We start from the raw sequence: 112,762 nt of genomic DNA on the forward strand, positions 1-112,762 counted from the left end.
AGAACACCTTCTCCGGCGAAGGCTATGCCGGCCTGTCCGATACCGCCCTGTACTTCATCGGCGGCATCATCAAGCACGGCAAGGCCCTGAACGGCTTCACCAACCCTTCGACCAACTCCTACAAGCGTCTGGTCCCAGGTTTCGAAGCCCCGGTAATGCTGGCCTACTCGGCTCGCAACCGTTCCGCCTCGATCCGTATTCCGTACGTCGGTAGCCCGAAAGCCCGCCGTATCGAAGCACGCTTCCCGGACCCGTCGGCCAACCCATACCTGGCCTTCGCGGCCCTGCTGATGGCAGGCCTGGACGGCATCCAGAACAAGATCCACCCAGGCGATGCCGCCGACAAGAACCTGTACGACCTGCCGCCTGAAGAGGCGAAAGACATCCCGCAAGTGTGCGGCAGCCTGAAGGAAGCCCTGGAAGAGCTGGACAAGGGCCGTGCGTTCCTGACCAAGGGCGGCGTGTTCTCCGACGACTTCATCGATGCCTTCATCGAGCTGAAGAGCGAAGAAGAGATCAAGGTCCGCACCTTCGTGCACCCGCTGGAATACGAGCTGTACTACAGCTGCTGATATGATCGGCGCCCCGCGTCGATGACATCAGGACGGCCTCCCTCGGGAGGCCGTTTCTTTTTCATACCCTCATAATCGGACAACACCTATTAGCCGCCACACAGCCAAAGGCGACACTCGAGGCTTCATTCCCAAGGAGATCGCCATGCGTGCCACCACCCTCGCCCTGACCTGCTGCTTCGCCCTATCCGGCTGTGCCACCTCACCGAGCGTCACGCCAACCCTGGATCAGCTGCTTGCCACCATTGACCGGCGCCTGGACCTGGCCGAAGCGGTCGCCCTGCACAAGTGGGATCACCAACAACCGGTGCAGGCCAGCGCCCGCGAGCAGCAGGTATTGGCCAGTGCGCGGCAGGCCGCCGTCGCTCACCACCTGGATCCGGCACGCGTCGAGGCCTTTTTTGCCGACCAGATCGAAGCCAACAAGCTCCTGCAGTACCACCTGCTCGACACCTGGCATCGCGCCCGTCAAGCGCCAGCCCTGCCACGCCGCGACCTGGCCAACGACGTGCGCCCGGAACTGGATCTGCTGCAGGAACAGCTGCTGAGCGCCCTCGCCCGCTTTGACCAGACCCCGCCGGCCAATTGCGCCAACCACTTGGCCGACGCCCTGCAGCAACGCGCCCAGGACACCACGCGCCACCTCGCCCTGGTTCGCGCCAGCGCCCAGCTGTGCAAATTGCGCTGACCGCCCTATGCTCCATATTGGTGCATGATTGCGCGAGCCGCCCCATCATGTACCCCAATTTGGGTCACAAGAATCGATAAACCAAGGCTTTCTGGCTCGAATTCGCGCATTTCCGAGTCTTTATCCGGAATTTCCGCTTCTTTTCGGAGCCTTGGTTTGGTTCTTGCATTTTCACTGCATCCAGCACTCTTCCGTGCGCGCCCCAGGCCTGAGCCCTTGGGCGCCACTGTGCCAAAAGAGGTCAACGACGCCTTATGACCATCAGCGATGCACAGCACCGTCTGCTTCTGGACAACCTGACCACGGCCACGCTGTTGCTCAATTCTGAACTGCGCCTGGAGTACATGAACCCGGCGGCGGAGATGCTTCTGGCCGTCAGCGGCCAGCGCAGCCACGGGCAGTTCATTAGCGAGCTGTTCACCGAATCGACCGAGGCGCTCAATTCGTTGCGCCAGGCGGTGGAGCAGGCGCACCCGTTCACCAAGCGTGAAGCGCAGCTGACCTCGCTGACCGGACAGACCATAACCGTCGACTATGCCGTCACGCCCATCCTGCACCTGGGCCAGACCCTGCTGTTGCTGGAGGTGCACCCACGCGATCGCCTGTTGCGCATCACCAAGGAAGAGGCCCAGCTGAGCAAGCAGGAGACCACCAAGATGCTGGTGCGCGGCCTGGCCCACGAGATCAAGAACCCTCTCGGCGGCATCCGTGGCGCGGCCCAGTTGCTGGCCCGTGAACTGCCGGAAGAAAGCCTGCGCGACTACACCAACGTGATCATCGAGGAAGCCGACCGCCTGCGTAACCTGGTCGACCGCATGCTTGGCTCGAACAAGCTGCCGTCGCTGGCCATGACCAACATCCACGAAGTGCTCGAGCGCGTGTGCAGCCTGGTCGAGGCCGAGAGCCAGGGCTGCATCACCTTGGTGCGCGACTACGACCCTAGCCTGCCGGACGTACTGATCGACCGCGAGCAGATGATCCAGGCCGTGCTCAACATCGTGCGCAACGCCATGCAGGCCATCGGCGGGCAGAACGAGCTGCGCCTGGGCCGCATCACCTTGCGCAGCCGCGCCGTGCGCCAGTTCACCATCGGCCATGTGCGCCACCGCCTGGTCGCCCGGATCGAGATCGTCGACAACGGCCCCGGCATCCCCACGGAACTGCAGGACACCCTCTTCTATCCCATGGTCAGCGGCCGCCCGGACGGTACCGGGCTGGGCCTGGCCATCACCCAGAACATCATCAGCCAGCACCAGGGCCTGATCGAGTGCGAGAGCCACCCCGGCCACACCACCTTCTCGATCTACCTGCCCCTGGAACAAGGAGCCAACGCCCCATGAGCCGAAGTGAAACCGTCTGGATCGTCGATGATGATCGTTCCATCCGCTGGGTCCTGGAAAAGGCCCTGCAGCAGGAAGGCATGACCACCCAGAGCTTCGACAGCGCCGACGGCGTCATGGGCCGCCTGGCCCGCCAGCAACCGGATGTGATCATCTCGGACATCCGCATGCCCGGCGCCAGCGGCCTTGACCTGCTCGCCCAGATCCGCGAACAGCACCCAGGGCTGCCGGTGATCATCATGACCGCCCACTCCGACCTGGACAGCGCGGTGGCCTCTTACCAAGGCGGCGCCTTCGAATACCTGCCCAAGCCGTTCGATGTCGACGAGGCGGTGTCACTGGTCAAGCGCGCCAACCAGCATGCCCAGGAACAGCAGGCCCTGGAAGTGCCCCAGGCACTGACCCGCACGCCCGAGATCATCGGCGAGGCGCCAGCGATGCAGGAGGTGTTCCGCGCCATCGGTCGCCTCAGCCACTCCAACATCACCGTGCTGATCAACGGTGAGTCCGGCACAGGTAAAGAGCTGGTAGCCCACGCCCTGCACCGTCACAGCCCGCGTGCGGCGTCGCCGTTCATCGCCCTGAACATGGCGGCGATCCCCAAGGACCTGATGGAGTCCGAGCTGTTCGGCCATGAGAAAGGCGCTTTCACCGGCGCCGCCAACCTGCGTCGTGGCCGTTTCGAGCAGGCCGACGGCGGCACGCTGTTCCTCGACGAGATCGGTGACATGCCCGCCGACACCCAGACCCGCCTGCTGCGGGTGCTGGCCGATGGCGAGTTCTACCGGGTCGGCGGCCATGTGCCGGTAAAGGTGGATGTGCGCATCATTGCCGCCACCCACCAGAACCTCGAGTCGCTGGTGCAGGCCGGCAAGTTCCGTGAAGACCTGTTCCACCGCCTCAACGTGATCCGCATCCATATACCGCGCCTGGCGGACCGGCGCGAGGACATCCCGGCCCTGGCCCGCCATTTCCTAGGTCGCGCCGCCCAGGAGCTGGCGGTGGAACCCAAGCTGCTCAAGCCGGAGACCGAGGAATTCATCCGCAACCTGCCCTGGCCGGGCAACGTGCGCCAGCTGGAGAACACCTGTCGTTGGATCACGGTGATGGCCTCCAGCCGCGAAGTGCTGGTCGGCGACCTGCCGCCGGAGCTGCTCAACCTGCCCCAGGACGCAGCGCCCGTGACCAACTGGGAACAGGCCTTGCGCCAGTGGGCCGACCAGGCCCTGGCCCGTGGCCAGTCAAGTTTGCTCGACAGCGCCGTGCCGAGCTTCGAGCGCATCATGATCGAGACCGCGCTCAAGCATACGGCCGGACGTCGTCGTGACGCGGCGGTGCTGCTGGGCTGGGGACGCAACACCCTGACGCGCAAGATCAAGGAGTTGGGGATGAAGGTGGATGGCTCCGATGAGGACGAGGGCGAAGACCACTGAGCATCGACCTGCTGCAAACCTGGGAGGGCCAATCATGGCCCTCTCGTAGGCAACACATGATTCAGACCAATTGGCGGCTCAACGGCCAATGAACGCAACAGACATGAAGCAGGATTAGATCGACTTACTTCATGTCCCTTAATTCACCAGCGACCTTAAGAACGTCATTGTGTGCCTGCTGTATCACTACCTCGGACAGATCCGAGGCCGTGCCGGCGTTGATTGACTCCCTCACTTGCCCGAACAACGCAGGAATTTTCTGTTCCTGTTTCACGCTGCTCAGCGTCAGATAGTGCAAGGGATCCTGCGCTTGCCTTGCCTCACGATACTGGGCAGCTTTCTTGGCTCCCCAAAGCGCAAAACCCGCCCATGCCGCCACACTGCCCACAACAGGGTTTACCGCCACACCCACCAACTGAAGCGCATTGGTGGCAAACGCAAGCCCTCCCAAGGCGACCTCACCACTATCGACGGTGAGCCGCGTCAGGCTAGGGGCCACCTCGTTCAGTACACGATGATCGGTCGAATGCGCCTTTTTCGCCTGCACCTCCACCCTGCTCAGGAGGCTTTTGTGCAGATCCCTTGCCCCATCCTGAAAGACGAGGCCCGAGAAGACGGCATCTCTCACCAATCCCCACCAGCGCCCACCAGGATCACTCCGATTGACTGGATCACCAGCACAATAGCCATATGCGTTGAGCCCCCCTCTGCCGAATGGGCTGTGGCGATCCGGTGACAGGAAGCGCAATGCGGTTGGCGAATAGCAACGGTAGCCGTTGCCCAGCTGATAGGTGCCCATCGGTCTTTCGCAGAGCTGCCCGCAGAAGCCGAGAGTCGGACCTTCTGCAAATGCAGTGGCACCGTATGGCGTATACGCCCTGGAGTATGAACTCCCTCCGAAAGATGATCGCTGGTGATCGAGCATCGGCAAGTGCAGGCCCATGAACAATCCCTCCCACAGGACCATGACTCATGAGCAGAACGTTAACCAAGGCTGGCAGTGGCCGAAACTGGCAAAACTATCAGGTCCCAGCTGCACCGTTGCTGTGCCACATGCACCAGCACAAGGCAGATTAGCCTTCAAAACCCTCGAAACATGGCCGGAACACCGCATTCCAGGGCCTGCAAGACCTGGCACGCTCCCTGCTAAGTATCCAGTACCTCCAGTTTTGGGGACCTCGGTACAGGCAGGCCGGGAAATCCCCTCTTTTATTAGTGCAGCCTCACCTGCACCCGCCAGCGCCCCGCCTCCTCCCTCGCGTTCCAGTCGCCGCGCAGGGGGCGGGCGGCCACCAAGGTCAGTACCAGCCCTTCCTCGCTCTTCTGCAGGCGCCAGCCCACCGGCTTGTCCTGCAGCGTCAGCTGACCACGCTGTGCCTTGCCCTGGGCCTCGAACACGATGGCAACGGTGCCTTGGACATTCTCGCCATGCAGTCTGGGTTCTTCGTTGAACCACAGGTCCAGGCCATCCTGCACCACCTGCACCTGCTCGAGCACCCGTTCCTCCGGGGTGGTCAGGCGTCCGATCATCATGCCCACCATCAGCCCGACAATCGCCAGCGACAGGATCACCCGCGGGAAGGCCTTCGAACGCGGGTCGGGTTCGGGGGTAGAATGCTCGTTATCCTCATGCTTGGAGCCGTGCATGTTTCACGTCATCCTTTTTCAACCAGAAATTCCGCCGAATACCGGCAACATCATCCGCCTGTGCGCCAATAGCGGCTGCGACCTGCACCTGATCGAGCCGATCGGCTTCGAACTGGATGACAAGCGCCTGCGCCGGGCCGGGCTGGACTACCACGAGTATGCCACGCTCAAGCGTCACCAAAGCCTGGCCGAATGCCTGGAAAGCCTGAATCAGCCGCGGCTGTTCGCCTTTACCACCAAGGGTTCGCACCCGTTCCATGAGGTCGAGTACCAACCTGGCGATGCGTTCCTGTTCGGGCCTGAAAGCCGTGGCCTGCCGGCCGAGGTACTGGACAGCCTGGCCCCCGAGCAGCGCCTGCGCCTGCCGATGCGGCCGGGGTGCCGGAGCCTGAACCTGTCCAATACCGTGGCGGTGACGGTGTACGAGGCGTGGCGGCAGCAGGGGTTTGCCTGAAAGGTCTTTCGCGGGGCACACCGACGAACAAAAAAGGGCGACCGAAGTCGCCCTTTCTTGTTTCAGCGATTACTGCACGGTCGGCACTTCGCCGGCTTCCTGCATGCGCTGCATCTCTTGCGCGTACAGGGCGTCGAAGTTGACCGGCGACAGCATCAGCGCCGGGAACGAGCCACGGGTCACCAGGCTGTCCAGGGTCTCACGGGCGTACGGGAACAGGATGTTCGGGCAGAACGCGCCAAGGGTGTGGCTCATCGAAGCGGCGTCGAGGTTGGCAATCAGGAAGATGCCGGCCTGCTGCACTTCGGCGATGAAGGCCACTTCGTCGCCGTTCTTGACGGTCACCGACAGGGTCAGCACGACTTCGTGGAAGTCGCCTTCCAGGGCCTTCTGGCGGGTGTTCAGGTCCAGCGAGACGCTCGGCTCCCACTGCTGGCGGAAGATCTGCGGGCTTTTCGGCGCCTCGAACGACAGATCGCGCACGTAGATGCGCTGCAGGGAGAATTGTGGGGCGTTGGCGTCAGTGGCGCCGTTGGTCTGTTGCTCGGTCATGGCAGATCCTTTTCCTAATGTTCTTGAATGCAGTGCGAATCAGGCCGCCAGCAGCGCGTCGAGCTTGCCCGCGCGCTCCAGGGCATAGAGGTCATCGCATCCACCGACGTGCGTGCTGCCGATCCAGATCTGCGGCACCGAGGTACGGCCGGCCTTCTGGCTCATTTCGGCGCGAACCTGGGGTTTGCCGTCGACCTTGATCTCCTCGAACGCCACGCCCTTGCTCTCGAGCAGGTACTTGGCGCGCATGCAGTAGGGGCAGTAGTCGCTGGAATAGACGATGACGGGCTTCATATCACTTCACCAGGGGCAGGTTATCGGCTTTCCAGCTGGAAACGCCACCGCTGAGCTTGGCGGCGGTGTAACCAGCCTTGAGCAGTTCGCGGCACAGGGTGCCGGACTGCTGGCCCATCGCGTCGACGACGATCAGGGTCTTTTCTTTGTGTTTTTCCAGCTCGCTCATGCGGCCGGCCACTTTGTCCTGGGGAATGTTCAGCGCACCGACGATATGCCCGGCCGAGTATTCCTTGGCGGTACGGATATCGATCACCACGGCCTTGTCGGCGTTGACCAGCGCGGTCAGCTGGCCGTTGCTCAGGCTCTGGCCGCCACGGCGGACTTCGTTGATCAGCAGCAGGACCAGCAGGACGACGAAAATGGCCACCAGGATGTAGTGATCTGTCGCGAATTGAATCAGGTGAGCAACCATCAGGGGTGTTCCAGGCGATTGAAAATGGCGGCCAGTATACACAGCGCCCCATGACCACCAAAGCCCACTGGGCTGGCGGCAAACGCGTCTTCATGTTGCATGCCTCTGACCGCGCCTGTCGGGCAAGGGGAGGAATATTCGCCGTCGCTGGCGGATTTGCCCTAAAATGCGTGTCTTTATCATCTTTGAACAACCGTGAGTTTGATTGATGACGAGTACGCCTAAACCCCTGGTCCTGATCATCCTGGATGGCTTCGGTCACAGCGAAAGCCCCGAATACAACGCCATCTTCGCTGCCAACACGCCGGTCTACGACCGCCTGCGCGCCACTCAGCCGCATGGCCTGATCTCCGGTTCCGGCATGGACGTGGGACTGCCCGACGGGCAGATGGGCAACTCCGAAGTCGGACACATGAACCTTGGCGCCGGCCGTGTGGTGTACCAGGACTTCACTCGGGTGACCAAGGCCATCCGTGACGGCGAGTTCTTCGAGAATCCCGTGCTCGGCGGCGCGGTGGACAAGGCCGTCGGTGATGGCAAGGCCGTGCATATCCTCGGCCTGCTCTCCGACGGCGGCGTGCACAGCCACCAAGACCACTTGGTCGCCATGGCCGAGCTGGCCGCGCAGCGTGGCGCCGAGAAGATCTACCTGCACGCCTTCCTCGATGGCCGCGACACCCCACCGCGCAGCGCCCAGTCGTCCATCGAACTGCTCGACGCCACCTTCGCCAAGCTGGGCAAGGGCCGCATCGCCAGCCTGATCGGCCGCTACTACGCCATGGACCGCGACAACCGCTGGGACCGCGTGAGCGCCGCCTACAACCTGATCGTCGACAGCGTCGCCGACTACACCGCCGACACCGCCCTGGCCGGCCTCGAAGCCGCCTATGCCCGCGACGAGAGCGACGAGTTCGTCAAGGCCACCCGTGTCGGCGAAGCCGTGAAGGTCGAGGACGGCGACGCGGTGATCTTCATGAACTTCCGCGCCGACCGTGCCCGCGAGCTGTCGCGTGTGTTCGTCGAGGCCGATTTCAACGAATTCCCTCGCGCCCGCCTGCCGAAACTGGCGGCCTACATCGGCCTGACCCAGTACTCGGCGAAGATTCCGGCCCCAGCGGCGTTTGCCCCGGCCAGCCTGAACAACGTACTCGGCGAATACCTTGCCAAGAACGGCAAGACCCAACTGCGCATTGCCGAGACCGAGAAGTACGCCCATGTCACCTTCTTTTTCTCGGGCGGGCGCGAAGAGCCGTTCGAAGGCGAAGAACGCATCCTGATCCCATCGCCAAAGGTCGCCACCTATGACCTGCAGCCAGAAATGAGCGCCCCCGAGGTCACCGACCGTATTGTCGAGGCCATTGAGCAGCAGCGTTACGACGTGATCGTGGTCAACTACGCCAACGGCGACATGGTCGGCCACACGGGCGTATTCGACGCGGCGGTCAAGGCCGTGGAAGCGCTGGACGGTTGCGTCGGTCGCATCGTCGAGGCGCTGGACAAGGTCGGCGGCGAAGCGCTGATCACCGCCGACCACGGCAACGTCGAGCAGATGGAAGACGAATGCACCGGCCAGGCGCACACCGCCCACACCACCGAGCCGGTGCCGTTCATCTATGTCGGCAAGCGTCAGGTCAAGGTCCGCGAAGGCGGCGTGCTGGCCGATGTGGCGCCGACCATGCTCAAGCTGCTGGGGCTGGAAAAGCCGGCGGAAATGACCGGAACCTCGATCCTGATCGATGCTTGAGGGTTGTACTGGGGCCGCTTTGTGGCCCCGAAATACCCTAATTCCAGACCAACGCCCCGCCGCCCAAGCCGCGGGGCGTTTTTTTTGCAGGCCCGCAAGGGCATACTAGGCCAGTCTCCATCCCCGGTACGCCAAACCCCATGCTCCGCGCCCTCTTTTTACTCGCCCTGTCATGCCTGCTCACCCCGGCCTTCGCCGACGAGCGCGCGCAGACCCAGCAGCAGCTGGACGCCACCCGCCAGGACATCGCCGAGCTGAAGAAGATGCTGGGCAAGCTCCAGGAGGAGAAAGCCGGCGTGCAGAAAGACCTCAAGTCCACCGAGATCGACATCGGCAACCTCGAGAAACAGGTGGAGGCACTGCAGCAAGAACTAAAAAAGACAGAGGGCGAGCTGGAGCGCCTTGATCACGAGAAAAAAAAACTCCAGAGCGCCCGCGTTGAACAGCAACGCCTGATTGCCATCCAGGCCCGTTCCGCTTATCAGAACAATGGCCGCGAGGAATACCTCAAGCTGCTGCTGAACCAGCAGAACCCCGAGAAGTTCGCCCGCACCCTCACTTATTACGATTACCTCAGCAAGGCACGCATGGAGCAGTTGCGCGCCTTCAACGAGACCCTGCGCCAGTTGGCCAATGTCGAGCAGGACATCGCCCGCCAGCAGGAACAGCTGTTGACCCAACGCGCCGACCTCGAAGGCCGCCGCCAGGCGCTGGTGGCCGAACGCGACAAGCGCCAGCAGGTGCTGGCCAAGCTCAACAGCGACATGAAAGAACGCGACCAGAAGCTGCAGCGCCGCGAGCAGGACCAGGCCGACCTGGGCAAGGTGCTCAAGACCATCGAGGAAACCCTCGCCCGTCAGGCCCGCGAGGCCGAGGAAGCCCGCCAGCGCGCCCTGCTGGCCAAGCAGGAAGAAGAAAAACGCCGCAAGCAGCAGGCCTTGGCCGCGGCGGCCAGCGCCCAGGAACCCGAGGAAGCGCCGAAGAAGGCCCGTACCACCCTCGGCCCAGTGGTTTCCAGCGATGGCGCCAGCTACGGCGGTGCTTTTTCTGCGGCCCGGGGAAAACTTCCATGGCCAGTCAATGGTCGATTGCTGGCACGCTTCGGCGATACCCGCGGCGGCGATGCCCGGGCCAAGTGGGACGGGGTGATGATCGGCGCCAGCGCCGGCACCCAGGTGCGCGCCGTGCACGGCGGGCGCGTGGTGTTCGCCGACTGGTTGCGCGGCGCTGGACTTCTGGTCATTCTCGACCATGGCAATGGCTACCTGAGCCTGTACGGCCACAACCAGAGCCTGCTCAAGAGCGCTGGCGACATCGTCAAGGCCGGCGATGCCATCTCCACCGTCGGCGACAGCGGTGGCCAGGACAACGCGGGCTTGTACTTCGCGATTCGCCAGCAGGGCCGGCCAACCGACCCAGCGCAATGGTGCCGAGGCTAGTTAATGCTACTTTTACGGCGCCGCCCACGAAACGGTGGCACCGATGCTCCCAACGGGAGCACCAACAGGATCAGGAGTTCGTTTGACATGCTGCACTCGCCTCGCCTCACCCAGCTGGCCTTGACCATCGCTCTGGTCGTCGGCGCGCCCCTGGCCGTTGCCGCCGAGCCGGCCAAGCCGACGACGGCCAAGCCCGCCGCCGTGCCGGCCACCGAGGTGACCGCCAAGGCGCCGCTGCCGCTGGACGAGCTGCGCACCTTCGCCGAGGTCATGGACCGTATCAAGGCAGCCTATGTCGAGCCAGTGGATGACAAGACCCTGCTGGAAAACGCCATCAAGGGTATGCTCAGCAACCTCGACCCGCACTCGGCCTACCTTGGTCCCGAGGACTTCCAGGAGCTGCAGGAAAGCACCAGCGGCGAGTTCGGCGGCCTGGGCATCGAAGTGGGCATGGAAGACGGCTTCGTCAAGGTGGTCTCGCCCATTGACGACACCCCGGCATCCCGCGCCGGCATCGAGGCCGGCGACCTGATCGTCAAGATCAACGGCGCGCCAACCCGTGGCCAGACCATGACCGAGGCCGTGGACAAGATGCGCGGCAAGATCGGCGAGAAAATTACCCTGACCCTGGTGCGCGACGGCGGCACGCCGTTCGACGTGACACTGGCCCGCGCGGTGATCCAGGTCAAGAGCGTCAAGAGCCAGCTGCTGGAAAACGACTACGGCTACATCCGCATCACCCAGTTCCAGGTCAAGACCGGCGACGAGGTAGGCAAGGCCCTGGCCAAGCTGCGCAAGGACAACGGCAAGAAGCTGCGCGGCGTGGTCCTCGACCTGCGCAACAACCCCGGCGGCGTGCTGCAGTCGGCGGTGGAAGTGGCCGACCACTTCCTGACCAAAGGCCTGATCGTCTACACCAAGGGCCGTATCGCCAATTCCGAGCTGCGCTACTCTGCCGATCCGGCCGACGCCAGCGAACGCGTGCCGCTGGTGGTGCTGATCAACGGCGGTAGCGCCTCGGCTTCGGAAATCGTCGCTGGCGCCCTGCAGGACCAGAAACGCGCCGTGCTGATGGGCACCGACAGCTTCGGCAAGGGCTCCGTACAGACCGTGCTACCACTGGCCAACGACCGTGCGCTTAAGCTCACCACCGCGCTTTACTTCACCCCCAACGGCCGCTCGATCCAGGCCCAGGGCATCGTCCCGGACATCGAGGTGCGTCCTGCCAAGCTTACCGCCGAGGCCGACAACGACAACTTCAAGGAAGCCGATCTGCAGGGTCACTTGGGCAACGGCAACGGCGGCGCCGACCGTCCGAGCGGCAGCAGCAAGCGCAAGGACCGCCCACAGGACAACGACTTCCAGCTCAGCCAGGCCCTCAGCCTGCTGAAGGGCCTGAACATCACCAAGGGCGACTGACCGTTGCCAATGCGTTACCTGCTGTTCACGCTTATCTGCCTGATGCTCGGTACCGCCCAGGCGGCGCCGGGCAAGGCCTACCTGAGCATCATCATCGACGACCTGGGCCAGAACAGCGAGCGTGACAGCCGCACCCTCGCCCTGCCTGGTCCGGTGACCATGGCGATAATGCCCGACACCCCGCACGCCACCGACTTCGCCCGCCAGGCCCACAAGGCCGGACGCACGGTGATCCTGCACATGCCCATGGACCCGGCCACCGGCCCCTACGCCTGGCACCCTGGCACGCCGATCGAGGAGCTGGCCCGGCGCCTGGACGCCGCCTTGACAAAGGTGCCCTTCGCCGCGGGTATCAACAACCACATGGGCAGCCGCATGACTGCCCAGCGCAAGCCGATGCACTGGCTTATGGAAGAACTACAGCGCCGCCACCTGTTCTTCGTCGACAGCCGCACCAGCGCTGCCACCGTGGCAGCCGCCGAAGCGCAGACCGTCGGCCTGGCTCATGTTTCGAGGGATGTGTTCCTCGATGACGTGCGCACCACAGAGGCGATCAGCGGACAGTTGCAGTTGGGCATTGCCCAGGCGCGCAAGCAAGGCTCGGCGGTGCTGATCGGCCACCCCTACCCACAAACCCTGGCGGTCCTGGAGGAGCAACTGCCCCGGCTGAAAAGCCAAGGCATCGAGCTGATCAGCCTGCACCAGATGATCGCCGAACGGGGCAACCAGGCCACGCCCGCGCACGGCAAGCAAGGCCGCTACCTGAACCGCTGAGCGCCTCAGTCGAAGGGAATAACGCCCTCCACCTCACCCAGTCGCACTTCCCCCCGGTAGATCGCCAGCAGGTCCTTGCCACTGGCCGCCGCATGCAGTTGCGCCTTGCGCCCCAGCTTGCGCTGCGACCACAGCTTGAGATGGCCCTTGCTGAATTGCCGTGTGCCGGTGGTCGTTGCAGGGTAGTGGAAATGCGCCTCCCACAGGCCCTCGCCCTGTTGCTCACCCGCCCGCTGACGGCGGCGAATCTCGTAAACGTCCAGGTAGTCCTTGGCCGACAGCATTCGCCGTGGGCCGGCCCGGTGAACCGTCACTTCGTTGTGCTCGAACAGAAAGCGCAAACTCTTCGCCGTGGGGTGGGAGGTGACCAGGTACATGCCCGTCAGCAGGTCACGCTGGGTCGCCTGCAGACGCGTCACCGCCTGGCTCAGGTTGTCGAACAGCTCGTCTTCAGGGGTCAGCCTAGGCAACTTGGCCTGCACCTCCTTGAGTTTGCCGATATGCCCCTCCATCACCGCGGAAAGCCCGAGCGCCTCATCGGACTTGACGTACAGCCGGGCCAGGTTGATTACCGAGTCCACCTGGCCGACCAAGGCATGGGCACGCTGACGCGCGATGCGCGGGTCCTTGGGCGAAACGGGCGGAAGGTCGTCAGCCCCGCTCCCCGAGGCTTGCTCGACCCATTCCCCACCCTGGTTGTGGAAAGTCTTGATCACGCTTTGGGTGCGGAAGTCCCGCTGCTGGATCACCGCGACACCGTCGATCTCCACCTCTTCACCCAGGACGCTGCGCCCGCGGCTGGTCCTGACTACTTTGCGCCTGCCGCCGCGTGGCGCGTAGGTGGAAGCCTGTCTCACCGGCGGCAGCTCGAGTTCCTTTTCCCGGACGGCCTCGGCCAGGTCTTTTTCCGCCAAGTTCTTGAGGCCTTCGAGGGTCTGCTTGTACTGCTGTAAACGATCCTGCCGGATCGCCTGGCCACCGAGGCTACTCAGGTAGTCCGCCATCCCCCTGGCCTCTTCGTAGGCCTCCAGGATGCCCGTCAGAACGTCGATCCGCTCATTGACCGAAAGCTCGCTCCCGGCCAGGTCACCATGGGCATTGCCCGCACTCTTCAGGGCTTCGCTGGCCAGGTAGTCGAGGTACTGCTCCAAGGTACGCTCCTCGACATCCACCAAGCGGTCGAGGCTGACCTCGGCCAGGTCGAGCAACAGGCGGAAATCCAGGTCGATGGCCGACAGGCGTCGGCGCTCGATAGTCTGCTTGAGCTCGGTGTCCTTGTTGATCCTCGCCTCGTTCTTGTCATTCTTGAACACGATCGAGGTGTCGTTCAGGGTATCCACGAGCACCTTGTCCAGCACTCGGGAGATGTCGACCAGATCGGTCTCCCATTTGATGACATTCTCCAGCGAGGCCAGGAACGTCTTGTAGTGCTGTATCTCCAGCGCTCCCTCGGGGCGCACGGCGACATCCTTGGAGATATCATCCAGCCCCTCTTCGTTGATCATCGAGGCCATCTCGTTGTAGTACACCGAAAGATTCCCGACGAGGGCCTGGCGCACGCCACTGCGCTGCTCCGCGAGCGAAGCTTGCAGCGCCGTGTCGTCGATCCGCATGTCGTGCAGGCGAGCAAGGAGCCGGTCATGCTCGATACCGTTCTCCACCACCGCCTTGAGTTCGTAGATGACTTTCTCGTTGATCTTCTTGCGCAAGCGCCGAGTCAGGTCGAGGACGTTCTGGTTCAGCTCGTCCAGTGCGGGCAAGGCTTCCAATGCGGCAATCTGACGGTCCTTCTGGTTCAGTAGGTCGCGGTGGTCCTCCAGTAGCTTGCCCAGTCGGTTGTTGGTTTGCGCGAATACCGTCTCGCTATGACGCAGACTGTCGAACAACCTCTGGTTTTCCTCCTTCATCGCCTTCAGACGACTGCGCGGCATGCCGCCGCGCAGGCGCAGCGCCGGGTCGATCCGCCACTGGCCGTCGACGAACACCGCCCAAGGCCCCGCTTGCCCGGCAAGGTCGACGATGCGCACCCCCTCGCCAGAGACACGAGCGCGGTACACATCGCCACCCAAGGGCAAATAGTGATGTCCCTCGAGCGCATACAGCCCTTGATGGTCACCGCTTCCAATCGCCTCCAGACCGTCAAGCGATTGCCCGACACGCAGGGCTTGCAGCGCCTTGCGCCGCTCGGCCGTGAGCACGTTGAGCCCTTGGGCGCCGCGCCACGAGAAGTCCAGCCGTGTGGCCGCGTCACCCAGGGCCCCCGCTAACCCGACCTTGCCCTGCGAAGGCTTGAGTGCCTGTGCGCGGCGAGCTGGCTGCAGCAACGGCAGGCGCTCGATGGCCGATGCAGGCACGATCGATTGCGTGACGGCCGACGCCCCTGGCAGGCGCAGGTGCATCAACGCCATTGACGCGTTGAGCAGCAGGTCCACCACGGCCGCGGAGCGCTCGAACGCGTTGTCGCCACGCAGCGCCGCCAGGTCGTTCTGCATCCCTGTGATGCCCTGCGCCAGCCAGGCAACAGTGGCCACAGGCCCGCGCAGCAACAGGCTGACCACATCGAACAGCAACCAGGCGCCCTGGGTGAGGATCGCCCAGCGGCTTTCCCGATTGGAAACCGATTGCCGGTCGGCCAGTTCCACCAGCAGATCGCGGTTGGCCTGGTACAGCTTGGCATCGACGTCGCGCTGCCAGAACTGCGCCTCGAAGGTGGCAGGCTTGACCCGCGAAGGCAGCACCGAGGTGTCGACGATCGGCCGCAGCAGGTGCGGCTCGATAAAACCGCCGCGGCCATAGACAAGACGCGCCTCGGGGGTGAGCCAGTCGAGGACGCTGTCCTGCAGCGCACCGGACTGGCTGATCGCCGCCATCATCGCCCTAAGGCTGGCGTACTCGATGAGCGCGGCATTACCGTACAGCGGCCGGTACAGCAGCACACATTCAGGTTGGGTGGAAAATAGCACGTACATGCCCGCCGCCTTGTCGCTGGAGGTCGCATCGGGCTCGCGCTTGAACGCCAAGGGCATCAGCATCTGCGCAGGCGACTGCGGATCGACGACACCGCGGCAGTAGTCGACCACGCAGCCCAGGGCCGCTTCGCTGAGGGTCTTGGCCAGGCGTGCCGAAAGGGCGCTGAACAACAGCGAGCAGCGCCACTCGCGCCCGAACCGCACGACCCGCTGCGCGCGCTGGGCAGGGTCGTCCAGGCACTGCGCCACGTAGTTCGGGTAGTGCCCGCCGATATCGACCCGCTGGACCAGTGACTGCACGTAGCCCGGGTTCATCCAGTCCATGATCAACTGGCCCTTGCGGTGTTCGACGGCGCTCAGCAGCGCGCCTTGCAGCGAACTCAGGTTGCCGATGGCGAATTCGGTCAGGCTCATGCGTCGGTGCGCCACGCTGCCGCCACCCACGCCTGCGCCCGCACCGCCGGGTGTGCCTCGGGCGATGGTCAGGGTCAACTCCAGGTCGTCCGGGAAGTAGTTGGCGTCGTCGGGATGGTCGGCCAGCAACTGCGTACGCAACTGCTGGCGCGCGTAGGCCTGTAGGTCGAGCACGCCATCCAGGGCGCCGACACCATCGGACAGCGCCTGCGCCAGGGCCAGGTCGAACAGCGCGCACTGGCAAGCGAAGCTGTCGGCCGGCACCGCGTGCAGAAACTGCGGCGGCAATAGCGCGCGGGCTTGCGGGTCGTTCACGCGGAAGCCCTCGATGAAGGGGCGCGACGGGTCGCACAGCGCGGCGAAGCAGCGCTCCAGGGCGTCGACATCGGCCAGTTGCGAGTAGCGGACACGGCGCACGCGCTCGAGCGACGCCTCGAGCATCAACGTGCTCAGCTGGGCGAACGCATCGCCCTCCAGTTCGTAGCGGTTCCACACGAACGTCTCGAACGCCTGCTCCTGAGCGAATGCATCGCGCAGGAACAGGACCAGGGTTTCGAGCGAGTCGAACGCGCGGATGGCACTGGAAGGCATGCACCAGAGGAACACCTTGCGCGCATCGCTTTCGCCCATGAGCAGCAGGTTCGGCAGCAGCGTGTGGTAATGCTCGGCGCCTTGGCTCAATTGCACCTGGAGCACACTCACGCTAGGCGATTGCTTGCCGCCTTGAAGCAGGCCATGGACGTAGCCCTGTTGCTCGGCATCCAAGCCTTGCAGAGGCAGGTTGGCCAACCAGGCCGACTTCATCGCCTGTTGCAGCCAGCGGTCGCGGCTGACCCCGGCACTGCCCGTGCCTTGCCAGTACTCGACCTGCGCCTGGCAGAAGTGCTCGGGCAGCAGTACCAGCAGGTCATTGAGCGCGTCGGTCAGCGCTTCGAGTCTGACCACGTCGGCATCGGAACCTTCGAAGGGGGCCGGGTTGGCGTAGAACCGGCGCGGGACCTCAAAGCTTAGGCGGTAGTCCAGACCAGCCACCCGGGAAAAATCGAGGACGCGTCGATCCAGCAGCGCTTGCAGGATGTAGTCGACGAACGGCTGGTTGCGCCAGGTGGTATCCGCTTGGGGGATCATCAGGTACAGCACCTCTGCAGATGTCAGCTCCGGGCGGTACTCGGCAATCGTCGGGTGATGCTCAATCAGCACCTGCATCAACTGCCGCCCCGCGACCTGGCGCAGGGTCGGGCGGCTGGCGAACTGAATCGCCACGGCGTGCTTGTCATCGGTCAAAGGGGTCATGGGCGGGCGGCTCCAGGCTGAGGGTGGCCAAGGAGCGTATACAGCCAAGAACGCGGGGCAGGCCTACATATTGCTCAGCGCGGTGACGTCATCAATAAGCACCACAACGCAGGGTCCGGTTACGGCAGCGTGACGGCGCCCCCCACGAAGAGAACCGCCCCATGCCCATGCTCCCCACCAACGCCCTGGCCAGCGTACTGGCCCTGACCACCCTTAACGCCATCGCCGCCCAGGCGGTGCCCACGCCGCTGACCAATGCCAACGGCGAAAACGCCCACTGGACCGGCATCGGTCGCCTGAGCGTGCCGCCCTACACCCAATGCATCGCCACCCTGATCGACAGCCGTGAGCAGACATCTGCCACCAACGGCCCCGCCTACGTGCTGACCAGCGGCCACTGCCTGAGCACCCGTAACGGCCAGATCGTCCATGACGCACCGGCGCAAGGTACGATCACATTCAACTACTTCATCGACACCCCCGATACACGCGCCGCCTTCCCCCTCAAGCGCACAGTGTGGAGCAGCGTGCAAGGCAGTGACCTGGCCCTGGTGGAACTGCAAGCCAGCCTGGCCGATGTCATGGCCGCCGGGGTCGAGCCGTTGACGCTCGGCAAACGCGCCCCAGCGGGCAGCGAAGTGGTGATGGTGGGTGAGCCCAGCCGACCAGACAGCGGCTTGCGCGCGGCGTATTGCAAAGAGACTGACGTGGACAGCGTGACCGACTTCCCCTGGGTCTGGCGCAAGCTCAAGACCAACGACTGCCCCACCCGTAGCGAAGGCGCCTCAGGCAGCCCGGTGATCGAACGCGCCAACGGCCGCGTGGTCAGCGTGCTCAACAGTGCGGCGGTCGGCCAGGCCTGCGCCCCCGGTGGCGCCTGTACGCCCATGAACAACTTCGCGATTCCGGTGCAACGGGTGATGGGATGCTTTCGCAACGCACACGTAGACCTCAGCGTAGAGGGCTGCGACCTGCTGCCCGGCTTCCAACTCGTCCAGAAGCCGCCCATCCGTCTGCTGAAGCGGGTAGCCAGCGACGCGCAGGGCCAGCCCCTCCCCGCGACATGGAACATGAGCTTCAGCCTCGATACCCCTTACTACCGCTACAAAACCGTGCGCGATGCGCTGGCCTGCGAGGATCCTGTCGGCTACAGCGCAACCCTAGCGTCCAGTGAAAACCACATCGACGACCCGATCGGCAGCCAACCCGGCAGGTATCACCTGTGCCTGATCGGCGTGCAGTCGGCCGACCAACTGCCTTCGCCAGCGTTAATGGCCAATGCCTTGAGCGTGCCGCTGGAACTGCTCGCCGAGGGCTCGCCGCAGGTGCGCTACAGCATCGATCGTCACCAAGCAGGCCATGTACGGATCAACTGGCAGACTGACCAGCCCTACTTGCGGCGTTACGTGCTCAAGCTGGGTAAGCCGGACGCAGTCGACTGCACCAATCCCTTTGGTTACCGACGCGCATTGATGTCGTCTCAGGTCATCACGGCGGCGCAGCTTCCGGTCACCCTCTGCAGCCGGGCGATCGATCTCGACGGGCAGGTCTCGGCCACCCGCAGCGAGTTGCTGAGCCCGGAAAGTTGATGATCGAAGGCCCTGTCGTGAAGACCGGGCCTGTTCCTGCGGGCGTCAGGTCAGCGGGATGATGCCCTGCACATCGGCCTGCTCCAGACGCCCGCGGTGCACCCGCTGACCGCTGGCGGCCTCGTACTGCCGGCCCAACAAGCGTTGGCTCCAGAGCTTGAGGTGGGCGTGGGTGAAGTCCGCCAGGTTTGCCGCTTGCGACGGCAAGTGGAAATGCGCGGCCCAAAGCGGGCGACCCTTGCTGCCAGCCGGCGCGTTCAGACGCACGATCTTGAACTCATCGAACGGGCTGGTGTTGACCGAGCTCTCGCGCCGCACGTACTCGACCTTGATCAGTTGCTGCTCATGCAGGAAGCGCAACCCCTTGGCCGTGGGGTATGGGGTCTTGCCGTAGAGCAGGGTCAACTGTTCGACCCGGTAAGTCTTCAAGGCCTCCAAGGCCTTTCTCAGCGGGACGGTAGCCGTCGCCTGCGCCCCCTGCTCGGCGAAGCCTGCCAAGGCTTGCTCCAACACCTTCACCTGCTCACTGAGCAGGCGATCCAGCAGCGCGCCACTGACATCGTCCTGCACATACGCCTGGGCGGCGTCGAGCAGGTCCTGGTGGTCCGCGAGCAGCGCCTTGACCTGCGCAACGACGTCAATCGATGGGCCTGGCTGCACGCTGGGCGCGGGCGCGTCCTCAACACGCTCGACCCAGGCATCCCCTTGGCGCTCGAACACCTGCAAGACCTTGTCGGTGATCGACTGGCGCACCTCCAGGACAACCCGTCCTTCGTGGTCTACCTCGGTGGCGATGAGCAACTGGCCGTCGTCATTGCGAATTATCCGCTTGGGCTCCTGGGCGACGGGGTAAGGCACGCGCCCGCTGGACGTCGGCGCACCGTCCTGCTCGGCGATGGCATCGACCAAGCGGCGCCCCGCGTCCTCCTTGAGCAGGATCATGTGAGCCCGGTAGCGGCGCAGCATCACGGGGTCGAGCAACTCGCCAGCCTGGGGCTCGATGTGCAGGCTGTGTACGATCGCGGCGGTGTACACGTCCCAGGCCTCTTGCAGGATGCTGATCCGGTCGGCCGCCGACAGGTTGGCCTTCAACGAATCCCCATGCGCCGAGGAGGCGCGATTCAGCGCAGGGTTGACCAGCCCCCGCTGAAACCTCAACAAGCGCCGCGGCATGCTCCTGGACTCCAGCCGCAACGCGGCCTCCGCGAGGTTCAACACGTGCTGGAAACGCAAATCGATCGTGGTGAAGCGCCGCCCCATGATCAACTGCGCCACGCTGCGGGCCGTCGTCGTGGCGCTGACATTCAGGGTATCCGGCACGCCGAGCAGCAGCACGTCGAGCTCGCCGTGCAAAGCAAGCACCCGCTCGTTGATCTCGCAGAGATCGATGAGTTCGTTACGAAATTGCCGATATTGCTCCGCCACTTCGAAAAGGTACTTTCCTCTGAACTGTTTGCGCATCTCACTGATGTGCGCGTAGTCGGCCAGCGTATAGAGTTCGGTCAGCGCGAAATCGGCGTTACGAATCGTCGACTGCGTGAGCAGGTTCAACTGGCCATCGAGGAGCGCGCCCGCGCCATGCTGCCGGTAGCGACCATACTTGGGCTCGAGCATCACCTTGATCTGGGCGATCTGCTTGCGATCGGGCGCCATGACCGCGTCCAGCGCCGACAGCGCCTCGAGCCGCTTTGCCTTCAACGCCGTGTTCAACTCGGCGAGTCGTGCCTGGTAGCTGGTCATCAGGCGGTCGGAGCCGACCTTGTCGAAGCAGGTGTCGCCTGTTATCTCGGCGTCCAGGCGACGCTTTCGCTCCGCAGCCTCGAGCACGCAGAGCTGATCGTGCTTGCGTTGCAATACCAGCGCTTCATCAAGGGTTGGCTTGAGAACTCCCGCCGCCTGGTTCGATTCCAGGGTCAGCCGGTCGATCTGCGTGAGCATCCTGTTGAACTGCTTTTCCAGGGAAGGCTTGGGCATGCCACCGCGCAAGCGCAGCCGGGTATCGACACGCCAGGCGCCCGCCTCGTAGGACAAGTAAGGGCCATGCCCACCCGCCGGGTCGACCACGCGGATGCCGTCGTCCGATGCGCTCACGGCAAACACTTCGCCCAGCATCGGCACGCAGTCCTGCCCAGCCACCCGGTAAACCCCTGATGCCTGTGGCTGCTCACCTGCGAGTGCCACGTTCGAGCGCATGGCCATCAACGCCTTGCGCCGCGAGGGCGGCAAGTCGTTGAAGCCCTGGTTGCCACGCCAACTGAAGTCCACAACGGCTGCGTCGCCCACCACTGGCTCTGGCCATGCCAAGGGCCCAGGTGACGTGACCCGGCCTTGGCTCGGCACGACCTTGAGCGCCTGGTAACGGCCATCCTGGGCCGGTGCTTGCGTGAACGCCGCCGCACCGGGTAAAGGCTTCGCATCGGCGGGGGGAGCCTTGGGCAGGTGCGCGTGCAGCAAGGTCATGCCGGTGTTGATGATCAGGTCGACCGTGGCCGCGTCCCGGTTGAAATAGTCACTGTGGGCCACCGCCTCGAGATCGCTGTCCAGGGCGCTGAGGGTTTGCACCAGCCATGCCGCCGATGCCACCGGGCCACGCAACGCCAGGCTGGCCACGTCGAACAGCAGCCAGGCGCCCTGGCCGAGCAGCGCCCAACGGCTTTCTGCCGTGGAGGTGCTTTGCGCGTCGGCCAGCGCCACCCGCAACGCCTGGTTGGCGGCATAGAGCTTTTCATCCACACCCGTGGCCCAGTGGCAACTGGCGAGTTCGGCGGGGGCCGGCTTTTCCGGCAGGTTATAAGGGTCGATGCCGATGCTGCCGATGTGCGGCTCCTTGAACCCGCCGTGGTCATAGATGGAGCGTGCCGTTGGGTTCATCCACGCCACCAGGCTCTGCTGCAGCTCGGTGGAGGCGCGAATCGCCGCCATCATCGCCTCCAGGCTGGCGTACTCCAGCAGCGTATCCTTGGCGTAGAGCGGACGGTACAGCAACACCCGCGAGGGCTGCGCACAGAACAATACGTACATGGCCTGGACCAGGTCGGAATGCGTGGCGTCGGGACGGCGCTTGAAGGCCAGGGGCGCCAGCACGCTACTGGGTGACTCAGGATCCAGGTGGCCTTGGCAGAAATCGACGACGTGTTGCAGCCCGGCATCGGAAACCTTGCCATCGAGCTTGGCCAGCAGGGCACTGAATAACAGCCCCTGGCGCCACTCCCGGGCGAAGTGCCGGGTACGCTGCGCCCGGCTTGAAGGGTCACCCAGGGTGGTCGCCACGTAGCGAGGGTATTTGCCTCCGATGTCGACGCGCTGGACCACGCCCTTGAGGTAGTCGACCGTCAGCCACGGCATGATCAATTGTCCAGTGCGGTGCCGTATGCCCTTGATGACCGCCGCGCCCAGTGAACTGAGGTTGCCGATGGCGAAGGCGGTCAGGCTTACCTCGCCCCTGTCGGTCAACGGCTCCCCCCCGCCTGCGCCGCTTCCCGCGCCACCCGGAATGCCCTCGGCGGTGGCGAGCGACAGCAACAGGTCGTCAGGAAAATAGTTCGCTTCTACCGGATAGTCCGCCAGCAACTGTTCGCGCAAGCGTTCGCGCGCGTAGGTCTGCAGGTCCTGGACGCCATCGAGCGCCGAGCCCCCTTCGGCCTGCGCTTGGGCCAAGGCCATACTCAACAGGGCTTCCTGGGCTGCGAAGCTGTCGCTGGCCGAGGCGCTGGACAGGCCTGGCGGGAGTTTGGCCTGAACGCCATCGTCGTGGAAGTAGCCGCCAAGTAGCCACTGCGCGGGGTCGCTCAACTGCGCGAACAGGGCCTCCATCCGTGCCACCGAGAGGCCACGCAGACGCAACTGAGCGATGTGCTCGCACATCCTCGCCAGCAGCAGCGCACTCTGCTGCGCGAACACGTTGCCCTCGAGCGCATGGCGCTCCCAGTTCAGCGTGTCGAAGCTGTGCGCGAGCGCCAACGCATCGCGCAGGGCCAGGCCAAACGCCTCAAGCGACGCGAAGGCCGTGACCTGGGTCGACGGCCTGCACCACAGCACCACCTGCGCTTCGTCCCATTCGCCCACCACCAACAGGCCGGGTTGCACGACCGTGAACACCTGGTCATCCCAGCCCAGCCTGGCCTGCACGACGAACGTCGCCGGCTGCTCGGCACCGCCCTCGATCAGGCCACGCACGCACGCCTGCGCTTTGGCATCGAGCCCCTGCGCAGGCAGGTTGCTCAGCAGCGCCATCTTCAACAGCAACTGCAGCCACCGGTCGCGGCTCTTGCCGGCGCTGCCCCGGCCCTGCCAATAGTCCAGCTGCGCTTGGCAGAAGAGCTCGGGCAAGCGCGCCAGCAACCCGTTGAAGGCGTCCGTCACCCCGCTCAGGCGGCGGGTATCGAACTCGCTGCGCGAGCCGGCGAAGCGGTGGGTCGCCACCAGCCCGAGGTTGTGGTGGCGCCCTTCGAGCGCTTCCAGGTTCATGGGCTGCTCCGCGACCATGGCCTGCAACACCAGGTCGACCAAGCTGTCGGTGGTGTAATAGTTGGTGCCGGGCACAGGGCTGTCGAGCATCAGCGGGTCGGCGTCGGTCAGCGCCGGGGTGACCGACGCCAGCCATGGCAAGTGTTCGAGCAGCAGGCTCAGCACCTGCGTGCTGGCCACCTGGCGCAGGGTCGGACGGTTGGCGAACTGCCGGGCGGCAGCGCCCTTGAAATCGAACAGGGGTGTCGAAGGTGTCGTCATGGTGAACGCCTCCTGGTGAGTGGACTGCCACCATGCCGTCACCCACCAGCCTGCGAGGCTGTACATATTGCGCGCCCCAGAAACGACAAGGGCCCGGCGCTTTCACGCCAGGCCCCTGCCTGTTACCGCTCACGATCAGCTGTAAACACGCCCCAGCAGCTGACGGTGGCTCTCGAACTGATCCAGCACGTCACGCACGATCTGCTCGCGGGTGAAGCCCATCAGGTCGTACTCCTGGCTGCCATCGTGCAGGTACACCTCGGCACGGTAGAAGCGCTGACGCACTTCCGGCTCGCCCTCGACCGGCGCCTCGCTCGGCGCGGCCATGTAACCGTCCAGGCTGGCTTCGTAGACGAAGGGGTTACCCTCTTCCATCATCACCCGCAGGCCCATCATGTTGCGTGACTGGCCAACACGGGTCTCGACCTCGAAGCCCAGGGTGCGAAGCTGCTCGGCGGCCTCTTTCAGCGCCGGGCTGACCTGCTTGTCCATGAAACGCTGGACCACGGCCTGGGTCGGTTGCAGGTCCAGCTGGCTCAGGCGCTCGCTGAAGCCGCGACGGCCACGGGCGGCCAGCTCGGCGCGCTCGCTCTCGACCGCGACGTCCTGCTTCATGGCCTTCATCAGGCCGAACATGAACAGCACCAGGACCACCGAGAACGGCAGGCCGGCCAGTACCACCATGGTCTGCATGGCCTCGAAGTTACCGGCGAACAGCAAGCCGATGGTGACCAGGGTGATGACCACCGACCAGAACACCACCATCCAGTGCGGGGCGTCCTCGTCGACCTTGCCGCCTTTGCACGACAGGTTGGCCATCATCACCGCGCCGGAGTCGGCGGGAGTCAGGAACAGCACGAAGCCGACGAACACGGCTACACCGATGACAATCTTGGCGGCCGGGAAGAACTCCAGCAGCTGGTAGATCGACATCGACGGCTGTTCGAGCGCCGTCTTGCCCAGCTCCACCGCACCCTGGTTGATCACCAGGTCCAATGCGGTGTTACCGAAGATCGACAGCCAGGCCAGGGTGAAGCCCAGGGGAATCAGCAGCACGCCGCTGACCAGCTGGCGCACGGTACGGCCCTTGGAGATACGGGCAATGAACATGCCGACGAACGGGCCCCAGGAGATCCACCAGGCCCAGTAGAACACGGTCCACAGGCCCAGCCAGCGCTCGGACTTGTCGTTGTCGCCTTCATAGACGTACAGGTCGAAGGTCTTCAGCACGACACCGTTGAGGTAGTCGCCGATGTTCTGCACGAAGCCGTTGAGCAGGTGCAGGGTGTTGCCGGCCAGCAGCACGAAGATCAGCAGGCCGCTGAACAGCAGGATATTCAGGTTGGACAGGCGACGGATACCGTTCTCCACGCCCGACACCGCGGCCACGGTGGCAACGCCCGCCATGACCAGGATCACCACCAGCAGGTTGGTCTTGCTGTGGTCCATGCCGAACAGGTACTCCAGGCCCGAAGCCACCTGCATCGAACCGATACCGAGGTTGGTCACCAGGCCCAGCAGGGTGACGAACATGCCGAAGATGTCCACGGCATGGCCGGCGCCACCCTTGACCCAGCGCTCACCGACCAGCGGATAAAGCGCCGAGCGCAGTGCCAGCGGCTGGTTGTGACGGTAGGCGAAGTAACCCACGGCAAGCCCCACCAGGGCGTAGATTGCCCAGCCGTGCAGGCCCCAGTGCAGGAAAGTCAGCTGCAGGCCCTGGCGCGCGGCCTCGAGGCTGGCCGGGGTGCCCTCGGGTGGGTTGAAGTAGTGGTCCAGCGGCTCGGAGGCGCCGAAGTACAGCAGCGAGATACCGATGCCCGAGGAGAACAGCATGCCGGCCCAGGCGCCGTAGCTGAAATCGGGGGTGTCGTCCTTGCCGCCAAGCTTGAGCTTGCCGAAATCGGAGAAGGCCAGGTAGACGACGAACAGCAGGTAACCGCAGATCACCAGCATGTAGTACCAGCCGAAGGTACGGGTCAGCCATTTCTGGGCAACGCCCAGCGCCTGGCCGGCGGCTTCGGGTACAGCAATCAGCAGGGCAGTCAGAACGAGGATCATCAGCGCAGAGGTGTAGAACACCACGCGGTTGACCCGTACCCGCTCGGCGGGAGGCTTTGTCAGGGAGGCAGAACTCATTGCACGAATGCTCCGGGCAGTGCGGCAGTGGAGGCTAAACAGTTATTTCCCGCGCAATTGGTGCAATAGCCCTACTACGCAAGGTGTTATAAAAGGCACCTGGAAACCGTGATCCCGAATCGAAACGCTGCAAAAAATACAGACCGGCCGTCTGTCGCCTTGCCACGCACTCAGCAGAAGGTGCGCGCATTCGCCACAGACCACCTGGCCCGCTCCAAGGGCCGACCGCGCAGTCCATGACCGCTCGGCAGAATCTGTCCTTTGCATCGCTCATGCCCGTCAACGCCTTGTATTCCGGGGGTTACACGATTTCCTGGGGTGTCGATTCGTGTCCCTTTGACGGCCTGAAAAACTGTCAATGGCACAAATTGTCGCAGAGCTTATTCTTTATTGATTGAACGTTCAATCAAAACAAAATAGACTGGCCTTCGCCGAGGCAGCCGCTCGTCGTCTGCCCGCAGGCCTGAGGAGATAGCAAGATGCCCAAGGTCGGTATGCAACCCATCCGCCGCCAGCAGTTGATCGAAGCCACCTTGCAGGCGGTCGATCAGGTCGGACTGGGCGATGCCAGCATTGCGCTGATTGCCCGTTTGGCCGGCGTGTCGAACGGCATCATCAGTCACTACTTTCAGGACAAGAACGGCCTGATCGCAGCGACGATGCGCCACATCATGAACATGCTCAACGAGGGTGTGATCGCGCGTCGTCAGGCACTCACGGACGATAGCCCGCGTGCCCACCTGAAGGTGATCATCGAAGGCAACTTCGATGCGAGCCAGGTGAATGGCCCGGCAATGAAAACCTGGCTGGCCTTCTGGGCCTCCAGCATGCACCAGCCGTCTTTGCACAGGTTGCAGCGGATCAACGATCACCGTCTGTATTCCAACCTGTGCTGCCAGTTCCGCCGCGTCCTGCCGCTCTACCATGCGCGCAAGGCTGCCCGCGGGCTGGCGGCCCTGATCGACGGCCTGTGGTTGCGTGGCGCCCTGTCGGGTGATGCATTCGACACCGACCAGGCGATACGCATCGCTTACGAATACATGGATCTACAACTGGCGAAACAGCAGTCCCTGGGCACAACCGACCAGGCCTCTGAACAGCCGCGCGCAGCGACCAGCCAACCGGCAGGAGCGTGACGCGGCAGCCAACCACACACTGCACTTGCGAGGACACTATGGCCCGTTTCGGAACGCAAAAACTCTACATTGATGGCGCTTACGTCGACGCTGGCAGCGACGCCACCTTCGAAGCCATCAACCCGGCCACCGGCGAAGTCCTCGCCCATGTGCAGCGCGCGACCCAAGCCGACGTCGAAAAAGCCGTCGAAAGCGCCGAGCGCGGCCAGAAAATCTGGGCCGCGATGACCGCCATGCAGCGTTCGCGCATCCTGCGCCGCGCCGTCGACATCCTGCGCGAGCGCAACGACGAGCTGGCCATGCTGGAAACCCTGGACACCGGCAAGTCGTACTCCGAGACCCGCTACGTCGACATCGTCACCGGCGCCGACGTACTGGAGTACTACGCAGGCCTGGTACCGGCCATCGAAGGCGAGCAGATCCCGCTGCGCGAATCGTCCTTCGTCTACACCCGCCGCGAGCCGCTGGGCGTGACCGTCGGTATCGGCGCCTGGAACTACCCGATCCAGATCGCCCTGTGGAAATCCGCCCCGGCCCTGGCCGCCGGCAACGCGATGATCTTCAAGCCGTCGGAAGTCACCTCGCTGACCACCCTGAAACTGGCCGAGATCTTCACCGAAGCCGGCCTGCCGAACGGCGTGTTCAACGTCCTGACCGGCAGCGGCCGCGAAGTCGGCACCTGGCTGACCGAGCACCCGCGCATCGAGAAAGTCTCCTTCACCGGCGGCACCACCACCGGCAAGAAAGTCATGGCCAGCGCCTCCAGCTCGTCGCTGAAGGAAGTGACCATGGAACTGGGCGGCAAGTCGCCGCTGATCATCTGCGACGACGCCGACCTGGACAAGGCCGCCGACATCGCCATGATGGCCAACTTCTACAGCTCCGGTCAGGTCTGCACCAACGGCACCCGCGTGTTCATCCCAGCCTCGATGAAAGCCGCCTTCGAAGCCAAGATCGCCGAGCGCGTCGCCCGCATCCGTGCCGGCAACCCGGAAGACGAGAACACCAACTTCGGCCCGCTGGTCAGCTTCCAGCACATGGAAAGCGTGCTGTCGTACATCGCCAAGGGTAAAGAAGAAGGCGCCCGCGTACTGTGCGGCGGTGAGCGTCTGCTGGACGGCGACTTCGCCAAGGGCGCGTTCGTGGCCCCGACCGTGTTCACCGACTGCACCGACGACATGACCATCGTCAAGGAAGAGATCTTCGGCCCGGTGATGAGCATCCTCAGCTACGAGACCGAGGAAGAAGTCATCCGTCGCGCCAACGACACCGAATACGGCCTGGCCGCCGGCGTTTGCACCAACGACATCAGCCGCGCGCACCGCATCATCCACAAGCTCGAGGCCGGCATCTGCTGGATCAACGCCTGGGGCGAGTCGCCGGCGGAAATGCCGGTTGGCGGTTACAAGCAGTCGGGCGTCGGCCGTGAGAACGGTGTCAGCTCGCTGGCTCAATACACTCGCATCAAGTCGGTCCAGGTCGAGCTGGGCGGCTACAACTCGGTTTTCTAAACCCCGTTTAGCCACGCCCGTGCCTTCGCGCACGGGCGCTTGCGCTCCCTGACCACCGCCAACGAGGGTACTTTTCATGTCCCAAGAATTCGATTACATCATCGTCGGTGCCGGCTCGGCCGGTAACACCCTGGCCACCCGCCTGACCGAAGACGCCAGCGTCACCGTGCTGCTGCTGGAAGCCGGTGGCCCCGACTACCGCTTCGACTTCCGCACCCAGATGCCGGCCGCCCTGGCCTTCCCGCTGCAGGGCCGTCGCTACAACTGGGCCTACGAGACCGATCCGGAGCCGTTCATGGACGGTCGCCGCATGGAGTGTGGCCGCGGCAAGGGCCTGGGTGGCTCCTCGCTGATCAACGGCATGTGCTACATCCGCGGCAACGCCATGGACTTCGACGGCTGGGCGGAACTGCCGGGCCTGGAAGACTGGACCTACCTGGACTGCCTACCGTACTTCCGTAAAGCCGAAACCCGCGACATCGGCCCGAACGACTACCACGGTGGCGACGGCCCGGTCAGCGTGGCCACGCCGAAAGCCGGCAACAACCCGCTGTTCCACGCCATGGTCGAAGCCGGCGTGCAGGCCGGTTACCCGCGCACCGAAGACCTCAACGGCTACCAGCAGGAAGGCTTCGGCCCGATGGACCGTTCGGTGACCAAGAACGGCCGTCGCTCCAGCACCGCCCGCGGCTACCTGGACCAGGCCAAGAAACGCCCGAACCTGACCATCGTCACCCACGCCCTGACTGACCGCGTGTTGTTCGACGGCAAGCGCGCCGTCGGCGTGACCTACCTGGTCGGTGACAGCGAAGAGCGTGTCGAAGCCCGCGCGCGCAAGGAAGTCATCGTCAGCTCCGGCGCCATCGCTTCGCCGCAGCTGCTGCAGCGCTCCGGCGTCGGCCCGCGCGCACTGCTGGAAAGCCTCGACATCCCGGTGGTCCACGACCTGCCAGGCGTCGGCGAGAACCTGCAGGACCACCTCGAACTGTACCTGCAGTACGCCTGCACCCAGCCGGTGTCGCTGTATCCGTCGCTGCTGTGGTGGAACCAGCCAGCCATCGGTGCCGAGTGGCTGTTCAACGGCACCGGCATCGGCGCCAGCAACCAGTTCGAGGCCGGTGGCTTCATCCGCACCCGTCCTGAATTCAAGTGGCCGAACATCCAGTACCACTTCCTGCCGGTAGCGATTAACTACAACGGCTCGAACGGCGTGAAAGAACACGGCTTCCAGGCGCACATGGGTTCCATGCGCTCGCCAGCCCGTGGTCGCATCCAGGCCAAATCGAAAGACCCGCGCCAGCACCCAAGCATCCTGTTCAACTACATGTCCACCGAGCAGGACTGGCAGGAATTCCGCGACGGTATTCGCCTGACCCGCGAAATCATGGCCCAGCCGGCGCTGGACCCGTACCGCGGTCGCGAGATCAGCCCAGGCGCCCACGTGCAGACCGACGAAGAGCTGGACAAGTTCATCCGCGAGCACGCCGAAACCGCCTTCCACCCATCCTGCTCGTGCAAGATGGGCACCGACGACATGGCAGTGGTCGACGGCGAAGGTCGCGTGCATGGCATGCAGGGCCTGCGCGTGGTCGACGCCTCGATCATGCCGCTGATCATCACCGGCAACCTCAACGCCACCACGATCATGATCGCCGAGAAGATCTCGGACAAGATCCGTGGCCGCAAGCCGCTGCCGCGCAGCACCGCCAAGTACTACGTGGCCGGCGATGCACCGGTGAAGGGCAAGCCGATGCGTGAAGTGAAGCAAGCGTAAGCCTGCTGCGGCAACACAAGAAAAGGCACCTCTCGAGGTGCCTTTTCTACATCTGCAGAAACGCTTTACAGCCTGCCAATTCATCAGGTTAGAATCGATTGGCACGCGACCTGCTAGTTCATGCTTCCAGGTCCCTTCCCCCGCGATATCCCGGAGTACCACCTTTGGATGCGAGCACCATCAACAGCCTGTTCCTGATCGGCGCTTTACTGGTGGGCGCAAGCATCCTGGTCAGCTCGCTGTCATCGCGCCTGGGCATCCCCATTCTCGTCATCATCCTCGCGGTCGGCATGATTGCCGGGGTCGATGGTGGCGGCATCATCTTCAACAACTACCCGACCGCCTACCTGGTGGGCAACCTGGCACTCGCCGTGATCCTGCTCGACGGCGGCCTGCGCACCCGGGTGGCGAGCTTCCGCGTGGCGCTGTGGCCGGCCCTGTCGTTGGCCACGATCGGCGTGCTGATCACCACCGGCCTGACCGGCATGGTCGCCGCCTGGCTGTTCAACCTGAACCTGATCCAGGGCCTGTTGATCGGCGCCATCGTCGGCTCCACCGATGCCGCGGCGGTGTTCTCGCTGCTCGGCGGCAAGGGCCTGAACGAGCGGGTCACCGCCACCCTGGAGATCGAGTCGGGCAGCAACGACCCGATGGCGGTGTTCCTCACCGTCACCCTGATCGACATGATCGCCAGCGGCCAGACCGGCCTGCACTGGAGCCTGCTCACCCACCTGCTGCGCGAGTTCGGCATCGGCGGGCTGATGGGCCTGGGCGGCGGCTGGCTGATGCTGCAACTGGTCAATCGCATCAACCTGGCCAGCGGCCTGTACCCGATCCTGGTGGTAGCCGGCGGACTGGCGGTGTTCTCCCTGACCAACGCCCTGCACGGCAGCGGCTTCCTGGCCGTGTACCTGTGCGGCCTGGTGCTGGGCAACCGGCCGATCCGCAGCCGCCACGGCATCCTGCACATGCTCGACGGCATGGCCTGGCTGGCGCAGATCGGCATGTTCCTGGTGCTCGGCCTGCTGGTCACGCCCCACGACCTGCTGCCCATCGCCCTGCCGGCCCTGGGCCTGGCGCTGTGGATGATCCTGGTGGCCCGCCCGCTGTCGGTGGTCGCCGCCCTGCTGCCGTTCAAGGCCTTTCATGGTCGCGAGAAAGGCTTTATCAGCTGGGTCGGCCTGCGTGGCGCGGTACCGATCATCCTGGCGGTGTTCCCGCTGATGGCGGGGCTGCCCCAGGCCCAGCTGTTCTTCAACCTGGCCTTCTTCATCGTGCTGGTGTCACTGCTGGTGCAAGGCACCAGCCTGCCGTGGATGGCCAAACTGCTGAAGGTCACGGTACCTCCGGACCCGGCGCCGATTTCCCGCTCCGCACTCGAAGTGCACGTCACCAGCGAGTGGGAGCTGTTCGTCTACCGCCTGGGCGCCGAGAAATGGTGCATCGGCGCCGCCCTGCGCGAGCTGAAGATGCCCGAGGGCACGCGCATCGCCGCCTTGTTTCGCGGCGAGCAACTGCTGCACCCATCGGGCAGCACCGTGCTGGAAGTCGGCGACATGCTCTGCGTGATCGGCCACGAACATAACCTGCCGGCGCTGGGCAAGCTGTTCAGCCAGGCACCACAGCGTGGCCTGGACCTGCGTTTCTTCGGCGACTTCGTCCTCGAAGGCGACGCCGAACTGGGCGCGGTGGCCGCGCTGTATGGCCTGAAACTCGATGGCCTGGACGCGAACATGCCGCTGGCGCAGTTCATCCGACAGAAGGTCGGAGGCGCGCCAGTAGTAGGCGACCAGATCGAATGGCACGGCACGATCTGGACCGTCGCGGTCATGGACGGGAACAAGATCCAGAAAGTGGGCGTCAGATTCCCCGAAGGTACCCGCCCCGGACCCGGGCTGTTCCTCTAAACTCCGATTTGCCGCGTAACACAAGAACTCTGCCTATGTCCCTGCGTGACCATTGCCGCGCAGCCCTGCTGGGGCTGTGCCTGACCCTCTCGTTCGCCGCCGGCGCGGTGGAAGTCCCGACCACCCCGGGCATCCAGAGCAGCCTGAGCAAGATCGCCGAGCGCAAGCTGCCGGAAACCGAGCAGAAAGCCGTGCAGCAGGTGCTGGAGCAGACCCTGGCGCTGCTCAACGCCCGCGACGACAGCGAAAAGAAGCTCGAAGCCCTCAAGCAGCAGCTGGCCGGCGCACCCCAGGAGATCCGCGACAGCCAGCGCGAGTTGATCAAGCTCAAGGCCAGCACCACCCCGCCGGTGGCGCAGCGCTACGCCAGCCTGACGGTACCGCAGCTCGAGCAGATGCTCAGCGAACGCAGCACCCAGCAGGGCGATCTGCAAAAGGCGCTGTCCGAAGCAAACAGCCTGATCATCAATGCGCAGACCCGTCCTGAACGCGCACAGGCCGAGATCAGCGGCAACCAGATGCGCGCCCAGCAGATCAACAGCAGCCTCAAGAGCGGCAAGGACAACGGCAAGGCGATCAACGCCGACCAGCGCAACCAGCTCAACGCCGAGCTGGCCTCGCTCAACGCGCTGACCCTGCTGCGCCGCCAGGAACTGGCCGGCAACAGCGTGCTGCAGGACCTGGGCAACGCCCGCCACGACCTGCTGATCGAGCGCGCCACCCGCCTGGAGCAGGAAATCCAGGACCTGCAGACGCTGATCAACGAAAAGCGCCTGGCCCAGTCGCAACAGGCCGTCACCCGCCAGTCGATCGAGGCGCAGAAGGCCGGCGGCAGCAACCTGTTGGCCACCGAGAGCACCGCCAACCTGCAACTGTCCGACTACCTGCTGCGCAGCACCGATCGCCTCAACGAGGTGACCCAGCAGAACCTGCGTACCAAGCAACAGCTCGACAGCCTCACCCAGGCCGACCAGGCCCTGGACGAACAGATCAACGTGCTCAAGGGCAGCCTGCTGCTGTCGAAGATCCTCTACAAGCAGAAGCAGGCCCTGCCGCACCTGAAGCTTGACCGCAACCTGGCCGACCAGATCGCCGATATCCGCCTCTACCAGTTCGAGATCAACCAGGAACGCGAACAGATGAGCAGCCCGTCCACCTATGTGGACAAGCTGCTGGCCAGCCAGCCCGAGGAAGATGTCACCCCGCAACTGCGCAAGGCCCTGCTGGAAGTGGCGATCACCCGCAGCGACTTGCTCGAACGATTGAACCGCGAGCTGTCGGCGCTGCTCAACGAATGCATCACCCTGCAGTTGAACCAGAAGCAACTGCTGAGCACCGCCCAGAACCTGCGCACCACGCTGGAAGAACAGATGTTCTGGATCCCCAGCAACAAGCCGCTGGACTGGCAATGGCTGCGCGAGGTACCCGAGCGCCTGACCACCCAGGTGGCCAGCCTGCCTTGGGGCGCAGGCATCAAGGAGCTGGCGGACGGCCTGGTGCAACAGCCGCTGCTGTTCCTGCCGCTGATCCTGGTGATCGGCGCCCTGCTGTGGCGGCGCAAGGCGCTGTACCGACGGCTGGGCAAGGTCCACCAGGACATCGGCCACTTCAAGCGCGACAGCCAGTGGCACACGCCCCAGGCGATCCTGATCAACATCCTCCTGGCCCTGCCGGTGGCCCTGGCCCTGACCCTGGGCAGCTACGCCCTGCAGCTCGATGCCCGCGGGCAGAACGCCAACCTCGGCGCCGCCTTGTGGCAGATCGCCCAGGCCTGGCTGGTGTTCTACACCGCCTACCGTATCCTCGCCCCGGGCGGCGTGGCCGAGATCCACTTCCGCTGGCACAAGCCGCAGGTCGAGTTCCTGCGCGGCTGGGTGCGCCGGCTCGGCACCGTGGTGCTGGCCCTGGTCGGCGTGGTGGCGGTGGCCGAACACCAGCCATCGGCCCTGGCCGAGGACGTGCTGGGCATCGGCGTGGTACTGACCTGCTACGCGCTGATGGCCTGGCTGCTCAGCCGCCTGCTGCTGAGCAGCCCGGCGCACCGCAACACCTCGCTGTTCCGCAAGGCCGTCGGGGTGGCCTTCACCGCCCTGCCCATCGCCCTGTTCGTGGCGGTGTGCTTCGGCTACTACTACACCGCCCTCAAGCTCACCGACCGGCTGATCTACACCCTCTACCTGCTGCTGTTCTGGCTGGTGATCGAGGCCGCATTCGTGCGCGGCCTGTCGGTGGCGGCGCGGCGCCTGGCCTACCAGCGCGCCCTGAGCAAACGCCAGGCGGCCAAGGAGGGGCTCGACGGCGAAGTGGTGGTCGAGGAGCCGACCCTGGACATCGAGCAAGTCAACCAGCAGTCCCTGCGTCTGATCCGCCTGGCCCTGCTCGGCGGCTTCATCGGCGGGCTGTACTGGGTCTGGGCAGACCTGATCACGGTATTCGCCTACCTCAACAACATCACCCTCTACGAATACAGCAGCGGCACCGGCGCGGCGGCGAGCATGGTACCGATCAGCCTCGGCGACCTGCTCGGCGCCATGGTCATCGCCGGCATCGCCGTGGCCCTGGCCAGCAACCTGCCGGGCTTGCTCGAGGTGCTGGTGCTGTCGCGCCTGAACCTTGCCCAGGGCAGCGCCTACGCCATCACCACGCTGCTGTCCTATGTGATCGCCGGCGTCGGCATCGTCAGCACCCTGGCCACCCTCGGGGTCAGCTGGGACAAGCTGCAATGGCTGGTGGCGGCCCTGTCGCTGGGCCTGGGCTTCGGCATGCAGGAGATCTTCGCCAACTTCATCTCCGGCATCATGATCCTGTTCGAGCGCCCGGTGCGCATCGGCGATACCATCACCATCGGCAACCTGTCCGGCACGGTGAGCAGGATCCGCATCCGCGCCACCACCATCACCGACTTCGACCGCAAGGACATCATCGTCCCCAACAAGACCTTCATCACCGGCCAGCTGATCAACTGGTCGCTGACCGACACGGTCACCCGGGTGACGCTGAAGCTGGGCATCGACTACGGCTCGGACCTTGACCTGGTGCGCGACCTGCTGCTCAAGGGCGCCCACGAGAACCCACGGGTGCTCAAGGATCCGGAACCGCTGGTGTACTTCCTCAACTTCGGCGAAAGCTCGCTGGACCACGAGCTGCGCATGCATGTGCGCGACCTGGGCGACCGCAACCCGACCCTGGACGAGCTGAACCGCTATATCAACCGCGAGTTCAAGGCGCACAACATCAAGATCTCGGTGCGCCAGGTGGAGGTGTTCCTCATGGACCCGAAGAACGGCAAGCAGCAATTGATCCCGATGGACGGCAAACCGGACAGCACGCCGCCGAGCTGAGTGGACTACGACAGGCATGCCCTCCAGAATGCAGGCGAGGGCTTTGCCCTCGATGGCACCGAATCCAGGAGCAGGCCCCGTGAAGTCCCTCGAGCAACTCACCTTCGACAACTGCTTCGCCCAACTCGGCGATGCCTTCTCCACCCAGGTCCTGCCCGACCCGATCGCCGATCCACGCCTGGTCGTCGCCAGTGAATCGGCCATGGCCCTGCTCGATCTCGACCCGGCACAGGCCGAGCTGCCGGTGTTCGCCGAGCTGTTCAGCGGCCACAAGCTTTGGGAAGAGGCCGACCCACGGGCGATGGTGTATTCCGGTCACCAGTTCGGCTCGTACAACCCGCGCCTGGGTGATGGTCGTGGCCTGCTGCTGGGCGAGGTTCTCAACGATGCCGGCGAGCACTGGGACCTGCACCTCAAGGGCGCCGGCCAGACGCCCTACTCGCGCATGGGCGACGGCCGCGCCGTGCTGCGCTCGTCGATCCGCGAATTCCTCGCCTCCGAGGCCCTGCACGCCCTGGGCATTCCCAGCAGCCGCGCGCTGTGCGTGATCGGCTCGAGCACCCCGGTATGGCGCGAAGCCCGCGAGAGCGCTGCCATGCTCCTGCGCCTGGCCCAAAGCCACGTGCGCTTCGGCCACTTCGAATACTTCTACTACACCAAGCAACCGGAACAGCAGCGGGTGCTGATAGACCATGTGCTGGAACAGCACTACCCCGAGTGCCGCGACGCCGAGCAGCCCTACCTGGCCATGTTCCGCACCCTCGTCGAGCGCAACACCGAGCTGATCGCCCGCTGGCAGGCCTATGGCTTCTGCCACGGAGTGATGAACACCGACAACATGTCGATCCTGGGCATCACCTTCGACTTCGGCCCCTACGCCTTCCTCGACGACTTCGACGCCAACTTCATCTGCAACCATTCCGATGACCGGGGCCGCTACAGCTACGCCAACCAGGTGCCAATCGCCCACTGGAACCTCAGCGCCCTGGCCCAGGCCCTGACCACAGTGATCGAAGTCGAGCCGCTGAAGGAGGCGCTGGGGCTGTTCCTGCCGCTGTACCAGGCGCACTACCTTGACCTGATGCGCCGCCGCCTGGGCCTGACCACGGCCGAGGACGACGACATGGCGCTGGTCGAGCGCCTGCTGCAGTGCATGCAGCGGGGGGGCGTGGACTACACCCTGTTCTTCCGCCGCCTGGGCGAGCAGCCCGTGGCCCAGGCCCTGCAGGTGGTGCGGGAAGATTTCATCGACCTGGCCGGCTTCGACGCCTGGAGCACCGAATACCAGGCGCGCTGCGCGCGCGAAGCGGGCAATGCAGAAGGGCGCCGCGAGCGCATGCATGCGATCAATCCGCTGTATGTGCTGCGCAACTACCTGGCGCAGAAGGCCATCGAAGCCGCCGAGGCGGGCGACTACAGTGAAGTGCGGCGGCTGCATCAGGTGCTGGGCAAGCCGTTCGAGGAACAGCCCGGGATGCAGGCCTATGCCGAACGGCCACCTGAGTGGGGCAAGCACCTGGAAATCAGCTGTTCGTCATGAACCCCGGGGCCGCTACGCGGCCCCAGCCACATCAAGGAGATAAAATGTCCGAACCCCTGGTAATCCCCTGCCCTCACTGCAACGGCCTCAACCGCCTGCCCGCCGAGCGCCTGGGCGACAGCCCCAAATGCGGCCGCTGCAAGCAGGACGTGCTGCTCGCTCAGCCCTTCGAACTGAACGAGGGCACCTACGCCGCCCAGATCAAAGGCGACCTGCCGTTGCTGCTGGATGTGTGGGCCGACTGGTGCGGCCCCTGCAAGAGTTTCGCCCCGGTGTTCGAACAGGCCGCCCGTCAGCTCGCCGGACGCTGCCGCCTGGCCAAGCTCGACAGCGAGGCCAACCGCAACCTGGCCGGCCAGCTCGGCATCCGCTCGATCCCCAGCCTGATCCTGTTCAGGAACGGCCGCGAAGTGGCTCGCCAGGCCGGCGCGTTCCCACTGCAGTCGTTGCTGGAGTGGCTGCGCAGCCAGGGTGTCTAGGCGCTGCGCTCCAGCAGATCATGCAACTCGACGAACTGCTGGGTAAGCTTGTGCCGTGGCTCCAGGTGGATCAACGGCAGGCTGGCATGGTGGGATTCGCGCATCTTCACCGAACTGCCCAGGTACACCGGCAGTACCGGCAGGCCCTCGGCCAGCAGCTCGTCGAGCATCTGCTGGGGCAGGCTGGCCCGTGACTGGAACTGGTTGACCACGATACCCTCGACCACCAGCTCGTCGTTGTGGTCTTCCTTGAGTTCATCGATCTCGGCCAGCAGGCCGTACAGCGCCTGGCGCGAGAAGCTGTCACAGTCGAAGGGAATCAGCACGCGATCGGCGGCGATCAGTGCGGAAACCGCGTAGAAGTTCAACGCCGGCGGCGTATCGATGTAGATCCGCTCGTAGTCTTCGTCCAGCTCGTCGAGCAGTTTGCGCAGCTTGTTGATCTTGTGCTTGGCCTCGAGCTTGGGCTGCAGGTCGGCCAGCTCCGGGGTGGCGGTCACCACGTGGAGGTTGTCGAAGGGGGTTTCGTAGATATCGACCTTGTTCTTCTTGGCGAACGGCCCGCTGGACAGCGACTGCTTGAAGAAGTCGGCGATGCCCATGGGGATGTCGTCGCCGGTCAGGCCGGTCAGGTACTGGGTCGAGTTGGCCTGGGCATCCAGGTCGATCAGCAGGGTCCGATAGCCTTCACTGGCACTGACCGCCGCGAGATTACAGGCAATGCTCGACTTGCCCACGCCACCTTTCTGATTGAACACCACGCGCCGCATGTCAGACCTCCGTGTATCAACGAATGCCCGAGTATGTGGTCAGCGCAGCGGTTTAGCCAGCACCTTCGGGCTGTTCCAGCCCGGCCAGCAGGGCGATGAAGGCATTGGCCATGGCCGAGCCGGGCGCCTCGCGACGTACCAGCCACACGGCGGTCATGGCCTCTTCGTCGAGCAACGTGCGGTACACCACGCCTTCGATGCGCATGCGCTGGAACGAGGCCGGCAACACCGAAACACCCAACCCCGCCGACACCAGGCCGATGATGGTCATCGCCTCACCGGCTTCCTGGGCGAAATGCGGGCTGAAACCCGCCTGGCGCGCCAGGCTCAACAACTGGGCATGCAGGCCACTGCCGTAGCTGCGCGGGAAGAATACGAACGGCTCATGGGCCAGGGCTTGCATATGTACACCCTGTTCGCTGCCAATGGCCAGCGGGTGAGATGCATTGAGCACGGCCACCAGGGGTTCGCGGAACAGCTCGGTGCAAGCGATCCCTTCCGGCAACGGCATCGGTCGCATCAGGCCGATTTCGATGGACTCGTCGAACACCGCCTCCACCACTTCTCGGCTGCTCATTTCCTTGAGGTTGAGGTGCACTGAAGGATAGCGCTGGCGGAAGGCCCGAATGGCCTGGGGAATCCGCGAGGTGAAGGGTGCCGACGAGGTGAAGCCGATCTTCATCTCGCCCAGTTCACCCAGCTGCGCTCGCCGCGCCACATCGGCGGCCTTCTCCACCTGCGCCAGCACCTGGCGCGCCTCCTCGAGGAACAGCCGCCCGGCCTCGCTCAACTCGACCCGGCGGTTGGTGCGCTCGAACAGGCGGGCCCCAAGCTCCTGCTCCAGGGCCTGGATCTGCTGGCTCAAGGGAGGCTGGGAAATACCCAGCTGCTGGGCGGCGCGGCCGAAATGCAGTTCCTCGGCCACGGCGATGAAATAGCGCAGATGACGCAACTCCATGATCGACTCCAAACAGGTCGTAAAACGTCTTGAACGGGTCGAACAATATATTGGATCTAATCATTAGCCAGCTATATGCTTTTTTTACCGCAGCACCGGCCCCAGCGCCCGAGGTACCCTCTGTGAGATCCGTCGTAGTCCCCCTGCCTGCCGAACCCGAGCCTGTCGTCGACGATACCTGGATCGAGAAAGGCTCCCCCGCCTTCATGAAGACCGTGCTGGCCCTGTTCAGCGGTGGCTTCGCCACCTTTGCCCTGTTGTACTGCGTGCAGCCGATGATGCCGCTGCTGTCCCGGGAGTTTTCCATCAACGCCGCGCAGAGCAGCCTGGTGCTGTCGGTGTCCACCGCCATGCTGGCATTCGGGCTGCTGGTCACCGGGCCGATCTCCGACCGCATCGGGCGCAAGCCGGTGATGGTCTTCGCCCTGCTCTGCGCCGCCCTGTCGACCCTGGCCAGCGCGGTGATGCCGAGCTGGGAGCTGGTGCTGGCGACGCGCGCCCTGGTGGGTTTGTCGTTGAGCGGCCTGGCGGCGGTGGCGATGACCTACCTGAGCGAAGAGATCCACCCGCAGCACATCGGCCTGGCCATGGGCCTGTACATCGGTGGCAACGCCATCGGCGGCATGAGCGGGCGCCTGATCACCGGCGTGCTGATCGACTTCGTCAGCTGGCACACGGCGATGCTCACCATCGGCGGGCTGGCCCTGGCAGCAGCGCTGGTGTTCTGGAAGGTGCTGCCCGAATCACGCAACTTCCGGCCCCAGGCCCTGAATCCGCGCAGCCTGCTGGACGGCTTCGTCATGCACTTCAGGGATGCCGGGCTGCCCTGGCTGTTCCTCGAAGCCTTCCTGCTGATGGGTGCCTTCGTCACCCTGTTCAACTACATCGGCTACCGCCTGCTGGCCGGGCCCTATCACATGAACCAGGCGCTGGTCGGGCTGCTGTCGGTGGTGTATTTGTCAGGGATATACAGTTCGGCACAGGTCGGCGCCCTGGCCGACAGGCTGGGACGGCGCAAGGTGTTCTGGGCCAGCATCCTGGTGATGGCCGGGGGCCTGTTGATGACCCTGGCCACCCCATTGGCGATGATCATCGTCGGCATGCTGGTGTTCACCTTCGGCTTCTTCGGTGCGCACTCGGTGGCCAGCAGTTGGATCGGCCGCCGGGCGCTGAAGGCAAAGGGACAGGCGTCTTCGCTTTACCTGTTCTGCTACTACGCGGGATCAAGTGTCGCCGGGACTGCCGGCGGGGTGTTCTGGCACCAGTGGGGCTGGAACGGGACAGGGCTGTTCATTGCCAGCCTGCTGGCGGTCGCATTGCTGGTGGCGCTGCACCTGAGCAAGTTGGCGCCTAAGTCAGGCTGATCCCACGACCGCTCAGTGCCGGTGTCAGACGCTCAGACCGATGGCTGGCTCAACGGCGCAGGGGCGTTCCACAGGCTGCCCAGGTTCTGCAACAACGACCCGGCAATTCCTTGCTGCCCCAGGTACTGCAGGATCAACGGCGCGAACTGCCCGATCATCCCGGTATCCATGCCCAGCGCCTTGAAGGCGTTGTCCAGGTCGCTGCGGTTCTGCACCTCACCGCCCAGCGCGTTGCTCAGCGCCGAGCTGTTCTTGTCATTGCCGAGCAACTGCCCCAGGCCGCTCAGCCCTCCCAGCGCATTGGTACCCGACAGCAGGTCCAGCCCGGGCACGGCCTTGGTCAGTTGCCCATAGTCGTCGCCGCTGAGGTTGTTGCGCGCCAGCCCCAGCATCGCCCCGGCGCCGCCGATGGCCTGCTCTGGGGTGATCTTCAATTCGCTGCCCAAGGTGTTGAGGAGGTTGGCCTGGCCGGCCGGCGCCTGCACCTGGCCCTGTTGGTTCTGGTTCTGCATGGCCGAGACGGCGTTGGCCGCGTCGCTGAGGTTGAAGGCGAACACCGGGCTTGCGGCCAGGGTCATCAGGGTTGCCAGGGTGATTGCTTTCATCAGGAGGGACCTCGTCGGCCGGAATGGCCGGAAAACGAGAGATTGGACTGGAGCGCCGGGGGTTTGTTCCGGGCCGGCCATCGGTGTTCATTGCAAGGGTCTTATCGCGGGGCAAGCCCGCTCCCATGAAGCGCTAGGGATTCTCCGATCAAGTCAGCACAGGCCGCCTGACCTGTGCTGAAATAGCCCTCCGTCCAACTGCCCTCTACAAGCCCTCCATCCTATGAGTCAGATGAGCTTTTCCGATTTCGAGTACGCCGGTAAGCGCAAGCAAACCCGCCGCGAGCGCTTCCTGGCCGAGATGGAGCAGGTGGTGCCGTGGAGCGGTTTGGTGGCATTGATCGAGCCGTATTACCCAAAGGCCGGCGGTGGTCGCAAGCCGTACCCACTGGAAACCATGCTGCGTATTCACCTGCTGCAGACCTGGTTTTCGCTGAGCGATCCGGCCATGGAAGAAGCATTGTACGAAATCACGTCGATGCGCCAGTTTGCTCGACTGACGCTCAGCGCACCGATTCCCGAAGACACGACGATCATGAATTTTCGTCACCTGCTGCATGGCGACGAAAATATTATCTGTGCCGATGCGGGTTATACCGGCGTAGAGAAACGGCCTGAGCACGACAGTCGGCAAGTGATCTGGCAGATCGCTGCGCGACGCAGCACCTACAAGCACTTGAGCAAACGCAGCGTGCTCTACAAAGCCAAACGTCAGATCGAGAAAGTCAAAGCGCAGACGCGGGCGAAAGTCGAGCACCCCTTTCGCGTGATCAAGCGCCAGTTCGGTTATGTGAAAACCCGCTTCCGTGGGTTGGCCAAGAACACGGCGCAACTGACCACGCTGTTTGCTCTGTCGAATCTGTGGATGGTGCGCCGGCAATTATTGACTGCTGCGGGAGAGGTGCGCCCGTGAGGGCGGATAACCAACGCTTTGCCTTGGTTATCCATTGATCAGCGGCTGATTATCAGGCTTTTCGGTATCCCTAAACCGCCCATTTCCGGCTGATGAGCAACTTGTTCGGAGTTTCCCTAGGTGATTCGTGGGAGCGGGCTTGCCCCGCGATGGACATGTACTGGCCAGTTCTGTTTTCCACCGCACTGGCCCGCGCATCCGCCTGCCCCTCAGCCCAAGCTTGAGTAACTGCCGTGTCTCCTCATCTTCGATGCGGTCCAGCGCCCGGTGGCTGTCGCTGAAAGCGAACATCAGGTAGTAGGAAACGTTAGCCAGCACATACTCCATGGGCACGACACCGTCGTGGATGGTGCGGGCGAGGGACTTGTCAGGGGGCAAAGCAAATTGGTGGGGTGGGTCGGGGACGATTTTTTCATGGCAGTCACCCAAATGCAGTGATGCTGCATCATTCGTTTCCACACAAAGGGGTGGCAGCTGTACACGGGGTGAAAACCCGGATGCATTCAGGAAAACCCGGTAGGCACAAAGACTCCCGCGCACAGCCACCATGACGACACGTTCCAGAATGCATATCCGGGGTTCCGCATCCGATCGCTGAACCGACAGCGACCGAGAAAGCCTAGTAGGTAGCATTTCCCGCACAATCAGACGTGAATCGACAGACTGTGTAGGGTAATTCCTGCGACCGAATCTCGTCAGCGGAAAACAACCTAACACCCAGTAGGAAGATTCCCAAGACCTAGCATTTTTGACAGTTGCCGGCTGCAGATCCAGGCCGCAAAGTGATGTAACAAAAAGCTCACTTTCGGGGCCCCCATGACACAGGAATGCATCCAATTTCCAGTAACAGTATTGTTTGCAACGGATAGACAGAGAACAATTCTGTACAACCTAACAAACAACAGGAGAGTCGCATTCTCCTACACAGTTTTTGGGCATGACCAGATCGACAATGAGAAACTCTCATTACTTGGCTACACGGGTGAACCACGAACAAAGCAAGGCGGATACTTACTCGGAACTGGATATCGCACTTACAATCCAAGCTTGATGCGATTCCACTCGCCAGACAGCCACAGCCCATACAGCACTGGCGGTATAAACAGTTATACATACTGCCAGGGTGACCCGATCAACCACACAGACTCAACTGGCCATTCTCGAGTTCGCAGCAACAGCCTTTCACTAAGCCAACCAACACGCACAAACAATTACTACGAGGCACAGACTCTTTTGACCGGACTCAAAAGAGCCAAATCTATTGAGTCCTTTATTCCCCGCCCCAACCCGCTCGATGCCATTATTGAACCTGACACAAGAAATACAATATTCAACCAACTCAACGGCAAGGACCTTGGCGCACTTTCCAGTACATCCCGAGATTTTCGTGACGAGATCGAGGCACTTTCATTAGGCAACGCACAAAACCTGTTCAATCCACACGATATTAGAATGGCCTCTCAGGGCAAATGGCCCGGAGTTCTTCCAAAAGATGTAACTGAAAAAAGGCTAGCCCACCTTGAACTTGCCACCGAAATAAATAATATTGCTCGCCTGCAGACATCGGATAATGGAGTATACGGTGTGGGCAGAGCTTACCTCAGGATTCGCCAATCTGCGATACAAACCGCTAGATATTACAGAAACCACGGAGTACCTGCGGTCGACCCTATCTCGGGAAGAAGAAATTCCATACGCCTTGGATAGCCACCAAAACCCGAAGCATTCGGCCGTAAAAACAGCATAAACGCAAGAAAACAAAATTAATATATGCCATACCAGATAGAAGCGAGCACGACCGGTACAAATATATCGGCATACCATGAGAAAAACGGACTAATGCCTCTCTCAAGGCATTAGTCCCCCGACGTCAGATCACACTGCACTAAACGTCCTATGCGGATCAATCACAAACTTCTTCGGCACCCCTGCATCAAACTCCCCATACCCCTCCGGCGCCTGGTCCAGGCTGATCACCTGCACCCCCACCACTTCGGCGATATTGATGCGATCCCACATGATCGCCTGCATCAGCTGGCGGTTGTACTTCATGGTCGGGGTCTGCCCGGTGTGGAAGCTGTGGGACTTGGCCCAGCCCAGGCCGAAGCGGATGCTCAGGGCACCGATCTTGGCGGCGGCATCCACTGCGCCCGGATCCTCGGTCACGTACAGGCCCGGAATACCGATCTTGCCAGCCACGCGGGTCACCTGCATCAGCGAGTTGAGCACGGTGGCCGGGGCCTCGTGCTTGGCGCCTTCATGGCCATGGCCACGGGCCTCGAAGCCAACGGCATCGACGGCACAATCCACTTCCGGCTCACCGAGGATATCGATGATCTGCTCGTGCAGCGGAGTGTCCTTGGACAGGTCGACCACTTCGAAACCTTGCGACTTGGCGTGAGCCAGCCGGGCCGGGTTGAGGTCGCCGACAATGACGCAGGCGGCGCCCAGCAGGCGGGCGGACGCGGCGGCGGCCAGGCCGACCGGGCCGGCACCCGCGACGTATACGGTGCTGCCCGGGCCGACACCGGCGGTGACGGCGCCGTGGTAACCGGTGGGGAGGATGTCGGACAGGCAGGTCAGGTCGCGGATCTTCTCCATGGCCTTGTCGCGGTCCGGCAGTTTCAGCAGGTTGAAGTCGGCGTAGGGCACCAGTACGTACTCGGCCTGGCCGCCGGTCCAGTCGCCCATGTCAACGTAACCGTAGGCACCACCGGCGCGGGCCGGGTTGACGGTGAGGCAGACGCCGGTGTGCATCTCCTTGCACGAGCGGCAGCGACCGCAGGCGACGTTGAAGGGTACCGACACCAGATCGCCGATTTTCAGGCGTTCGACGTCACGGCCCATTTCGACGATTTCACCGGTGATTTCATGACCCAGGACCAGGCCGACCTGGGCGGTGGTGCGGCCGCGGACCATGTGCTGGTCGGAGCCGCAGATGTTGGTGGAGACCACCTTGAGGATGACGCCGTGCTCGATCTTCTTGCCGCGCGGGTCCTGCATCTTGGGGTAGTCGATCTTCTGCACCTCGACCTTGCCCGCGCCGAGATACACCACTCCACGGTTACCAGACATGCTTCTTACCTCGCTTGATTTGTATTTATGCAGCGGTGGTGGAAAGCGCCGCCTTTCCGTGGGCGGCCTGTGTTACTGGAATGAAGGGAATTGTGGGCTGGATGGGAGGTGGGGCGGTGACTGGATGCGACAGGCAAATGCCTGTTCACGGCAGGCCAAAAGCCGGGGCCGCTGTGCGGCCCTTTCGCGACACAAGGCCGCTCCTACATGGCCAGCGCACCCCTGAGACTTGCGCTGTACCTGTGGGAGCGGCCTTGTGTCGCGATGAGCTGCAAAGCAGCCCCAATGTCAAAGCACCACAGTCCGATTGGCGTTGAGGAACACCCGTCGCTCGATGTGATAACCCACAGCCCGCGCCAGGGTCAGGCACTCGATATCGCGCCCCTTGGCGATCAGGTCCTCGGGATAGTGCGCATGGTCAACCACCTCGACGCCCTGGGCGATGATCGGCCCTTCGTCCAGGTCGTTGTTGATGTAGTGCGCCGTGGCGCCAACCATCTTCACGCCCTTGTTGTAGGCCTGGTGATACGGTTTGGCGCCCTTGAAACCGGGCAGCAACGAGTGGTGGATGTTGATCGCCCAGCCATCCAGTCGCCGGCACAACTCCGGCGACAGCACCTGCATGTAGCGGGCGAGGATCACCAGCTCGGCACCGCTTTCCTCGATCACCTGCAATACCTTGCGCTCCTGCGCCGGCTTATCGTTCGGATCGAGGGCGAAGTGGTAATAGGGGATCTTGTGCCAATGTGCCAGCGGCTCGAGGTCAGGATGATTGGACACCACCGCGACCACGTCCATGGCCAGCTGGCCGATGCGCTGGCGATACAGCAGGTCGTTAAGGCAGTGGTCGGCCTTGGACACCATGATCACCACCTTGGGGCGGTGATTCGGCGCGGTCAGCTCGAACGCCATGCCAAAGGCTTCGCTGCGCTCGGCCAGGCCTGCGCGAAAACCGTCCTCGTCGAAGCCATCGGGGGCACGGAACTCCACGCGAATGAAGAACCGCCCCGACAGCCGGTCATCGAAGGAATGGTGCTCGGTGACGTAGCAGCGTTGCTCGTAGAGATGACGCGTCACCACATCGACCGTGCCGAGCATGCTCGGGCAGTCGGCAGTGAGGATCCAAGTGTCCGGTGCCCGACTCATGGGTAATGCTCCTTACGCTTCGATGGCCAGGCCGTATTCGGCCGACGCGTCCTGCAGCCACAGCCACCAGTAGTCAGAGAAGCTGCGGCGGATCACCAGCTCCCAGGTGTCCTCGGCGGTGCGCCGGATCACCAGTTGCGACTTGGCGAACACGGTGCCAACGGCCTTGCCCACCGGGAAGTTGTTCGGGTGTACATCATAGCTGGTGGATTTCATCAGCACGTCGCGCACGTTCGGGCCGCGTAGCTCGAGCAGGGTCTGTCCGCCGCTGACGTTGACCACCTGGATATGCTGGCCGTCGAGGGCATCGCGCAGCTTCTGCTCGACGGCGAACTCCTGGCCGCCGGGGACAATCAGCAGCCACTCGTCCGGGCCCACCCATTGCAGCGACATCTCGCTGTTGGCGACCACGGTCAGAGCCACCGGCAGCTCCAGACCCAAGGCCTTGTGCACGCCGCCGGCGAAGGCCTGGTCATGGCCATTGCCACGGATAGTCAGGTGGCCGAGGAGTTTCTTCTCGCGCAGGGTCACGCCTGCGTTCTTGCGGCCCTTGCCGACCAGGCTGGCCAGGTCGGCGTGGTGCAGCGGCGACTGGGCCTTGGCATCGGAGCCTGGGTTTTGCTGGAAGACGTTGATAGCGCTCATTTCTTACCTGCCTTGAATTCTTGTGCGAGGAACCACGCTGACCTCGAGGGAGCGGGCTTGAGCGCTCCCTCGCAGATCCCGTCATCCTGGAATCAAACGTTCTGCCGCTCGCCCTTCGGATCGAAGAACACCGAAGACACGATCTCGGCCTCGATCACGCTGCCGTCGGCCTGGGGCGAATAGACCCGCTCACCCAGGCGCTTGAGGCCGCCCTTGACCACGCCCATGGCGAACGAATAGCCCAGGGAGTTGGCCGCGTAGCTGGAGGTGACATGACCAACCATGTCCATCGGGATCGGTTGCTTGGGATCGAACACCAGCTGGGCGCCTTCCGGCAGCCACACGTTCGGGTCCACAGGCTTGAGGCCCACCAGCTGCTTGCGGTTCTCTCGCACGGTATCTTCACGGTTCATGCCGCGCAGGCCGATCCACGAGAAGGCCTTGTTGCGACCCACGCACCAGCTCATGTTGAGGTCGTCCGGGGTCATCGAGCCGTCGGTGTCCTGGCCGACGATGATGAAGCCCTTCTCGGCACGCAGCACGTGCATGGTCTCGGTGCCGTACGGGGTCAGGTTGTACTTCTTGCCCGCCTCGACAATCTGCTCCAGCACGCCCATGGCGTAGTTGGCCTGGACGTTGATCTCGTACGACAGCTCGCCGGTGAACGAGATGCGGAACACCCGTGCCGGCACGCCGCCAACCAGGCCTTCCTTCCAGCTCATGAACGGGAAGCCTTCCTTGTCCAGGTCGATGTCGCTGACCTCGGCCAGCAGCTTGCGGCTGTTGGGGCCGGACAGGGTCATGGTCGCCCAGTGGTCGGTGACCGAGGTGAAGTACACCTTCATCTCTGGCCATTCGGTCTGGTGGTAAAGCTCCAGCCACTGCAGCACACGGGCGGCGCCGCCGGTGGTGGTGGTCATGATGAAGTGGTTGTCGCCGACGCAGGCGGTCACGCCGTCGTCGAAGACCATGCCGTCTTCCTTGCACATCAGGCCGTAGCGGGCCTTGCCCACGTCGAGCTTGGTCCAGGCGTTGGTGTAGATGCGGTTGAGGAATTCGCGCGCGTCCGGGCCCTGGATGTCGATCTTGCCCAGGGTCGAGGCGTCCAGCAGGCCGACGCTGTCACGCACAGCCTTGCATTCGCGGGCCACGGCGGTGTGGATATCTTCGCCGGGCTTGGGGAAGTACCACGGGCGCTTCCACTGGCCGACGTCCTCGAACTCGGCGCCGTTCTTGATGTGCCAGGCATGCAGGGCGGTGAAGCGCACCGGCTCGAACAGGTGGCCGCAGTGCCGGCCCGCCACCGCGCCGAAGGTCACCGGCGTGTAGTTGGGGCGGAACATGGTGGTGCCCATTTCCGGGATGCCGATTCCGAGCGAGCGGGCGGCGATGGCCAGGCCGTTGATGTTGCCCAGCTTGCCCTGGTCGGTGCCGAAGCCCAGGGCGGTGTAGCGCTTGACGTGCTCGACCGACTCGAAGCCTTCGCGGGTGGCCAGCTCGATGGCGGCGGCGGTGACATCGTTCTGCTGGTCGACGAACTGCTTCGGCGCACGGGCGGTGCCCTTGTCGTGGGGCACCTGGAATAGTGCCACGGTGGCTTCTTCCTTGCGCGCCAGGGTTTTCGGCAGGGTGCCGACGCTGGCCTTGAAGCCGGCCTCGGTGGCGGCGCGAACACCGCCCTCGAAGCCGTCAGCGATCACATCGCCCAGGGCATAGACGCCGTTCACGCCACCGACGCACACGCGCTTCTGCGGTGCATCGCCCGGGACGAAGCCGAGGATGTCTTCACGCCAGACCGGGCGACCGCCCAGGTGCGAGGCCAGGTGGACCACTGGGCTGTAACCGCCGGAAGTCGCGATCAGGTCGCACTCGAGGGTTTCACCCGGGCTGGTAACCTTGTGCGCCTGCACATCGATGGCGGCCACGCGGGCGCCAGTGACGTGCTTGCTGCCCTTGGCCTCGATCACGGCGCTGGAGGTGAGGATACGGATACCTTTGGCGCGAGCCTCTTCGACCAGCGAACCGCGTGGGTTGTGGCGGGCATCGGCAATGGCGACCACCTGCAGACCCGCTTCGTGCCAGTCCAAAGCGCAGCGGTAGGCGTGGTCGTTGTTGGTCGACAGCACCAGCTTGCGGCCCGGCGCCACGCCATAGCGGCGCACGTAGGTGGACACGGCACCCGCCAGCATGTTGCCCGGCAGGTCGTTGTTGCCGTACACCAGCGGGCGCTCATGGGCGCCAGCAGCCAGGACCACACGGTTGGCGCGCACACGGTGCACGCGTTGGCGTACCTGGCCGATGGGCGCACGGTCGCCGAGGTGGTCGGTCAGACGCTCGTGGATGGTCAGGAAGTTGTGGTCGTGATAGCCGTTGACCGTGCTGCGTGGCAGCAGGGTGACTTCCGGCAGCGACTCCAGCTCGGCAACGACGGCATTGACCCAGTCGACGGCTGGTTTGCCATCAAGGGTTTCGCGGCTGTCGAGCAAGGTGCCGCCGAACTCCTCCTGCTCGTCCGCCAGGATCACCCGGGCGCCGCTGCGCGCGGCAGCCAGCGCAGCGGCCAGGCCAGCAGGGCCGGCGCCGACGATCAGCACGTCGCAGTGCTGGTTCATGTAGTCGTAGCTGTCCGGATCGTTCTGCAGCGGCGCACGGCCCAGGCCCGCCGCCTTGCGGATGTACTTCTCGTAGGTCATCCAGAACGACTTGGGGTACATGAAGGTCTTGTAGTAGAACCCGGGCGGCATCATGTTGCCGCCGACCTTGCCGATGATGCCCATCATGTCGTTGTTGACGTTTGGCCAGCCGTTGGTGCTGGTGGCCACCAGGCCGGCATACAGGGCCTGCTGGGTGGCGCGCACGTTGGGGATCTGGGTGGCTTCGCTGGAGCCGATCTGCAGGATCGCGTTCGGCTCCTCGGTACCGGCGGCGATGATCCCGCGCGGGCGCGAGTACTTGAAGCTGCGCCCGACGATGTCGACGCCGTTGGCCAGCAGCGCGGCGGCCAGGGTGTCGCCGGCATAGCCCTGGTAGGTCTTGCCGTTGAAGCTGAAGTTCAGCACCTTGCTGCGGTCGATACGGCCGCCGCTGGCGAGGCGATAGGTCTGGCTCATACTTTTTCCCCTTGGCCCTTGGCGGTCGCTGGCGCGGTGCTCTGTTTCGAGGCGGCGGTAACCTGCGGCTTCTCGCCGATCTTGTAGGTTTCCAGGATCTCGTAGGTCACGGTGTCGCGGGTGACGTTGAAGTACTGGCGGCAGCCCGCGACGTGGTCCCACAGTTCATGGTGGATGCCACGCGGGTTGTCGCGGAAGAACATGTAGGTGCCCCACTCCTCGTCGGAGCAGGCGTTGGGGTCCAGTGGGCGGGCGATGTGCGCCTGGCCTGATGCGTGGAATTCTTCCTCGGAGCGCAGCTCGCCGCAGTGGGGACAGAAGATTTGCAACATGACGGTTGTCTCCGGGTCAGTGGGCGACGGCAGCGGCGCCGTGTTCGTCGATCAGCGCGCCGTTGTAGAAACGGTCGATGGAGAAAGGCGCGGCCAGCGGGTGCATCTCGCCCTTGGCCAGGCTCGCGGCGAACACGTTGCCCGAGCCCGGGGTGGCCTTGAAGCCGCCGGTGCCCCAGCCGCAGTTGAAGAACATGTTCTTCACCGGGGTCTTGGAGATGATCGGGCAGGCATCGGGGGTGGTGTCGACGATGCCGCCCCACTGGCGGTTCATGCGCACCCGGGAGAGGATCGGGAACATCTCGACGATCGCCTGCAGGGTGTGCTCGATGATTGGGTAGGAGCCGCGCTGGCCGTAGCCGACCCAGCCGTCGATACCGGCGCCGATCACCAGGTCGCCCTTGTCGGACTGGCTGATGTAGCCGTGCACGGCGTTGGACATGATCACGCTGTCGATGATCGGTTTGATCGGCTCCGATACCAGTGCCTGCAGCGGGTGCGACTCCAGCGGCAGGCGGAAACCGGCCAGCTTGGCCATGTGCCCGGAGTTACCAGCGGTGACCACGCCGACGCGCTTGGCGCCGATGAAGCCCTTGTTGGTTTCGACACCGATCACGGCGCCATTCTCTTTACGGAAGCCAATCACCTCGGTCTGCTGGATCAGGTCCACGCCCAGGGCGTCGGCGGCACGGGCGAAGCCCCAGGCCACGGCATCGTGACGGGCCACGCCGCCACGGCGCTGTACGGTGGCACCGAGGATCGGGTAGCGGGTGTTCTTCGAGCAGTCCAGGTACGGGATCTCGGCCGCCACCTGCTCGGTGCGGATCAGCTCGCCGTCCACGCCATTGAGGCGGTTGGCGTTGACCCGACGCTCGGAGTCGCGGATGTCCTGCAGGGTGTGGCACAGGTTGTAGACGCCGCGCTGGGAGAACATCACGTTGTAGTTGATGTCCTGCGACAGCCCCTCCCACAGTTTCATGGCGTGTTCATACAGGTGCGCCGACTCGTCCCACAGGTAGTTGGAACGCACGATGGTGGTGTTGCGGGCGGTGTTGCCGCCGCCCAGGTAGCCCTTCTCGACCACCGCCACGTTGGTGATGCCGTGTTCCTTGGCCAGGTAGTAGGCAGTCGCCAGGCCATGGCCGCCACCGCCAACGATGACCACGTCGTAGACCTTCTTCGGCGTCGGCGTGCGCCACATGCGCTGCCAGTTCTCGTGGTGGCTGAGGGAGTGCTTGAAGAGGCCGAAGCCTGAATAACGTTGCATGGTGTTCTGCTCCACTCAGCGGTAGACCGGGAAGTCGGCGCACAGGGCGGCGACGTTCTTGGCCACATCGGCCTCGACATCGGCGTCGCCCAGGTTGTCCAGCACATCGCAGATCCAGCCGGCCAGCGCCACGCACTGGGCGACCTTGAAGCCGCGGGTGGTGACGGCCGGGGTGCCGATGCGCAGGCCCGAGGTGACGAACGGCGACTGCGGGTCGTTGGGCACGGCGTTCTTGTTGACGGTGATATGAGCGCGGCCAAGGGCGGCGTCGGCGTCCTTGCCGGTCAGGCCCTGACGAATCAGGCTGACCAGGAACAGGTGGTTGTCGGTGCCGCCGGAGACCACGTCGTAGCCGCGGTCGATGAACACCTGGGCCATGGCCTGAGCGTTTTCGATGACCTGTTTCTGGTAGCTCTTGAACTCAGGCTCCAGCGCTTCCTTGAAGCACACCGCCTTGGCGGCGATCACGTGCATCAGCGGGCCACCCTGGGCGCCGGGGAACACGGCGGCGTTGAGCTTCTTCTCGATCTCTTCGTTGCTCTTGGCCAGGATCAGGCCACCACGCGGGCCGCGCAGGGTCTTGTGGGTGGTGGTGGTGACGACATCGGCGAAGGGGATCGGGTTCGGGTACAGGCCGGCGGCGACCAGGCCCGCGACGTGGGCCATGTCGACGAACAGCAGCGCCCCGACTTTGTCGGCGATCTGGCGGAAACGTGGGAAATCGAGGGTCTTCGAGTAGGCCGAGAAACCGGCGACGATCATCTTCGGCTTGTGCTCGACGGCCAGGCGCTCGACTTCGTCGTAGTCGATCAGGCCGGTGGTGGTGTCGATGCCGTACTGCACGGCGTTGTACAGCTTGCCCGAGGACGACACCTTGGCACCGTGGGTCAGGTGGCCGCCATGGGCCAGGCTCATGCCCAGGATGGTATCGCCGGCTTGCAGCAGAGCTAGGTATACGGCGCCGTTGGCCGAGGAGCCGGAGTGCGGCTGGACGTTGGCGTAGTCGGCGCCGAACAGCTGCTTGGCGCGCTCGATGGCCAGCGCCTCGACCTTGTCGACGTGCTCGCAGCCGCCGTAGTAGCGCTTGCCCGGGTAGCCCTCGGCGTACTTGTTGGTCAGGCCGCTGCCCTGGGCCTGCATCACGCGCTTGCTGGTGTAGTTCTCCGAGGCGATCAGCTCGATGTGATCTTCCTGGCGCTGTTCCTCGGCATTCATCGCCGCCAGCAGTGCGTCGTCATAACCCTGGATCTGGTCTTGCTTGCTGAACATCGTGTATCTCCCGGCAGCGATCGTTTCTTGTCTGGTGAGGGTTTTCCCACCCTTTGCAGCGATGGTATGGCCGGGCACCGGGGCACAGATGCCTGCGCGCGCCTTGCAATGGCGCGTTTACGACATTGTTCAAGGCGCTGAGGAAAGTTGCGTGGGAGCGGCGGTGCGCCGCTTCTCCCAAGAGACCGCATCCGGCTCAAACAGCCTGTATAGGCAACCGCCAAATCGATGGTTTAGAGTGCGTTCCTGCGTCGTACAAAAGGACAGGCGTCATGATCGACAACAACCAACAATTCGCCAGCGACAACTACTCCGGCATCTGCCCCGAAGCCTGGGCCGCGATGGAAAAGGCCAACCAGGGCCACGAACGCGCCTATGGCGACGACCAGTGGACCGAACGCGCCTCGGAATACTTCCGCAAGCTGTTCGAGACCGACTGCGAGGTGTTCTTCGCCTTCAACGGCACCGCCGCCAACTCCCTGGCCCTGGCCTCGCTGTGCCAGAGCTACCACAGCGTTATCTGCTCCGAGACCGCCCACGTCGAGACCGACGAATGCGGCGCGCCGGAGTTCTTCTCCAACGGCTCCAAGCTGCTGACCGCCGCCAGCGTCAACGGCAAGCTGACGCCCCAGTCGATCCGCGAAGTGGCGCTCAAGCGCCAGGACATCCACTACCCCAAGCCCCGCGTGGTGACCATCACCCAGGCCACCGAAGTGGGCACGGTGTATCGCCCCGACGAGCTCAAGGCGATCAGCGCCACCTGCAAGGAACTGGGCCTGAACCTGCACATGGACGGCGCACGGTTCACCAATGCCTGCGCGTTCCTCGGCTGTTCGCCGGCCGAACTGACCTGGAAGGCCGGGGTCGATGTGCTGTGCTTCGGCGGCACCAAGAACGGCATGGCGGTGGGCGAGGCGATCCTGTTCTTCAACCGCGCCCTGGCCGAGGACTTCGACTACCGCTGCAAGCAGGCCGGGCAGTTGGCATCGAAGATGCGTTTCCTGTCGGCGCCATGGGTTGGTCTGCTAGAAGACGGCGCGTGGATGCGTCATGGCAAGCATGCCAACCACTGCGCGCAGCTGCTGGCATCGCTGGTGAGCGATTTGCCGGAGGTGGAGCTGATGTTCCCGGTGGAGGCCAACGGCGTGTTCCTGCAGATGCCGGAGCATGCGCTGGAAGTGCTGCGCAACAAGGGGTGGCGGTTCTATACCTTCATTGGCAGCGGTGGGGCGCGGTTCATGTGTTCGTGGGATACCCAGGAAGCCCGGGTGCGTGAACTGGCGGCGGACATCCGCGCCATCTTTGCTGCCTGATATATCGTCATCACGGGGCAAGCCCGCTCCCACGAGCATTCCAAGCCTCTTGTGGGAGCGGGCTTGCCCCGCGATCAGCTAGAGGCGGAACCCACCCATCTGCCGCGCCAGGTCATCGGCCAGCCCACGCAACGCCTGGCACTCCTCGCGACACCCTTGCACTTCGCTGGCCGTCTGCCGCGCCAGGTCGGAAATCCCCTGCACCGTCCGGTTGATCTCCTCGGTCACCGCCGACTGTTCCTCGGTGGCGGTGGCCACCTGCTCGTTCATGCCGCTGATGCGCTCGACCTGATCGGTGATCGCACCGAGCGAGGTGCCGGTGCGCTGGCTTGACTCGACGCCGTTGCCGGTCGCCTGCTGCCCCGCCTGCATCGACGCCACGGCGGTGCCCGCGCCCTGCTTGAGGCGGTGGATCATCTGCTGCACCTCGTCGGTGGATACCTGGGTCCGCCGCGCCAGGGTCCGCACCTCATCGGCCACCACGGCGAACCCCCGGCCCATCTCACCGGCCCGTGCCGCTTCGATGGCGGCGTTAAGCGCCAGCAGGTTGGTCTGCTCGGAAATGCTGCGGATCACCGCCAGCACTTCGTCGATCGAGGCGACTTCGTCGGCCAGCTGCGTCACCGCCTCGGCGGCGCGGCCGATCTCCCCGGACATGCCTTCGATGTTGTGGATGGAACGGCGCACCACCTCCCGCGCCTGCAGCGCCTCGTCGCGCGCCGACTGCGAGGCATGGGCGGCGGAGCCGGCATTCTGGGCGATATCCTGCACGGTCAGGCCCATTTCGTGCACGGCGGTGGCGACCATCTCGGTCATTTCCTGCTGACGGCCCGAGCGCTCTGCGGTGTTGTCCACCACCAGGGTCACCTGCTCCACCGACCGGTGCAGGCGTTCGGTCGTACGCAGCACCTCGCCGATCAGACCGCGCTGGCTGTCGAGGAAGCGGTTGAAGCCACGGGCCAGGTCGCCCAGCTCGTCCTGGCGCGAGTCGTCCAGGCGATGGCTGAGGTCTCCCGCGCCACCGCCGATCTGCACCAATGCGGCGGTGACCTGGCGAATGGGCCGGACCAACCCGCGTGCCAACAGTACCACCAGCAACAGCGAAAGCAGCGCCACGCCGCCGCCGATCAGGCAGGTCTGCCAGATGGCCTGGCGGGCCTGGGCGTAGATCTCGGCTTCCGGCACCTCGGCTACCAGGGTCCAGTTCAGGTCTCGCAGGGGCAGGCCGAGGGCCAGGTAGTCCTTGCCATCACGCTGGAAACGGCTGCTGCGCAGGCCTTCACCGCCCACCAGCACGGCCTTGGCCGCCTCGACGTCCAGCTGCTCGGCAAGCTGGCGCTTGCCGCTGAACTGCTGGTCGGGATGGACCTGGATCAAGCCGTCATTGCGCACCAGGAACACTTTGCCGTGCTCGCCGAAACTGAAGTCGTGGATCAGCTTCGACAGCTCGGTCATGCGCAGCCCCATACCGGCCACGCCGACCAGCTGGCCGTCCTTCTCGACCCGATAGTCGATGAACAGCGCCAGCTCGCCGGTGGAGCCGTCGATATCGATATTGATGAAGCGTTCGGCACCACTGTCGATGTAGCCGTAGAACCACTTGTCCTTGGGATTGGCGCGGCTGAGCGTGCGGTCCAGCCCCTTCTCGTTGTAGTAGTGGCCGGTGACAGTCGAGGCGAACAGAGTGGTGAAGGCGTGGTTGCGCTGCTTGGCCGCCTCCAGGTATTCGATGAAGCGCGGCAGCTCGGCCGGGGCCTCACCGGCGGCCAGCCAGTCGCGCAGGAGCGTGTTGCCGGCAATGTCCGCCGCCGCCACCAGCGGCTGACCGAGCATGCGCTCGATATCGTTGCGAATGGCTTCGACGCTGGCCGGCAACGCCGTGTCCACCAGGTAGCGCTCGGTCAAGCGGTTGAGCGCCATCGTATAGATCGCCACCACCACCAGGATGCTCGCCAGCAGGGCGGCGCCCATGCTTGCGATCAGTTGCCACTGGATACTCCGCCGCCAGATGCGCATGTTCCACTCCCCGTTAATTATTGTTTTTCGGGAAGTGTATACACTTAAGTATCCAGTTGTTCCAGTGATCCGCGACACAACGGCCGCCCTAGTCGCGGGGCAAGCCTGCTACCAGTCGCCGCGCGATGGCGTCAGTCAGACGTCGGAGACGGCCTTGCTGATGGCATCGACCGTGGCGTCGATCTGCGCCTGGGTGCGCTCGAGGGTGCGGTCGTGCTCGCGCTGCAGTTCGATCTGCTTGGAGCACAAATTCAGGGCGGCCAGCACCAGCAGCTTGTCGCCGATCAGGGTCGGATAGTTGCGCTTGGTTTCGGCCAGGGCGACGTTGAGCATGCGCACGGCCTGGGAGAGGGTTTCTTCCTGGCCTTCGGGCGCCTTGAGCGAGTAGTCGTTACCCAGGATCGACACGACATTGACCGGCTGCGCTTGCAGTCTCATGCGTTCACGACACCCGCGCTGGCGCGCTCGACCAGGGCCTGGATGCGGGCGGCGGTGGCGCCGTGCTTCTCTTCCTGCTCCATCAGCGACAACTGCAGGCTGTCATTCTCTTCCTTGGCCTGGGCCAGTTCCTGGCCGAGGCTGGCGTTTTGCTCGGCCAGTTGCGCGTTCTTGTGCATCAGGTCGCTGACCAGTTGCTCGAGTTGATTCAGGGAAGTTTCCAACATGCGTCTATCTCGGTTGTTGCAAAGGGCGCACACGATAAGGAAAAACTGCCGCCCCCGCCATTAAATATCGGATTCAAAAGGTGTTTGCCGGGTTCAGGTTGACCCAGGATCGGCTCCCTTGTTCCGACCTGGATCAACCGCTGGTCAGGAAAATAGTTAGCTGCCTCACAATTTTTGCCTGACGGACTCAAGACTGGCCGGTCACGACCGATAGGCAGGCAGGTCCTCTTCCGTCGCATGGATCGCGGCACCTCTTCTGCCTTGGGAACTGCCTCCATGTCCTTACGCAATATGAATATCGCGCCGCGCGCGCTGCTCGGGTTCGCCGTGATCGGCCTGCTTATGCTGGGCCTCGGCGTGTTCTCGCTGATCCAGATGGGCAACATCCGCCAGGCCGGCGTGACCATCGAGGAGATCAGCGTGCCCAGCATCAAGACCCTCGACGAGCTGACCGCGCTCAACCTGCGCCTGCGCACCCTGTCCTACCGCCTGCTGCTCAACCGCGAACCGGCCACCCAACAGGACACCCTGCGCCTGCTGGACGAGCGCAACGCACAGATCGACAAGGCCCGCCGCGCCTACGAGCCGCTGGTGACCGCCGCCGACGAGAAGGCCGCCTTCGACCAGTACGGCCTGCTGCTCAACCAGTACCGCCAGCTCGAGGCGCGCATGCGCACGCTGAGCCAGGCCGGCGATCTGGACGCCCTGCGCGACCTGCTCAACCGCGACCTGCTGGACAACTCCGAACAGATCAACAAGATCATGGACACCCTGGTGCGCATCAACACTGACCAGACCAGCGCCACCAATGCCCAGGCCGCCGACCAGTACAGCGGCGCCTTCGCCCTGGTGATCAGCCTGCTGGTGGCCGCCACGGTGCTGACCCTGCTGTTCGCCTTCCTGCTTACCCGCAGTATCGTCAAGCCCATCGACGAAGCGCTGCAGGCCGCCGAGCAGATCGCCGAGGGCGACCTGACCCACAGCATTCACGCCGAAGGCACCGACGAGGCGGCGCGGCTGCTCAAGGCCATGGCCAAGATGCAGGACAAGCTGCGCGACACCCTGCAGCTGATCGCCGGCTCCGCCACCCAGCTGGCCTCCGCCGCCGAGGAGTTGAACAGCGTCACCGACGAAAGCGCCCGTGGCCTGCAGCAGCAGAACAACGAGATCGAGCAGGCCGCCACTGCCGTCACCGAGATGACCAGCGCGGTCGAGGAAGTGGCGCGCAACGCGGTAAGCACCTCCGAGGCCTCCAGCGAAGCCAGCCGTTCGGCCGGCGATGGCCGCGACCTGGTGATGGAGACCGTGGGCGCCATCGAACGCATGAGCGGCGACGTACAGTCCACCGCCAAGCTGATCACCCACCTGGCCGAGCAGTCCCGCGATATCGGCAAGGTGCTCGACGTGATCCGCGGCCTGGCCGACCAGACCAACCTGCTGGCGCTCAACGCCGCCATCGAGGCCGCCCGCGCCGGCGAGGCCGGTCGTGGCTTCGCCGTGGTCGCCGACGAGGTGCGCGCACTGGCACATCGCACCCAGCAGTCCACCAGCGAGATCGAGCGGATGATCGGCAGCATCCAGGGCGGCACCGAGCAGGCCGTGGACTCGATGCGCACCAGCACCGAGCGCGCCGAGTCAACCCTGAACATCGCCCGTGGCGCGGGCCTGGCGTTGGACACCATCGCCGGTGCGGTGGCGCAGATCAACGAGCGCAACCTGGTGATTGCCAGTGCGGCGGAAGAACAGGCTCAGGTCGCCCGCGAGGTGGACCGCAACCTGGTGAACATCAACGACCTGTCGGTGCAGAGCGCTACCGGGGCACATCAGACCAGCGCGGCGAGTGCCGAGCTGTCGCGCCTGGCGGTTGACTTGAACGGCCTGGTGGCCCGCTTCCGTACCTGACCTTTACAGCCATAGCGAGGCAAGCCCGCGATTAACTGCCTCTAACCCAATGGCATCAGGTAGAGGCCCTGATGCCATTCATGGATCCACCCAGTGACACAATTTCGTGGTCAACCGTGGATACCTGAACGCTGGAAGCTCCATCGGTTGTCGACGGCGTACTTGTTTCTCTGCGCAGGCCCAGCACTGCCCTTACATTGGTGCTGACACTTTCCTTGACATACTGCCAGAGCTCCGCTCGGTTCTCCCAGACCGCCTTGGCAATCCGAGTTCCTGCTCCCGCTGCCAGCAGTGCGGTCCCGGCATTGGCAACATAGGTTGCCGCCCCCACCCCGGCCAACCCCAACCCTGCTGCCACCACACTGGTGGCGGAACCAGCCAGGGCAACCCGTGTGGCGTTCACCGCCAACGCCCCCTTGGGCTCTGGCCCCAACAACAACGCCAGCGGCGAGGCGGTATGCAATGCGATGGTCCCGGAGCGCTGAATGATCTGCGAGACCAAGGCAGAGTATCCGCCAGTCGGGTCAAGCCGGTTCACCGGATCTCCCGCACAATACATGTACATGTTGATGCCGCCCTTGTCGAACGGACTCAACGTGTCAGGTTCTTGGAACCGCATCAAGGCAGGACTGTACCGACGGTGCCCATTGCCTAATGGATAGCGATCCATCCGGGCGTCACGAGGCTGTCCACAGAAACCTGTCATCGGGCTGATCGGTGACGTTAACGCCCCATAGGCGGTAAAGCCCCGATCGGAAAAACCAATGCCGCCAAGGGGGGTGTTCTGCTTGTCGCAGGCAAACAAGTAGGTAGGCATTGTCCACAATCCTTCGCCGTGAATTCCATCCGAAGATTGGCAGCGATGCGGCGCTAGTGGAACTGGCAAAATTATCAGGCACCCCATGTAACCCGGGCCGCTTTGCGGCCCCTGCGAATGTAGATCAATACTCGATCCGCACATCCCCCTTCGGCACGCTGCAGCACGACAGGATGTAACCCTCGGCCTCATCCTCCTCGGTGATCCCGCCGTTGTGCTCCATCTCCACCTCGCCGCCGAGCTTGAGTACCTTGCAGGTGCCGCAGATCCCCATGCCGCAGGCCTTGGGGATCATCAGCCCGACCTTGGCCGCCGCCGCATGCACGGTCTCGCCAGGGGCCACGCGGATGCTCTTGTCGCTACCGACGAACTCCACCAGGTTGAGGTCGGCCACATCCACTTCCGGCGCATCGGCAGCCGCTTCGGCATGCTCCACCGCGTCGGCCTTCGCCTCAGGCGGCGTCGCACCGAACGATTCCTCGTGATAATTCTTCATGTCGAAGCCGACCGCCTCGAGCATGCGCTTGACCGCGTTCATGTAGGGCGTCGGCCCGCAGCAGAAGATCACGCGCTCCAGGTAGTCCGGGGCAATCAGTTCCATCAGCCGCTGGTTCAGGTAACCGCGGTAACCGGCCCAGGGCTCACCCAACCCATGCTTTTCGCAGATGATGTGCAGGCTGAAATTGGGGATGCGCGAGGCCATCTGCTCCAGCTCGCGATGGTAGATGATGTCTTTCGGCGAGCGGGCGCTGTGCACGAACACCATGTCGACATTGGCGTTGGTGTCGTAGAACCAGCGGGCCATGGACATCACCGGGGTGATGCCGACGCCGCCGGACAGGTAAAGCGTCTTGCCCGCGGGGAAGTCGATGGCGTTGAACAACCCCACCGGCCCGTGCACCGGCAGTTCAGCGCCTTCATGCATGGTGTCGTGGAGGAAGTTGGACACCAGCCCACCCGGCACGCGCTTGACGGTGATGGAGAAGCTGTAGGGCACCGACGGCGAGCTGGAGATGGTGTACGAACGCATCACAGGCTTACCTTCGATCTCCAGTTCCAGGGTGACGAACTGCCCGGGCTTGAAGAAGAACATGATCGGCTGGTCGGCCATGAAGCAGAAGGTGCGCACGTCCCAGGTTTCCTGGATGACCTTGACGCAGCGCACGATGTGGCGGCCATTGGCCCAGGTCTGGGTGGTAACCGGATTGAGGAAGGTATCGGACATGTTCATCTCCAGCAGCCGACTGTCGGCCATTCTCATGGCTCCGATAATGCGCAAGCGCACCGCGCCGTACATTCCCATCCGCGACATCGGCGTGCTCATCGCGACCAGCCCCGCGCTACAAGGGTTGGCGCGTCGGAATTCGATGCGGCCATGTCGCCCGTGGATATGGTCATTTCCCGGCCCGGACGCACACTCCTCGGCAAAACAACAGGTTGTTTATCGCTAACAACAGCCTTGCGGCACTACAACAACGATTAGCCACTTCAGCCGGCCGCGCGCGGCCACGAGGACCACACGATGGACGTCACCGCAACCCTGAGCCTGGGCGATCCACTGGAACCTGCACGCAAGGCCACCGCCGAAATGCTGCAGACCCGCGAGCGCACCTACTCGCTGCCGCAGCCGTTCTACTGCGACGAGCGCTTGTTCCAGATCGACATGCAGGAGATCTTCCACAAGGAGTGGCTGATCGCCGGCATGGTTTGCGAGATCCCGACCAAGGGCAACTACATCACCCTGCAGATCGGCAAGAACCCGATCATCGTGATACGCGGCGCCGAAGGTAAGGTGCATGCCTTCCACAACGTCTGCCGCCACCGCGGCTCGCGCCTGTGCGTCAGCGACAAAGGCAAGGTGGCCAAGCTGGTCTGCCACTACCACCAGTGGACCTATGAGCTCGATGGCCGCCTGCTGTTCGCCGGCACCGAGATGGGCGCCGACTTCGACATGAACCAGTACGGCCTCAAACCGGTGAACGTGAAGGTGGCCGGTGGCTACATCTTCATCAGCCTGGCCGAGAACCCGCCAGCCATCGACGAGTTCCTCGCCACCCTCGACCACTACATGGAACCGTACGACATGGAGAACACCAAGGTGGCGGTGCAGACCACCTTGATGGAGAAGGCCAACTGGAAACTGGTGCTGGAGAACAACCGCGAGTGCTACCACTGCAGTGGCTCACACCCCGAATTGCTGAAGACCCTGCTGGAATGGGACGACACCAACGACCCGCGCGCCAGCCAGGAATTCAAGGACCACGTGGCCGCCTCGGCCGCCGCCTGGGAAGCCGAGGGGATTCCGTACCTGCACAAGAGCCATGGCCTGCGTAACCGCATCGTGCGCATGCCACTGCTCAAGGGCACCGTGTCGATGACCATGGACGGCAAGCAGGCCTGCCAGAAGCTGATGGGCCGTATCAAGAATCCGGACCTAGGCTCAATGCGCATCCTGCACCTGCCGCATTCGTGGAACCACTGCATGGGCGACCATATGATCGTGTTCACCGTGTGGCCGATCAGCGCGCAGGAGACCATGGTCACCACCAAGTGGCTGGTGCACAAGGATGCGGTCGAGGGGGTTGATTACAACCCAGAGGAGATGCGCAAAGTATGGGATGCCACCAACGACCAGGATCGTCGGTTGGCGGAGGAGAACCAGCGGGGGATCAATTCTACCGCTTACCAGCCTGGCCCGTACTCCAAGACCTATGAGTTCGGGGTGGTGAACTTTATTGACTGGTACAGCCAACGCTTGCTTAACAATCTTGGTGCCGAGCCGGCGCCTTATCTAAAGGAAGTCATTTCTCAGTAACCCCAGGCCCTACGTGCTGCCTAGTACTGAACCAGCGGCAGGTAGGGCATTCCACCTTCATCATGCGAAGATGCGGCTATAGCCCTGTCATCACTGGGATGGGGTGTAACGACTGCGGCAAGTTCCTCTTGCCAGATCAAACATCGCCTTTTACAGCCTGTTCAGTAGATCATCATTTTGCTCGGCCTGCCTCAACATATCGGCCTCATGACGCACATCGACTCGCCTATTTTTTTGTACCATTTTATAAATGTCTACACTTGCGATGAGAATCTCGATACCTGTCGCACCCAGACTTAAAACTGCGGCAGCGCCTTTCAAATTGTCGGCGGCACTCATTAGTCGATCGTAACTATCCTGCTCTTTTGGCGTCGTAGGGCCTGGTAGATTGCTTATAAGCTCAGACATCGCTGACAACGCCACTGCAGCCCCCTTGAAAGCGTAGGAAACATACTCGCCAACTTTTCTCGGTTCATACCACCCCTCCTCTGAACCGGTGATATAGCGCTTTACAAGCTTCTGACCAACATAAATTCCTTCCATGAATATTTTTACCGTCACGAGATTGTTCTTCGCGACGGTATAAAGCCATCGACCATTAGGATCGACATGATTTATGGGGTCGAGCGCGCAATAGGCATAAGCATTTATCCCCCCTTGGGAAAAAGGGCTTAATGCATCTGGAGAATGGAAGCGCATCAACCAGGGGTTATAGAAGCGGTGTCCGTTCCCGAGCGCATACGCCCCCTGGCCACGCTCACATAACTGACCTGTGAAACCCATCAGCGAAAAATATGCCTGCCTGTAGCCAAACGGCGTGTACCCACGACCCGAATTGAGATTCAAGGCACTCTTCTGCCTGTCAACTTCTAGAAGTACAGTAGCCTGTCTCATGGTGTGTCACCTGCCTGGGTAGACAAAATAATGCTCTTTTACTTGGCGAGGAGCTCCTGGATCATGGTGAACTGAAGAGCTAGAGGATTGACGAACCTGCACAGAAATTAGTGCGAGTGTGGGCGAAGTAGGCTGACTAGCTTGTGACTCTGACTCCGATGACGTCGCTGATGTTGACTGCGAAAGCTTGGCGCTTTCATTATTAACTGTTACAAGAGACTTCTCGACCTCATGCCTTTTCAGCTGTAATTGCACCATCGACTCCCGAAGGCTTTTCTCTGCGGAACTTGGCGCTCCACGCGACGGGCTACTCCTCAACAACCTTCCGCTTTTTTCAAGCTGTTCATCCAAGATACTTATTTCTTTTGTCAATTCTTTAGCCAGGCTTGCCAATGAAGCCAGTTGGAATTCAGATAGTGATATTTTTCGAGCAGGTTTCCGCACCCTCCCAGAGTCATCTCGATAATTGACTGGATCACCCTGACAGTACGCATAAGCATTTACTCCACCTCGCCCAAATGGACTCACCTGGTCGGCAGAATAAAAACGCATCAGCATGGGGCTGTATACACGATAACCATTTCCAAGCAGATACCCCCCCAAACAGCCGTCTCGCACTACTCCATCAAAACCCGTCAAGGTACCAGCGACTATTACCGGAGACGCGCCATATACCGTATAAGCAATGAACCGAGATCCGTCTCTAAGCATGGCGGCCAGGGCACTGTACTGAAGATCCGTCTGCAACAATGATGATGAAACGCTCATAGTCGGTACCTCGACAGGTCGAAACAGCACGAATACCCCGTAGTTGCGCCGAAGCCGAATACTATCTAGCCAGGTGACTAATCAGCTTCGTATTAGCGATCCAGCAGAACTAGTAAGAGGATGCACGCTACCCGAACTCGACGAGCCTGGACTTGTGCCTAGGAGGTTTACCACGCTGTCCTGCTTGAATGTGCTAAGCACTACTTTATTTTCTTGGGTCAACTCCTTCATTTCGATTTCTCTTGCATGTCGAGTCCGGAAACTTTCGCGGGTATAACTGGCCACCTTTCCACCGACTTCCCGAACTTTTTCAAGGCTTAACGTACCGCCTTTCAGCAGATCACTCATAAATAAATATGCAGTCGTTCCAACTCCATTTATCGCCGTTGTCCAGTTAGCATAATCATCACCCAACGGATCGCCGTGATACTGCAACAGAGCACCATACATACCTACACCGCCAACTGCTGCTGTGGCGAGCGTGACAACGGTATCTTTAGCCGATGGCAGTGTTCTATTGTAGAGACTACTGACTACCATTTTACCTGCCGTATAGAGTGCCGGCGCGTTCCCCATCACTGTCGCCTTGTATCCAGGGAAATTGCCACTTGGGTCGGTCATGTTGACAGGGTCACCTTTGCAGTACGCATAGGGGTTCAGGCCTCCGGCAGCAAATGGGCTTAGTGCATCGGGTGAATGGAAGCGCATCAGCTGAGGGTTGTAGGACCTGCGGCCATTGCCCAGCAGATAGCTGCCTGAGATTGGCTCACGAAACTGGCCTGAGAAGCCTGTGCATGCGAAACCCGTTCGCGAAGAACGGTCACCGTAGGGGGTATAGGAGACAGGCGCACTCCCTGACGTCCCCCGTACAAGGCTAGGACTAAGTAGATGGTCTGTGACCAACAGCTTTGCCGTGAACATAGATAAGCCCCTGTCTGACCTGGCAGCAACACTACCACCGCCTGTCAGGGAGCGTTAACTAGCAAAATTACCAGGGTCATGCAGCCCGCCTGGTAAAGTGGGTCCTCTTTTCAACAACTCACAGGCACAGCTTCGCCTGGCTGCTTCCGACCATTGATGAACAAAAAATAGTCACTCCTCCACAGTCCAATGAGTCCGGTGCTTGCAGCCTTGCACAAACAACTTGTCCACAGAGACATGAACAAGCTTTGTTGACAACCCCCTCCAATCAAGGTCTGTGCATATGTCTGTGCATATCTCATATCAATCCCAGTTCGCTATAGCTTCCATGATGAATGGAGATGCCAGTGCTCAGAAATTGAACAAACCTGCAGACACATTGATTGACAAGGGCTTCAGCGGTATTCGAACAGTTTATCCACAGCGTGACCAACAGTGAATGTGGGCAAAATCAGCGTAGTACCCCCTCCTCTACCAGCAGCTTGAGAATAGCCTCGGCGCCTTCCTGTGGAGATACATCCTTGAGCACCTTGCCCCCCCCGCCACTGGCCTTGGCCGTGGCGGCCTTCATGCGGTCGGCGCCGCTCTTGGCCTTGATCACCTTGAGCCGCTTGGGCCGTGGCCTGGCCGGTTGCAGGGCATCCTCGGCCAGCAACGAATCCTCAATCACTGCCACATTGCGCGCCGCCAATACACCACGCCGGGCCGGGCCGAACGCCGATTGTCGAGGCTTGGGCGCAGCGTTATCCACAGTCGCCAGCAATGGCAGGCGCACCTTCAGGCGACGCCGCTGACCCCTTGGCAGAGCCTGCAACACCTGGGCGGTACCGTTGTCGATGGACTCGACCTCGGCCAACCCCACCACCAGCGGCCAGCCCAGCTTCTCGGCCAGCAGGAACGGCAGCATGCCCGAGCCTTCGCCGGTTTCGGCCTGGCTGCCGGTCAGCACCAGCTGGGCACCCGCGTCGCGCAGATAATCGCCGAGCACGCCCAATACATCGGCGCCGGCGGGTTGTTCCAGCACATCCAGATGATCCAGCCCCATGCCCAGGTAGGCACGCAGTGCCTCTTCGCGAGGATCGCCGGCGTGCACCACCTGCAAGTTATCCCCAGCCAGTTGCAAGCCCAGTTCCACGGCACGGGCATCCTGCTCGGCGCGGCGGGCGCGGCCGGAGCTGGGGTGGGCGCCGATCGAGACCAGGCTGATGACTTTCGTACTCATGCTCGCTGCCCCTATGCCGCGTCGCGCTGGCCGCCGCTGCGGAAGTTGTCCACAGCCTCGATCAGTGCCTTGAGAATTGCCGAGCTGTCACCAATCACCGACAGGTCAGCTCGCTTGATCATGTCGCAGCCTGGGTCCATGTTGATCGCCACCACCTTGTCGCAGGCACCGATACCCTGCAGGTGCTGGATGGCACCGGAGATACCCACAGCCACATAGACCCGCGCCGTGACCCAGGTGCCGGTGGCGCCGACCTGGCGGTTGCGCGGCATGAAGCCGTCGTCCACCGCCACCCGCGATGCGCCCTCGGTGGCGCCGAGGGCCGCCGTGGCCCGGTGGTACAGGTCCCAATCCTTGACGCCGTTGCCGCCGGAGACGATGAACTCGGCCTCGGCCATGGCGATGGCCGCCGGGTCCACGGCCACCGAACCCAGGTCTTCGATACGCGACAGGCTGCGTGCCACGCCTGTGGACAACTCCACCGGCAACGCTTCATGACGGGTTTCGCTGACCGGCTCGGCACATTCGGCGGCGGCCAGGATCAGGCGTGGCACACTCCGCTGGATATCCTGCTGGGCGGCACCGGCACGACCGATGCACTGGCCGTCCTTGACCTGCCACACCCGCGTCGCAGGGCGTTCGCCCAGCGCCGCGGCCAGGCGACGTCCCAGTTCGCCGCCACCGGTACGGCTGTCAGGCAGCAGCCAGTGACGCGGCGCGAACTGGTTATCCACAGCCCGCAGGCCCTGGACCAGCTGCTCCGGTGCATAACCTGCGAAGGCCTCGCCCTCGATGACCAGCAAGCGATCGACGCCGGCTGTGGAAAAGTTGTTTTCCTTGTGCTCGCCAAAGACGATGGCCAGCACCGCGCCGTCGCCGCCGGCAAGGCTGTGGGCAAGGCCCAAAAGGTCACGGTCATGGCTGCCCAGGCGACCACCGACCATGTCCGGGACCACGGCAATGTAGAAGGCCGGTTGCGCCACGCTGTGCAGCGGCAACTGCACTTCGGCGGCCGCGCTGCGTCGCCCGCCGACACCGGTGCCCTGCTGGGCGCCGCTGCGGTCGATGCGCTTGAGGCCGCTGGGGCCGATGAAGCCGGCGGCGATCGCGTGCGGGTTCTTGCGGATGATCCCGTGCGGGCCCATCCAGCTCGTCTGTTGCGTCTGCATCGCCGCGTGCAGCGGATGCAGGCGGTTACGGGCGATCCACTCGGCGCGTGGGTCGCGGCGGATGATGTCGCTCATCAGTGCACCTCCGCAGGTTCACGTTTGGCAGCCTGCGACTTCGCGGTTGCAGGGGCTTCGTCTTCGATCAGCACATCGGCGACCAGCTCGGCCAGGTCCTTGATCTGCGGACGCGGCTCGACCACGCCTTCGAGCATTGCCGTGCACTGTGGACAACCCACCGCCACCAGCTCGGCCTCGGTCTCGCGGATATCGTCCATGCGCATGTCGGGAATACGCTGCTTGCCGGGGATGTCGGTGATCGGCGCACCGCCGCCACCGCCGCAGCAGCGGGAACGGAAGCCCGAGCGCTGCATCTCGCGCACTTCGATGCCCAACGCCTTGAGCACTTCGCGCGGGGCTTCGTATTCGCCGTTGTAGCGGCCCAGATAGCACGGGTCGTGATAGGTAACGCTGCCGCCCTTGTGCTGGCCGAGGTTGAGCTTGTTCGCGGCGATCAGCTCGGCAATGTAGGTGCTGTGGTGCTGCACCTGGTACTCGCCGCCAAGCGCACCGTACTCGTTCTTCAGCACATGGAAGCTGTGCGGATCGCAGGTGACGATGCGCTGGAAGCTGTATTTGCCCAGGGTCTGGATGTTGCGCTTGGCCAGTTGCTGGAAGGTCGCCTCGTCGCCCAGGCGACGGGCCACATCTCCGCTGTCGCGCTCTTCAAGGCCGAGCACGGCAAAGTCCACGCCCGAGGCCTTGAGCACTTTGACGAAGGCCCGCAGGGTGCGTTGGTTGCGCATGTCGAAGGCGCCGTCGCCGACCCAGAACAGTACTTCGGTGCGCTTCACCTCGGACAGCAGTTTCAGGTTGAGGTCGGCCGCCCAGTTCATCCGCCCGCCCGGGGCGAAACCGCCGGGGTTGTCGGTGGCGATCAGGTTGTCCAGCACCTCGGCACCCTTGTTCGGCGTGGCGCCCTTTTCCAGGGTCAGGTGGCGGCGCATGTCGACGATGGCATCGACGTGCTCGATCATCATCGGGCATTCCTCGACGCAGGCGCGGCAGGTGGTGCACGACCACAGCGTCTCGGCATCCACCAGGCCGTTGACGATCGGCTGGTGCGGATGGCCGCCATGCTCGCCGACCGGCTTGCCCGGGTAAGGGCTGCCGGCGAACTGTGCGTCGGTACCACCGGCCAGGCCGATGACCATGTCCTGAATGAGCTTCTTGGGGTTCAGCGGTTGGCCGGCGGCGAACGCCGGGCACATGGCCTCGCACTTGCCGCACTGCACGCAGGCGTCGAAACCGAGCAGTTGGTTCCAGGTGAAATCGACCGGCTTTTCCACGCCCAGCGGTGCATTCGGGTCTTCCAGATCCAGCGGCTTGAGGCCGGTGGAGCGGCCACCGCCGAAGCGCTCGGCACGGCGGTGCCAGGCCAGGTGCAGGGCACCGGCGAAGGCGTGCTTCATCGGGCCGCCCCAGGTCATGCCAAAAAACAGCTCGGACACGCCCCACAGCACACCGACACCCAGCAAGACGACCAGCACCCAGCCGCCAGTACCTTCCGGCAGGATGCCAGCAACCGGAAGCGTGGCGATGAAGAAGCTCGCCGCGAACATCAGCAGGCTTTTCGGCAGGCGCATCCATGGGCCCCTGGACAGGCGTGAAGGCGGATCGAGCCGGCGTTTGAAGACGAAAAGCGCGCCAGTGAACATGATCACCGTGGCCACCAGCAAGGCATAGCCGAGGATCGTGCTGTGCAGGCCGAAGCCGTGCACCAGGATCGCCAGCACGGCCGACAGCACGAAGCCGCCGGCGGTGGCCACGTGGGTCTTGGACATGTACTTGTCGCGCTCGACCACATGGTGCAGGTCCACCAGGTAGCGCCGTGGCATGGCCAGCAGGCCACCAATCAGGTCAACCTTGCTCGGCCGCCCACGCCGCCACATGCGCACCCGGCGCAGGGCGCCGAGCACCGCCAGGCCGAGGGCGGCGAACAGCAGGATGGGTAAGAGGGTGTTCAACATGGGAGGCTCCCACAACAGCTAGAATCCTGCGCCGCTCTCAAGGGCGGCACCGACCCCTGTAGGAGCGGCCTTGTGTCGCGAAAGGGCTGCAAAGCAGCCCCTGGGGCTCAGCAGTGATGCACAGATCCCGGGGTCGCTTCGCGACCCTTTCGCGACGCAAGGCCGCTCCTACAGGGGGCCAATCCCGCCTCTAGAGAGGCGGTGCGATCAGAAGTCCTTGCACAGCCGCAAGGCGTCATAGATCGCCGCATGCACGTTGCGCTGGGCCACGCAGTCGCCGATGCGGTACAGCAGGTAGCCCTCGCCCGGTTGGCTGAGGATCGGCTGCGGCTTGATGGCGAACAACGCCTCCACGTCTATCTGGCCCTTGTTGCGCGAGCCGTCCTTGAGCGCGTAGTACAGCTGCTCGTCAGGGCGCACGCCGTTCTCCACCACCACCTGGTCGACCACGCGCTCTTCCTTGGCGCCGGTGTACTCGTTCTCGAGCACCGCCACCAGCTTGTCACCCTCGCGGTAGACCTTCTCCAGCATCATGTCGCCGGTCATGATCACTTCTTTGGGGTACATGCTGCGGTAGTAGGTCGGGAAGGTCGTGCCGCCCATGGCCACGCCCGGCTTGATATCGTCGGTAACGATCTCGACCTGGCTGCCCTTGTCGGCGAGGAAGTCGGCCACCGACATGCCGGTGAATTCGCAGATGGTGTCGTACACCAGCACGTTCTTGCCCGGCGCGACCTTGCCGTCGAGCACGTCCCAGCTGCTGACCACCAGCCCTTCGGCGGCGCCCCAGTGCTCGTTCTGCTCGAGGAACGAATGGCCGCCCACCGCCAGCACGATGATGTCCGGGCGCAGGTCCTGGATGGTGTCCACATCCGCAGCGGTACCCAGGCGCAGGTCGACCTTCAGGCGGGCGAACTCCAGCTGGTACCAGCGGGTGATGCCGGCGATCTGGTCGCGCTGCGGCGCCTTGGCGGCGATGGTGATCTGTCCGCCGATCTGGTCTTTCTTCTCGAACACGGTGACGTCGTGGCCACGCTCGGCGGCGACGCGGGCCGCCTCCATGCCAGCTGGGCCTGCGCCGACCACCACCACCTTGCGCTTCGGCCCGGTGGACTTCTCGATGATGTGCGGCACGCCCATGTATTCACGGGAGGTCGCGGCGTTCTGGATGCACAGCACATCCAGGCCCTGGTACTGGCGGTCGATGCAGTAGTTGGCACCGACGCACTGCTTGATCTGGTCGACCTGGCCCATCTTGATCTTGGCGATCAGGTGCGGGTCGGCGATGTGCGCGCGGGTCATGCCGACCATATCGACATAGCCGCCTTCGAGGATGCGTGTGGCCTGGTTCGGGTCCTTGATGTTCTGCGCGTGCAACACCGGGACCTTGACCACTTCCTTGATGCCGGCCGCCAGGTGCAGGAACGGCTCCGGCGGGTAGCTCATGTTGGGGATGACGTTGGCCAGGGTGTTGTGGGTATCGCAGCCCGAGCCGACCACGCCGATGAAATCGAGCATGCCGGTGGCGTCGTAGTAGGCGGCGATCTGCTTCATGTCCTCGTGGCTGAGGCCATCGGGATGGAACTCGTCGCCGCAGATACGCATGCCCACGCAGAAGTCATCGCCGACTTCCTTGCGCACGGCCTTGAGCACTTCCAGGCCGAACTTCATGCGGCCCTCGAAGGTGCCACCCCACTCGTCGGTACGCTTGTTGACCCGCGGGCTCCAGAACTGGTCGATCATGTGCTGGTGCACAGCCGACAGCTCGACGCCGTCCAGGCCGCCCTCCTTGGCGCGACGCGCGGCTTGCGCGTAGTTGCCGATCACCCGCCAGATCTCTTCCACCTCGATGGTCTTGCAGGTGGCGCGGTGCACCGGTTCGCGGATGCCCGACGGCGACATCAACGTCGGCCAGTTGAAGCCGTCCCACCGTGAGCGACGGCCCATGTGGGTAATCTGGATCATGATCTTGGCGCCATGCTTGTGCATGGCGTCGGCGAGGTTCTGGAAGTGCGGGATGATGCGGTCGGTGGACAGGTTGACCGACGACCACCACTCCTGCGGGCTGTCGATGGCCACCACCGAAGAGCCGCCGCAGATGGCAAGGCCGATGCCGCCCTTGGCCTTCTCTTCGTAGTACTTCACGTAGCGGTCGGTGGTCATGCCGCCGTCGGTGGCGTAGACCTCGGCGTGCGCGGTGCTGAGCACACGGTTGCGGACGGTCAGCTTGCCGATCTGGATCGGCTGGAACATTGCTTCGAAGGCCATGACGCTATCTCCGGCTTACAACGGCTTTGTAACGAACAGGCCATCTTCGTGGCCTTCTTCCGACCCGCCGTAGACCTGTTCGGCCACGGTGCGGATCGAGCTGCCGCGGGCAGCGAGAATCTGGTCCATGGCCCCGGCGAACCAGCCGGTGAACATGTAGTCGACCTTACGGCCGCACTTGCCATACACGTACACGAACGCCGAGTGCTTGAGCTTGACGCTGCAGGTACCTTTGTCCAGGTCGATGTCCTGGATCTGGAACAGGCCCCAGCCACGCTGGGACAGGCGCTTCATGTAGTGCTCGAACACCGCCACGCCCTCCAGGCCATGGCACTCGGCTTCTTTCTCGCACCAGTGCCAAGCGGACTTGTAGCCGGCCTTGTAGAGGATCTCGGCGTACTTGTCGGCGCCCAGCACTTCCTCGATGCCCATGTGGTTGTTGACGAAGAAATGCCGTGGCACGTAGAGCATCGGCAGGGCGTCGCTGGTCCAGACACCGGTCTCGCTGTCGACTTCGATTGGCAATTGCGGGGCGATCTTGGCCATGGAAACTCAACTCCATAAAATTTTTTGTTTGGATGCCCCGGCGTTGCTGGCAGGGGCTTTCAGGCTTGGAGAGCGGCTTTACTCGCCCCACACATCCTTGAGGACGTTGACCCAGTTCTCGCCCATGATCTTGCGCACCACGCGTTCAGAGTGGCCGCGCTTGAGCAGGGTTTCGGTCAGGTTGGGGAACTCGCCGACGGTACGGATACCCAGCGGGTTGATGATCTTGCCGAAGTTGGTCAGGCGCCGGGCGTAGCCCTTGTCGTGGGTCAGGTACTCGAAGAAGTCCTGGCCGTGGCCCTGGGTGAAGTCGGTGCCGATGCCGATGGCGTCCTCGCCGACGATGTTCATGGTGTACTCGATGGCCTCGGCGTAGTCGTCGATGGTCGAGTCGATGCCCTTGGCCAGGAACGGCGCGAACATGGTCACGCCGACGAAGCCGCCGTGGTCGGCGATGAACTTCAGCTCTGCGTCGGACTTGTTGCGCGGGTGTTCCTTCAGGCCCGAGGGCAGGCAGTGGGAATAGCAGACTGGCTTCTTCGACTCGAGGATGACCTCTTCGGAGGTCTTGGAGCCAACGTGGGACAGGTCGCACATGATGCCGACGCGGTTCATCTCGGCGACGATCTCGCGGCCGAAGCCCGACAGGCCACCGTCACGCTCGTAGCAACCGGTGCCGACCAGGTTCTGGGTGTTGTAGCACATCTGCACGATGCCCACGCCGAGCTGCTTGAACACGTCGACATAGGCGATCTGGTCTTCGAACGCATGGGCGTTCTGGAAGCCGAAGAGGATGCCGGTCTTGCCCAGCTCCTTGGCCTTGCGGATATCGGCGGTGGTGCGCACCGGCATCACCAGGTCGCTGTTCTCGCGGATCAGTTTCTGGCTGGAGGCGATATTGTCGACGGTGGCCTTGAAGCCCTCCCACACCGAGACCGTGCAGTTGGCCGCGGTCAGCCCGCCCTTGCGCATGTCCTCGAACAGCTCGCGGTTCCACTTGGCAATGATCAGGCCGTCGATGACGATGCTGTCGGCGTGAAGTTCGGCTGGGCTCATCAGGCTGTCCCCTTTTATTGAAGTCTGCATGCGCCGAACCTTGTGCCGGCGCTTTGGGGCCAGCATATGCCTGCCGCCCGAGGCGCCCCGATGCAAAAACGACAGGGGGTTTGCCGAAAGCGTCAATGGCCGATCCGGCACGCTCTGGCACGGCGCTCGGCAATGAGAGCGAGTCTCGACAACGACGTTTGATGAACATTTCGTCAGGGAGCTATCGCCCGAACCTGCGCTGAGCGAGAATCCAGCGATTGGTCAGCCTGTTCAGGAGAAATTGGATGAAATCAATGGCATGGCTGGTTCTGCTGGCGGTCGCGGGTAGCGCGTACGCCGCCGAGGAAGAAAGCACGCCCTGCGACAACGTCGAGACCGAACAGCAGGGGTATGCCTGCGCGGCCTACAACAAGCAGACCGCCGAGCGCGAACTGAAAGCGGCCTATGACGACCTGATGCAACGCATCCGCGACCAGTACGCGGATGAAAGCGACAAGGCCGCGGCGCTGAGCGGCAAGATGGAGGCAGCCGAAAAGCTGTGGGCACAGTTGCGCGACGCCGACTGCAAGGTCGAGACTTGGGCCGAGAAGCCGGGGAGCAAGGCGTACGAGGCGGCGTGGGATACCTGCGTGGCGCAGCGTAGCGACGAGCGCTCGGAATACCTGCAGTCGATCGGACAGCAGTGATTGCCTGCCCCGCGAATGCTCACTTCATGACACGACCAATCGCCGGTCTTCCCGCGGGCACCGCTCGAACCGTGTCCGATAGCAGCGGGTGAAATACGACGCCGACTCGAACCCGCACGCCACTGCCACCTCCAGCACGCTCATGTCGGTCTGGCGCAGCAACTGGCGGGCCTTGTCCAGTCGCAGCCGCAGATAGAAACCGCTGGGCGTGTCGGCCAGGTACAGGCGAAACAGCCGCTCCAACTGGCGCCGGGTCACCTGCACGCCATCAGCCAGTACCTGGGTGTTAAGCGGCAGCTCGGTGTTGCGCTCCATCTCGCCGATCACTTTCACCAGCTTCTTGTTGCGCAGCCCGTAACGCGTGGCGATCTCCATGCGCTGGTGGTCCTGACGCGGACGGATGCGCCCCAGCACGAACTGCTCGGAAACCTGCACCGCCAGCTCACTGCCGTGGGCCTGGGCGATCAGGTCGAGCATCAGGTCGATGGAGGCCGTGCCGCCGGCACAGGTGATGCGCCGGCGGTCGATCTCGAACAGCTCCTGGGTCACCTGCAGGCGTGGATAACGCTCCTTGAACGCCTCCAGTGCCTCCCAGTGCAGGGTCGCCCGGTGACCATCGAGCAGGCCGGCCTCGGCCAGCACCACTGCGCCGGTGTCGATACCCCCGAGCACTACGCCTTCATGGTCCAGACGACGTAGCGCTTGCTGCAGCGCCGATCCATAGCACGCCAAGGGCTCGAAGCCGGCCACCAGCAGCAACAGCCGCCCGTGCCCGCCCTCCCCCAGCGCGCCATCGGCATTCACCGACATGCCGTTGCTGGCCTCTACCGCGCCACCGTCCAGGCTCAGCACGCGCCAGCGGTACAACGGGCCACGGAAGCGATTGGCCACGCGCAGCGGCTCGATGGCACTGATGAAACCCATGGCGGAAAAGCCGGGTAGCAACAGGAAGTCTATGGTTTCCGGCATCGCATGCTCCGCGCAAAGGTGGTCGCCTCCGTGCAAGTGTTAGTCGCCAGGGTGCGATTTTCCACCCTGTCGCCAGCGTAGCGTGTTCTCACGGCCCGCAGAGGCCGGACCCATAACAATATGCACTGCCGATGGAGAGCCACCATGCAACGCTTTATCCGCCGCAGCCTGTTGTCCCTCGTGCTCAGCACCACCGTAGCCGCACCGCTCTTCGCCGCCGAACCCGCCGTCTGCAAGGACGTGCGTCTGGGCGTGGTCAACTGGACCGACGTGATCGCCACCAGCGCCATGGCCCAGGTACTGCTCGATGGTCTGGGCTACCAGACCAAGCAGACCAGCGCCTCGCAGCAGATCATTTTCGCCGGTATTCGCGACAAGCGGCTGGACATGTTCCTCGGGTACTGGAACCCGATCATGACCCAGACCATCACCCCATTCATCCAGGCCAACCAGGTCAAGGTGCTCGACAAGCCAAGCCTGGAAGACGCCCGCGCCACCCTGGCCGTGCCGAAATACCTGGCCGACAAAGGCCTGAAGACGTTCGCCGACATCCACAAGTTCCAGAAGGAACTGGGCGGCAAGATCTACGGCATCGAGCCAGGCTCCGGCGCCAATACCCAGATCAAGGCGATGATCAGCAAGAACCAGTTCGACTTGGGCAAGTTCCAGCTGGTCGAGTCGAGCGAGGCCGGGATGCTCGCCGCGGTGGACCGAGCGGTACGACGCAAGGAAGCGGTGGTGTTCTTCGGCTGGGCGCCGCACCCAATGAACGTGAACATCGACATGGTCTATCTCGGCGACAGCCAGGACGCCCTGGGCCCGGACGAAGGCCGCGCCACGGTGTGGACGGTGACCGCGCCGGACTACGCCGAACGCTGTCCCAACGCCCACCGCCTGCTGGCCAACCTGAACTTCAGCGCCGAGGACGAGAGCCGGATGATGCAGCCGCTGCTCGATCACAAGGACGCGCTGGAGTCCGCCCGCCAGTGGCTCAAGGACCACCCCGAGGACAAGGCCCGTTGGCTCGAGGGTGTAACCACCTTCGATGGCAAGCCCGCCGCGGACAACCTCAAGCTCACGGCCAACTGACAGAACCTCATCGCCTACTCGCACACCGACAGGTCAACCCGATCGGTGTAGGAGCGGCCTTGTGTCGCGATAGGGCAGCAAGGCGGCCCCCGGACTTCAACGCCGCCACATAAATCCTGGGGCCGCTGCGCGGCCCTATCGCGACGCAAGGCCGCTCCTACAGAGATCCGGTCCATAGTCACAAAAAGGAATCCACCATGAACCACGACGTCATCATCACCTGCGCCCTCACCGGTGCCGGCGACACGGTCGCCAAGAGCCACCTGGTCCCGGTCACCCCGAAACAGATCGCCGAATCCGCCGTCGAGGCCGCCAAGGCCGGCGCCACCGTGGTCCACTGCCACGTTCGCGATCCGCAAACCGGCCGCTTTAGCCGCGACGTCAACCTCTATCGCGAAGTGATGGAGCGCATCCGCGAGGCTGACGTGGACATCATCGTCAACCTCACCGCCGGCATGGGCGGCGACCTGGAGATCGGCCCGGGCGAGTCACCCATGGAATTCGGCCCAGGCACCGACCTGATTGGCCCGCTGGAGCGCCTTGCCCATGTCGAGGCACTGCTGCCGGAAATCTGCACCCTCGACTGCGGCACCCTCAACTTCGGCGACGGCAACGCCATCTACGTCTCCACCCCGGCCCAGTTGCGCGCAGGCGCCAAGCGCATCACCGAGCTGGGCGTGAAGGCCGAGCTGGAGATCTTCGATACCGGTCACCTGTGGTTCGCCAAGCAAATGATCAAGGAAGGCCTGCTGGACGACCCGCTGTTCCAGCTGTGCCTGGGCATCCCATGGGGCGCGCCGGCGGATACCACCACCATGAAGGCGATGGTCGACAACCTGCCGGCCAATGTCACCTGGGCCGGCTTCGGCATCGGCCGCATGCAGATGCCCATGGCCGCCCAGGCGGTGCTGCTCGGCGGCAACGTCCGGGTCGGGCTGGAGGACAACCTGTACCTGGACCGTGGCGTGCTGGCCAGCAACGGCCAGCTGGTGGAACGGGCGATGGAAATCATCACCCGCATGGGTGCCCGCGTGCTCAGCCCGGCAGAAGGCCGGGAAAAGATGAACCTCAAACGCCGCTGATATTCCTGTAGGAGCCCGATATGCCATTCATCACCGACATCAAGACCTTCGCCGCCCTAGGTAGCGGCGTAATCGGCAGCGGTTGGGTCGCCCGCGCCCTGGCCCATGGCCTGGACGTGATTGCCTGGGACCCTGCGCCCGGCGCCGAGGCCATGCTGCGCAAACGTATCGCCAATGCCTGGCCGGCCCTGCAGAAGCAAGGTCTGGCGCCCGGCGCCTCACAGGATCGCCTGACTTTCGTCACCACCATCGAGGCGTGCGTGCGCGACGCCGATTTCATCCAGGAGAGTGCCCCCGAACGCCTGGACCTCAAGCTCGACCTGCACGCGAAGATCAGCGCCGCCGCCAAGCCGAATGCGATCATCGCCAGCAGCACCTCGGGCCTGCTGCCCAGCGAGTTCTATGAGTCGGCCACCCACCCCGAGCGCTGCGTGGTGGGCCACCCGTTCAACCCGGTGTACCTGCTGCCACTGGTGGAAATCGTCGGCGGCCGAAACACCAGCCCCGACGCCATCGAAGCGGCAAAAGCCCTCTACACCGCGCTGGGCATGCGCCCATTGCATGTGCGCAAGGAAGTCCCCGGCTTTATCGCCGACCGCCTGCTCGAAGCGCTCTGGCGCGAGGCCTTGCACCTGGTCAACGACGGCGTCGCCAGCACTGGCGAGATCGACGACGCGATCCGCTTCGGCGCCGGTCTGCGCTGGTCGTTCATGGGCACTTTCCTTACCTATACCCTGGCTGGTGGCGACGCCGGCATGCGCCACTTCATGGCCCAGTTCGGCCCCGCGCTGAAGCTGCCCTGGACGTACCTGCCGGCACCGGAGCTGACCGACAAGCTGATCGACGATGTGGTGGAAGGCACCTCGGAACAGCTGGGCGAGCGCAGCATCGCGGCCCTGGAGCGCTATCGTGATGACACACTGCTGGCGGTACTGGAAGCGGTGAAAACCAGCAAAGCCAAGCACGGCATGGCCTTCGACTGAGGAGTAAACGATGCCCGCCCTGATCACCTACCGTACCCGGGTGTTGCCGGAATGGGTCGACTACAACGGCCACCTGCGCGATGCCTACTACCTGCTGATCTTCAGCTACGCCACCGATGCGCTGATGGAGCGCATCGGCCTGGATGCCGATGCACGAGGGCAGAGCGGGCATTCGCTGTTTACCCTAGAGGCGCATATCAACTACTTGCACGAGGTAAAGCTTGATACTGAGGTGTGGGTGCAGACATTCATTATCGGCTTCGACAAGAAGCGCCTGCACCTGTACCACAGCTTGCATAGAAAGGACTTTGAGGAAGCCCTCTCCGCCAGCGAGCAACTGCTACTGCACGTGGATATGGCCGGACCAAAGTCTGCGCCGTTTACGGCGAGTTCCATCGAACAACTGGAAAACCTGGTCACTGGGCAAGATAGCCAACCGCATTCACTGTACGTTGGCCGAACCATTCGCATTCCTTGAACGTAAGATCAGGCTCGAGCGAGAAGGTCACCTCAACCACCAGCGTGCCTTCTCACTCAGCGCCCACCTATAGACACTCGACCTTGATTTCAGGGGTAGAATTTGGACACATCATCCCTAACCTCATTAAAATAACGAACATTATCATTATGTTCCTTAGTACCCAAACGAACTGAAGCAAAAGAAGCATTAGGATCAGAAAACTGACCCATATCATAATGATCACATCCATTTTTTCCGCAATCAAACTTACCCATTATCGTGTGATACTTAGCACCGTTGGCAAAAAACTCATGCGCGAATTTGTAAGGAGGATCACCTTGATCGGTATCTCCAGGTTTCCAGGTATGGTCCCCGCCCAAGAGATGTCCAAGCTGATGCGTCAGAGTGTCTGAGTCGTGCATAACGCTGATCAAAGCAAAGGCAGTTTCCTTTCTTGCCGAGACATAAGCCTGGCCACCAAAAAATGGATAAGCAACTGCAGTGACAACCAAATCAGCCTGCTTCGACTCTCTCTGTTCAGCAATTTGTCTTGCGACAGGCGTGTTTGGCCCACGGACCTCCCTCAGTATTTTTTTGGGGTCCTGTTCAAGCTCAGCCTCCTTCAAACTCGAGGCATAATACCCAGCGTACTCAAACTCAAGGTCAACATTACTTCTCCGAAACACCTGAGAGCTCGATGCCAACATTGCCCTAATCCTGCCTTCAAAAGACGGATCAACTGCACGCGCCTCCTGCGTACTAACGAACATGACCCTAATAATACTACGCGCCCTGGGCTGTGAACCATTCACTGCTTTTTTCAGTTCTTTACCCTGCGACTCACGTATAGGATCACACTTTAAATTAGAATCCGACCCAAACTTAATGAGAGCATATCGCCCCGCACCCGCATTTTCCAAACGATAAAATTGTCCTGGCAGATATATCTCACCGCTCAGACGCTGCCCTTGCCGCACCAGCATAATTCTGCTGACAGGATCTATATCAACCTCACCAGGAGATGTGTGGTGTTGTTTTCGATCGGAAACGATGTCTCCAAACCAATACGTAGTATTGTTACCTTCTTCATAGACATTACGTTGCTGAAACTTTACAATATCTCCATTTGGTAGCGACACCAAAAGCCGGCCAACCCCTGCCTTGACCAAGGCCGGATTGACATCAATGAAACGCGCATATTCTATGTTCCTCGATTGCCCCAGTGCTTTAAGGAAATTGACGTCTGCATCGCTAGAGGCCAGCGTCGACAGCCCCTGGAGATCCATCGCTTCCTTGATATCATAAAGTTTTTGCTCATCATCCATTGATGAAACCTGCGCATGACTTGCCACTCCACAAGCCGACAGCAGAAGCACCTGTAAAAATGCGAAAAGCCACGTAGTCCTTCGTTGAATAATCATCCTATTCTCCTTGAACATATGAGCAAGCAGTACACAACCAGGCACAATGCAAATACTTAAACAAGCCAGAAGACCAGCCGCAAGCAGCCTTATTGATCAAGCTTCCAGGAGGTAATATGGGTTATCTTACCGAACAACTCCTCATTCCATATCGTTATTTCCAGAGGCTGAAGAATATTTGGATGTTCCCACACCGATTTCTTTATATCTGCAATCATCCGCGGAAATAAATTGGGTTCAGGAAGCATCCCCTGAACGCACAGCGCAGCCTCGCCTCGCGCCGTTTCAAAACAGATAACGCGAAAGCCAAACCAGAGTAGAAATCGAATTGACCCGATCTCAGGCATATATTCCTTCCCTTCTCTCCTACACCCCTCCTCAGAAGTATGACAACTATTCTCCGCCAGCGCTTGTAGCATCGCAGGACATAGTGGCGCATTTCCGTGATCAGGCACGATTACACGGCATAGAAATCCATTCGCTGCGAAAGACCCCGTATAAAAAGAAACCTGCAATTCGTTTGCAGACGGCGTCGCCCCCTCGGGCTTCGGGGTGGAACACCCCGAAAAAACAAAGACCAATACAGTCCATAGCAAGACAGCATGAATTCCGCATAGTTTGTTCATGTCCTTACCTCACTATCCTCAGATTATGCTGTCGTCGCCCACCAGTGACATGCCAACGCTCGAACAAAAAGTATCTGCCATAATACTTAACTAACTATCAGACAGCCCGCAACTGGCAAAATTATCAGGTAGTTTGCGTGACCCCAAAAGTCCTGAAAAGCCGTGAGCTTCCGGGATCAAGAGCAACATCCACTGCAAGGCCCCCGGTGTCAGGATAGTGGCCGCCTCGCCTGATTTACCTCAAACCAGACACAGGGGCGCAAACAGAGCCGTTGTGCCGTACTATTCCTCTGAGCGCAAAGCCGAATTCCTCAAGATGTTGCTCCCTCCATTCAATCTGACGATGGCCGAGGGCGTTCCTGAAATGTCTCTGTACACCTGACGTCGGCAAGCCAGTACCAAAGGATCCGTAGTGGTGTCCGCCCCCAAACACCCGACCGAGAGTTAGTCGGTGGAGGTGAAATTCGCTGCAGTCACCGAGTGTGCCAGCCTGTCCGAGATTGAATTGGGCGAATACTGTCGTCGCAAAAGCTTGTATGCCAAGCAGATAACCGCGTGACGGCAGGGGCTTCTGAGCGCAATGGCGTCTCAACAAGCGCAACCCAAGGTTGATCGGGAACAAGCCCGGCAGGATCATAAATGCATCAAAGAACTTGAGATTGAACTGCGCTGCAGCTTCGAACTGCCGGACAGAGGCAGCACCGAGGACGTGCTCAGCGCCCTGGACGTAATGCCGAGCCGACAACACATGCGACCCAGGCACCGAATCGTGTGTGGTCGTGGGACATCACATACTTACCGTCTTCGGTGCGTGGTCAGTACGACTACCTGTATCTGATCGAGGAGTGACGCGACAACTAGTTTGAAAAACGCCGAGAGTGACCAAGCCCCCGGTGCCGTGACATCAATCTGCGGCCCTCCTTTCCCGACGATTTAGCCGTAAACGACCTGTTCGTAGTCAAAGCAGCCATCGTGACAATCCGCCCTTGCCGCCCCGGAGCATCGGACACAGAATCGATTGAAAACAACAGCGGCGAAGGACATTAGTCATGATGCATGCGGACTTGATCGACCAGGACGACCTGCTGGGCCAGCTGCGCTCGCGGGGTTTCGACATTCCGGCCGGCGCCAGCGCCGAGCAGGCCTGCGAGGTGGTGATACGCGGACTGACCGAGCCCAATGCGCGGGCGCTGAAGGGCATGGTCGAGCAGATGTACACCGGCAGCGCGACGATCCTGCCGGCCGTGCGCCAGGCCATCGACAAGCAGTTGCTGCCGGCGTTGGCGCAGTTCAACAAGCGTGCCTGAAGCATTGACTGGCCCTTTGTAGGAGCGGCCTTGTGCCGCTCCTACAGGGACCGATGTTCAGCTACAGGCGCACACTGGCAAAGGTCGACTCGTTACGCGCCTGGCTCAGCGCCGCCATCGGCCCGCTGTGCGGTGACAAGGCCATGGCTTGCGGAATCGGCATCATTGCCACCTGCTGGGTGGTGTTCGAGCCCACGCGCTCGTCACGCGGCGGAATGCCGAAGTACTCGCGGTAGCACTTGGAGAAGTGCGGCGTGGACACGAACCCGCACACCGACGCCACCTCGATGATCGACATCGGCGTCTGCTTGAGCAATTGCCGGGCACGGATCAGGCGTAGCTTGAGGTAGTAGCGCGACGGCGAGCAGTGCAGGTACTTCTGGAACAGTCGCTCGAGTTGGCGCCGCGACACGGCCACGTACACCGCCAGTTCGTCCAGGTCGATCGGCTCCTCGAGGTTGGCCTCCATCAGCGCGACGATTTCCTGCAGCTTCGGCTGGTTGGTGCCGAGCATGTGCTTGAGCGGCACGCGCTGGTGGTCCTGTTCGTTGCGGATGCGTTCGTAGACGAACATCTCGGAGATCGCCGCCGACAGCTCACGGCCATGATCGCGGCTGATCAGGTGCAGCATCATGTCCAGCGGCGCGGTGCCGCCGGAGCTGGTGAAGCGGTTGCGGTCGAGGGTGAACAGGCGGGTGCTCATGTTTACCCGCGGGTAGGCTTCCTGCATCGCCGCCAGGCATTCCCAGTGCACGCTGCAGTCGAAACCGTCGAGCAGGCCGGCGCAGGCCAGCGCCCAGCTGCCGGTGCACACCGCGCCCAGGCGGCGCGACTGGCGGGCCTGGGCCTGTAGCCAGGTGACGTGCTCGCGGGTGACGGTGCGCTGGATGCCCACACCGCCGCAGACGATCACGGTGTCGATCGGGGGCGCGCTGTGCATGGCGGCATCGGGGGTGATCTGCAAGCCATCACTCGCCCAGACTTGGCCACCGTCTACGGTCAGAGTATGCCAGCGGTAGAGTTCGCGACCGGACAGCTGGTTGGCCATGCGCAGCGGCTCGACCGCCGACGCCAGGGAAATGAGGGTGAAGTTGTCCAGCAGGAGAAAGCCGATGGACTGGGGTGCTGTGCGGTTCTGGGTTGGGGTCCCGGAGGTGTACGACGTCATCGCGATTTCTCCTCACACAATGCAGGGTGTGCCTCAGGCGAGCACTGTTCTTGTAATGGCCCCGTTTCGTATGCAGGGGCTTTGCCAATCTCAACGCAAATGGCATGCCTGAAATTGAACGCTCATCCAATAAAACCCAAAAACGACGTCGGCATGCGCCTTCCAGCGGGCCGGGTGATGAGCGTCAGTTCAAACGCAAACGGGCGCGCCAGCGCCCCTGCGCGTCACCGCTGAGCAATTCGGTAGCACTTGTGGGAAAGTTGCCCAGATGCGACAGACTTGAGTGTCACCGACAATGACCCTGCTGGTAACGACAGGCGACGGCCGGTAGATGACAACCAGTGCGCCAGAATGTGGCGCATCGGTCACGCGCGGGCCAGAACGGCGCATCAGCATTCGATGACGCTGACCGCCAGGCCCCCACGGGAGGTTTCCTTGTACTTGTCATGCATGTCGGCGCCGGTGTCGCGCATGGTGCGGATCACCTGGTCCAAGGAGATGAAATGATCGCCATCACCGCGTAAGGCCATCTGCACGGCATTGATCGCCTTCACCGCAGCGATGGCGTTGCGCTCGATGCAGGGCACCTGCACCAGGCCACCGACCGGGTCGCAGGTCAGGCCAAGGTTGTGTTCAAGGGCGATCTCGGCGGCGTTCTCCAACTGCGCCGGGGTGGCGCCAAGCACGTCGGCCAAGCCTGCGGCAGCCATGGCGCAAGCCGAACCGACCTCGCCCTGGCAACCAACCTCGGCGCCGGAGATCGAGGCGTTCTTCTTGCACAGGATGCCCACTGCCGCCGCGCCGAGGAAGAAGTCCACCACATTGGACTCATCCACCGCATCGGAGAACCGCATGTAGTAGTGCAACACCGCCGGGATGATGCCCGCCGCACCGTTGGTGGGCGCGGTGACCATGCGCCCGCCAGCGGCGTTCTCTTCGTTGACCGCCAGGGCAAACAGGTTGACCCACTCCATGGCGCTCATGGTCGAGCCGATCACGTTAGGCTTGCCCAGCTCCTGCAGGCTGCGGTGCAGGCGGGCGGCGCGGCGGCGCACATTGAGCCCTCCCGGGAGGATGCCTTCATGCTTGAGGCCGTTGTTCACGCACTCCTGCATGGCTTGCCAGAGCTTGAGCAGGCCGGCGCGGATCTCCGCTTCGCTGCGCCAGACCTTTTCGTTCTCCAGCATCAATTGCGACACGCGCAGGTCGTTTTGCTTGCACAGGCGCAGCAGTTCGGCGGCGCTGTCGAAGTCGTAGGGCAGCACGGTCTGGTCGGCGTCCAGCACGCCGCTGGCGGCCTGGGCGGCATCGACCACGAAACCGCCGCCCACCGAGTAATAGGTGTCGCGGTGCAGCTCGCCCGCCTCACCTTCGGCGATCAGGGTCATGGCATTGGGATGGTACGGCAGGTTCTCGTCCAGCAGCAGCATGTCGCGGGCCCAGACGAACTCGATGGGCAGGTGGTTGTCGAGCTTGAGCACGTTGGTTTCGCGCAGGTCGGCGATGCGCGGGGTGATCTGGCTGGGGTCGATGGCGTCGGGCCATTCGCCCATCAGGCCCATGATCGTGGCGTTGTCGGTGCCGTGACCGACACCGGTGGCCGACAGCGAGCCATACAGCCTCACTTCGACGCGCCGCACCCGCTCCAGCTCGCCGCGCTCGCGCAGCCCCTGGACGAACAGCGCGCCGGCGCGCATGGGGCCGACGGTGTGTGAGCTGGAAGGCCCGACACCGATCTTGAACAGGTCGAACACGCTGATGGCCATTGTCGCATCACCTCTTGATGGGCTTGTCTCGCAGCGCCGAACACCGCCTTGCGCAACTGCTAGGCTGAAAGCTCGAGCCGCCTCGGAATGCTCGCATCATCGGGCTTTTGCCCACCCCCTCGCCGTCTGCAACCGACGTACTTTTGTCCAGCAGCGCCGCCACTGCACCGGCCCTGCGTGCGCCGTTTTCCAGCGCCGGGACGCCGCAAAAACCGAGGCCGGGGGGTGGAAAAATCCAGTTGCGACATCGTCCGTACTGGATGCGACCCGTCCTGTACTGGATACGACGCCACCAGTAGGCGATTGCCGAACGCTGGAGGATTATCGAAAGCGACTCGTATTGCACGGCCTCGCATCCTGCCCTCTGCAGGCCTGGTCGACCGGAGCCCTGAGAACGCCCGGCGACCCACGCGAACCCGAAGATAAAATCACAGGAGTCCATCCATGAAAGCTTCACCCAAGCTGTTGCTGGTCGCGTTGCTGTCCGCTCCGCTGCTGGCCCAGGCCGCCGAACCCGAGCAGTGTCAGACGGTGCGTTTCTCGGATGTCGGCTGGACCGACATCACGGTCACCACCGCGACCACCAGCGTCGTGCTCGAAGCCCTGGGCTACAAGACCCACACCACCATGATCTCGGTACCGGTGACCTACAAGTCGCTGGCCACCGGCAAGGACCTGGACGTGTTTCTCGGCAACTGGATGCCGACCATGGAGAACGACATCAAGCAGTACCGCGACGCCGGCACCGTCGAGACCGTGCGCGCCAACCTGGAGAACGCCAAGTACACCCTGGCCGTGCCCCAGGCCCTGTATGACAAGGGCCTGAAGGACTTCGCCGACCTGCCCAAGTTCAAGCAGGAGCTCAAGGGCAAGATCTACGGCATCGAACCCGGCAACGACGGCAACCGCACCATCCAGAAGATGATCGACGACAACGCCTTCGGCCTGAAGGACGCCGGTTTCCAGATCGTGCAGTCCAGCGAGGCCGGCATGCTCGCCCAGGTCGACCGGGCGCAGAAGCGCGACGAGGCGATCGTGTTCCTCGGTTGGGAACCACACCCGATGAACACCCGCTTCAAGATGCAGTACCTGACCGGCGGGGACGCCTACTTCGGTCCCGATTTCGGCAAGGCCACCGTGCTCACCAACACCCGCAAGGGCTATGCGCAGGAATGCGCCAACGTCGGCCAGTTGCTGAAGAACCTGTCGTTCGAGCTCAAGGATGAAAGCACCATGATGGGCTATGTCCTGGACGACAAGATGAAACCCGAGGCGGCGGCCAAGAAATGGCTCAAGGACAACCCCGGCAAGCTGGAAGCCTGGCTGGCCGGCGTGACCACCGTGGACGGCAAGCCCGGCCTCGAGGCGGCCAAGGCCAAACTGACGCAATAACGCAAGACGCAATGGCAACACCTCGGGGCGGGACCGTGCCCGCCCCGGACTGATTTCAATCTTTGCAGGTGGAAGCTCGCTATCATGCTTATCGATCAGAAAATACCCCTGGGGCAGTACATCGCCTCATTCGTCGAATGGTTGACCCAGAACGGCGCCAGTTACTTTGACGCCATCGCCGCAGGCCTGGAATTCATGATCCATGGGGTCACCAGCGCCCTGACCTGGTTCAACCCGTTCGTGCTCATCGCCCTGTTCGCCGCCCTCGCGCACCTGATCCAGCGCAAGTGGGCCCTCACCGTCTTTGTCGCCCTGTCGTTCCTGCTGATCCTCAACCTGGGCTACTGGCAGGAAACCATGGAAACCCTGGCGCAGGTCACCTTCGCCACGGTGGTCTGCGTGGTCATCGGCGTGCCGCTGGGCATCGCCGCCGCGCACAAACCAATGTTCTACACCGCCATGCGCCCGGTGCTGGACCTGATGCAGACCGTGCCCACCTTCGTCTACCTGATCCCGACCCTGACCCTGTTCGGCCTGGGCGTGGTGCCAGGACTGATTTCCACCGTGGTGTTCGCCATCGCCGCGCCCATCCGCCTCACTTATCTGGGCATCTGCGACGTGCCGCAGGAACTGATGGACGCCGGCAAGGCCTTCGGTTGCTCGCGCCGCCAGTTGCTGACCCGTATCGAACTGCCCCACGCCATGCCGAGCATCGCCGCCGGCGTGACGCAATGCATCATGCTGTCGCTGTCGATGGTGGTGATTGCCGCCCTGGTCGGCGCCGACGGCCTGGGCAAACCCGTGGTCAACGCACTGAACACCGCCGATATCTCCCTGGGCTTCGAAGCGGGCCTGGCCATCGTGCTGCTGGCAATCATGCTCGACCGTATCTGCAAGCAACCGGAGCTGCCGGTAAGGGGTGAGGCATGAGCATCATTCGTTTCGAAGACGTCGACGTCATTTTCTCCAGCAAGCCGCGCGAGGCCCTGGCCCTGCTCGACCAGGGCAAGACCCGCGAGCAGATCCTCAAGCAAACCGGGCTGGTGGTTGGTGTCGAGAAGGCCAACCTGGACATCAACAAGGGCGAGATCTGCGTGCTGATGGGCCTGTCCGGCTCTGGCAAATCCAGCTTGCTGCGCTGCATCAACGGCCTCAACACCGTGAGCCGCGGCAAGCTGTTCGTCGAGCATGAAGGCAAGCACATCGACGTCGCCCACTGCACCCCGGCGGAGCTGAAAATGATGCGCACCAAGCGCATCGCCATGGTGTTCCAGAAGTTCGCCCTGATGCCCTGGCTGACGGTGCGCGAGAACATCAGTTTTGGCCTGGAGATGCAGGGCCGTCCCGAGAAGGTACGGCGCAAGCTGGTGGATGAAAAGCTCGAGCTGGTGGGCCTGACCCAGTGGCGAAACAAGAAGCCGGATGAACTCTCGGGTGGCATGCAGCAGCGCGTCGGCCTGGCCCGGGCGCTGGCGATGGACGCCGACATCCTGCTGATGGACGAACCGTTCTCGGCCCTTGACCCGCTGATCCGCCAGGGCCTGCAGGACGAACTGCTGGCCCTGCAGAGCAAGCTGAGCAAGACCATCGTCTTCGTCAGCCACGACCTCGACGAGGCCCTGAAGCTGGGCAGCCGCATCGCGATCATGAAGGACGGGCGGATCATCCAGTACAGCAAGCCGGAAGACATCGTGCTCAACCCGGCCGACGAGTACGTGCGTACCTTCGTCGCCCACACCAACCCGCTCAACGTGCTGTGCGGCCGCAGCCTGATGCGCAGCCTGGACCAGTGCAAGCGGGTCAACGGCTCGGTGTGCCTGGACCCGGGAATCGACTCATGGCTGGACCTCGGCGAGGGAGGCTCGCTCAAGCGCGCGCGCCAGGGCCAGAACGGGCTGGATATGCAGAACTGGGCACCGGGGCAGGATGTGGAACTGCTGGAGCGCAGGCCGACCGTGGTGCACGCCGATATCGGCATGCGCGAGGCGCTGCAGATTCGTTACCAGACCGGCAACAAGCTGGTGCTGCAGGATAACGACAAGGTGGTGGGGATTCTTGGGGATACCGAGCTTTACCATGCCTTGCTTGGCAAGAACCACGGGTGATGCCTCTGGGGCCGCTTCGCGGCCCTTTCGCGACACAAGGCCGCTCCCACAGGCACGACGCCAGCCTCAGGTGCAGTGCTGTACTTGTGGGAGCGGCCTTGTGTCGCGAAAGGAGGGCGAAGCCCTCCCAGCGCTCTGTCAGCGAACGACGATCCCACGCGAAGCCATATAGGCCTTCGCCTCAGGCACCGTGTACTCGCCAAAGTGGAAGATACTCGCCGCCAGCACTGCGCTGGCGTGGCCTTCCAGAATTCCGTCCGCCAGGTGTTGCAGGTTGCCCACGCCACCGGAGGCAATCACCGGAATCCCCAACGCATCGCTGATCGCCCGGGTAACACCCAGGTCGAAGCCGTTCTTCATGCCATCCTGGTCCATGCTGGTCAGCAGGATCTCGCCGGCGCCCAGGCCTTCCATCTTTTTCGCCCACTCGACGGCATCCAGCCCGGTCGGCTTGCGCCCGCCATGGGTAAAGATCTCCCAGCGCGGCGTTTCGCCCGGTCCAGAAACCTTCTTGGCGTCGATGGCAACGACGATGCACTGCGAACCGAAACGGTCCGCCGCCTCACCCACGAACTCAGGGTTGAACACTGCCGCGGTGTTGATCGAGACCTTGTCGGCACCGGCGTTGAGCAGGTTGCGGATGTCCTGCACGGTACGCACGCCGCCACCGACGGTCAGCGGGATGAACACCTGGCTGGCCATGCGCTCGACGGTATGCAGGGTGGTGTCACGGCCATCGACGCTGGCGGTGATATCCAGGAAGGTGATCTCGTCCGCGCCCTGCTCGTTGTAGCGCCGGGCAATCTCCACCGGGTCGCCGGCATCGCGGATGTTCTCGAACTTGACGCCCTTGACCACCCGGCCGTTGTCCACGTCCAGGCAAGGGATGATGCGCTTGGCCAGTGCCATGGTCGTTCCTCAGCCTTGGTAATTGTCGCAAAAGGCCTGGGCCTCGGCGACGTCGAGGGTGCCTTCGTAGATGGCGCGGCCGGTGATGGCGCCGATGATGCCGGGGGCCTTGGCGTCCAGCAGGGCCTTGATGTCGCCCAGGTTGTGGATGCCGCCCGAGGCGATCACCGGGATCGAGGTGGCTTCGGCCAAGGCCTTGGTGAAGGGCACGTTGCAGCCCTGCATCATGCCGTCCTTGGCGATGTCGGTGTAGACGATCGCCGAGACGCCATCGGCCTCGAAACGCTTGGCCAGGTCGATGACCTGCACCGAGCTCACTTCGGCCCAGCCGTCGGTGGCGACGAAGCCGTCTTTCGCATCAAGACCGACGATGACCTTGCCCGGGAAGGCCTTGCACGCTTCGGCGACGAACTCGGGCTGCTTGACCGCCTTGGTGCCGATGATCACGTGGCTGACGCCGGCCTTGACGTAGTGCTCGATGGTTTCCAGCGAGCGGATGCCGCCGCCGATCTGGATCGGCAGGTTCGGGTAGCGCTTGGCGATGGCAGTGACCACTTCACCGTTGACCGGTTGGCCTTCAAAGGCGCCGTTCAGGTCGACCAGGTGCAGGCGACGGCAGCCACCCTCGACCCATTTGGCGGCCATGCTCACCGGGTCGTCGGAGAATACGGTGGAGTCTTCCATGCGGCCTTGGCGCAGGCGTACGCAGGCACCGTCCTTGAGATCGATAGCGGGGATAATCAGCATCTTGGCAACCTGTCTTGTTCGTTGGGTTCAGGGCTTCTCGAGCGCCCACAGGTCGCTTTCGATGCTCTCGAACCGCTCCTTGAGGTGCAGTTGAACATCGGCAATCGCCCTGTTGTAGTAATGGGGTGCAATTTCCTTGCTGAACAGCTCGAGGACCTCGGCCACCTCGAACGACCCCAGCTGCAGCTCGAAGCGGTCTTCGAGGAAACGCTTGAGCGTGTCGAGCGCGTCGCGCTCCTGCTCCGGCGTCAGCGTGATGATCGGGGCCTTGGTCTTCGATCGGCTCATTTACCAGCGCCCGTCCCAGGCGACGAAGTTCTGCAGCAACTGCAGGCCATGGGTATGGCTCTTCTCCGGGTGGAACTGCACGGCAAAGCGCGAGCCATCGGCCAGCGCGGCGGCGAAGTCGACGCCATAGTGGCCGCGACCGACGACCTGGCCCGGCTTGCCGGCGTTGATGTAGTAGCTGTGCACAAAGTAGAAGCGCGCCCGGTCAGGGATGTCATGCCACAGCGGGTGGTCAATGGTCTGGCTCACTTCGTTCCAGCCCATGTGCGGCACCTTCAGGTGCTCGCCGTCTTCCTTGAGGTCTTTACCGAAGAAGCGCACCTGGCCGGGGAACAGGCCGATGCAATCGACGCCATCGTTTTCTTCGCTGTGGTCGAGCAGCGCCTGCATGCCCACGCAGATACCGAGGAACGGACGGTCCTGGCTGACCTCGCGCACCAGGCTGTCAAAGCCCAGGCGGCGGATCTCGGCCATGCAGTCGCGGATCGCGCCGACGCCGGGGAACACCACGCGGTCGGCTTCACGAATCACCGCGGCGTCGCTGGTCACCAGCACCTTGCCGGCGCCCACGTGCTCGAGGGCCTTGGCCACCGAGTGTAGGTTGCCCATGCCATAGTCGATTACGGCTACCGTCTGCATTTACAGGCACCCTTTGGTGGACGGCATCTGCCCGGCCATGCGCTCGTCGAGGGTGACGGCCATGCGCAGGGCGCGGCCGAAAGCCTTGAACACGGTCTCGATCTGGTGGTGGGTGTTGTGGCCACGCAGGTTGTCGATGTGCAGGGTCACCAGGGCGTGGTTGACGAAGCCCTGGAAGAACTCCTGGAACAGGTCGACATCGAAGCCGCCGACGGTGGCGCGGGTGTAGGGCACATGCATCTGCAGGCCCGGGCGCCCCGAGAAGTCGATGACCACGCGCGACAACGCTTCGTCCAGCGGCACATAGGCATGGCCATAGCGGAAGATGCCTTTCTTGTCGCCGATGGCCTGGGCGAACGCCATGCCGAGGGTGATGCCGACGTCCTCGACGGTATGGTGATCGTCGATATGCAGGTCGCCCTTGCACTCGATGTCCAGGTCGATCAGCCCATGCCGGGCGATCTGGTCGAGCATGTGTTCAAGGAAAGGCACGCCGATTTCAAATCGGGCCTTGCCGCTGCCATCGAGGTTGATCGAGCACTTGACCTGGGTTTCCAGGGTATTGCGCTCGACGGAAGCCTTACGTTCGACCATCACCAGCTCCGCAAAATCATTGGGCGAAAAGGGCTCCATTATAGGCCCAGAACGCGCCGGCTTGAAACGCGGATGACATATGGCAGGGCTAGTAATTACGGGGGCGGGACGGGCCTACAGGTCTATACAAGTACCTTTGGGGGCTGCTTCGCAGCCCATCGCGACACCAGGCCGCTCCCACAGGAGCCTCGTAAGCCTGAAGGTACGCAATGCCTGTGGGAGCGGCCTTGTGTCGCGAAAGGGGCGCAAAGCGCCCCCAGAGCCAGCTAACTCAGTGAAACAGCACCGCCGCCTTCTGCAAGGTGATCCACACCCCCCAGGCCAGCGGAATCACCACCACGGCCCAGGCCAGCAGCACCAACGGCAGGCTGCCCGGCGCCGCATGCCACTCCAGCGAGCGTGCCGAATCGACACCCTTGTCATGGCTCAGCGCTCGCTCGGCAGCCAGTTCGGCATCGGTCATGAAGTACTTGTCCGCCACCGGCCGCACCAGCATGTTGCAGATGAAGCCCAGCACCAGCAGGCCGGCGAGAATGTACAAGGTCATGTCGTAAGCCGCCGCACGCTCCACGCCCGCAGCCAGCTGCGCCTCGCGCAGGTAGGTGATCAGCACTGGGCCGAGCACGCCTGCCGCCGCCCAGGCCGTCAGCAGGCGACCATGGATGGCGCCGACCATCTGTGTGCCGAACAGGTCGGCCAAGTATGCCGGGACGGTGGCGAAACCGCCGCCGTACATCGACAGGATGATGCAGAACGCCGCCACGAACAGCGCCACGTTGCCGATGTGCCCCATGTTCGGCACCAGGCTGTAGAGGCCCACGCCCAGGGCGAAGAAGGCAAAGTAGGTATTCTTGCGGCCGATGTAGTCGGAGAACGACGCCCAGAAGAAGCGCCCGCCGATGTTGAACAGGCTCAGCAGCCCGGTGAAGCCGGCGGCAATGGCGGCGATCTGCGCCAGCTGCGCGGCGTTCAGTTCGCTGAACGTCAGTTCGTTGCCCAGCAGCTTGCCGGCAAACACTTCCTGCAACAGCGGAGAGGCCATGCCCAGGATGCCGATACCGGCCGACACGTTCAGGCACAGCACCAGCCACACCAGGGCGAACTGTGGGGTCTTCCAGGCCACGCTGACGTGCACGTGACGATCGGTGACCATGGCGTTGGCCTTCTTCGCCGGCGGCGTCCAGCCTTCAGGCTTCCAGCCGGTCGGCGGCACGCGGTAGGCCAGGGCGCCGGCGGTCATGAACACGAAGTAGATCGCGGCCATGGCCACGAAACTCTGCCATACGCCCACTTCGGTCGGGCTGGAGAAATGGCCCATCAGTGCGGTGGCCAGCGGCGCGCCCACCATGGCACCCCCGCCAAAGCCCATGATCGCCATGCCGGTGGCCATGCCGCGCTTGTCCGGGAACCACTTGATCAGCGTCGACACCGGCGAGATGTAGCCCAGACCCAGGCCGATCCCACCGATCACCCCCGAGCCCAGCCACATCAGCCACAACTGGTGGGTCTTCACGCCGATCGCCGAGATCAGCAGGCCACCGCACCAGCATAGCGCCGATACCAGGCCGGCCTTGCGCGGGCCGGCGTGCTCCAGCCAGCCGCCGAGCACCGCGGCCGAGCAGCCGAGGAACACGAAGAACAGGGTGTAGATCCAGCTGAGCATGGAGATTGGCCAGTCGCACTCGGCGCTGAACAGTCGGGCGACAAAGCCCATGTCGGCGGCGCAGGCCACCGGTGCGCTGACACCCAAGGCCTGGGACAGCGGCAGCCAGAACACCGAAAAGCCATAGGCCATGCCGATGCACAGGTGGATCGCCAGGGCCGCCGGCGGCACCAGCCAGCGATTGAAGCCCGGACGGGCGATGATGCGCTCCTTCGACAGGAAGCCCGGCGCGCTCGCCACCGTCCCCGACGTGATACTGCTGTTCATGGATTGTTCCTTTTGTAGGTGGGCTGTGCGCATGGACGGCTCTGCTTCGGCTGCACGCAAGGCAGCCCGGCCGCTTGGGCTGGCACCCCGCGACAATGGGTCGCGGGGACTCCACGGGCGGGCGCAAGATTACCAGCAGGGGGTGACATGAAAGCAATCTGATATCGTGTTTTTTTCGTCAACTGAAACGATCAATCCTGTATCGGGGGCGCCTGCATCACCGGCATGCCGGCTCCCACAGGAACAGCGCAAGCCTTGAGGCAAGCGCGATCGGCGTGGGAGCCGGCTTGCCGGCGATGAGGCCCGAACAGGCAATAAATGAACTGCCGCCATTGCCACTGTCGAAATGTCGGATACGCAGAGCCAAGTGCCACGGCGCTATACTCGCCGCTGAATTTCTAAATCGGACTACAAGGACTCGCCCATGAAAGCGTTCGGCAAAATCCTGGGGCTGGGACTTCTCGGGTTGTTGCTGATCATCGTGGCGCTGGGCTTCGCCCTGACCCACCTCTTCGATCCCAACGACTACAAAGATGAAATCCGCAAGCTGGCCCGCGACAAGGCCCATGTGGAACTGACCCTCAACGGCGACATCGGCTGGAGCCTGTTCCCCTGGCTGGGCCTGGAACTGCACGAAGCAAGCATCGCCACGCTGAACAACCCCAAGGTGCCGTTCGCCGACCTGCAGATGCTCGGCCTGTCAGTGCGCGTACTGCCGCTGCTGCGCCGCGAGGTGCAGATGAGCGATGTGCGGGTCGAGGGCCTCAACCTGACCCTGACCCGCGACGCCAACGGCCATGGCAACTGGGAAGACATCGGCAAGCCACTGCCGCAGCCGACCGTCGCAGGCGCGTCGGCGAGCACGCCGACTGAAACGCCAGCCGCCACACCAGCCAACTCAGAAGCCAGCGAGCGCTCGGTCAAGCTCGACATCGACAGCCTGACCGTCAATAACGCCCGCGTGCTCTACACCGACGAGAAAGCCGGACAGACCTATGGCGCCGAAAGCATCCAGCTGAGCACAGGTCCCGTGCACGAAGGCGCGAACATCGCGCTCAAGGCCAGCGCCTTCCTCAGCGCCAGCCAGCCGAACATCAAGGCGCGCACCGAGCTGACCGGCGAGCTGCGCTTCGACCGCAAGCTCAAGCGCTACAACCTCGAGGACATGCGTCTGTCCGGCGAAACCTCGGGCGAGCCGCTCTCCGGCAAGACCCTGACCTTCGTTGCCCAAGGGCAGGTGCTGGTCGACCTGGCGGCCAATGTCGCGTCCTGGAGCGGCCTGAAGGTCTCGGCCAACCAGTTGCGTGCCCTGGGCGAGCTGAACGTGCGTGACCTCGACAAGGCCCCGCAGGTCAGCGGCGGCCTGTCCATCGCCCAGTTCGACCTGCGCAGCTTCCTCGACGGCATCGGCCACCCGCTGCCGGCCACCGCTGACCCGGCGGCATTCAAGAAACTGGAGCTGGTCACCCGCCTGCAAGGCACGCAGAACAGCCTGGCCCTGGAAGACCTGGCGGTGAAGCTGGACGACAGCACCTTCACCGGCCGTGTCGCCGTGGACGACTTCGCCAAGCAAGCGTTGCGTGTGCGCCTCAAAGCCGACACGTTCAACGCCGATCGCTACCTGCCGGCCAAAAGCGAAGAGGCCAAGGGCGCCACGGCAGCGCGCCAGGCCGAGGTCAAGCAGCAGGAAGCCACCGCCGTCGCTGGCGCGGGCACCACACCACTGCCCGACGCTCCGACCCAGGTGGCCTGGAGCAACGACAAGCTGTTGCCGGTCGACCGCCTGCGCGCCCTGGACCTGCAGGCCGACCTGTCGTTCGGCGCGCTGACCCTGGACAAGCTGCCGATCAGCGACGCGCAGTTGACCGCCAGCGGCCAGGCCGGCCTGGTCACCCTGCAGACCCTGCGCGGCGGCCTGTACAACGGCACCTTCGAGGCCAAGGGCACTGTCGACGTACGCCCTGCCGTGCCGCAGATCGGCGTGAACGCCAAGATCAGTCGCGTGCCGGTGGAGCACTTCATCAAGCGCGAAAGCCCGGACCAGGCGCCGCCGGTCAGGGGCCTGCTGACCCTGAACAGCGACCTGACCGCCACCGGCAACAGCCAGAAAGCCTTGGTCGATACCCTCAACGGCAACGCCAGCTTCACCATCAATGATGGTGTGCTGGTCAACGCCAACCTGGAACAGCAGCTGTGCCAGGCCATCGCCACCCTCAACCGCAAGCAGCTCAGCGGCGAACAACGGGGCAAGGACACGCCGTTCCAGGAACTGCGCGGCAGCCTGGTGGTGCGTAACGGCGTAGCCAGCAACCCGGACCTCAAGGCACGCATCCCGGGCCTGACCGTCAACGGCCATGGCGACCTCGACCTGCGCGTGCTGGGCATGGACTACAACGTCGGTGTGATCGTCGAGGGCGACCAGCGCGCCATGCCCGACCCGGCCTGCCAGGTCAACGAGCGCTTTACCGGTGTCGAAGTACCGCTGCGCTGCCGTGGCCCGCTGGAGCTGGGCGCCAAGGCCTGCCGCCTGGACCAGGACGGCCTGGGCAAGGTCGCCGCGAAGCTGGCCGGCAACCGCCTGAAGGACAAGATCGATGAAAAACTCGAAGAGAAACTCGGAGACAAGGTGAGCCCGGAACTCAAAGATGCGCTCAAGGGGCTGTTCAAACGATGACCCCCCAGCAGTTCTCCAGCGCCGTGCTGGACTGGTACGACCAGCACGGCCGCCACGACCTGCCCTGGCAACAGGGCATCACCCCGTATCGGGTGTGGGTCTCCGAAATCATGCTGCAACAGACGCAAGTCAGCACCGTGCTCAACTACTTCGACCGTTTCATGCAGGCGCTGCCGACCGTGCAGGCTCTGGCCGAGGCGCCGGAGGACGAGGTGCTGCACCTGTGGACGGGCCTTGGCTACTACACCCGCGCCCGTAACCTGCAAAAAGCCGCGAAGATCGTTGTCGAGCAGCATGGCGGCGAGTTCCCACGCAGCGTCGAGCAACTCACCGAATTGCCCGGCATCGGGCGCTCCACGGCGGGCGCCATCGCCAGCATCAGCATGGGCATCCGCGCACCGATCCTCGACGGCAACGTCAAGCGCGTGCTGGCCCGCTTCACCGCGCAGGCCGGCTACCCCGGCGAGCCCAAAGTGGCCAACCAGCTCTGGGCCACCGCCGAACGCTTCACACCGATGACCCGGGTCAACCACTTCACCCAGGCCATGATGGACATGGGCGCCACGCTGTGCACCCGCAGCAAGCCCAGTTGCCTGATCTGCCCGCTGCAAAGGGGTTGCGAGGCACACCTGCATGGCGAAGAGACCCGCTACCCCGAGCCCAAGCCGCGCAAGGCCCTGCCCCAGCGCAAGACCCTGATGCCGCTGCTGACCAACCACGAAGGCGCGATCCTGCTCTATCGCCGGCCCTCCACCGGCCTGTGGGGCGGACTATGGAGCCTGCCGGAGCTGGACAGCCTGGAACAGCTCGACGACCTCGCGTACCAGCACGGCCTGCGCCTGAACGGCAGCCAGGCCCTGGACGGCCTGACCCACACCTTCAGCCATTTCCAACTGGCCATCGAACCCTGGCTGGTGCGTGTCGAGCCCGTCGGCTCGTACGTGGCCGAGCCCGACTGGCTCTGGTATAACCTCGCCACCCCGCCGCGCCTGGGCCTCGCCGCCCCGGTCAAGAAGCTGCTGCAACGCGCGGCCGACGAACTGATTGCAGGAGATAAGCCATGACCCGCACCGTGAAGTGCCGCAAGTACAACGAAGAACTCCCAGGCCTCGACCGCCCGCCCTACCCGGGCGCCAAGGGCCAGGACATCTTCGAGCACATCTCGCAGAAAGCCTGGAAGGAGTGGCAGGACCACCAGACCATGCTGATCAACGAAAAGCGCCTGAACATGATGAATGCCGAAGACCGCAAATTCATCCAGGCCGAGATGGACAAGTTCTTCGCCGGCGAGGATTACGCCCAGGCCGAAGGCTACGTTCCGCCCTCGAATTGACCCACGAATCGTAAGCGACGGAATTAATTTAAATTTTTTTGAAAAAGTCGTTGACGGCCTCTGAGAAAATCTATTTAATTCACCCCGTCGCCCAGATAGCTCAGTCGGTAGAGCAGAGGATTGAAAATCCTCGTGTCGGCGGTTCGACTCCGTCTCTGGGCACCACCTTCAAGCTTCTGGTGGTTGCAAAGTTACCCGAAGCGACACAAGAAACCCGCCTAGTGCGGGTTTTTTGTTGCCTACCGTTTTACCCCAGGAATCCTTCGCCCCTGGTTGATCGATATCAAAATGCCTCCCTTTGCTCCTGCATAGGATGGAAGGTGGACATTCGACCGACCCCCGCAAGGACCTCCATGAGCGAAGAATCCGCCACCCTCCTCCTACCAGCGCCCGCCGAGGCCGCCAGCAGCCCCAAGCCAGCCCCTCGCCCTCGTCGCCCACGCCAGCGCAAGCCGGCCACCAGCACCGCCGCGCAAGAGACCATTACCCAGGTCAGCCAGCAGCCCGCCGCCCTGGAAGTGGCGAACGCTCGCAAAGGCAGCAACGAAGACAGCACCTCCGCTCGCCTGCCGGCCAACTACCCCTACCGCACGCGCATGCGCCGCCAGGACTATGAGAAGGCCAAGCATGACCTGCAGATCGAGCTGCTCAAGGTACAGAACTGGGTGAAGGAAACCGGCCAGCGCATCGTCGTGCTGTTCGAGGGCCGTGACGCCGCCGGCAAGGGCGGCACCATCAAGCGCTTCATGGAGCACCTGAACCCGCGCGGCGCGCGCATCGTCGCGCTGGAGAAGCCCTCCGAGCAGGAGAAGGGGCAGTGGTACTTCCAGCGCTACGTCCAGCACCTGCCCACAGCCGGCGAAATGGTGTTCTTCGACCGCTCCTGGTACAACCGCGCCGGGGTCGAGAAGGTCATGGACTTCTGCTCGCCCCTGCAGTACCTGGAATTCATGCGCCAAGCGCCGGAGCTGGAGCGCATGCTGTGCAACAGCGGCATCCTGCTGTTCAAGTTCTGGTTCTCGGTGAACCGCGAGGAGCAGTTGCGCCGCTTCATTTCACGCCGTGACGATCCGCTCAAGCACTGGAAGCTGTCGCCCATCGACATCAAGTCGCTGGACAAGTGGGAGGACTACACCGCGGCCAAGGAAGCGATGTTCTTCCACACCGACACCGCCGATGCACCGTGGACGGTGATCAAGTCGGACGACAAGAAGCGGGCGCGGATCAACTGCATTCGCCACTTCCTGCATTCGCTGGATTATCCGGGTAAGGATCACAGCGTGGCGCATGCGCCGGATCCGTTGCTGGTCGGGCGGGCTTCGCGGGGCTTCGAGGAGGATGAGCCGGAGGCGCTAGTCAGTTAAGCCCCGGGGGCGCGTTGCGCCCCCGGCGATCTCGAATACCTGCTTGGGTTTCCCTGGCAACTACGCTTCAATACGCGCCTTTACCAGACACCCCAAGGATCCACCCATGGCCACCAACACCAAACAACAGAAACGCGCCAAGCGCGCCGCCACCAAGGCCAAGCAGAACCGCATGGTGCGCAGCGGCCAGGCGGTCAAGGCCAGCGCCGGTGACAGCGCCAGCGTCGAGCAGGTGTTCAACAAGGCCATGGAGTCGGGCAGCTACAACAGCCTGTTCGAAAAGATGAAGCAAGCCCAGGAGAACGGCCTGGTGCCGATGATCTCGGTATTCCTGGTCGACCCGCTGCTGGCGTTGGTGCTCAAGGGCCACAAGGAAGAACACGCCACCGACTACATCGTCCTGGTGTTCACCGCCTACCGCAAATGGCTCGACGGTGCCGACGAGGACGCGACCATGGCCTGGCTGGAAAGCGACGAGTTCCAGGACGCCTATGTCACTGCCTCGGAAGTCGTGGCCAGGCAGCAGCAACAGCAGAAGCAGTTCGGCTGAGTCACTCCCCCCCGCACAAGTCAAACAAAAAGGCCGCGCCCCTCACAGGACGCGGCCTTTGCATTTCACGCCAACGGATCAGCTATCCAGCGCCACCCGCGCAGCAGCGCCGCGCTTGCGGTGCAGCAACAGGCCAGCCGCCACCACGCCAATGCTCAGGATCGCCGTGGCGATGATCTCGGCACGGTGGTCTTCACGCAGGCCCATCACCACCAGAATGGCGATGATGAAAGCGATGGTCGCCCAGGTCAGGCCCGGGAACATCCACATCTTGAACGAGATCTTCTCGCCCTTCGCCTCACGCTGGGCACGCATGCGCAGTTGCGACACGGCGATCACCAGGTACACCAGCAGGGCGATGGCGCCGGAGCTTGCCAGCAGGAACTCGAACACCGCGGCCGGGGCCAGGAAGTTGGCGAACACGCACAGGAAGGCTGCGGCAGTGGACAGCAGCACGGCCCAGTGCGGGGTGCCCGCCTTGGTGGTGCGCTGGGCGATGGCCGGTGCGTCGCCACGCTTGCTCAGGGAGAACAGCATGCGCGAGGAGGTGTACAGCGCCGAGTTCAGGCAGCTGGTCACGGCGATCAGCACGACGATGTCGACGATCAGCTTGGCATTCGGCACGCCGATCAGGCTGAGGACAGTCTGGTAGGAGCCTTTCTCGGCCAGGGCCGGATCGTTCCACGGCACCATGGCCACGACCAGGAAGATCGACACCAGGTAGAACAGGCAGATACGCCAGATCACCGAGTTGGTGGCCTTGCTGATCTGCTTGCCCGGGTCTTTCGACTCGGCGGCGGCAATGGTGACGATCTCGGTACCCATGAACGAGAACATGGTGGTCAGCATCGCTGCCAGCACCGCGCCCAGGCCGTTGGGCATGAAGCCCTGGGTATCGAACAGATGGCTGACGCCGCTGACCTGGCTGCTCGGCACCATGCCGAACATGGCCGCGCAACCGACGACGATGAAACCGATGATCGCCAGCACCTTGAGCAGGGCGAACCAGAACTCGAACTCACCGTAGTTCTTCACGCTGAACAGGTTGGTGACGGTCAGCGCCAGGGTGATGATCAGGGAGAAGGCCCACAGGTCCACCGACGGGAACCAGGCATGCAGGATGGCCGCGGCGGCGTTGGCCTCCAGCGGGATCACCAGGACCCAGAACCACCAGTACAGCCAGCCAATGGTGAAACCAGCCCAGCGCCCGATGGCGCGGTCGGCGTAGGTGGAGAAGGAACCGGTATCCGGCGAGGCGACCGCCATTTCGCCGAGCATGCGCATCACCAGCACCACCAGGGTACCAGCGGCGGCGTAGGCCAGCAGCACGGCCGGGCCGGCGGCAGCGATGGCATGGCCGGAGCCGACGAACAGGCCGGCGCCGATCACGCCGGCAATCGACAGCATGGTCACATGCCGTTGCTTGAGCCCCTGAGCGAGGTCATTGGAATTGTTACCGCTCATAAAACTACCTTTGTAAGGAGGTGGACTACACGAATGACTGGCCAGCGCGCCGGGGTGTGAGTGGGCGTCGCTGCATTCAGTGGTTTCCGGATGGCAATAAGCGGGCCAGCTGAGAATGGCTTTCGTCTGAAATGTTTCTGCAACCAATAACGACGCGGCTTGCAGGGCATTGTGCCAAGCCTTGGCCGAAAGGTCGCCAACCCCCCGTGCCAAGTTGGGATTACTGAAATACCCACTTACAAACGCACCAAAGGTGCCCCTCGGTAACACCCAGGCACACATTCAGGGCAAGGCGAAGCGCAACCCACGGGCGCAACCCAGACCCCACATAACACGCAACACAGTGCCACCTGGCCAAAAACGGCTTCCCAGACCGGAGCAAAGCTGGCACCATCGCGCCTTTTTTCATCAAGGCTCCGGTGCTGGGCAAAACGCCAATGCGGATATCCTGGCGACAGTCCACTGCAGCGATGCGACAAACTGTCCTACCAGCGACCCGAGCCCCCCGCGACCCGGTTGGCCGCCGTTGCGCCGCTATGCTAGCGTGGCGCTCGCCAGGAAGGCCGCCAACAGCTGGGAACGCACCCGAACACATGAGGACCGCACATGGCCCAGGCCACGCCCGCGCTGGAAATCCGCAACCTGCACAAACGCTATGGCGAGCAGGAAATTCTCAAGGGCATTTCGCTGACCGCGCGCGACGGTGACGTGATCTCCATCCTCGGCTCATCCGGCTCTGGCAAGTCCACCCTGCTGCGCTGCATCAACCTGCTGGAGAACCCGCACCAGGGCGAAATCCTCGTCGCCGGTGAAGCCCTCAAACTCAAGGCGCAGAAAAACGGCGACCTGATCGCCGCCGACAACCGCCAGATCAACCGCCTGCGCAGCGAAATCGGCTTTGTCTTCCAGAATTTCAACCTGTGGCCGCACATGTCGATCCTCGACAACATCATCGAGGCGCCGCGCCGCGTGCTCGGCCAGAGCAAGGCCGAGGCCACCGAGCACGCCGAGGCGCTGTTGAACAAGGTCGGCATCTTCGACAAGCGCCACAGCTACCCCGCCCAGCTTTCCGGTGGCCAGCAACAGCGTGCCGCCATCGCCCGTACCCTGGCCATGAAACCCAAGGTCATCCTGTTCGACGAGCCAACCTCGGCGCTCGATCCGGAAATGGTCCAGGAAGTGCTTAACGTCATCCGCGCATTGGCCGAAGAAGGCCGTACCATGCTGCTGGTGACGCACGAGATGAACTTTGCCCGCCAGGTGTCCAGTGAAGTGGTCTTCCTGCACCAGGGCCTGGTCGAAGAGCAAGGATCGCCGCAGCAGGTCTTCGAGAACCCGACCTCGGCGCGTTGCAAGCAATTCATGTCCAGCCACCGCTAACGGAGCACTACATGCAGACCTACAAGAAGTTCCTCCTGGCAGCTGCTGCCACGCTGGTGATGTCGGCCAATGCCATGGCCGCCGAGAAACTGCGCATGGGTATCGAAGCCGCTTACCCACCGTTCAACAACAAGGATGCCAGCGGCCAGGTCGTCGGCTTCGACAAGGACATCGGCGACGCCCTGTGCGCCAAGATGAAGGTCGAATGCGAAGTGGTCACTTCCGACTGGGACGGCATCATCCCGGCGTTGAACGCCAAGAAGTTCGACTTCATCGTCTCGTCGTTGTCGATCACCGATGAGCGCAAGCAGGCGGTGGACTTCACCGACCCGTACTACTCGAACAAGCAGCAGTTCATCGCGCCGAAGAACGTCGACTTCAAGACCGACCGCGCCTCGCTCAAGGGCAAGACCATCGGTACCCAGCGCGCCACCCAGGCGGCAACCTGGCTGGATGACAACGGTGGCATGGACGGCGAGTTCAAGGTCAACCTCTACGACGGCCAGGAAAACGCCTACCTGGACCTGACCTCCGGCCGTGTCGACGCCATCCTCGCCGACAAGTACGCCAACTACGACTGGCTGAAATCCGACGCCGGCAAGAACTACGAGTTCAAGGGCGATCCGGTCAACGAAAGCGACAAGGTCGGCATCGCCGTGCGCAAGGGCGACAACGAACTGCGTAACAAGCTCAATGCCGCGCTGAAGGAAATCGTCGCCGACGGCACCTACAAGAAGATCAACGACAAGTACTTCCCGTTCAGCATCTATTGATTCGCCCCGACAGGCATCGCCGCCATGGCGGTGCCTGTCCCTTGAACAAACTTACCCATGACTATCGACCTGCACGGATTCGGCCCGGCCATGATGGCCGGTACCCTGATGACCGTAAAACTGGCGCTCTGCGCCTTGCTGCTGGGGCTGGCCCTGGGCCTGCTCGGCGCCTTGGCCAAGACTTCGTCGGTCAAGCCGCTGCAATGGCTTGGCGGCACCTATTCCACGTTGGTGCGCGGCGTACCCGAACTGCTTTGGGTGCTGCTCATCTACTTCGGCACCGTCGGGCTGATGAACAGCCTCGGCGCCGCCCTGAACATACCGGGCCTGGAGCTCAGCGCCTTCGCCGCTGGCGTCATCGCCCTGGGCCTGTGCTTCGGCGCCTACGCCACGGAAGTGTTCCGCGGCGCGATCCTGGCCATTCCCAAGGGGCACCGTGAAGCGGGCCTGGCGCTGGGCCTGTCCAAGGGCCGCATCCTCTCGCGGATCATCCTCCCACAGATGTGGCGCATCGCCCTGCCGGGCCTGGGCAACCTGTTCATGATCCTGATGAAGGACACCGCGCTGGTGTCGGTGATCGGCCTTGAAGAAATCATGCGCCACGCACAGATCGGCGTGACCGTGACCAAGGAGCCGTTCACCTTCTACGCGGTCGCCGCCTGCATCTACCTGGGCCTGACCATCATCGCGATGATCGGCATGCACTTCCTGGAAAAGCGCGCCGCTCGCGGCTTCATGAGGGCCGAGTAAATGAACTGGGAAGTCATCATCAAGTGGCTGCCGCGCCTGGCCCAGGGCGCGACCCTGACCCTGGAGCTGGTGGCCATCGCCGTCATCGCCGGCCTGATCCTGGCCATTCCGCTGGGGGTGGCGCGCTCTTCGCGGCACTGGTACGTGCGCGCCCTGCCCTACGGCTACATCTTCTTCTTCCGCGGCACGCCGCTGCTGGTGCAGCTGTTCCTGGTCTACTATGGCCTGGCCCAGTTCGAAGTGGTGCGCAACAGCTCGCTGTGGCCGTACCTGCGCGATCCTTTCTGGTGCACGGTGCTGACCATGACCCTGCACACCGCCGCCTACATCGCCGAGATCCTGCGCGGCGCCCTGCAGGCGATCCCCAAGGGCGAGATCGAGGCGGCCCGTGCACTGGGCATGTCGCGGGGCAAGACGTTGTTCTACATCATGCTGCCGCGCGCCACGCGCATCGGCCTGCCGGCCTACAGCAACGAAGTGATCCTGATGCTCAAGGCCAGCGCCCTGGCCAGCACCGTGACGTTGCTGGAGCTAACCGGCATGGCGCGGACCATCATCGCCCGCACCTACCTGCCGGTGGAGATCTTCTTTGCCGCCGGGGTGTTCTACCTGGTGATCTCGTTCGTGCTGGTGCAAGGCTTCAAGGTACTGGAGCGCTGGCTGCGCGTGGATGCCTGCCAGGGACGTTGAGCCCATGAAGACCTCGGGGCTGCACAGCAGCCCCTCTCGACCGCGCCCCGGTGCTCGAATGACCACAACATCCTGCCTGCAAAACGACCAGTTCCTCGAGCGCTTCCAGGCCCTCGACCGCTTCCTCGCACAGCACCAGCCGCTGTGGCACCCACGCCCGTTCACCCACCTGCGCCTGGCGTGGGAAGACGAACACCCGGAACTGTCCCATTGGCTTCGCCAATGTACCCTCGAACAAGCCGAGTCCCTCGACACTCCCGAGGCCCCGGCCCCCTTCCCACAACTGGCCGCCAAAGCCGCGCAGCTGTCCGCCGTCGGCGAACTGCCCGACGCCGGCCTGCATCCCGCCGGCCACCGCCTCGATGTCGGTGTCCCCGGCCGCAAGTGGCAGCAGATCGAAGCCTTCAGCCGTCGCCTGGCGTTCAGTCAACCCGCCCGACACTGGCTTGACTGGTGTTCCGGCAAAGGCCACCTGGGCCGTCGCCTGCTACAGCCCGGCCAGCGCCTGACCTGCCTAGAGTACGACGCCGAACTGGTCAGCGCCGGCAAGGCCCTGAGCGAGCACCATCACTTGCCTGCCACCCACGTGCATCAGGACGTCATGGCCGCCGACAGCGCTCGCCACCTGGACGGCGACAAGAGCGTGGTCGCCCTGCACGCCTGCGGCGACCTGCATGTTCGGCTCATGCAGCTGGCAAGCCAGCAGGGTTGCCGGCAGATCGCCGTTGCGCCCTGCTGCTACAACCGCATCCAGGGCCAGGCCTATCAGCCGCTCTCCCGCGCCGCCCGAGCCTCGAGTCTGGCGTTGACCCAGGAAGACCTGGGCCTGCCGCTGAGCGAAGCGGTCACCTCCAGCCTGCGCACCCGCCGCCAGCGTGACAGCTCCATGGCCCGCCGCCTGGGCTTCGACCTCCTGCAGCGCCAGCAACGTGGCATAGACGACTACCTGCCCACGCCATCGCTGCCGGTCAGTTGGCTGGCAAAGCCCTTCGAGCAGTACTGCCGCGACCTGGCCGAACTCAAGCAGGTCATGCTCATCGGCAACCCCGACTGGGCCTTCCTGGAAGCAGCCGGCCAGCGACGCCTGGCCGAGGTGCGCAACCTCGAGCGGGTACGCAATCTCTTCCGCCGCCCCCTGGAAATGTGGCTGGTGCTCGACCGCGCCTTGTTCCTTCAGGAGCAAGGCTATGCGGTGAGGGTCGGCGTGTTCTGCGACTACCCGCTAACGCCTCGCAACTTGCTGCTGCTTGGGGAGCGCGACATAGCACCGCAGGGCAGTTGACAGCCTGTGGATAACTCTGTGAACAAGCTTGTGATGAAAGTCACCAAATGTTGGATCCAGAGGCTATTTGCGCGGGTTTGCTTATTCCACTGCAGCCGGCAAAGTCAGTAAAAACAGGCCTTTGCGCAAAGACCGATGGTAGCGCCGGTCGGCATGCCTTTCGCGCAAGCAATCAATGCCCATTGTGCATAAACCATTCGGCCGAGCGCTCTGGCAGGGGTGTTGTCAAGCCAGTTTGAGCAAGCTCATGCCTACCAGCAGCAGCACCAGGCCGAGCCAGCCGCGCCCGGCCAGGCGCTGGCCGAACAGGGCCCAGCCCATGGCCACGGTGGCAAGAATGCCGAAGCCACCCCAGATGGCGTAGGCCAGCGACAGGTCGATGTCCTTGACCGCCTGGGCCAGCGCGGTGAACGCCGCCAGCACACACAGGATCGAGGCCACGCCCAGGCCCTTGCGGCTAAAACCCTCGGAATACTTGAGCAGCAGGTTGGCCAGGACTTCCAGCACGATGGCCAGGCCCAGCCAGGCAAATGGCATCAGCATGGCACCGCCTCCCCTTCACGCTCGACGGCCTTGGCCCGAGTGCCGGCCTTGACCAGCAGGATACCGGCGATCATCACCGCCAGGCCCAGGGCCTTGGTCCAGCCCAGGCTTTCGCCGAGCCAGAGCACGCTGATCAGGGTAATCAGCACGATACCGAACCCTTCCCACAGCGCGTAGGCGACACCCACCGGCACCCGCTTGACCGCCAGGGCCAGGAAGAAATACGACAGACAGATCATGACGTACATGACGGCATGCCCCAGCACGGGGAAATGGGTGGCGGCGAGTTTCATCGACGCCGTGCCGATCACCTCGAAGGTGATGGCGACGATCAGGTAGATCCAGGAACGCATGATGCCCTCCCATGGGCGACAGCAGCCGAGCGCACAGGTATCGGCGCCAGACAGAGATGGTTATGGCTGTAGAGGGAGGGTGGCGCTAGAGGTCGCCGGTCCAGTGACGTTCACGGGAAACCAGGCGGGAGGAGGAGAGGAGCTTGAAAGCTTTGCTGTTCAACATAATGAACACGAGATTAGCTGAACTGATCGATTAAGTCAAAACGATAGGGTTAGACTAAATGTTTCTCGCAAAAAATTGCGAGCCTCCAGATTTATCCCCCTTAAAGCCTGCTGAAAGCTTCGTAAATTATATTCCCCACAGTCGTTCCTATAGGGATGACCCTGCGACTGCTCTATAGCGTAGGCAAGCTTCCTCAGCGTGGGAGCGGGCTGGCCCCGCGAACACCGGCAAGGCCTGTGCCATGCTCACCCCCTCCCCCTGCGACAAACCGTCGCCACAGTCAAAAGCACAAAATTAATTATTGTTTTACGATAATTATTCAAGAATAATCCGCCCCGTTCATCACTGTACGGAGGCACCCCATGAACAGTAGATCCGTGGCCTATGCGCGTTCGCGCCTACGCACCATCGGCACATTTGCCGCCTACCTGGCCTGGACGACCGCGATCGTCGAGTTGGCGGCCATCCCGTTGCTCTGCATCTTCGACTTCCCTGAAATGCTCAACGGCTACCTGCAGGCCTATGGCGACCAGATGCCCCTGCTGCTGGAACCCGGCTACATGCCATCTCCCCTGGCCATCGGCCTGGTACTGGCCGTGGACATGATCCCGACAATGATTTCCGTCATTGCCCTAAGCCTGACCGGCCTGTTCTTCCATCGGCTGTCCCGTGGCCAGACCTGGTCCTCGGACAACATCAAGCTGCTGTGGTGGGTCGGCCTGCTGTGCATCTTCACCCCGTTGCTGTGGCCGGTGACCTACACCTTGCAGGGCCTGGCCCTGGCCATCGACCTGCCGGCCGGCGAAAGGAGCTTCAGCTTCTCGATCGGTGTATCATCGCAGGCTGTCTACGAGATCATGAAAGGCATCCTGCTGTGTGCCTTCTCGCTGCTCATGCGTGACGCCAAGACCATCAGCGATGAACACAACTGTTATGTCTGACTGCTTCCTATGCCGATAATCATCCGCCTCGACGTCGTCATGGCCCGGAACAAGATGCGTTCCAAGGACCTGGCGGAAATCATCGGTATCACGGAAGCGAACCTGTCGCTGCTGAAGAACGGCAAGATCAAGGGTTTCAAGATCGAGACCCTCGAGAAGCTGTGTCGCGCCCTGAACTGCCAGCCCGGCGACCTGCTGGAGTTCAGCGACGAATGATCAAGGACTGCAACACCCATGGCACTTTTCCACAACAGTTTGGCCGCCCTCGTGCTGGCCTGCCTGGCCTTGGCCCTGGCCGGCTGCGGCCCGAGCTACACCTATAGATACTCGCCACCGCCCAGCGCGCACGGCATGAATTGCATCAACAGCTGTTCGACCCAGCGCAACCACTGCCAGCAGATGGCGCGCCTGCAGGAGAACAGCGAACGTGCCTTGCACCAGGCCGAGATGAGGGCCTACCAGTACTGCAAGAACGGCAAGAGCAAGAAGGAAGCGCGTCACAGTTGCTACTACCCGAGCTACCCCTCCTACACGGGGAGCAGCTACAGTTGCGGCAATGACTACGACTCCTGCTACATGGCCTGCGGCGGCACCATCCAGCGCATCCTGAACAAAGACTGATCCCGGAACGGACTCGAACATCGTGAAACACACCAAGCCCTTCGCCCTGCTGACCCTCGCCCTGGCCATGACCGGCTGCGCCAGCGGCACGCCATCGAGCAAGCCCGCCCCGTTGAACTGGAACATGCCCGGCATGCAACTGGGCGGCGACCGCGGCCTGCCCCTGCACAACGCCGACGGCAGCTGCCGCAAGCGCGGCTGCGACAACGGCAAGCTGTTCTTCAACCCGGGCCAGCCCGAGCCAAGCGTCAACTCGATTCACCGCGGCTGGTAGGAAAATTCTCCTTTCTGCGCGGTGACTTAGGGGAATGCGCGATGGATGCAACGAAGTGGTTTACAGCGGCAAATCCATCGCTATAATGACGCCCCTGTGCCGGTATAGCTCAGATGGTAGAGCAACTGACTTGTAATCAGTAGGTCCCGGGTTCGATTCCTGGTGCCGGCACCATTCAAGGTTCCATAGAAAGCTTTCAAAATCTCTGGAACCCCCGAAAAACCCGCCTTCTGGCGGGTTTTTTCGTTTTGGCGTTCCGTCGGATTCCGGGGGTAGCCAGCGCTAATAAGGGTACATTTAAGGATACCTACCAATTCGATATTGGAAAGTACCCTTATGGCTCGCACAACGGCTCCCCTCACCGACAACGCCTGCCGCACTGCAAAGGCTCGCGAACGTGAGTACAAGCTTTTTGACGGCGATGGCCTTTACCTGCTCGTGAAGCCCAACGGTCGCAAAGGCTGGCGGCTCAGGTACGTGAAGCCCGATGGCCGCGAGGGCCTGACCTCATTCGGCAATTATCCAGTGGTCGGGCTGGCTGACGCTCGCCGCAAGCGCTTCGACCTCAAACAGCAACTCGCCAACGGCATTGACCCTATTCAGTCCAAGCAGCAGGCCAAGGTGCAAGCCGTGATCAATGGCCGCACCTTCGAAAGCGTTGCGCTCGATTGGTATGCCGGGATGGTGCCGAAGTGGGCGCCGGGCCATGCTAAGACTGTGCTCAGCCGGTTGAAGACTCACGTATTCCCTTTGTTAGGTGCCAGGGCAATCGTTGAGTTGGACACCCACGACCTCATGCAGCCACTGGAGGCTGTGACGAAGCGCGGCACCATCGACGTGGCGCTCAGGATCAAGAACTACCTGCAAAGCATCATGCGCGAAGCCAAACGACTGCGACTGATCACGGCGAACCCGGCTCACGATCTCGATGGCTCGATCAAAACGCCACGGGTTACACATCGACCCGCACTACCCTTATCGCGGTTGCCTGAGCTACAGGCGCGTATCGACGGCTACAAAGGTCGCCCGCTCACGCGCCTCACGGTGATGCTATTGCTGCACGTGTTCGTGCGCTCCAGTGAACTGCGCTTCGCCCGTTGGAACGAGTTTGACCTCAAGCGTGGCATCTGGGAGATCCCCGACACCCGCCCGGCGCTGGACGGAGTACCCTTTTCCACAAGGGGTACGAAGATGGCCGGGGACATTCACGTTGTACCCTTATCGCCGCAAGCAGTGGCCTTGCTTGAGCAGATCCACGCGATCACCGGCAAGTTCGAGCTGGTGTTCGCGGGAGATGCCAAACCGTGGAAACCGATGTCCGAGAACACGGTGAATGCCGCGCTCAGGACGATGGGCTATGACACCAAGGTGGATATCTGCGGCCACGGGTTCCGAGCCATGGCGTGCAGTGCGCTGGTCGAATCCGGGCTGTGGTCGGAGACAGCTATCGAGCGGCAGATGAGCCACAAGGAACGCAACAACGTGCGCGCCGCCTATACCCACAAGGCCGAGTTCCTCGAAGAGCGCCGGATGATCATGACCTGGTGGAGCCGGTTTCTGGAGGCGAACCGCGAGGACCATGTGACGCCGCATGAGTTTGCCAAGCAGACGGGCGAGAACGTCACGCGCCTTCGCAGTGCCAAGAGGACCGAGTAAACCGCCGCACCACCACCTCAATTCGCTGTGAAGTTACCCACAGCACCGCATGAGGCTCCTCCGCGCGGGTCCTTTCAAACGGGGCTGCAAAGCCGCCCCGTTTGAAAGGACCATACCTAAGAAAAAAAACCGCTGGTACAGCTTACGTCTGTGGAAAACCACAGATGTCCACCGGGGGATAGTTTTATCCACAGGCGCTAAATTCCTGAAATCGCTTTGCTTGACGAACATTGTCCACAGGCGTAGACCGGGAGTTGCAAGCGCTGTCGATGACAGCACCCTAGGTGACCCGAACCTTGAAGGTCACGCCGCTCCCGCGGTGGTTCTCCCCAAGGGCGATTCGCATCCGGCAGCTCGCCCGGTCACTACCCATGTGATGGATGCTCTTACACATAAAGCGCTCGTGCGCCAGATGCTCCGCACCTCGCTGCCCTGCAGCAACCTATCCGCTTGGCCGAATACTGCGCCAACCTGTGCCCGTCTCTTTTCCTGAAAAGAGACGGGCACTCTTACCACTGCTGCAGCCCTGATCGCACATGGCTTTGCGGCATAACCCCTCGTGACAATCGGCGTGACAAACGCCGATGTCACCAGCAACAGCGCTGTAGATGATGGTGCCGCAGACCAAGGAATGGACTGCACCTGACTGACAGTCAGGCACGCCCCGGTCATCGCATTGCTGCGTTCACCCGGCTCAGGATCTTCAGGCGCTGGTTTAGTCAGCCAGCACTGCCTCCACCCGCCCACCGGCAACGGTGTTCAGGAGGCCAGATCATGAGATGCCTTTGCTCCCGGATGTAAGGAGCCGCCAGTCCCGCGTAGTGGACATTCCCCACAGGTCGCAGGGGCCTTGATCCCTGATAACACTCAACATTCTTGGCGGGATGACGTGGGGCGAGGATCGGAGACCAGGCGATGAGGTGATTCGACATGGCATTGGTGGGTAGACGCGATGGCCGCAATTTCGGCTATGGCAGGCAATTGAGCTATGCAGGGCCGCAGGCGCTGAAAGACATGTTCAGCGGTGGCCACTACGGTACGGTCAAGGCGCACTGTGATCGGTGGCAGGCATTCGTCAAATGGTGCCGTTCCGAACAGGGGCCTGGTATCAATGATGCGCGGCAGATTGATCGGAAGGTATTGGCGGACTATGGGGCGTATCTGCGCGATGCGGTTGAGTGCGGTAGCCTCGCCATCAGCACCGCGCAAAACCGCCTATCCAGCGTTAACAGGACAATGGCGGCGCTGCGCGGTGATCAGTGTGTGAAATTGCCCAGTCCGAGCAAGGCGTTGGGAATGCAACGCACCGGGATTCGCCACTCAGTACCGCAGGGCCATGACCGCGACCAGGTTAAAGAGATCGTCAATGCGCTTTGCCGAAATCATCAGCAACGGGCCGCCGCGATTGTCCTGTTGGCGCGAGCCACTGGCATGCGCCTGCGTGAAGCCATATTGGCTGACCTGCCACGACTTAGCCGTCAGGCTGAAGCCTGCGGCAAAATCAACATCCAGGAAGGCACCAAAGGTGGCCGCGCCGGCGCTTCGGCGCCACGTTGGATAGCAGTGGATGATCATATTCGTGATGCTCTTGGATTCGCATCGCAAGCGTCACCTGCAGGTAGCCGCAACCTGATTGCGCCAAATGAGAGCTACCTGAATCTTCTGCAAGAAAGCATCCGCTTTGCGCGGGATATCCTGCATGCGCACAACCTGAAGGGCTTCCATGAGCTACGAGCGGCGTACGCATGTGAGCGTTACGAGCAGATCACCCAACACCCCGCGCCAATCAACGGCGGCCAATGTTGCCAGATAGATAGGAACCTTGATCGTGAGGCCCGGTGGCAAATCAGCTGCGAACTGGGGCACGGGCGGATCGACGTGGTCGCCGCCTACATTGGTGGCCGAGCATGAGTAAGCCATTCGATATGGAGCTGTTTTTGGCTGGCGTTCTGACCGGCTCGCACACAACGCGGCAACGCCACGTTCGCCAGGCGCAAATCATTCAGGCTGAAATTGCAGAACGCTGGCAGAGAGAAACGCCTTGGACTTGGCAGAGTAAGCACTTAAATTGGTTTCTTCAGCATTGCCTAAGCCGACGTAGCGACGCCACACGGTACTACTATTTACTGACTGTTAAGCTGCTCGTTCGCCGCTTAGAAAAATCATGGACATTCAATCTTTGACTAAGAAGCCTGATCACCAAGTCCATTCTATGAATCGCCCCTGGTTTCCTAGACACTCTCCAAGCTCAGAAAATAGCGTTTCTCATACTCTACTGGAGACAGCTGCATAGCACTGCTGTGTCGACGCTTGGGGTTATAGAACATCTCGATGTAATCGAAAATATCACTT

Annotated in this window: 97 protein-coding genes, 2 tRNA genes and 3 pseudogenes (1 of these 102 cut by a window edge); 54 read left to right on the forward strand and 48 right to left on the reverse strand. The window is 62.9% G+C overall.

Annotation, left to right across the window (positions count from 1 at the left end):
* From glnA to ntrC, 4 genes are all read left to right on the forward strand, one after another.
* Positions 1-572 carry the final stretch of a type I glutamate--ammonia ligase gene (glnA, locus tag AC25ND_RS16105; protein ID WP_028688405.1) on the forward strand. 835 nt of this gene lie to the left of the window's left edge, so the window shows 572 of its 1,407 coding nt (coding positions 836-1,407); its start codon lies off the left edge, out of view; its stop codon occupies positions 570-572.
* 145 nt (positions 573-717) lie between these two features.
* Entirely contained in the window at positions 718-1,260 is a 543-nt protein-coding gene (locus tag AC25ND_RS16110; protein WP_028688406.1) for a chorismate mutase, read from the forward strand.
* A 254-nt stretch (positions 1,261-1,514) separates the two neighbouring features.
* Complete coding sequence (glnL, locus tag AC25ND_RS16115) at positions 1,515-2,600, forward strand: nitrogen regulation protein NR(II) (protein ID WP_486976433.1); 1,086 nt, start codon at positions 1,515-1,517, stop codon at positions 2,598-2,600.
* On the forward strand, positions 2,597-4,033 hold the full coding sequence (gene ntrC / locus AC25ND_RS16120) for a nitrogen regulation protein NR(I) (protein ID WP_062362611.1): 1,437 nt from the start codon (positions 2,597-2,599) through the stop codon (positions 4,031-4,033). Before glnL ends, ntrC begins: the two co-directional genes overlap by 4 nt.
* 124 nt (positions 4,034-4,157) lie before the next feature.
* Here the strand turns inward: ntrC and AC25ND_RS16125 are convergent, their stop codons facing one another.
* Positions 4,158-5,000, reverse strand: a complete 843-nt coding sequence (locus AC25ND_RS16125) for an RHS repeat-associated core domain-containing protein (RefSeq protein ID WP_082750476.1) — start codon at positions 4,998-5,000, stop codon at positions 4,158-4,160.
* A gap of 245 nt (positions 5,001-5,245) precedes the next feature.
* On the reverse strand, positions 5,246-5,680 hold the full coding sequence (locus AC25ND_RS16130) for a hypothetical protein (protein WP_182321863.1): 435 nt from the start codon (positions 5,678-5,680) through the stop codon (positions 5,246-5,248).
* Here AC25ND_RS16130 and trmL point away from each other — a divergent pair.
* Positions 5,679-6,134 (forward strand): tRNA (uridine(34)/cytosine(34)/5-carboxymethylaminomethyluridine(34)-2'-O)-methyltransferase TrmL, encoded by a 456-nt coding sequence (trmL, locus tag AC25ND_RS16135; protein WP_028688410.1) that lies wholly within the window; start codon positions 5,679-5,681, stop codon positions 6,132-6,134. The genes AC25ND_RS16130 and trmL overlap by 2 nt on opposite strands.
* Before the next feature lie 69 nt (positions 6,135-6,203).
* Here the strand turns inward: trmL and secB are convergent, their stop codons facing one another.
* From secB to AC25ND_RS16150, 3 genes are read right to left on the reverse strand one after another with little or no spacing between them, the layout of a single operon-like run.
* Positions 6,204-6,686 carry a protein-export chaperone SecB gene (secB, locus tag AC25ND_RS16140; protein WP_011531802.1) on the reverse strand — a complete coding sequence of 161 codons (483 nt, stop codon included), beginning with the start codon at positions 6,684-6,686 and terminating at the stop codon, positions 6,204-6,206.
* A gap of 39 nt (positions 6,687-6,725) precedes the next feature.
* On the reverse strand, positions 6,726-6,980 hold the full coding sequence (gene grxC, locus AC25ND_RS16145) for a glutaredoxin 3 (RefSeq protein WP_003249204.1): 255 nt from the start codon (positions 6,978-6,980) through the stop codon (positions 6,726-6,728).
* Position 6,981: 1 nt separating this feature from the next.
* Complete coding sequence (locus AC25ND_RS16150; RefSeq protein ID WP_028688411.1) at positions 6,982-7,395, reverse strand: rhodanese-like domain-containing protein; 414 nt, start codon at positions 7,393-7,395, stop codon at positions 6,982-6,984.
* A 208-nt stretch (positions 7,396-7,603) separates the two neighbouring features.
* Here AC25ND_RS16150 and gpmI point away from each other — a divergent pair, with 208 nt between their 5' ends.
* From gpmI to AC25ND_RS16170, 4 genes are all read left to right on the forward strand, one after another.
* A complete protein-coding gene (gene gpmI / locus AC25ND_RS16155; protein ID WP_486976434.1) occupies positions 7,604-9,139 on the forward strand; it encodes a 2,3-bisphosphoglycerate-independent phosphoglycerate mutase in 1,536 nt (511 codons plus the stop codon).
* 140 nt (positions 9,140-9,279) lie between these two features.
* Complete coding sequence (locus tag AC25ND_RS16160) at positions 9,280-10,578, forward strand: murein hydrolase activator EnvC family protein (RefSeq protein ID WP_236180825.1); 1,299 nt, start codon at positions 9,280-9,282, stop codon at positions 10,576-10,578.
* Between the two features lie 87 nt (positions 10,579-10,665).
* Positions 10,666-11,997 (forward strand): S41 family peptidase, encoded by a 1,332-nt coding sequence (locus AC25ND_RS16165; protein ID WP_486976435.1) that lies wholly within the window; start codon positions 10,666-10,668, stop codon positions 11,995-11,997.
* A gap of 9 nt (positions 11,998-12,006) precedes the next feature.
* Entirely contained in the window at positions 12,007-12,771 is a 765-nt protein-coding gene (locus AC25ND_RS16170) for a divergent polysaccharide deacetylase family protein (RefSeq protein WP_062362600.1), read from the forward strand.
* A gap of 5 nt (positions 12,772-12,776) precedes the next feature.
* On the opposite strand, the gene AC25ND_RS16175 is transcribed toward AC25ND_RS16170, so the two are convergent.
* A complete protein-coding gene (locus AC25ND_RS16175) occupies positions 12,777-17,447 on the reverse strand; it encodes a dermonecrotic toxin domain-containing protein (protein ID WP_486976436.1) in 4,671 nt (1,556 codons plus the stop codon).
* Between the two features lie 161 nt (positions 17,448-17,608).
* Between AC25ND_RS16175 and AC25ND_RS16180 the strand changes: the two genes are divergently transcribed.
* The gene (locus AC25ND_RS16180) at positions 17,609-19,036 is read left to right on the forward strand and encodes a trypsin-like serine peptidase (RefSeq protein WP_028688417.1); all 1,428 of its coding nucleotides are present in this window, start codon (positions 17,609-17,611) and stop codon (positions 19,034-19,036) included.
* A 45-nt stretch (positions 19,037-19,081) separates the two neighbouring features.
* On the opposite strand, the gene AC25ND_RS16185 is transcribed toward AC25ND_RS16180, so the two are convergent.
* A complete protein-coding gene (locus AC25ND_RS16185) occupies positions 19,082-23,764 on the reverse strand; it encodes a dermonecrotic toxin domain-containing protein (protein ID WP_486976437.1) in 4,683 nt (1,560 codons plus the stop codon).
* Positions 23,765-23,899: 135 nt separating this feature from the next.
* Positions 23,900-25,903 (reverse strand): BCCT family transporter, encoded by a 2,004-nt coding sequence (locus AC25ND_RS16190; RefSeq protein ID WP_028688419.1) that lies wholly within the window; start codon positions 25,901-25,903, stop codon positions 23,900-23,902.
* A gap of 479 nt (positions 25,904-26,382) precedes the next feature.
* On the opposite strand from AC25ND_RS16190, the gene betI reads away from it, so the two are divergent.
* The 7 genes from betI to trxC all read left to right on the forward strand — a co-directional run bounded on the left by betI (position 26,383) and on the right by trxC (position 37,591).
* Positions 26,383-27,039: a transcriptional regulator BetI gene (gene betI / locus AC25ND_RS16195; protein ID WP_028688420.1), complete on the forward strand. Its 657-nt coding sequence runs from the start codon at positions 26,383-26,385 to the stop codon at positions 27,037-27,039.
* A gap of 38 nt (positions 27,040-27,077) precedes the next feature.
* Positions 27,078-28,550, forward strand: coding sequence for a betaine-aldehyde dehydrogenase (gene betB / locus AC25ND_RS16200; RefSeq protein WP_062362587.1), 1,473 nt, complete (start codon positions 27,078-27,080; stop codon positions 28,548-28,550).
* 76 nt (positions 28,551-28,626) lie between these two features.
* Entirely contained in the window at positions 28,627-30,324 is a 1,698-nt protein-coding gene (gene betA / locus AC25ND_RS16205) for a choline dehydrogenase (protein ID WP_028688422.1), read from the forward strand.
* Between the two features lie 164 nt (positions 30,325-30,488).
* Positions 30,489-32,231, forward strand: a complete 1,743-nt coding sequence (locus AC25ND_RS16210) for a potassium/proton antiporter (protein ID WP_028688423.1) — start codon at positions 30,489-30,491, stop codon at positions 32,229-32,231.
* A 35-nt stretch (positions 32,232-32,266) separates the two neighbouring features.
* On the forward strand, positions 32,267-35,572 hold the full coding sequence (mscK, locus tag AC25ND_RS16215; protein WP_084941999.1) for a mechanosensitive channel MscK: 3,306 nt from the start codon (positions 32,267-32,269) through the stop codon (positions 35,570-35,572).
* Between the two features lie 79 nt (positions 35,573-35,651).
* Positions 35,652-37,112 (forward strand): protein adenylyltransferase SelO, encoded by a 1,461-nt coding sequence (selO, locus tag AC25ND_RS16220; protein WP_486976438.1) that lies wholly within the window; start codon positions 35,652-35,654, stop codon positions 37,110-37,112.
* 44 nt (positions 37,113-37,156) lie between these two features.
* Positions 37,157-37,591, forward strand: a complete 435-nt coding sequence (trxC, locus tag AC25ND_RS16225; protein ID WP_069015867.1) for a thioredoxin TrxC — start codon at positions 37,157-37,159, stop codon at positions 37,589-37,591.
* On the opposite strand, the gene AC25ND_RS16230 is transcribed toward trxC, so the two are convergent.
* Together AC25ND_RS16230 and AC25ND_RS16235 are read right to left on the reverse strand one after the other, a co-directional pair.
* Entirely contained in the window at positions 37,588-38,361 is a 774-nt protein-coding gene (locus tag AC25ND_RS16230; protein ID WP_028688427.1) for a ParA family protein, read from the reverse strand. The genes trxC and AC25ND_RS16230 overlap by 4 nt on opposite strands.
* Before the next feature lie 52 nt (positions 38,362-38,413).
* Positions 38,414-39,319: a LysR family transcriptional regulator gene (locus AC25ND_RS16235; protein WP_028688428.1), complete on the reverse strand. Its 906-nt coding sequence runs from the start codon at positions 39,317-39,319 to the stop codon at positions 38,414-38,416.
* Between the two features lie 122 nt (positions 39,320-39,441).
* On the opposite strand from AC25ND_RS16235, the gene AC25ND_RS16240 reads away from it, so the two are divergent.
* On the forward strand, positions 39,442-40,683 hold the full coding sequence (locus AC25ND_RS16240; protein ID WP_486976439.1) for an MFS transporter: 1,242 nt from the start codon (positions 39,442-39,444) through the stop codon (positions 40,681-40,683).
* Positions 40,684-40,715: 32 nt separating this feature from the next.
* On the opposite strand, the gene AC25ND_RS16245 is transcribed toward AC25ND_RS16240, so the two are convergent.
* Positions 40,716-41,288: a DUF2780 domain-containing protein gene (locus AC25ND_RS16245; protein WP_182321869.1), complete on the reverse strand. Its 573-nt coding sequence runs from the start codon at positions 41,286-41,288 to the stop codon at positions 40,716-40,718.
* 223 nt (positions 41,289-41,511) lie between these two features.
* Between AC25ND_RS16245 and AC25ND_RS16250 the strand changes: the two genes are divergently transcribed.
* Both AC25ND_RS16250 and AC25ND_RS16255 read left to right on the forward strand, forming a co-directional pair.
* Positions 41,512-42,201 (forward strand): transposase, encoded by a 690-nt coding sequence (locus tag AC25ND_RS16250; RefSeq protein ID WP_486976440.1) that lies wholly within the window; start codon positions 41,512-41,514, stop codon positions 42,199-42,201.
* Positions 42,202-43,017: 816 nt separating this feature from the next.
* Entirely contained in the window at positions 43,018-43,908 is an 891-nt protein-coding gene (locus tag AC25ND_RS16255; RefSeq protein WP_486976441.1) for an RHS repeat-associated core domain-containing protein, read from the forward strand.
* Between the two features lie 168 nt (positions 43,909-44,076).
* On the opposite strand, the gene fdhA is transcribed toward AC25ND_RS16255, so the two are convergent.
* From fdhA to AC25ND_RS16290, 7 genes are all read right to left on the reverse strand, one after another.
* Positions 44,077-45,276, reverse strand: coding sequence for a formaldehyde dehydrogenase, glutathione-independent (gene fdhA, locus AC25ND_RS16260; RefSeq protein ID WP_241413373.1), 1,200 nt, complete (start codon positions 45,274-45,276; stop codon positions 44,077-44,079).
* A gap of 288 nt (positions 45,277-45,564) precedes the next feature.
* Positions 45,565-46,422, reverse strand: a complete 858-nt coding sequence (gene purU, locus AC25ND_RS16265) for a formyltetrahydrofolate deformylase (protein WP_028688432.1) — start codon at positions 46,420-46,422, stop codon at positions 45,565-45,567.
* A gap of 12 nt (positions 46,423-46,434) precedes the next feature.
* The gene (locus tag AC25ND_RS16270; RefSeq protein WP_028688433.1) at positions 46,435-47,067 is read right to left on the reverse strand and encodes a sarcosine oxidase subunit gamma; all 633 of its coding nucleotides are present in this window, start codon (positions 47,065-47,067) and stop codon (positions 46,435-46,437) included.
* 92 nt (positions 47,068-47,159) lie between these two features.
* Entirely contained in the window at positions 47,160-50,177 is a 3,018-nt protein-coding gene (locus tag AC25ND_RS16275; RefSeq protein ID WP_088852228.1) for a sarcosine oxidase subunit alpha, read from the reverse strand.
* Positions 50,174-50,509, reverse strand: coding sequence for a sarcosine oxidase subunit delta (locus tag AC25ND_RS16280; protein WP_028688435.1), 336 nt, complete (start codon positions 50,507-50,509; stop codon positions 50,174-50,176). Before AC25ND_RS16280 ends, AC25ND_RS16275 begins: the two co-directional genes overlap by 4 nt.
* 16 nt (positions 50,510-50,525) lie before the next feature.
* Complete coding sequence (locus AC25ND_RS16285) at positions 50,526-51,776, reverse strand: sarcosine oxidase subunit beta family protein (RefSeq protein ID WP_011536148.1); 1,251 nt, start codon at positions 51,774-51,776, stop codon at positions 50,526-50,528.
* A gap of 15 nt (positions 51,777-51,791) precedes the next feature.
* Positions 51,792-53,045: a serine hydroxymethyltransferase gene (locus AC25ND_RS16290; protein WP_028688436.1), complete on the reverse strand. Its 1,254-nt coding sequence runs from the start codon at positions 53,043-53,045 to the stop codon at positions 51,792-51,794.
* Positions 53,046-53,317: 272 nt separating this feature from the next.
* On the opposite strand from AC25ND_RS16290, the gene AC25ND_RS16295 reads away from it, so the two are divergent.
* Positions 53,318-54,358, forward strand: a complete 1,041-nt coding sequence (locus AC25ND_RS16295) for a threonine aldolase family protein (RefSeq protein ID WP_028688437.1) — start codon at positions 53,318-53,320, stop codon at positions 54,356-54,358.
* A 78-nt stretch (positions 54,359-54,436) separates the two neighbouring features.
* Here the strand turns inward: AC25ND_RS16295 and AC25ND_RS16300 are convergent, their stop codons facing one another.
* The 4 genes and pseudogenes from AC25ND_RS16300 to AC25ND_RS16315 form a co-directional block, all read right to left on the reverse strand.
* A complete protein-coding gene (locus tag AC25ND_RS16300; RefSeq protein WP_372454740.1) occupies positions 54,437-55,174 on the reverse strand; it encodes a methyl-accepting chemotaxis protein in 738 nt (245 codons plus the stop codon).
* Positions 55,175-55,300: 126 nt separating this feature from the next.
* Positions 55,301-56,374, reverse strand: a pseudogene (locus tag AC25ND_RS16305) (HAMP domain-containing protein); the annotation flags it as partial.
* Between the two features lie 135 nt (positions 56,375-56,509).
* A complete protein-coding gene (locus AC25ND_RS16310) occupies positions 56,510-56,812 on the reverse strand; it encodes a cell division protein ZapA (protein ID WP_028688439.1) in 303 nt (100 codons plus the stop codon).
* Positions 56,809-57,039 (reverse strand): hypothetical protein, encoded by a 231-nt coding sequence (locus tag AC25ND_RS16315; RefSeq protein WP_028688440.1) that lies wholly within the window; start codon positions 57,037-57,039, stop codon positions 56,809-56,811. Before AC25ND_RS16315 ends, AC25ND_RS16310 begins: the two co-directional genes overlap by 4 nt.
* A 291-nt stretch (positions 57,040-57,330) precedes the next feature.
* Here AC25ND_RS16315 and AC25ND_RS16320 point away from each other — a divergent pair.
* Both AC25ND_RS16320 and AC25ND_RS16325 read left to right on the forward strand, forming a co-directional pair.
* Positions 57,331-58,086, forward strand: a pseudogene (locus AC25ND_RS16320) (MCP four helix bundle domain-containing protein); the annotation flags it as partial.
* Positions 58,078-58,941 (forward strand): methyl-accepting chemotaxis protein, encoded by an 864-nt coding sequence (locus AC25ND_RS16325; protein ID WP_372454741.1) that lies wholly within the window; start codon positions 58,078-58,080, stop codon positions 58,939-58,941. The pseudogene AC25ND_RS16320 and the gene AC25ND_RS16325, both read left to right, overlap by 9 nt.
* A gap of 55 nt (positions 58,942-58,996) precedes the next feature.
* Here the strand turns inward: AC25ND_RS16325 and AC25ND_RS16330 are convergent, their stop codons facing one another.
* Both AC25ND_RS16330 and gbcB read right to left on the reverse strand, forming a co-directional pair.
* Entirely contained in the window at positions 58,997-59,758 is a 762-nt protein-coding gene (locus AC25ND_RS16330) for an RHS repeat-associated core domain-containing protein (RefSeq protein ID WP_238348069.1), read from the reverse strand.
* 124 nt (positions 59,759-59,882) lie between these two features.
* Positions 59,883-60,983, reverse strand: coding sequence for a glycine-betaine demethylase subunit GbcB (gene gbcB / locus AC25ND_RS16335; RefSeq protein WP_028688442.1), 1,101 nt, complete (start codon positions 60,981-60,983; stop codon positions 59,883-59,885).
* Here gbcB and AC25ND_RS16340 point away from each other — a divergent pair.
* Together AC25ND_RS16340 and gbcA are read left to right on the forward strand one after the other, a co-directional pair.
* Positions 60,982-61,209: a protein GbcA gene (locus AC25ND_RS16340; protein WP_175406147.1), complete on the forward strand. Its 228-nt coding sequence runs from the start codon at positions 60,982-60,984 to the stop codon at positions 61,207-61,209. The two genes, gbcB and AC25ND_RS16340, sit on opposite strands and share 2 nt — an antisense overlap.
* Before the next feature lie 71 nt (positions 61,210-61,280).
* Entirely contained in the window at positions 61,281-62,573 is a 1,293-nt protein-coding gene (gbcA, locus tag AC25ND_RS16345) for a glycine-betaine demethylase subunit GbcA (RefSeq protein WP_028688443.1), read from the forward strand.
* Between the two features lie 150 nt (positions 62,574-62,723).
* On the opposite strand, the gene AC25ND_RS16350 is transcribed toward gbcA, so the two are convergent.
* From AC25ND_RS16350 to AC25ND_RS16390, 9 genes are all read right to left on the reverse strand, one after another.
* Entirely contained in the window at positions 62,724-63,467 is a 744-nt protein-coding gene (locus tag AC25ND_RS16350) for an RHS repeat-associated core domain-containing protein (protein WP_082750398.1), read from the reverse strand.
* 6 nt (positions 63,468-63,473) lie between these two features.
* Positions 63,474-64,235, reverse strand: coding sequence for an RHS repeat-associated core domain-containing protein (locus AC25ND_RS16355; RefSeq protein WP_083241987.1), 762 nt, complete (start codon positions 64,233-64,235; stop codon positions 63,474-63,476).
* A gap of 81 nt (positions 64,236-64,316) precedes the next feature.
* Positions 64,317-65,156, reverse strand: coding sequence for an RHS repeat-associated core domain-containing protein (locus tag AC25ND_RS16360; protein ID WP_182321875.1), 840 nt, complete (start codon positions 65,154-65,156; stop codon positions 64,317-64,319).
* A 451-nt stretch (positions 65,157-65,607) separates the two neighbouring features.
* Positions 65,608-66,378, reverse strand: a complete 771-nt coding sequence (etfB, locus tag AC25ND_RS16365) for an electron transfer flavoprotein subunit beta (protein WP_028688444.1) — start codon at positions 66,376-66,378, stop codon at positions 65,608-65,610.
* Between the two features lie 11 nt (positions 66,379-66,389).
* Positions 66,390-67,622 carry an electron transfer flavoprotein subunit alpha gene (gene etfA / locus AC25ND_RS16370; protein ID WP_186594629.1) on the reverse strand — a complete coding sequence of 411 codons (1,233 nt, stop codon included), beginning with the start codon at positions 67,620-67,622 and terminating at the stop codon, positions 66,390-66,392.
* Complete coding sequence (gene dgcB, locus AC25ND_RS16375; RefSeq protein ID WP_028688446.1) at positions 67,622-69,574, reverse strand: dimethylglycine demethylation protein DgcB; 1,953 nt, start codon at positions 69,572-69,574, stop codon at positions 67,622-67,624. Before dgcB ends, etfA begins: the two co-directional genes overlap by 1 nt.
* A gap of 207 nt (positions 69,575-69,781) precedes the next feature.
* Positions 69,782-71,842 (reverse strand): dimethylglycine demethylation protein DgcA, encoded by a 2,061-nt coding sequence (gene dgcA / locus AC25ND_RS16380; protein ID WP_028688447.1) that lies wholly within the window; start codon positions 71,840-71,842, stop codon positions 69,782-69,784.
* A 15-nt stretch (positions 71,843-71,857) separates the two neighbouring features.
* A complete protein-coding gene (locus tag AC25ND_RS16385; protein WP_028688448.1) occupies positions 71,858-72,388 on the reverse strand; it encodes a DUF5943 domain-containing protein in 531 nt (176 codons plus the stop codon).
* Between the two features lie 78 nt (positions 72,389-72,466).
* Positions 72,467-73,444 (reverse strand): dipeptidase, encoded by a 978-nt coding sequence (locus AC25ND_RS16390; protein WP_011536164.1) that lies wholly within the window; start codon positions 73,442-73,444, stop codon positions 72,467-72,469.
* Positions 73,445-73,719: 275 nt separating this feature from the next.
* Between AC25ND_RS16390 and AC25ND_RS16395 the strand changes: the two genes are divergently transcribed.
* Positions 73,720-74,121: a lysozyme inhibitor LprI family protein gene (locus AC25ND_RS16395; protein WP_069015875.1), complete on the forward strand. Its 402-nt coding sequence runs from the start codon at positions 73,720-73,722 to the stop codon at positions 74,119-74,121.
* Positions 74,122-74,145: 24 nt separating this feature from the next.
* Here the strand turns inward: AC25ND_RS16395 and AC25ND_RS16400 are convergent, their stop codons facing one another.
* Positions 74,146-75,090 carry a GlxA family transcriptional regulator gene (locus AC25ND_RS16400; protein WP_028688450.1) on the reverse strand — a complete coding sequence of 315 codons (945 nt, stop codon included), beginning with the start codon at positions 75,088-75,090 and terminating at the stop codon, positions 74,146-74,148.
* A gap of 144 nt (positions 75,091-75,234) precedes the next feature.
* Here AC25ND_RS16400 and choX point away from each other — a divergent pair, with 144 nt between their 5' ends.
* The 4 genes from choX (at position 75,235) to AC25ND_RS16420 (ending at position 78,722) form a co-directional block, all read left to right on the forward strand.
* Positions 75,235-76,179 carry a choline ABC transporter substrate-binding protein gene (gene choX, locus AC25ND_RS16405; protein WP_028688451.1) on the forward strand — a complete coding sequence of 315 codons (945 nt, stop codon included), beginning with the start codon at positions 75,235-75,237 and terminating at the stop codon, positions 76,177-76,179.
* A 197-nt stretch (positions 76,180-76,376) separates the two neighbouring features.
* The gene (cdhC, locus tag AC25ND_RS16410; RefSeq protein ID WP_028688452.1) at positions 76,377-77,261 is read left to right on the forward strand and encodes a 3-dehydrocarnitine:acetyl-CoA trimethylamine transferase CdhC; all 885 of its coding nucleotides are present in this window, start codon (positions 76,377-76,379) and stop codon (positions 77,259-77,261) included.
* Positions 77,262-77,281: 20 nt separating this feature from the next.
* Positions 77,282-78,244 (forward strand): L-carnitine dehydrogenase, encoded by a 963-nt coding sequence (locus AC25ND_RS16415; RefSeq protein WP_062359780.1) that lies wholly within the window; start codon positions 77,282-77,284, stop codon positions 78,242-78,244.
* A 10-nt stretch (positions 78,245-78,254) separates the two neighbouring features.
* Entirely contained in the window at positions 78,255-78,722 is a 468-nt protein-coding gene (locus AC25ND_RS16420) for a thioesterase family protein (RefSeq protein ID WP_028688454.1), read from the forward strand.
* 89 nt (positions 78,723-78,811) lie between these two features.
* Here AC25ND_RS16420 and AC25ND_RS16425 read toward each other — a convergent pair whose 3' ends face one another.
* Positions 78,812-80,125 (reverse strand): zinc metalloprotease, encoded by a 1,314-nt coding sequence (locus tag AC25ND_RS16425; protein WP_158509988.1) that lies wholly within the window; start codon positions 80,123-80,125, stop codon positions 78,812-78,814.
* Positions 80,126-80,214: 89 nt separating this feature from the next.
* Positions 80,215-80,751: a hypothetical protein gene (locus AC25ND_RS16430; protein ID WP_145978828.1), complete on the reverse strand. Its 537-nt coding sequence runs from the start codon at positions 80,749-80,751 to the stop codon at positions 80,215-80,217.
* A gap of 675 nt (positions 80,752-81,426) precedes the next feature.
* Here AC25ND_RS16430 and AC25ND_RS16435 point away from each other — a divergent pair.
* Positions 81,427-81,597 (forward strand): annotated as a pseudogene (locus AC25ND_RS16435) (IS3 family transposase); the annotation flags it as partial.
* A 203-nt stretch (positions 81,598-81,800) separates the two neighbouring features.
* Positions 81,801-82,058, forward strand: coding sequence for a hypothetical protein (locus AC25ND_RS16440; RefSeq protein WP_028688456.1), 258 nt, complete (start codon positions 81,801-81,803; stop codon positions 82,056-82,058).
* Between the two features lie 61 nt (positions 82,059-82,119).
* Here the strand turns inward: AC25ND_RS16440 and gbdR are convergent, their stop codons facing one another.
* Together gbdR and AC25ND_RS16450 are read right to left on the reverse strand one after the other, a co-directional pair.
* Positions 82,120-83,226 carry a choline metabolism transcriptional regulator GbdR gene (gene gbdR, locus AC25ND_RS16445; protein WP_028688457.1) on the reverse strand — a complete coding sequence of 369 codons (1,107 nt, stop codon included), beginning with the start codon at positions 83,224-83,226 and terminating at the stop codon, positions 82,120-82,122.
* Between the two features lie 389 nt (positions 83,227-83,615).
* Complete coding sequence (locus tag AC25ND_RS16450) at positions 83,616-84,992, reverse strand: L-serine ammonia-lyase (protein ID WP_028688458.1); 1,377 nt, start codon at positions 84,990-84,992, stop codon at positions 83,616-83,618.
* 444 nt (positions 84,993-85,436) lie between these two features.
* Here AC25ND_RS16450 and AC25ND_RS16455 point away from each other — a divergent pair, with 444 nt between their 5' ends.
* The 3 genes from AC25ND_RS16455 (at position 85,437) to choV (ending at position 88,489) form a co-directional block, all read left to right on the forward strand.
* Positions 85,437-86,384, forward strand: coding sequence for a choline ABC transporter substrate-binding protein (locus tag AC25ND_RS16455; RefSeq protein WP_486976442.1), 948 nt, complete (start codon positions 85,437-85,439; stop codon positions 86,382-86,384).
* A gap of 81 nt (positions 86,385-86,465) precedes the next feature.
* A complete protein-coding gene (gene choW / locus AC25ND_RS16460) occupies positions 86,466-87,314 on the forward strand; it encodes a choline ABC transporter permease subunit (protein WP_172402369.1) in 849 nt (282 codons plus the stop codon).
* Entirely contained in the window at positions 87,311-88,489 is a 1,179-nt protein-coding gene (choV, locus tag AC25ND_RS16465; RefSeq protein ID WP_486976443.1) for a choline ABC transporter ATP-binding protein, read from the forward strand. The genes choW and choV overlap by 4 nt, the downstream gene beginning before the upstream one ends.
* Positions 88,490-88,627: 138 nt before the next feature.
* On the opposite strand, the gene hisF is transcribed toward choV, so the two are convergent.
* The 6 genes from hisF to AC25ND_RS16495 form a co-directional block, all read right to left on the reverse strand.
* A complete protein-coding gene (hisF, locus tag AC25ND_RS16470; protein ID WP_008091498.1) occupies positions 88,628-89,398 on the reverse strand; it encodes an imidazole glycerol phosphate synthase subunit HisF in 771 nt (256 codons plus the stop codon).
* Between the two features lie 9 nt (positions 89,399-89,407).
* Positions 89,408-90,145 (reverse strand): 1-(5-phosphoribosyl)-5-[(5-phosphoribosylamino)methylideneamino]imidazole-4-carboxamide isomerase, encoded by a 738-nt coding sequence (hisA, locus tag AC25ND_RS16475; RefSeq protein WP_028688461.1) that lies wholly within the window; start codon positions 90,143-90,145, stop codon positions 89,408-89,410.
* A 27-nt stretch (positions 90,146-90,172) separates the two neighbouring features.
* A complete protein-coding gene (locus AC25ND_RS16480) occupies positions 90,173-90,433 on the reverse strand; it encodes a DUF2164 domain-containing protein (protein WP_028688462.1) in 261 nt (86 codons plus the stop codon).
* Positions 90,434-91,072 (reverse strand): imidazole glycerol phosphate synthase subunit HisH, encoded by a 639-nt coding sequence (gene hisH / locus AC25ND_RS16485; protein ID WP_028688463.1) that lies wholly within the window; start codon positions 91,070-91,072, stop codon positions 90,434-90,436.
* Positions 91,073-91,666: an imidazoleglycerol-phosphate dehydratase HisB gene (gene hisB / locus AC25ND_RS16490; protein ID WP_028688464.1), complete on the reverse strand. Its 594-nt coding sequence runs from the start codon at positions 91,664-91,666 to the stop codon at positions 91,073-91,075.
* Between the two features lie 271 nt (positions 91,667-91,937).
* Positions 91,938-93,596 carry an OFA family MFS transporter gene (locus tag AC25ND_RS16495; RefSeq protein WP_486976444.1) on the reverse strand — a complete coding sequence of 553 codons (1,659 nt, stop codon included), beginning with the start codon at positions 93,594-93,596 and terminating at the stop codon, positions 91,938-91,940.
* Positions 93,597-94,020: 424 nt separating this feature from the next.
* Here AC25ND_RS16495 and AC25ND_RS16500 point away from each other — a divergent pair, with 424 nt between their 5' ends.
* The 6 genes from AC25ND_RS16500 (at position 94,021) to AC25ND_RS16525 (ending at position 99,517) form a co-directional block, all read left to right on the forward strand.
* Positions 94,021-96,270 carry an AsmA family protein gene (locus AC25ND_RS16500; protein ID WP_486976445.1) on the forward strand — a complete coding sequence of 750 codons (2,250 nt, stop codon included), beginning with the start codon at positions 94,021-94,023 and terminating at the stop codon, positions 96,268-96,270.
* Positions 96,267-97,334 carry an A/G-specific adenine glycosylase gene (gene mutY, locus AC25ND_RS16505; protein ID WP_028688467.1) on the forward strand — a complete coding sequence of 356 codons (1,068 nt, stop codon included), beginning with the start codon at positions 96,267-96,269 and terminating at the stop codon, positions 97,332-97,334. The genes AC25ND_RS16500 and mutY overlap by 4 nt, the downstream gene beginning before the upstream one ends.
* Positions 97,331-97,603: an oxidative damage protection protein gene (locus tag AC25ND_RS16510; protein WP_011536185.1), complete on the forward strand. Its 273-nt coding sequence runs from the start codon at positions 97,331-97,333 to the stop codon at positions 97,601-97,603. The genes mutY and AC25ND_RS16510 overlap by 4 nt, the downstream gene beginning before the upstream one ends.
* 89 nt (positions 97,604-97,692) lie before the next feature.
* Positions 97,693-97,768 (forward strand) — tRNA-Phe (locus tag AC25ND_RS16515).
* A gap of 188 nt (positions 97,769-97,956) precedes the next feature.
* Positions 97,957-98,967, forward strand: coding sequence for a polyphosphate kinase 2 (gene ppk2 / locus AC25ND_RS16520; RefSeq protein ID WP_028688468.1), 1,011 nt, complete (start codon positions 97,957-97,959; stop codon positions 98,965-98,967).
* A gap of 106 nt (positions 98,968-99,073) precedes the next feature.
* Positions 99,074-99,517 (forward strand): hypothetical protein, encoded by a 444-nt coding sequence (locus tag AC25ND_RS16525; RefSeq protein WP_028688469.1) that lies wholly within the window; start codon positions 99,074-99,076, stop codon positions 99,515-99,517.
* Positions 99,518-99,595: 78 nt separating this feature from the next.
* Here the strand turns inward: AC25ND_RS16525 and gabP are convergent, their stop codons facing one another.
* Positions 99,596-100,981: a GABA permease gene (gabP, locus tag AC25ND_RS16530; RefSeq protein WP_028688470.1), complete on the reverse strand. Its 1,386-nt coding sequence runs from the start codon at positions 100,979-100,981 to the stop codon at positions 99,596-99,598.
* Positions 100,982-101,587: 606 nt separating this feature from the next.
* Between gabP and AC25ND_RS16535 the strand changes: the two genes are divergently transcribed.
* The 5 genes from AC25ND_RS16535 to AC25ND_RS16555 are packed head-to-tail and all read left to right on the forward strand — an operon-like array spanning position 101,588 to position 105,856.
* Positions 101,588-102,361: an ABC transporter ATP-binding protein gene (locus AC25ND_RS16535; protein ID WP_028688471.1), complete on the forward strand. Its 774-nt coding sequence runs from the start codon at positions 101,588-101,590 to the stop codon at positions 102,359-102,361.
* A gap of 11 nt (positions 102,362-102,372) precedes the next feature.
* The gene (locus tag AC25ND_RS16540; protein ID WP_028688472.1) at positions 102,373-103,134 is read left to right on the forward strand and encodes an ABC transporter substrate-binding protein; all 762 of its coding nucleotides are present in this window, start codon (positions 102,373-102,375) and stop codon (positions 103,132-103,134) included.
* A gap of 57 nt (positions 103,135-103,191) precedes the next feature.
* On the forward strand, positions 103,192-103,884 hold the full coding sequence (locus AC25ND_RS16545; RefSeq protein WP_050703398.1) for an ABC transporter permease: 693 nt from the start codon (positions 103,192-103,194) through the stop codon (positions 103,882-103,884).
* A complete protein-coding gene (locus AC25ND_RS16550; RefSeq protein WP_028688474.1) occupies positions 103,885-104,574 on the forward strand; it encodes an ABC transporter permease in 690 nt (229 codons plus the stop codon).
* A gap of 58 nt (positions 104,575-104,632) precedes the next feature.
* Positions 104,633-105,856 carry a methyltransferase gene (locus AC25ND_RS16555; RefSeq protein ID WP_486976446.1) on the forward strand — a complete coding sequence of 408 codons (1,224 nt, stop codon included), beginning with the start codon at positions 104,633-104,635 and terminating at the stop codon, positions 105,854-105,856.
* A gap of 225 nt (positions 105,857-106,081) precedes the next feature.
* On the opposite strand, the gene mdtI is transcribed toward AC25ND_RS16555, so the two are convergent.
* Positions 106,082-106,399, reverse strand: a complete 318-nt coding sequence (mdtI, locus tag AC25ND_RS16560) for a multidrug/spermidine efflux SMR transporter subunit MdtI (RefSeq protein WP_028688476.1) — start codon at positions 106,397-106,399, stop codon at positions 106,082-106,084.
* Entirely contained in the window at positions 106,393-106,752 is a 360-nt protein-coding gene (locus AC25ND_RS16565) for a multidrug/spermidine efflux SMR transporter subunit MdtJ (RefSeq protein WP_028688477.1), read from the reverse strand. The genes mdtI and AC25ND_RS16565 overlap by 7 nt, the downstream gene beginning before the upstream one ends.
* A 528-nt stretch (positions 106,753-107,280) precedes the next feature.
* On the opposite strand from AC25ND_RS16565, the gene AC25ND_RS16570 reads away from it, so the two are divergent.
* From AC25ND_RS16570 to AC25ND_RS16605, 8 genes are all read left to right on the forward strand, one after another.
* Positions 107,281-107,859 carry a hypothetical protein gene (locus AC25ND_RS16570; RefSeq protein WP_062359792.1) on the forward strand — a complete coding sequence of 193 codons (579 nt, stop codon included), beginning with the start codon at positions 107,281-107,283 and terminating at the stop codon, positions 107,857-107,859.
* Positions 107,860-107,868: 9 nt separating this feature from the next.
* A complete protein-coding gene (locus tag AC25ND_RS16575) occupies positions 107,869-108,075 on the forward strand; it encodes a helix-turn-helix domain-containing protein (RefSeq protein WP_023629980.1) in 207 nt (68 codons plus the stop codon).
* Between the two features lie 18 nt (positions 108,076-108,093).
* A complete protein-coding gene (locus tag AC25ND_RS16580) occupies positions 108,094-108,480 on the forward strand; it encodes a hypothetical protein (protein ID WP_062359794.1) in 387 nt (128 codons plus the stop codon).
* Positions 108,481-108,502: 22 nt separating this feature from the next.
* Entirely contained in the window at positions 108,503-108,754 is a 252-nt protein-coding gene (locus tag AC25ND_RS16585) for a hypothetical protein (protein WP_028688480.1), read from the forward strand.
* 98 nt (positions 108,755-108,852) lie between these two features.
* Positions 108,853-108,928 (forward strand) — tRNA-Thr (locus AC25ND_RS16590).
* Positions 108,929-109,090: 162 nt separating this feature from the next.
* On the forward strand, positions 109,091-110,410 hold the full coding sequence (locus tag AC25ND_RS16595) for a tyrosine-type recombinase/integrase (RefSeq protein ID WP_486976447.1): 1,320 nt from the start codon (positions 109,091-109,093) through the stop codon (positions 110,408-110,410).
* A 930-nt stretch (positions 110,411-111,340) separates the two neighbouring features.
* Entirely contained in the window at positions 111,341-112,321 is a 981-nt protein-coding gene (locus AC25ND_RS16600; RefSeq protein ID WP_486976448.1) for an integrase domain-containing protein, read from the forward strand.
* Positions 112,318-112,593: a hypothetical protein gene (locus AC25ND_RS16605; protein WP_221613054.1), complete on the forward strand. Its 276-nt coding sequence runs from the start codon at positions 112,318-112,320 to the stop codon at positions 112,591-112,593. Before AC25ND_RS16600 ends, AC25ND_RS16605 begins: the two co-directional genes overlap by 4 nt.
* Positions 112,594-112,641: 48 nt before the next feature.
* On the opposite strand, the gene AC25ND_RS16610 is transcribed toward AC25ND_RS16605, so the two are convergent.
* The coding region (locus AC25ND_RS16610) for an IS3 family transposase (RefSeq protein WP_140387959.1) at positions 112,642-112,762 on the reverse strand (121 nt) is incomplete at its 5' end.

The sequence above is a fragment of the Pseudomonas sp. P110(2024) genome (assembly GCF_057480795.1).

Coding starts and splice junctions, on each gene's coding strand:
- AC25ND_RS16110 (WP_028688406.1), top strand. CDS start 718: ATGCGTGCCACCACCCTCGCCCTGACCTGCTGCTTCGCCCTATCCGGC.
- glnL (WP_486976433.1), top strand. CDS start 1,515: ATGACCATCAGCGATGCACAGCACCGTCTGCTTCTGGACAACCTGACC.
- ntrC (WP_062362611.1), top strand. CDS start 2,597: ATGAGCCGAAGTGAAACCGTCTGGATCGTCGATGATGATCGTTCCATC.
- AC25ND_RS16125 (WP_082750476.1), bottom strand. CDS start 5,000: ATGGTCCTGTGGGAGGGATTGTTCATGGGCCTGCACTTGCCGATGCTC.
- trmL (WP_028688410.1), top strand. CDS start 5,679: ATGTTTCACGTCATCCTTTTTCAACCAGAAATTCCGCCGAATACCGGC.
- AC25ND_RS16130 (WP_182321863.1), bottom strand. CDS start 5,680: ATGCACGGCTCCAAGCATGAGGATAACGAGCATTCTACCCCCGAACCC.
- secB (WP_011531802.1), bottom strand. CDS start 6,686: ATGACCGAGCAACAGACCAACGGCGCCACTGACGCCAACGCCCCACAA.
- grxC (WP_003249204.1), bottom strand. CDS start 6,980: ATGAAGCCCGTCATCGTCTATTCCAGCGACTACTGCCCCTACTGCATG.
- AC25ND_RS16150 (WP_028688411.1), bottom strand. CDS start 7,395: ATGGTTGCTCACCTGATTCAATTCGCGACAGATCACTACATCCTGGTG.
- gpmI (WP_486976434.1), top strand. CDS start 7,604: ATGACGAGTACGCCTAAACCCCTGGTCCTGATCATCCTGGATGGCTTC.
- AC25ND_RS16160 (WP_236180825.1), top strand. CDS start 9,280: ATGCTCCGCGCCCTCTTTTTACTCGCCCTGTCATGCCTGCTCACCCCG.
- AC25ND_RS16165 (WP_486976435.1), top strand. CDS start 10,666: ATGCTGCACTCGCCTCGCCTCACCCAGCTGGCCTTGACCATCGCTCTG.
- AC25ND_RS16170 (WP_062362600.1), top strand. CDS start 12,007: ATGCGTTACCTGCTGTTCACGCTTATCTGCCTGATGCTCGGTACCGCC.
- AC25ND_RS16175 (WP_486976436.1), bottom strand. CDS start 17,447: ATGACCCCTTTGACCGATGACAAGCACGCCGTGGCGATTCAGTTCGCC.
- AC25ND_RS16180 (WP_028688417.1), top strand. CDS start 17,609: ATGCCCATGCTCCCCACCAACGCCCTGGCCAGCGTACTGGCCCTGACC.
- AC25ND_RS16185 (WP_486976437.1), bottom strand. CDS start 23,764: ATGACGACACCTTCGACACCCCTGTTCGATTTCAAGGGCGCTGCCGCC.
- AC25ND_RS16190 (WP_028688419.1), bottom strand. CDS start 25,903: ATGAGTTCTGCCTCCCTGACAAAGCCTCCCGCCGAGCGGGTACGGGTC.
- betI (WP_028688420.1), top strand. CDS start 26,383: ATGCCCAAGGTCGGTATGCAACCCATCCGCCGCCAGCAGTTGATCGAA.
- betB (WP_062362587.1), top strand. CDS start 27,078: ATGGCCCGTTTCGGAACGCAAAAACTCTACATTGATGGCGCTTACGTC.
- betA (WP_028688422.1), top strand. CDS start 28,627: ATGTCCCAAGAATTCGATTACATCATCGTCGGTGCCGGCTCGGCCGGT.
- mscK (WP_084941999.1), top strand. CDS start 32,267: ATGTCCCTGCGTGACCATTGCCGCGCAGCCCTGCTGGGGCTGTGCCTG.
- trxC (WP_069015867.1), top strand. CDS start 37,157: ATGTCCGAACCCCTGGTAATCCCCTGCCCTCACTGCAACGGCCTCAAC.
- AC25ND_RS16230 (WP_028688427.1), bottom strand. CDS start 38,361: ATGCGGCGCGTGGTGTTCAATCAGAAAGGTGGCGTGGGCAAGTCGAGC.
- AC25ND_RS16235 (WP_028688428.1), bottom strand. CDS start 39,319: ATGGAGTTGCGTCATCTGCGCTATTTCATCGCCGTGGCCGAGGAACTG.
- AC25ND_RS16245 (WP_182321869.1), bottom strand. CDS start 41,288: ATGAAAGCAATCACCCTGGCAACCCTGATGACCCTGGCCGCAAGCCCG.
- AC25ND_RS16250 (WP_486976440.1), top strand. CDS start 41,512: ATGAGTCAGATGAGCTTTTCCGATTTCGAGTACGCCGGTAAGCGCAAG.
- AC25ND_RS16255 (WP_486976441.1), top strand. CDS start 43,018: ATGACACAGGAATGCATCCAATTTCCAGTAACAGTATTGTTTGCAACG.
- fdhA (WP_241413373.1), bottom strand. CDS start 45,276: ATGTCTGGTAACCGTGGAGTGGTGTATCTCGGCGCGGGCAAGGTCGAG.
- purU (WP_028688432.1), bottom strand. CDS start 46,422: ATGAGTCGGGCACCGGACACTTGGATCCTCACTGCCGACTGCCCGAGC.
- AC25ND_RS16270 (WP_028688433.1), bottom strand. CDS start 47,067: ATGAGCGCTATCAACGTCTTCCAGCAAAACCCAGGCTCCGATGCCAAG.
- AC25ND_RS16275 (WP_088852228.1), bottom strand. CDS start 50,177: ATGAGCCAGACCTATCGCCTCGCCAGCGGCGGCCGTATCGACCGCAGC.
- AC25ND_RS16280 (WP_028688435.1), bottom strand. CDS start 50,509: ATGTTGCAAATCTTCTGTCCCCACTGCGGCGAGCTGCGCTCCGAGGAA.
- AC25ND_RS16285 (WP_011536148.1), bottom strand. CDS start 51,776: ATGCAACGTTATTCAGGCTTCGGCCTCTTCAAGCACTCCCTCAGCCAC.
- AC25ND_RS16290 (WP_028688436.1), bottom strand. CDS start 53,045: ATGTTCAGCAAGCAAGACCAGATCCAGGGTTATGACGACGCACTGCTG.
- AC25ND_RS16295 (WP_028688437.1), top strand. CDS start 53,318: ATGATCGACAACAACCAACAATTCGCCAGCGACAACTACTCCGGCATC.
- AC25ND_RS16300 (WP_372454740.1), bottom strand. CDS start 55,174: ATGACCGAGATGGTCGCCACCGCCGTGCACGAAATGGGCCTGACCGTG.
- AC25ND_RS16310 (WP_028688439.1), bottom strand. CDS start 56,812: ATGAGACTGCAAGCGCAGCCGGTCAATGTCGTGTCGATCCTGGGTAAC.
- AC25ND_RS16315 (WP_028688440.1), bottom strand. CDS start 57,039: ATGTTGGAAACTTCCCTGAATCAACTCGAGCAACTGGTCAGCGACCTG.
- AC25ND_RS16325 (WP_372454741.1), top strand. CDS start 58,078: ATGCAGGACAAGCTGCGCGACACCCTGCAGCTGATCGCCGGCTCCGCC.
- AC25ND_RS16330 (WP_238348069.1), bottom strand. CDS start 59,758: ATGCCTACCTACTTGTTTGCCTGCGACAAGCAGAACACCCCCCTTGGC.
- AC25ND_RS16340 (WP_175406147.1), top strand. CDS start 60,982: ATGTTCATCTCCAGCAGCCGACTGTCGGCCATTCTCATGGCTCCGATA.
- gbcB (WP_028688442.1), bottom strand. CDS start 60,983: ATGTCCGATACCTTCCTCAATCCGGTTACCACCCAGACCTGGGCCAAT.
- gbcA (WP_028688443.1), top strand. CDS start 61,281: ATGGACGTCACCGCAACCCTGAGCCTGGGCGATCCACTGGAACCTGCA.
- AC25ND_RS16350 (WP_082750398.1), bottom strand. CDS start 63,467: ATGAGACAGGCTACTGTACTTCTAGAAGTTGACAGGCAGAAGAGTGCC.
- AC25ND_RS16355 (WP_083241987.1), bottom strand. CDS start 64,235: ATGAGCGTTTCATCATCATTGTTGCAGACGGATCTTCAGTACAGTGCC.
- AC25ND_RS16360 (WP_182321875.1), bottom strand. CDS start 65,156: ATGTTCACGGCAAAGCTGTTGGTCACAGACCATCTACTTAGTCCTAGC.
- etfB (WP_028688444.1), bottom strand. CDS start 66,378: ATGAGTACGAAAGTCATCAGCCTGGTCTCGATCGGCGCCCACCCCAGC.
- etfA (WP_186594629.1), bottom strand. CDS start 67,622: ATGAGCGACATCATCCGCCGCGACCCACGCGCCGAGTGGATCGCCCGT.
- dgcB (WP_028688446.1), bottom strand. CDS start 69,574: ATGTTGAACACCCTCTTACCCATCCTGCTGTTCGCCGCCCTCGGCCTG.
- dgcA (WP_028688447.1), bottom strand. CDS start 71,842: ATGGCCTTCGAAGCAATGTTCCAGCCGATCCAGATCGGCAAGCTGACC.
- AC25ND_RS16385 (WP_028688448.1), bottom strand. CDS start 72,388: ATGGCCAAGATCGCCCCGCAATTGCCAATCGAAGTCGACAGCGAGACC.
- AC25ND_RS16390 (WP_011536164.1), bottom strand. CDS start 73,444: ATGAGCCCAGCCGAACTTCACGCCGACAGCATCGTCATCGACGGCCTG.
- AC25ND_RS16395 (WP_069015875.1), top strand. CDS start 73,720: ATGAAATCAATGGCATGGCTGGTTCTGCTGGCGGTCGCGGGTAGCGCG.
- AC25ND_RS16400 (WP_028688450.1), bottom strand. CDS start 75,090: ATGCCGGAAACCATAGACTTCCTGTTGCTACCCGGCTTTTCCGCCATG.
- choX (WP_028688451.1), top strand. CDS start 75,235: ATGCAACGCTTTATCCGCCGCAGCCTGTTGTCCCTCGTGCTCAGCACC.
- cdhC (WP_028688452.1), top strand. CDS start 76,377: ATGAACCACGACGTCATCATCACCTGCGCCCTCACCGGTGCCGGCGAC.
- AC25ND_RS16415 (WP_062359780.1), top strand. CDS start 77,282: ATGCCATTCATCACCGACATCAAGACCTTCGCCGCCCTAGGTAGCGGC.
- AC25ND_RS16420 (WP_028688454.1), top strand. CDS start 78,255: ATGCCCGCCCTGATCACCTACCGTACCCGGGTGTTGCCGGAATGGGTC.
- AC25ND_RS16425 (WP_158509988.1), bottom strand. CDS start 80,125: ATGATTATTCAACGAAGGACTACGTGGCTTTTCGCATTTTTACAGGTG.
- AC25ND_RS16430 (WP_145978828.1), bottom strand. CDS start 80,751: ATGAACAAACTATGCGGAATTCATGCTGTCTTGCTATGGACTGTATTG.
- AC25ND_RS16440 (WP_028688456.1), top strand. CDS start 81,801: ATGATGCATGCGGACTTGATCGACCAGGACGACCTGCTGGGCCAGCTG.
- gbdR (WP_028688457.1), bottom strand. CDS start 83,226: ATGACGTCGTACACCTCCGGGACCCCAACCCAGAACCGCACAGCACCC.
- AC25ND_RS16450 (WP_028688458.1), bottom strand. CDS start 84,992: ATGGCCATCAGCGTGTTCGACCTGTTCAAGATCGGTGTCGGGCCTTCC.
- AC25ND_RS16455 (WP_486976442.1), top strand. CDS start 85,437: ATGAAAGCTTCACCCAAGCTGTTGCTGGTCGCGTTGCTGTCCGCTCCG.
- choV (WP_486976443.1), top strand. CDS start 87,311: ATGAGCATCATTCGTTTCGAAGACGTCGACGTCATTTTCTCCAGCAAG.
- hisF (WP_008091498.1), bottom strand. CDS start 89,398: ATGGCACTGGCCAAGCGCATCATCCCTTGCCTGGACGTGGACAACGGC.
- hisA (WP_028688461.1), bottom strand. CDS start 90,145: ATGCTGATTATCCCCGCTATCGATCTCAAGGACGGTGCCTGCGTACGC.
- AC25ND_RS16480 (WP_028688462.1), bottom strand. CDS start 90,433: ATGAGCCGATCGAAGACCAAGGCCCCGATCATCACGCTGACGCCGGAG.
- hisH (WP_028688463.1), bottom strand. CDS start 91,072: ATGCAGACGGTAGCCGTAATCGACTATGGCATGGGCAACCTACACTCG.
- hisB (WP_028688464.1), bottom strand. CDS start 91,666: ATGGTCGAACGTAAGGCTTCCGTCGAGCGCAATACCCTGGAAACCCAG.
- AC25ND_RS16495 (WP_486976444.1), bottom strand. CDS start 93,596: ATGAACAGCAGTATCACGTCGGGGACGGTGGCGAGCGCGCCGGGCTTC.
- AC25ND_RS16500 (WP_486976445.1), top strand. CDS start 94,021: ATGAAAGCGTTCGGCAAAATCCTGGGGCTGGGACTTCTCGGGTTGTTG.
- mutY (WP_028688467.1), top strand. CDS start 96,267: ATGACCCCCCAGCAGTTCTCCAGCGCCGTGCTGGACTGGTACGACCAG.
- AC25ND_RS16510 (WP_011536185.1), top strand. CDS start 97,331: ATGACCCGCACCGTGAAGTGCCGCAAGTACAACGAAGAACTCCCAGGC.
- ppk2 (WP_028688468.1), top strand. CDS start 97,957: ATGAGCGAAGAATCCGCCACCCTCCTCCTACCAGCGCCCGCCGAGGCC.
- AC25ND_RS16525 (WP_028688469.1), top strand. CDS start 99,074: ATGGCCACCAACACCAAACAACAGAAACGCGCCAAGCGCGCCGCCACC.
- gabP (WP_028688470.1), bottom strand. CDS start 100,981: ATGAGCGGTAACAATTCCAATGACCTCGCTCAGGGGCTCAAGCAACGG.
- AC25ND_RS16535 (WP_028688471.1), top strand. CDS start 101,588: ATGGCCCAGGCCACGCCCGCGCTGGAAATCCGCAACCTGCACAAACGC.
- AC25ND_RS16540 (WP_028688472.1), top strand. CDS start 102,373: ATGCAGACCTACAAGAAGTTCCTCCTGGCAGCTGCTGCCACGCTGGTG.
- AC25ND_RS16545 (WP_050703398.1), top strand. CDS start 103,192: ATGACTATCGACCTGCACGGATTCGGCCCGGCCATGATGGCCGGTACC.
- AC25ND_RS16550 (WP_028688474.1), top strand. CDS start 103,885: ATGAACTGGGAAGTCATCATCAAGTGGCTGCCGCGCCTGGCCCAGGGC.
- AC25ND_RS16555 (WP_486976446.1), top strand. CDS start 104,633: ATGACCACAACATCCTGCCTGCAAAACGACCAGTTCCTCGAGCGCTTC.
- mdtI (WP_028688476.1), bottom strand. CDS start 106,399: ATGCTGATGCCATTTGCCTGGCTGGGCCTGGCCATCGTGCTGGAAGTC.
- AC25ND_RS16565 (WP_028688477.1), bottom strand. CDS start 106,752: ATGCGTTCCTGGATCTACCTGATCGTCGCCATCACCTTCGAGGTGATC.
- AC25ND_RS16570 (WP_062359792.1), top strand. CDS start 107,281: ATGAACAGTAGATCCGTGGCCTATGCGCGTTCGCGCCTACGCACCATC.
- AC25ND_RS16575 (WP_023629980.1), top strand. CDS start 107,869: ATGCCGATAATCATCCGCCTCGACGTCGTCATGGCCCGGAACAAGATG.
- AC25ND_RS16580 (WP_062359794.1), top strand. CDS start 108,094: ATGGCACTTTTCCACAACAGTTTGGCCGCCCTCGTGCTGGCCTGCCTG.
- AC25ND_RS16595 (WP_486976447.1), top strand. CDS start 109,091: ATGGCTCGCACAACGGCTCCCCTCACCGACAACGCCTGCCGCACTGCA.
- AC25ND_RS16600 (WP_486976448.1), top strand. CDS start 111,341: ATGGCATTGGTGGGTAGACGCGATGGCCGCAATTTCGGCTATGGCAGG.
- AC25ND_RS16605 (WP_221613054.1), top strand. CDS start 112,318: ATGAGTAAGCCATTCGATATGGAGCTGTTTTTGGCTGGCGTTCTGACC.